This window comes from Streptomyces sp. NPDC086549, from assembly GCF_044746205.1.
Taxonomy (GTDB): domain Bacteria; phylum Actinomycetota; class Actinomycetes; order Streptomycetales; family Streptomycetaceae; genus Streptomyces.
The window spans coordinates 1-114,816 of sequence record NZ_JBIVBS010000024.1; the positions used below are offsets into that span (position 1 = coordinate 1).

Below are 114,816 nucleotides of genomic sequence, written 5' to 3' on the forward strand. Positions count from 1 at the left end.
ATGTCATGCGGGTGCAGGCCGATGGTCGGCTCGTCGAACACGTACGTGACGTCGGTGAGCGAGGAGCCGAGATGGCGGATCATCTTCACCCGCTGCGCCTCGCCGCCCGACAGCGTGCCCGCCGGCCGGTCAAGTGCGAGATAGCCGAGGCCGATCTCCACGAACGAGTCGAGCGACTGCTGCAGCGCCGTCAGCAGCGGCGCCACCGACGGCTCGTCGAGACCGCGGACCCAGGCGGCCAGATCGCTGATCTGCATCGCGCAGACGTCGGCGATGCTGAGCCCCTTGATCTTCGACGACCGGGCGCCCTCGTTGAGCCGGGTGCCGTCGCAGTCGGGGCAGACCGTGAACGTGACGGCCCGCTCGACGAACGCCCGGATGTGCGGCTGCATCGACTCCTTGTCCTTGGAGAGCATCGACTTCTGGATCCGCGGGATCAGACCCTCGTAGGTCATGTTGATGCCCGCGATCTTCATCCGGGTCGGCTCGTGGTGGAGGAAGTCGTGCAGCTCCTTCTTGGTGAACCTGCGGATCGGCTTGTCCGGGTCGTAGAAGCCCGACTCGCTGTAGAGCCGCGAGTTCCAGCCGCCTCCCGTGTAGCCAGGGGCGGTGATCGCGCCTTCGTTGAGCGACTTGGAGTCGTCGTAGAGCTGCGTGAGGTCGAGATCGGTGACCGAGCCCCGGCCCTCGCAGCGCGTACACATGCCGCCGGTGATGCTGAAGCTGCGCCGCTCCTTCACCTTCTGTCCGGCGCGCTCCACGGTGACCGCGCCCGCGCCGCTGATCGAGGCGATGTTGAAGGAGAACGCCTTGGGCGAACCGATGTGCGGCCGTCCGAGCCGGCTGAAGAGGATGCGCAGCATCGCGTTGGCGTCGGTGGCGGTGCCGACCGTGGAGCGGGGGTCGGCGCCCAGCCGCTGCTGGTCGACGATGATCGCGGTCGTCAGCCCGTCGAGTACGTCGACCTCGGGCCGGGCCAGCGTCGGCATGAAGCCCTGCACGAAGGCGCTGTAGGTCTCGTTGATCAGCCGCTGCGACTCCGCGGCGATCGTGTCGAACACCAGCGAGCTCTTGCCCGATCCGGAGACACCGGTGAACACCGTCAGCCGCCGCTTGGGGATCTCGATGCTGACGTCCTTGAGATTGTTCTCGCGCGCGCCGTGCACACGGATCAGATCATGGCTGTCGGCAACGTACGGCACAGGCGACAGCGCGTCCGTGTTCGTGGCCATGCTCATCCTGTCTCCATCTGTCGGGTGGAGACATTCACACTACGTGTGGCTCGGGGGTATGTGCTTCTCCATTCCTGATCGGTACGGGCACCTGTTTCGCCGCCGGCCCCCGTTCGATGCGGCACGCGAAACAGGGTCGGTGCCCGGCGCACTGGACCCGGGTCGGCTGCACGACGTGCGGCCGGACCGCGATGCCGTCGGCTGTGAGCCCGGGCGCGCACTCCCCGGGCACTCGTTGGTGATGCGGACGGTGACGGACGCCACGTTCGCCGCGCGGACGGAGACGAACGCGGCGCATACCGGCAACCCCGCGGGCCCCCGGTCAGGGCTGGACGGGCTTGCCCCGTCCCCAGGCCCAGGCGAGGCGGTCGGCCCCGGACTGATTGGTGGTGGCCAGCCACGGCCGGGAGGAGGGCCCGACCAGGGTCTGCAGGGAGTAGATGTCGTCGGTCCGCAGGCCCGGCCAGTAGACGGACCCCATCTTCAGCTCGCGGAACGTGTCGGTGACCGCCTGGATGAAGTTGACGTAGTTGTTGTCGGGAGTCGCCTTGTCGTAGTCGAGGCCGGTGGTCATCGGGGCTCCGAACTCGTCGGCGACGGTCCGGTCGGCACAGTCGCCGATGCGCTCCTTGAGGTCGGCCACCCACTGGTCGTAGGTGGCGTACTCCTTCCAGAACCCGTAGTGGTGCAGCGACAGGTAAGTACCCTTCAGACGCGGGTCGGCGCAGACCGAGGTGACGTGGTCGTTGTAGCCGGCACCGCTGACGAAGACCCTGTCGCGGGGAACGGACGGGTAGGTGTCCAGCCACTTCGCGGCTATGTCGGCCCATTCCGTGTCCGTGTAGCCGTGGGGTTCGTTCATCGGCTCGAAGTAGACGTGAGCGTCGTACTTGTAGGCCTTGACCACGGTGTTCCACATGGGCCAGTACGTGGCGGGGTCGTCGATGTAGCCGTCCTTGCGGGCGCCCGTGCCCTCCCAGTAGGAGACGATCACCTTGAAGCCCTGGGCCGACGCCGCGTCGATGACACCACGGTACGACTTCCAGTAGGAGCCGTTGACGGTGTACGGGTTGATGGGCAGCCGGACCGTGTTGGCGCCCAGGTTCGCGCGGAACGCCGCGATCACACGGCTCGCCTTGACGTATGTCTGGGCATAGGTGTCCGAGAGCGAGAGCCCGGACAGGACGACCGGGTCGTCGGCGAAGTTGTCGCGCGGGTCGGCCCAGTTGACGCCCTTGAACCGGGTGGTGTCACCGGTACGGGGCGCGGCGGAGGCGGGGCTGCCGGCCAGGGTGGAGCCGCCGAGCGCGGCGATCGCGGCGACTGCCGCGAGGGCGGTCCGCAGTCGGGGGGTGAGACCGGTACGTGCGGGGGTCTTGCTCATCGGCTTGCCCTTTCAGGAGATGGCAGCTCGGCTGAGGGGAGTTCGCGTGTGGACGAGCGACTCCACCGGACGCGGCCCCGTGTTTACGTAAACATGCCGTGGACAAGAAGACGGCCGGTTCTTCGGCCGGGGTACCTTGCAGGCGATGTTTACGTAAACTTCAGGGCGTCGGAATCGTGGCATCCGCCTCAGGAGCCGTCAAGGTTTCCCACGCGTAACATCCCTTCCATCGCGTGGTGTTGACGTGACCTGGAGCAGGGCCGAGGGAGTCGGGGACGGGCGGAGCGATGGACCTGAACGACCCCGTGCAGCGGATCCCCGCACCCACGGGCGGCGCTCAGCGGGGCGGATCCGGTGTGCCCGGCGAGCGCCGCAAGCAGCGCGTCTCCATGGCCGACGTCGCCAGACGGGCGGGCGTCTCCTCCCAGACGGTCTCACGGGTCTCCAACGGCCATCCCGGAGTGATCACTTCGACCCGGGAGCAGGTACTCGCCGCGATGCGGGAACTGGGCTACCGGCCCAACAGCGCCGCACGCGCCCTGCGCTACGGCCAGTTCAACACCATCGGCGTGATCCTGTTCAGCCTCTCCTCCACGGGCAACAGCCGCACCGTGGAGGCGATCGCCACACACGCCGCTGCCCACGGATACGCGATCACCCTGATCCCCATCGACGTCCCGACCCAGGACAATGTGCTGGGGGCCTTCACGAGGATGGGCGAGCTGGCCGTCGACGCCGTGATCGTCATCATGGAGGTCCATCTGCTCGACACCGCCACCGTGCAGTTGCCGCCCGGCGTGCACGCCGTCGTCGTGGACTCCGACGCCGGCGACCGCTACAGCGTCGTCGACACCGACCAGGCCGACGGTGCCCAAAAGGCCGTCAGCCACCTGCTCGGCCTGGGCCACAGGACCGTGTGGCACGTGACCGGCCCCCAGACCTCCTTCGCCGCCCAGCGCCGCACACAGGCCTGGCGCGCGGTCCTGGAGGAGGCCGGACGCCCGGTACCGCCGCCCCTGCACGGCGACTGGTCGGCCGAGTCCGGCTACACGGCGGGCCTCGCCCTCGCCGAGGAACCCGCCTGCACCGCCGTGTTCGCAGCCAACGACCAGATGGCTCTGGGCCTGTTGCGCGCCTTCCACGAGCGCGGCCTCTCCGTGCCCACGGACATCAGCGTCGTCGGCTTCGACGACATCCCCGACGCCGCCTACTTCGTACCGCCCCTCACCACGGTCCGCCAGGACTTCGCGGAGGTCGGCCGCCGCTGCGTCGAGGGAGCCCTCGAACAGATCCGCACCCGGGGCACCTCCCGGCCCGGCACCGACCTCGTCCCGACCTCCCTGGTCATCAGACACAGCACGGCTGCGCCGCGCGGCTGAGACGCGGAACGAGGGTGTCCGGCCCCGGCGTTGTGTTCGGCCGACGTGCCCGGGCGGCGGGGTCGGGACAGGTGCCGGCGCACCTGCCCGGGTGTGCCGGTGGAATCGGTCGAGGGCGTCGCCGACTGCCTGTCGGGGCGACGCCGCCAACTCCTTGCGGAACGACTGCGGATGGCCCGCCCGCCGTCCTGATGGGGGGTCAGGCCAACGGGTTACGGGGAGACGGGAGGAACTCTCCGGCCGAGAAGGCCGACTGTCCGAACAGGCCTGCGGCGGCCCCTGGCTCGGAGCGCATCACCTGGGCGAGATCACGCCGTATGCGATCGGCTTCGCCACGTACACGGGCGGGGATGTCGCCTCGCTCGGCAACGAGACGGTTGTAGATGGGAGTTTCCTGGAACACGATGGCGTCTGCCTTCTTTCGGTGTGCGCGGCACGGTGGCAACCGGTCCGCAGGCCGGTGATGAGGCCGGTGATGTGAGGGTATGCGCGAGCCGGGAGTGATCGGACGGCGGGCCGCGAAAGCGCTTGCACCGGCATCTCTGGGGCCGAACCCGTTCCGCCCCGGCCCGACCGGCCCGACCGGACGCTCATGGGCGGTCCTGAGGGCCGTGCCACAGGTGAGCGGGCCGGGAAGCACACCGAGGTGCTCATCCGGTCGTGCACAAGTACGGGCCATGCTCGGCACCCTAAGGTGCGGCAATCGCAACGCGGGGGGCGAAAAGGGGTGCGAGGGGGCGGCCCGCTCTCTGATTCGCGCCACAGCACGCCCCTCACGGCGGGGTCACGCGAGGCTCGACCGCGGTCACCAGGGCACCGGACAGCTCGTCCGGGGAACGGCACCGGGCTCCGCGGAGCGGCACCGCTCGCTCGTCCTGCGGGTGCCTGCGCGCACAGGCGGGCAGGAACGTCCGCCGCACCGCTGCGCGTGCCCGGCACCGGCTCACCTGGCCGCGGCCCGGCGACCAAGCCTCCACGCTGCGCCCCATGGCGCGCACGCCGGACCCCTGGTGTCACCACCGCGTCGAACACGCACCGGCCGCATGGCTCAGTGTCAGGATCACAGCGCGCTCGGGGAGTTCACGCAACGGTGGAGAGAGCCCGAGCAATGGCCGGATCCGCCCGGTTGGTGCCCCACCGACGCGTTCCGCCCGGGGCACTGTCGTCGCGGACTCTCCGTCTAAGGTGCGGTCATGATCTCGCATAGCTACCTCTCCGAACTGTTCTCGCTGGACGGCCGGGTCGCCGTGGTGACGGGCGGCAGTTCGGGCATCGGCCGGGCCATCGCCGGGGCTCTCGCACGAGCCGGGGCGAGCGTGGTGGTCGTTGCGCGCAAGGAGCCGGAACTGACCTCCACGGTCGACGAGTTGGCGGCTGACGGCTGCCGGGCGGGCTGGGTGAGCGCCGACCTGGGCACCCGCGACGGGGTGCGCTCGGCGGCGGAGCAGGCGGCCGAGGTGTTCGGCGAGCCCGACATTCTCGTCAACAGCGCCGGCATCAACCTGCGGCCGCCGATGGGCGAGCTGGGCGAGGACGTGTGGGACGCCACGATGGCGGTGAACCTGGAGGCGCCCTATCTGCTGGGCCTGCGGTTCGGGCCCGGCATGGCGGAGCGGGGCTTCGGGCGGATCATCCACATCAGTTCCCAGCAGGCGCACCGGGCGTTCGTCCAGAGCGGCGCCTACGGCGTCTCCAAGGGGGCGCTGGAGTCGCTGGCCCGCTCCCAGGCCGAGGCGTGGTCGCCGTACGGTGTCACCTGCAACACGCTGGTGCCCGGCTTCGTCATGACCCCGCTCAATGCGCGGTTGTCGTCCGACCCGAAGAAGGTGGCGGAGCTGGCCGCGCGCACGATGGTCGGGCGCAACGGCCTGGCCGAGGACTTCGCCGGAGCGGCGGTGTTCCTGGCCGGCCGCTCCTCCGGCTACGTCACCGGGCAGGCGATCTTCGTCGACGGCGGGTTCTCCGTCCACTGAGCCCCGACAGCGCAGGGCAGCGTCGATTCAGCGGGTGCCACGGGTCATGGACCGAGGCACCATGTACATGTGGGTGTCCCGGGCGTGACGATGCCGAATGGAGCGGTGCGACACCATGCTGCCTGACACGCCGGTCGAGCCACGGGGGGACGCGTTCGCCGTCGTGGACGGGCGCGGCGTGGTGGTCAGCTGGAGCCCGGGAGCAGAGCGACTGCTCGGTTACACCTCGGCGCAGGCCCGGGGACTTTCCTGGGAGAGTCTGGTGCTCTCGCAGGGCGACACGGCCCGGATCGCGGACCTCTGCCGCGCCGACCGGTCCACCCGTGTCGGCGCCTCTTCGCTGCGTCACCGTGACGGCCACCCGGTGGGGGTGGTCCTGTGGGCACACCCCTTCGCCCGCGACGACGCGGCGCAATGCCTCCTGCAGGCCGAGAGCGCGGAAGCGGGCCGGCAGCGCGAGCTGCGCCAGGCGCTCCTGAGAGGCCTGTTCACCGAGTCGCCGTTCATCATCGACGTCTTCGACCCCGATCTGCGGTTCCTGGCCCAGAACAGGTCGAGCAGCCGCGCCCCCGGATTCGCCGACAGCGTCATCGGCCTCACCATGCAGGAGGCGGCCCCGGCCGGGCTGCTGGACACGACTGCGCTGGAAGAACGCCAGCGGCGTGTCCTGACCGAGGGCAAGGCGTTGACCGACACCGAGGTGCGCGGCCGTGATCCCCGGGAGCCGGACCGGGACAAGGTGTGGTCGGAGAGCATCCTGCCACTGCGCGACACAGACGGAGAGGTCATCGCGCTGGCGCACATGGTGTTCGAGAGGACCGAGGAGGCCAGGGCACGGGAGCGGCTGGACCTGGTGAACGCGGCCAGCGCCCGGATCGGCAGCATGCTGGATGTCCTGTACACGGCGAAGGAGCTCACGGACGTGTCCGTGCCACTGTTCGCCGACTACGCCTACGTCAATCTGCTCGAATCGGTCTTCGGCGGCGAAGAGCCGGTGAGCGGCCCTGCCAGGGCGGTCGAGCCGCTACGGCGGGCCGCGGAGACCATACTGCCGGGGGAGCGCCCCACGAGGCTGCTCGGTACGGGCGAGATCGATCCGTTCGCCGCGGAGCCCGGCTGGCCCGGCGCCAGGGCACTCGTCCTCGGCAGGCCACTGCTGCTGACCGGGCAGGACCTCAGCACCGCACTGACCGCATGGAACCCGGAGCGGGCCGCGGAGCTCAAAGAGCGTGGAGTTCACTCCTGCCTGGTGGTGCCGATGGGAGCACGAGGTGCCGTCCTTGGTGTCGTGGTGTTCGCGCGCTTCGCCCGGGCGCACCCGTTCGAGGCCGATGACGTCCCGCTGGCCGAGGAGATCGTGACGCGGGCCGGCGTCTGCATCGACAACGCGAGCCGGTACACCCGCGAACGCACCACGGCGATGGCGCTCCAGCGCAGTCTGCTGCCGCACCACCTGCCCACCCTCAGCGGCATCGAGACCGCATCGCGCTACCTGCCGGCGACCGGGCAGGTGGTGCTGGGAGGTGCCTGGTTCGATGTCATCCCCCTGTCGGGGGCGCGGGTCGCCCTCGTGGTCGGGGATGCCGGGGGGCATGGGCTGCATGCGGCGGTGGCCATGGCCCGGCTGCGCACAGCGGTGCGCACCCTGGCAGAGCTGGACTACTCTCCCGACGAATTGCTCGCTCATCTGGATGATCAGGTCACGCGGCTCCGGGACGAGCAGTCGGACAGACCGGACCTCGCCGGGCCGGGGCCGACGTGTCTGTACACGGTCTTCGACCCGATCTCCGCGTCCTGGGCACTGGCGAGCGCGGGCCACCCCCTGCCGACGGTGCTGACCTCCGCCGGAGGGGTCAGAGGCGTCGACGTCCCGGTCGGCGCGCCGCTGGGCACCGGCGGGATCCCCTTCGAGTGCGACCACGTGACGCTCGCCGAGGGCGACACCCTCGTGCTCTGCACCGCTGGGCTGAGCAGGCCGTGGGGCGACGACGGGGAAACCCGGACGCGTCTTCGCTCGCCGTGGCCCTCCCAACGCCCCGGACCGGATCCGTGTGCCTACGGGCGGTCCAGCGGGCTCGAGGCGCTCTGCGACGACGTCCTGAGCCGGCTCCTTCCGGACCACCTTCAGGACGACGTGGCTCTGCTGCTGGCACGAGTGCGCGCACTCGCGCCTGAGAGCCACGCCACCCGGGAAGTGGAGTCCGTCCCCGAGGCCGTCGGACAGGCACGTGCCTGGGCCGTTCAGAAGCTGGCCGCGTGGGGCCTGGAGGAGCTGGCCTTCACCACGGAACTGCTGGTCAGCGAGCTGGTCACCAACGCGCTTCGCTACAGCATGCCCCCCGTCGTCCTACGACTGATCCGCGACCGTACGACCCTGATCTGCGAGGTTTCCGACGGCAGCAGCACGTCCCCGCACATACGGCGCGCCCTGGACACCGACGAGGGAGGGCGCGGGCTGTTCATGGTCGCGACGCTCGCCAAGCTCTGGGGAACCCGCTACCACACACGAGGCAAGACGATCTGGGCCGAGCAACCACTCCCGGCCGGCACGGGATCCGATCGAGTGCCGGCCACGGCCTCGCCCGCAGCGTCGTGGTGAAGGCCGTCCGATCGGTGGACGCGGTACACCCGCTCAGCACGTGCCGCGGTAATCGAGTTCGGGGATCAGCCGGTGCCAGGTCTGGCGGCTGAGGCCTCCCCTGGCCCTTCGGCACACGGTTTGGGCCACCGAGTCAGGGGAAGCGGGGAGCGTCTGCAGCGGGGGGTGGCGCCCTGCCGCGTACAAGCTCCTTCCGTCAGGGCTGAACGCCAGGGTGGACACGCCGTCGTTCGGGTCGTCGCCGTCGGGCGGATCGGTGAGTGCCGAGCCCATGGGCCGGAGCGCGGCGACGTCCCAGAGCTGGACGGTGGGGCTCGACACCGCCAGAGTCCGTGCGTCCGGCGAGAACGCGAGCGCGGTCGCGACTGCCGAGGAGTCGTCGGCGGGACTCGTCGGGGTGAGGGAGGCCAGCCTTTTGCCCATCTGTCCGTCCAGCAGCAGGACGCGTTGCTGTCCTTGCTCGGCGGCCAGATAGGTCCCGTCCCTGCTGAAGGTCAGTGCGGTCAGGTCCCTGGTGTTGTCGTGGGAGGCGACTCCGCCGGATTCCAGGTCGCCGAGATCGGTGTCCAGCGGCATCGCCGCCACATGGCCCGAGGTCAGCTCGGCATAGCGGCCGTCGGAGGCCGCGAGCACCTGCCCGTCGGGGCGTACGGCCAGGATGCCGCCGCCGATACGGTGCAGGACGCGCTTGGTACGCGAGCGCAGATCCCAGGCGTCGACACGTTCCTCCGTGTCATCGACCAGGGAGACGAACAGGGTCCGGCCGTCCGGTCCGAGGGCGATCTGCTCCACCGCGGCTGGCGGGTCGACGGGCAGGTTCAGGGTGGCGGCTCGGGAGCCCCGGGCGTGCCACACGGCCAAACGCTGGTGCGCCACGGAATTGTTGAGGTCGGCCATGGTGTACACGGCCGTCCGGCTGTCGGCGGAGAACGCCAGCAGGGAGTTGCAGTTCACCGACGAGCCGTCAGCCATCTTGCCATCGGTCGAGGTGGGGGCCTCGGGGCACACGGGCAGTGCCTGAGTCTTGTCGGGGTGTGAGCCGGCCCCGGTTCCTGTGAAGGTGAACCGCTCCTGCTCGCCTGCCGGACGGGCGGTGGCGAGGAGCGAGGCGTCCGGGCTGAGCCAGGTCTCGTCCGACGGGGCGTCGGCGCGCGGCCGTGGTGCACCCGTGACGGTGCGTACCATCACGGGCCTGTCGACGTCCGCGGTGACGAAGCGGAACCATCGGCCCGACCGGTCCGGCCGGAGGTCGGATGCGCCCTGCGCCTGGACGGGGTAGCCGGCTCGCGGCTGGGCCTGGCCGGCGGGCTGGTCCCACACCCAGACCTGGTCGGCGCCGAGGGCGGCCAGGGTCCTGCCGTCCGCGCTGTAGCGCAACTCCACGATGTCGCGGCCGCTGAACCGTCCGACGAGTTTTCCGGTCGCGGTGTCCCAGGTGAGGACGTCGGCACCCGTGGCGACCGTGAGCCTCCTGCCGTCCGGGCTGAACGTCGTCACGCACTCTCCGCTCGCCGCGCGTGCCGAGGACTGTGCGAGCGGCACGGTTCGGTGTCCGGGGACGGTCAGGAGCTGGACATGGCTCTTTGAAGGACATACGGCGACGTGCCGGTCGTCGGGAGCGAGGACGGGTGGCGAGGAGAGGTCGAAGATCGGAACGTGCTGCTCCAGGACCGCACGTCGACGCGCGATGTCCCACACCTCGAACCACCCGCCTTCGCGGATCTGGTCGGCGAGCAGCAGAGTGTGCCCGCTCGGTCCGAAGGCGACGTCGCTCGGCTGACGGGGCGGCCCTGGGGTCCGCCTTCCCGTGGCCAGGTCCTGTACGACGATCCGGTTGTGCCGGGCCAGGGCGAGGCGGCGCCCGTCCGGGCTCAGCGCCAGCGCGGTCTCCCCGCGTCCCGTTCCGGGGTGGACACCGGTCCGGCGGTGCGTGGTGACGTCCCAGGTGGTGATGCGCGTCTCGGCGACCTCGACCAGGGTGTTCCCGTCGTCGGTGAGGAAGTCCTGATCGGTGCGGTCCGCGTCCGGCGGGGCGAAGGCGTCCCTGTCCTTCTGGGCCAAGGAGTCCACGAGGGCCGAGCGGGTCTCCGCGATGTCGGCGATGTGCCAGGCTGCCACGCTCAGCCGCATGGCCGTCTGCGGGTCGGAGTCGCGCAGTGTGCCCGCCAGGTCCGCCAGGCGGCGCGCGGTTGCCTGTACACGTCGCCGCTCGCTCGCGCGGTTCTGCTGCCAGGCCACCAGTCCTGCCGTCACGGCGAGGACGAGCAGCACCGACAGGCCGGCGGCGAGCCGCCGCAGCCGTCGGGTGGTACGCGCCGCGCCCCGCCGTTCACGGTCTCGGGCGTCGATGCTCTCGGTGAGGAACTCCTCCTCCGTCCGGGTCAGTTCGCCCCTGCGGTCGGCGAGGGCGAACGCTTCCTCCGCCATGTCCAGCCTGGTGCCGCGGTACAGGGCACCGGGGTCCCGGCCGAGCGCCTCCCACCCGGCCGCCGCCTCGGTCAGCCTGCGCTGTCGGCGCAGCTGTTCCCGGTCGGTGTCGACCCAGTCACGCAGCCGGGGCCACGCGGCGATCAGGGCCTCGTGGGCGAGGTCGACGGTGTCGTGGTCGAGGGTGAGCAGGCGGGCGCGTGCGAGCCGTTCGAGGACGGTTTCGGTGTCGGTGAGGTCACCGAAGTCGAGTTCCGTGCGCGGCACGGGCCGTCGGGTGTCGGGGGTTCCCTCGCCCGGGGTGACGAGGCGCAGCAGGATGCGGCGGGCGAGCCCGGCCTGTGCCGGAGTGAGGTGGGCGAAGATGTCCTCGGCGGTGCGGGCGATCGCACCGTGCAGGCCGCCGGCTCCCTCGTAGGCCTCGACACCCAGGGCCCGGCCTTTGCGCCGGTGCCAGGTTTCCAGCAGGGCGTGGGACATCAGCGGGAGCGCCCCGGGTTCCCCCTCGACGTCGTCGAGGATGCGTGCCGTCAGGGCTCGTTCGACGATCAGGCCCGTGCTCTGGGCGGGTTTGACGATGGCCTCGCGCAGCTCGTCTCGGCTCATCGGCCCGGCGAGGACGGTCCCGTCCTGCAGCGCGGCGGTCAGCCGTGCGTGCTCGGCGCAGCGGCCGAGGAAGTCCGCGCGGACGGCGATGACGACCCGCAGCCGGCTTTCCGCATCGGTGGCGGCGACCAGGTGGTCGATGAACCGGTCGCGTTCCACGGGGTCGGCGCACAGGGTGAAGAGCTCTTCGAACTGGTCCACGATCAGCCACGTGTCGCCGTCCATGTCCTTCGGGACCAGACGCTCGGCATGCGTGCGCACGGGATGCTCGCCGGGGGTGAGGACACGCAGCGCGGCCGGCCGCGGCCCGCTCCGCTCCGGGTCGCGCAGGCGGGGGATGAGGCCGGCGCGCAGCAAGGAGGACTTGCCGCTCCCGGACGGCCCGAACACGGCGGTGAGCCTGCGGGACCGGGTGAGCTCCAGAAGGCGGTCGGTGAGCTGGTCGCGGCCGAAGAACGAGCCGGCGTCGGCGGGTTCGAAGCGGGTCAGCCCCCGGTACGGCGGCTCGGGGTCCTCCTCTTCCCGGGAGCGGGGTTCGGCCGCCTCCTGTGCGGCCGCCTGACGCCAGCGTCCCTCCCATTCGGTCTCGTCGGCTCCGCAGGCACGGACGTAAGCCAGAAGCACCGTGAGAGTGGGCAGCCGCTCCCCAGCGGCCGCCTGGGACAGCGTGCTCGCCCCCTGGCCGGTGCGCCGCGCCATCGACCGGTAGGTCGGGCTGCCCGCCTCCGCGCGCAGCTTGCGTAACTCCGCCGCGAACCGCTGTGCCGGCCCGGCGCTCGGGTCCAGCGGGCTCTCGGGACGCCCCGCCATCACCAGCTCCCCTCCCCCGTCCCGCTTCCCCCGTGGATGCGGCGCGTGCTGGCCGGGAAGCTACGCGCCACTGCGACGCGAGGGCAAACCAGAGGCGCCTTCTTCGGTCAGCGAGCAGGGCTGTGACCTGTGACCTGCGGTGCGGCCATTGATCAGGGTGGCGAAGGCGGCTGCCCATTCAATTCCCGGGCCGCTGAACTCGGTGGTGCAAGGCGGTCACCGAGCCCTTCGGCGCCGGGCACCGGACGGATCGATGGACGTCCGACGCCGGCGTGCGGGGCGCAGTGACCCATCACCCGAAATCCAAGCGAACACAGGAGCCCACGCTCATGACGGACAACGAACAGCCCCCGCCGTACCCGGCCGCAGGCGCCGGCCTCTTCGACGTCGACCCCGACCAGGCCGGCGTCAGTCAGGACCCCGACCACGAGGTCACCTCGGACATCGACGCCCTCGACGACGACTGGGAGCTGTGACATGGGAACCGCACAGGGCATGATCGCCGCCGCGCGCAAGCTGCTGGGCACCGCCGAGCACCCGCCCGGCTCCAACCGCAACCTCGTCACCTCCTGGTACGGCTTCAGCGGCCCGTGGTGCGACATGTCGATCAGCTACGAGGCCGCCCACTCCGGCAACCTGAGTGCCGTCATGGGCAAGTACGCCCTGACCACCGCCCACGCCCGTGCCTTCCAGGCGCACGGCCGCTGGCACTACGGCCTGGGCGGTGTCCGCGCCGGTGACGTCGTCTTCTTCGACTGGTCCGGCGGCCGCTCGATCAGCGGCATCGACCATGTCGGCCTCGTGGAGGCGGTCCACTCCAACGGCACCATCACCACGCTGGAGGGCAACACCTCCGACGCCTTCCGCCGCCGCCTGCGCAACAGCGCCTGCGTGGTCGGCTACGGCCGGCCCGCCTACGACGGCGCCGCTCCCCTGCCGTCCCACGACGGGATCCTGCGGCTGGGCTCCACGGGGAAGGCGGTCAAGGCGCTGCAGAAGAACCTCGACACCGTCCAGCACGCGGGGCTGACCGTGGACGGGCAGTTCGGCCCGGCCACCGACAAGGCGCTGCGGACCTTCCAGAGCAGGAACCACCTGACCGTGGACGGACAGTACGGCCCCCACACCGCCGCGCTGATGAAGGCCGCCCTGGCCGGACACTCCGGTGTCATCAAGCCCAAGGCCCTGGTCGCGCCGCCCGCCCTGCTGGTCGTCGACGGGCAGTTCGGTCCGGCGACATGCGCCGCCCTGCAGCGCACCCTCAACAGCAAGGGGAACGCCGGGCTGGAGGTCGACGGCGCCTTCGGACCGCTGACCGTCAAGGCCCTGCAGACCTACCTGCACGTGACCGCGGACGGCATCACCGGCCCCGACACCGCGACCGCCCTCGACAAGCACCTCGGACTGGCGCCCCAGGACACCTGGGACACCAACACCACCAGCCAGCTTCAGAAGGCGCTCAACGCGGGCACCTTCTGACGACCGGAGCCCTGGGCGCCCCGCACGGCCGGGGCGCCCAGGGCTCCGTGGAAGCAACGACAAGCCTGCTCGCTCGGCGGACCGACCCGGGCAGACCGACCCGAGCACAGCGAGTCGGGCACGGCGCCCCTGGTCCGCGGGGCCGCTCAAGTGGGCCGGTCGGCCCTACCTCCTCGCGGCGCGGCCGGGAACGATGGACTGATGTTCCAGAACGATGGCTTTCGCACACTCGACCGGCAGGAGTCTCTGCGCCTGCTCGCCAAGGTGCCGGTCGGCCGGGTCGTGTACACCCGGCAGGCACTGCCCGCGGTCCTCCCCATCAACTTCTCCCTCGACGCGGACGGCGCCGTCGTCCTGCGTACCTCGGCCGCCTCCGACCTCGTGCGGGCCATCGACGGCGTCGTTGTCGCCTTCGAGGCGGACGAGTTCAACGCGGCAACGGAGTCCGGCTGGAGCGTGGTCGTCACCGGACGGGCCACCGCGGTGAGCGACCCCGCCGAGCAGGAGCGTCTGGAGCAGACCGGCCCCAGCTCGTGGATGCCCCTGCAGGACACGGTCTTCGTACGCATCGAGTCCGAAGTGGTCACGGGACGCGAACTCGGCGGAGCACCCGACACGCGCTGAACGGCAGCCCGCGGCGGCCGCCGGCCTTCGGGACGTCCGTCGCTCCGGCAGAGCACGACGGCCCGCATGGCCCCTCGGACGGGACCTTCGGCCCCCGCACTTGAGCACCCCTTCGAGTTAGGTTCGCCTAAGTAGTGACGGTGCGCGCAGAGAGCGAGGCACAGGCATGGCATCGACGCACCCTCAGGCCCTCCAGAAGGACATCCCCGTCCCCGGCGACGGACTGGACGCCGCCCGTATGCCCGGCCACTGGCTCCTGGCACGCCTGGGCAAGCGTGTGCTGCGCCCCGGCGGGCTAGATCTGACCCGGTGGATGCTCGACTCCCTGGGCGTCGGCCCGGACGACCAGGTGGTGGAACTGGCCGCCGGCCTCGGCGCCACCGCACGCCTCACACTCGCCCGCCACCCCGCCGTCTACACCGCCGTCGACCGCGATCCCGCCGCGGTGACCCTGCTGGGCACCCTCACCGCCCCCGCCCCCACCCGGGTGTCCGCGGTACGGGCGGACGCGGCGGCCACCGGGCTGCCGGACGGCAGCGCCACCGTGGTGTACGGGGAGGCGATGCTGACGATGCAGCCCGGCCCTGCCAAACGGCGCGTCGTACGAGAGGCCCGGCGCCTGCTCGACGACACCACCGGCAGGTACGCCATCCACGAGATGTGCCTGCTGCCCGACGGCCTCGACCCTGCGCTCGCCGACCGGATCGCCGCGGACCTGCACGAGACGATTCACGTCGGTGCCCGTCCCTTGACCCCGGCCGGTTGGAGCGAGCTCCTCGCCGACGAGGGCTTCACCGTCATCGCCCGCAGGACGGCACCCATGGCGCTGCTCGAGCCGCGCCGACTGGTCGCCGACGAAGGGCTGGCCCAAGCCCTGGGCATCGCCTGCCGGGCCCTGCGCGACCCGGCCGCCCGCCGCCGGGTCATGCACATGCGCCGCGTCTTCCGCCGCCACCGCGCCCACCTCGGCGCCATCAGCCTGCTCGCCGCCCCCACCCCGCTCCAGCCCTGAGGAGACTCCCTCATGTCCGCCACCGTGATCACCGACCTGACCGCCGAGCTGACCGTCCCGGAGGACGGCACCCTCAGCCGCGTCCTGTACCGCGACGACCGGCTGCGTGTGGTCGGGTTCGCGTTCGCCGCCGGCCAGGAACTGACCGAGCACACCTCGGCCCTGCCCGTGGTCATCCAGGTCGTCAAGGGCCGCCTCGACCTGGTGCTCGGCGAGGAGAAGACCGAAGCCCTCCCGGGATGCTGGATCCACCTGCCCGCCCGGCTGCCGCACACCGTCCGAGCGACCGAGCCCAGCGTCATGCTGCTGAGCATGTTCCCCGCCCCGGATCCGTCCTGATCCGAGGCACCGTCGCCGACGGCGGCCCGAACCACGCCGACTGCGCCCCTGGTGGTCCGAGGACGCCCGGCCGGGCCGCACGCGTACGACGTGGAGATGGGCGAACCTCACCGCGCGGCCCGGGCGGCAACTCTCCTCACGTGGACGTCCACCCGGTCCAGGTCGGCCAGCAGCCTTTCCACATCGGTCATGAGCGAGCCGTACACGTGCCACGCGCCCGGCCTGGCGAGGGTGCCGCCCTCGATCCGGCCGGTCATGGCCTCGTGCCAGGTCATTGCGCCCTCGATCGCCCCGTGCAGCCTCTCCCGGGGAATCGTCCCGCCCGAGCCGGTGCGTGACAGCGGTTCGGCGAACGCCTGGACGGCGGCTCCCGCCAGCTGCAGGGTCTCGGCATACCGGTCGAGGAACTGCTGACCCAGGCGATGGTCGGCGTGGCTGCCGTGGGCATTGTCCGCCAGGGTTCGCGCGATGCCGCGGACCTGGAGGGAGACCCCGCGCAGGGCTCTCAAGGCCTCGCTCGCGGTCGGATCGCCCTTACGCCGGGCCTGCGCGGCGCATCGCGTGTTCCAGCGCAGACTCTCGTCCGCCCGCTGTACCTGTTCCTCGGCACGGGTCAGACGTTCGTCCAGGTTCCGCGCCCGGAGGAGCCAGGTGTGGGACGCTGCGGCGAGCCGGTGGTGGGCCAGGCCGACGCCCATGTCATGGAGCAGCGTCCCCATCGCATGGGCCAGGCCACGTACAGCGGACTCGGACTCCTCCAGGTAGAGCGGAGGCAGGACGAGGGCGTTCACGGCGATGCCCACGACCGCGCCGACGAGGGTCTCGAGCACCGGCGGCACAACACCGGCCATGGGATCGGCCGCCGCGGCGGCCAGGCCGATGACCGCGGTCGAGGCGACTTGCAGGCGGTCGTCCGCGGTGCGGCGGGGCCCCGCCAGCACGGCGATGACGACGATGACCGCCGCGGCCGCCGCGGTCGGCCCGAGCAGGCGTGCTGTCACCAGGGCCAAGGTCAGGCCGGCCATCCTCGCGAGCACGTTCTGCGCCGCTTTCGTCACGGATCGGTACACCGTGGAGGCGTTGACCATGAGCAGAGCCGTGGCGACCGCCAGGTAGGGGCGCCCTCCGGGAGCCCACTGGCCCGCGACGACCCAGGCGAGCAGTGCCGCGATCAGCGTCTTGAAGCCGTGCACCGCATGACGGGTGTGCTTGACCCGCACCCGACGGAAGAGGTGACGGATCCGCCGCTCCGCCGCGTTCCGCCTCCGCAATATGGTTGAATCTTGCACGAATCCGATGATGACATATCGAGCCCCCACATCCACCCCGATCGACATGTGCCTCACCTCACCCGGTTAGTTGCTTGTTCAAGCAGATTGGCGAACGTAGCTTGAACAGGGTCATGAACGGCAGGCCCCAAAGGAGGAACGCCATGAACAAGACCAAGCGGCGCCTGGCCCAGGCGGGCATCGCCATCTCCCTCGTCGCGTGCGCCGCGTTCGCAGCCGCCGGCCCCGCGCCCGCGGCCACCTCTCGGACCGCCGCGCCAGGCGTCACACGGGCTGCCGCCGTGGCCGACCACTCCGACAGCGGCCTCCGTGCGATGGACCGCTCTTCCCACCGCACCGACCCCTGGATCGCCGACCAGTTGACGACCTTCGACCCCTGGGTCGCTGATCAGTTGGTGCTGTTCACCTCGTGAGACAGCACGGGGGCCACGGCCGGGACGCGCTCCAGGACGCCGCCCGCGAAGACGTCGTACAGGGGCAGCGTCTCCAGGTGGACGTAGCCGATGTGACAGTCGCAGGTGGTGAGGGGGCAGGCGCGGGGGCGCAGGGCCGCGCGGTAGGTGCCGTCGTAGAGGTTGCCGAGTACGGCGCGGACGAAGTGGCAGCGGCGGACCGTGCCGTCGCCGTCGACCGAGATCACGGACTCACCTGTGCGGCAGGGCAGTCCGGCGCTGCTGTGCGGGTGGCGGCTGTACGGGAAGAGCGGGTCGAGGGCGGTCCAGCCGTCGGCCTCGGGGTCCTCATAGGTGTGGCCCTCGGCGGCGTTGACCCACAGGTAGACATGCTCGGGCAGGTCGGCGCGGAGGCGCCGGGCGGCGTCGAGGTGTTCGGGCAGGCCGACGATGCCGACGCTGAAGCGGATGCCGCGGTCCGCCAGGTCGCGGCACTTGGCGAGGAAGCGGTCGTAGGGGGTCTGGCCCGGGTGGTACGTGCACCACAGGGCCAGCGTGTCGGGGTCGGCCCCGGCCAGCCAGTCGGTGCGGCAGCTGAGGTTGGTCTGGATGGCGACCCGGCGGATGTGCGGGAGGTGGGACAGGTCGGCAAGGGTGCGCCGGTACCAGGAGCGGACCAGGCCCTCGCCCCACGGGGTGAAGAGGATCGACAAGCGGTCGTCGGTCCGGTCCGCCGCCCACCCCGCGAACCGTTCCAGCGCGGCGCGGTCGGCGCGCAGTCGGGCGGTCGAGTCGCGTCGCTTGGCGAAGGGGCAGTAGGGGCAGTCGTAGTCGCAGGAGGCGAGCGGCCCCCGGTAGAGCAGGGTCAGGTCCACGGCGGGCCGGTCACTTCCTCTCGTAGGCGGCCATGGCGGCGCGCACCGTCGGGGAGAACAGTTCGGGGCCGATGGCGTCGGAGTGGGCGAGGCCTTCGGGCGTGAGCCTGAGCGTGGCCGGATCGGTGCCGGTCAGCCAGCCGCGGTGGGCGAAGCGGTCGAGTTCGGGGCCGAAGTCGTCGGCGGGGTGGCTGCCGAAACGGGCCCGGTAGTCGTCGACGGGGAGGCCCTCGGCCTGGAGGAGGGACTGCAGGAGGTGGCGGCGGCGCGCTTCTTGGGGGTCCATGGCGTAGCCGACCTGGGCGTGGGCGAAGTCGGACGCGTCGCCGGCCACATAGTCGTCGATGATGCCGCGGATCTCGTGCATGTCGACGGCGTAGTCGAAGGAGTAGTGCAGGCCGGCCGTGTAGGAGCGGGCGCCGCAGCCGAGGCCGATCATGCCGTCGGTCTGGCAGGCGTAGTCGTCGCCGCCCTGCGGCGGGGCGTCGGTGCGGCGGAACATGCGCATGGACTGCTGGGTGTAGCCGTGCGCCAGGAGGTGGTCGCGCCCTGCGCGGTACAGGCGCAGCCGCTGCTCGTCCCAGGCGGGGTCGGAGCCCGGGTCGGGGCTGCGACGGTCGAGGCCGGTGAGGGGACGGACGTAGAGCGGGTAGAGGTACAGCTCCTCGGGGCGCCAGGACAGGGCCGCGTCCAGGGAGTGCAGCCAGGTCTGTTCGGTCTGACCGTCGATGCCGTAGATGAGGTCGATGTTGAGGACCGGGATGCGGGCGTCGCGGATGCGGCCGAGGGCGGCCTCGACGTCGGCGCGGCGCTGCGGGCGTACGGCGGCGCGGGCCTCGGAGTCGACGAAGCTCTGGATGCCGAGGCTGAGTCGGGTGGCGCCGCGCTCGGCCAGGACGCGGAGCCGGTCGGCGGTGGCGGTGGCGGGTGATGCCTCGACGGACAGCGGGACGGCGCGGAGGTCGGCGCCCATGCGGTGCTCGGCGATGTCGCAGAGACGCTCCAGCTCGGCGGCGGTGAGGAAGGTGGGGGTGCCGCCGCCGAAGGCGGCCGTGGCGAACCGGACCTCGTCCTTGTCCGTGTCCTTGTCCTTGTCCTCCAGGGCTGCGCGTACGGCGGTGGCCTGCCGTTCCAGGGCGTCCAGGTAGGCACCGGTCAGGCCGTCGGGAGCGCCGATGCGGGTGAAGAGGTTGCAGAAGCCGCAGCGGACCTCGCAGAACGGTATGTGCAGGTAGAGGGAGAGGGCGTCCTTGGGTTCCGCCGCCCAGAGGGCTTTCAGGGGTGGCCGCTCGGGGAGGCGGCGGTAGGCGGTCTTGTGGGGGTAGGCGTAGACGTAGTGCTGGTAGGGGCTGGTGAGCTGGGCTGTGGTCATCGGGCGGCCTCGGCGGGGTGGTCCAGGAAGAAGTGGGCGTACGGCACGGTCCACACCGACTCGTGGCCGAGGCGGTGGCCGGTGTAGCCGTCGTCGCCGTAGGCGGTGCCGTGATCGGAGCAGACGACGGCGAAGCAGCGGCGTCTGCTGCTCGCGGCGGCGAAGAGCCGTCCGATGTGCCGGTCCACGTATTCCAGGGCGGCGGCGTGCGTGGCGCGTGTGTCACCGGCCGCGCGCGTCGCGCCGGGCAGGTGGAACCAGTTCGGCTGATGCAGGGCGGACACGTTGACGAAGAGGAACAGCTTCTGTTCCTGGGGAAGTTCGCGTACGACGCGTTCGGCGCAGGCCACCTGGTTCTCGAAGGAGGCGGGTGAGGCGACGCCGAACTCCGGTGCCCAGTGGGACTCGTGGAACAGGCCGGGCAGCACCGAGCCCAGCGGACCCTGCTTGTTGAAGAAGCCCACGCCGCCGACGCACACGGTGTGGTAGCCCACCTCGGCGAGGCCGGAGACGAGGTCCGGGGTGTCGTATACGAAGGTGCCGTCGGCGGTGGTCTCGCTGCCCGCGAAGCTCGCGGCGAACAGGCGCGGATGCGGGCCGGGAGCGGCCGGGGTCGGCAGGAAGCCCGCGAAGATCGCCTGGTGGGAGGCGTAGGTGAAGCTGCCCGGAGCGTGCCGCTTCTGCCAGCGGCTGCCGGGAAGATGGCGGGCCAGGTTCGGTATGCGGCCCGCCGCGGCCAGTTCGGCGGCGACGTCGAAACGGAGGGTGTCCAGGGTGACGAGGAGGAGGTCGTGGCTGCCCACGACCTCGTTCATGTCCGGCTCAGGCATCGGGGCGGACGAGGGCATGCGGATTTCCTTCTGTGTACGGGTGGTGCGCAGGGACGGTCGGCCCGCCCGGAGCGATGCGGCGCAGGGCGACGGCGACCTGGGTGGCGTAGGTGTCGAGCCTCTCGGCGCCGCTGCCGGGCAGGCCGGTGAGACGCGGCAGGAGGTCGCCGAACGCGTTCACCTCACCGACCGCGGCTCGGCGCCAGCCCACGGCGGGCAGCAGATCGACGCCGACGCAGAGGGTGCGCGGGAAGCAGTCCGCGGCCCGCTCGCACACGCCGAGCACGTCGCTCCAGCGGGCGCCCGCCGCCTCGACGGCCTGCCGGACCATGTCGAGATCGCCGCGACGGCCCCCGAGGTGGAGGTTGGTCAGGGGTGAGCGGCTGGTACGGACGACCGCGTGGGTGGCCCGGCCGGCCACGACGACGACCCTCAGGTCCGCGGCGCGCCCGTGCTGTGAGGCTTTCGGCAGCCAGCGCTCCACGTGCAGGCCGTCCGGGGCCAGCGCGTCGACGACGGCCGCGATGTCCGCCTCGCGTTCGTATCGTCGCACCTTGAGCGAGTTGTAGAGGCGGCCGTCCGCGGCGCGTTCCACGGAAGTGGTCGCTCTGATCCGGCCGCCGCCGCCCGACTCCACGGCCAGCACGCCCGAGGCGGACGAGCCGTGCGCGGGTTTGACGAAGAGCCGCGGCATCCGGTGCTCCCGCATCAGCGCCCGTACGTCGTCCCAGCCGCGCACCGGCGCGGCCCCTGGCCCCGAGGTGGGCGAGGCGGGCACCGGCACTCCGGCCGAGTCGAGGACTGCGTGGCATCGGCGCTTGTCGAACAGCACCGCGAGATCGTCCGGGTCGTCGAGCCGGATGCCGCCGCGAAGCCCGCGCAACGCCGCGGTGAACCCTGCGTACCAGCGGGCCGAGCCCTCCACCCGGGTGGGATCATCGGCGCCCCGCAACAGCCGGTCCACCTCCGCGTTCTCACCGGGCGAGTCGATCCGGACGATCTCCTCGGCCCCGAACTCGGCTCCGCCGGCCCGCAGCACGTCCGTCCAGGCGACGACACGCGGGGCGGGGAGCCCGGCCGCGCGCACCGCGTCCCCGAAGAGGGTGACTCGGCGGTTCTCGGGGTTGCCGACGACCGCGAAGCGCGGTCCCGGGTCATGCACCGACGGCGACATGGCGTTGGAGGTGCGAGGGGTAGTGGCTCATGGGACTCGGGCTCACTCGCCCACGGCCACGTACCGCCACACCGTGCCGTCGTCGTACTGGTCCTCGTCCGCGTCGTCGCGGTCGAGGTCCACCTCGACGCCCGCCGGCTCCAGGGTCTGACGTATCCGCTCCAGGAGCGGCTCGCTGAGGTAGTGGTGGTGGAGATCGAGCCGCTTGAGATGCGTGAGCGGCTGACCGGCGAGGAGCGCGGCGCCGCCGTCGTCGGTGAGGACACCCATGGACAGGTCCAGCACCTCCAGCCGGGCGACGACCGCCGAGGCGGCCACCGCCGCGGCGACGGCGTCCTGCATCTCGCTGTTGCGCAGGGCCAGATGGCGCAGGCGTGGCAGTCGGGCGCCCGACAGGATCGGCTCCAGATCGGGGACCTCGCTGTCGCCGCCGTAGTCGGGGGTGCCCAGCCACAGGTCGAGGTGCTCCAGCGCGGGCAGGTCGCTGGCGCCCACACCACGGACCACCTCGGCGGGCAGCCCGCCGGACTCCATGGTGAGGCGGCGCAGCCCGGCATGGGACAGGGCGGGGAAACTCAGGCCGGATCCGCCGCGCACGCCGAACTCCTCCAGGTCGGGGAAGCCCGCGAGGAGGGGGGTGACATCGGTCTGGTTGATCCAGGAGATCTCGCACTCCTCCATGACCATGTCGCCGAGGAACAGCGCCCGCAGGGCGGGGAAGCGGTGCCGCGCGGCCAGCAGCGCCTCGATCACCTCGGACGGATCGGTGTCGTACGCCTCCTGCCAGGCTCCGACCGCCAGGGCCCGCACGCGGGTCGTGTCGACGGCGGCGCAGAAGCGGGCGAAGGCCTCCGTCCAGTCCTCGTCCGCGTCGTACACGTCACTCGTGATCCGCCAGGCCACGGAGTCCGCGTCGGGCAGGTCGTCCGTACGGGCGTCGGGGCCGGGGAAGGTGCGGGCGGGGAGCCGGTACAGCGCGTGAAGGTGGTCACCGATGGTCATGCGGGTGCTCCCGTGGCGAAAGAGGATCCGTTCTGTGATGACCGCAGTTGTACCAAGTGGGACTGACAACGCTGTGCGGTGGGGCCCGGATCCGGTCCGTTGTCAGTGGCGGCTTCTACGGTCTGTGCCATGAGGCCGGTGCGCGGTGCGTCGGCCGGAGGGAGGGATGCCGTGTACCGGCAGGGAGACGTGCTGATCGTGCCCGTGACGGAGGAGGCGGTTCCGTCGCACGTCGCCGCGGCCCCGAGGGAGCCGCGCGACGGGCGGGGCCGGCTCGTGCTGGCGCTGGGCGAGGTCACCGGTCATGCGCACGCGGTCCTCGGGCCGGGCGAACTCGTGCGGGAGCCGGGGCCGTTCGGCCCGCTGCTGCTGCGCCTCCCCCAGGGTGGCCGGGTGGTCCATGAGGAGCACGCGGCGATCGCCCTGCCCAAAGGCTGGTACCGGGTGGTCCGGCAGCGGGAGTACGTGCCGGGGTCCGTGCGGATCGTGGCGGACTGAGCGAGGTGCTGCGGAAGGTGACGGAGGGTTCGATGAGCATCATGGACGCGGTGGCCGGGATCGGCGACCGGGCCGGTATTCCTGAGGAGACCGCCTCGTGGCGCGCGTGCGCCACGGAGACGGCCCCCGCCGACCGGGCGAGCGCCGAGCGAGGCGTCCGTCTGGCTTACCGACGGGCCGGACTCACGGAGCCGGAACGCGTGGTGTGGGCCGGCTCCCCCCGTGAGGCGGTCACCCTGATACGGACCACGCAGGACACCGGGCCCAGCGTCCGGGAGGCGGTGCGCACCGCGCCCTGGGCGGACGAACGCGGCCGATTGCACGCGGAGTTGGGGGCAGAGGGCTGGTCGGCCCACTGGGCGGCCACCGGCGGCAGGCTGTGGGAGACGACGCAGACGCTCGTGGAACGCATCCGCCAGGGCGTTCTGGAGGAGCTCACCGGCGCCGGCTCGGGCCCGCACGGCTCCGGTGGAGCCGAACGGCCCGGCACGTCCGACGGGACCGGCAAGCCGGACCGGGCGGCCCGCGCCCGTGAAGAAGCGGAGATCCGGCTGCTTCTGCTGGACGCCGTACTGGGCCAGCACGACGCGCCCTGGCTCGCCGCCTTCGCCACGGACCGGGCTCCGCTCGACGGGCTGGCCGAGGTGTGCCGCAGCGCCGGCTGGTGGTGGCCGTTCGCCGAGGTGGCTGTCGTGTGCGAACGCCCGGTCGCCCTGCACCGCGACGAGGCCGGCCGCCTCGACCGTGGGGACGGGCCGGCACTCGCCTATCCCGACGGCTTCGCCCTGCATGCCTGGCGCGGCATGCCCGTTCCGGCCTCCTTCCTCGCGGAGCTGCGCACCCTGACGCCGGAGCGGATCCGGGCCGAGGAGAACGCCGAGCTGCGCCGTGTGATGCTGGAGTACTACGGCTACGACCGCTATCTCACGGACTCCGGGGCGCGCCCCGTGCACCGGGACACGACGGGCACGCTCTGGCGCATCGGCCTGGACGGCGACGAGCCGGTCGTGATGGTGGAGGTCCTCAACTCCACCCCGGAGCCGGACGGGACCGTGCGCACCTACTGGCTGCGCGTCCCGCCGACAACCAGGACGGCCCGGGAGGGCGTCGCCTGGACGTTCGGGTTGTCGGCGGACGTGTACGCACCGCTGCGGGAGACATGAGCCGACGCGGGTGAGACAGGCCGGAGGGGCAACGCCCTTACCCGCGAACGCTTACGGCGCCCGGCTCCTCAGTCCAGCAGGGCGACGACCTGAACGAAGTCCTCGTAGGCCTCGCCGTACTGCTGGGCCGCGACGAGATACATGGAACGGTCGGTCAGCGCCCCGGCCAACGCCTCCCGGCCTCGGCCGGGTGCTGCCAGATCAGCCAGACGCCGGGCCAGTGCCACGCCCTCGTCGAAGACGGGGCGGAGCTCTGTCGGAATCCGGTGGCCGCGTTCCGCCCGGCAGCACGCCGAACGGATGGTCAACCTGCGGTGTACGGCGGCCAATTCCGCCAAGTGTCCGTGCGGGTCGGTCCTGGCCGCCGCGGTCAGGGCAGTGGTCTCCTGCTCAAGAGTGGCCAGGCCGTCCAGGTACGCCTCCTTGACGTCGGGCGACCAGTGGTGAAAGGCCGAGCCGAACGACGGTGCCGGCTCGGTCGGAGTTCCCGCGGGCTCCGCCGACCGTCCTGACAGGGCGAACAGAGTGGTCCACCAAGAAAGGGTGTTGCTCCAGGTCTTGCGTTCCCCGGTCTCCCCCAGTTCGGTCAGGAGAACAAGGGCCTCCTTGCGCGCTTCCCTGGCCTCGGCACAGCGTCCGGCCGTGTCCAGCATCCGGGACTGGTGGACCAGACTCCACGTCAGAATGGCCAGGGAAGTAGCGCTCGCGTCGAGTTCGCCGCGGGTGGTGTCCACGAGTTCCGCGAAGACCTCCAGCGCCGCGTCGTGACGTCCGGCCGCATCGAGCTCGGCCGCCCAGGGGACCACGGTCCAAAAGGAGTCACGCCTCGGACCGGCGGACCGCTCGTCCTGGACTTCCCTGCCGCAGATCTCCGCTGCCTCCAGGTGACGTCCGCCCTCGGCCAGTGCGACGGCCAGACGGTGATGTCCCAGTAGTCCCTGTGCGGAACTCGACCGCCGGGCCTCCTCCATCTCCTCGCACATGGCGAGACCTTCCGCCCGCCGCCCGACGGCGAACAACTCGTACTCACAGGCGGCCAGGGCACGAACCAGCAACTCGGTCCTCTTCGGTTCGCCTGCGTCGATGCGCCGGGCAACGTCGACCGCCTCCGCCTACAGAGCCAGCCGTATGTCCGGCCGGTCCCGGAACTCCGGCTCATAGCCGTAGAAGACCAGCGCATCGCACAGCTTCGGCAGGTACGTCAGCGGGCCCACCTTCGCGAGCACCCGGTACGCCTCGATCTGTCGGGCGAGACTCAACCGGCCGGATCCCAGCAGCATCGTCCGCGCTCTCAGCACCGCGTCCTGATCGACCTTCTCGGAGTGATCCATGACGGCGATTGTGAGAGCCGGAGAAGGGCCCGGACAAGGCTGACGAGCTGTGCCATCGGTCCTACGAAAACGGCCGCTGACCTGTCATGATAGTGACGGTTTCACCCCCTCGGCCGGGCAACTGGCCCAGTCGGACGGCGACAGGACGCCGAGTCGGGTCGGGCACCGCCCCGGGGCGTGCCCGACGGGATCACGAAGAAGACCACGGCTGCCAGGACCGCCACGCCTGCCGCCGCAGCCAGAGTGCCGGGAAGGGACCGGGCCGCGCCCTGTCCGCCGATCGCCGCCCCCACCGCGAAGCCCGTGATCTTCAAGCTGGCGCCGGTGGTGAAGATCTGGCCGCGCAGTTGCTCCGGAACCTCTCGGTGCCGCACAGCGAACAGGACGGTGAGCTGCGGCCCTTCACCGATTCCGGCCATGAACATGGCTATGGCGAGCACGACTGGCCGACCCGACGCGGCCAGAGCCAACGCGGCAGCCTGCACGAGGGAACCGGCCCAGATGATCGTGTCGGGAGCAAGGGAACGAGGGAACCGGGCCAGTACGGCGTTGGCCACCAGGGCGGAGACCGCCGCGCAGGAGAGCAGCACCGCGCCGCGGCCGTATCCGCCGAGGACACGCTCGCCCAGGAGCGGAACGCAGGCCGCCAGCATGCCCTGAGCCGCACAGCAGACGACAGAGGTGAAGGTTGCTCGGGCCAGACGGGAGTTCCTGACGATGACCCGCATTCCGGCGGCAAGGTCGGTGATCACGGACGGGGGCGTTTCCCGCACGCCCCGCGTCCGGCCGGGGTGTGCGGGCAGCAACCACGCGGCGGGCATCGCCAAGCCGATGAGCACCGCGGAGACTCCCACGGCCGACGGCGCCCCCAGGGCTTCGGCCACGCCGCCCGCGAGAGCGGGACCGGTCAGGCTCGCCAGGCTGAAGGTCATGGCATCGAGCGCGTTCGCCCGGGGCAGACGTTCCGCCGGCACCACGCGGGGCAGTTGGGCCGTCCAGCCGCCCGACAGCGCCGGCGCCGGCAGTCCCGTGAGCACCGCGATCAGGACAGTGACGGCGAACGGAAGACGGCCGAGCCCCGCGAGAATCACCCCCAGGCCCACGGCATAACCGAGGAGCGCTCCGGCCAGCAGGCGACCCGGTCGTGCTCGCCTGTCGAGGAGCACCCCGAGCAACGGCCCTCCTGCCGCTGAGGAGAACGTGATGCCCGCCAGCAACAACGACGCTTCCGCGGTCGATCCGGAGAGGGCGAATCCCGCCAGCATCAGCGCCGGGCCCGACATTTCGTCACCGGCGCGAGCTGCGACTGCGCCGGTGAGATAGGAGCCGATCGAGTAACGCCTTGTCATCCGCAAGACGTTACGGAGGTAACTCAAACTTCTTCAATATGCGTTACATTCCGCGGGTGTCCACCATCATCGACGACTGGTCCACCCGGCACTCGGTGCTGACCATGGCTCGGCGCACCGCCGCCCTCGTCAACGCTCTGGCCGATGACCACCCCGACCCCGGCCAGGTCGCCGAGGTGCTCCGCGAATACGGCGAGACGGACCCCGTCGACCTCACTGCCCAGGATGTCGCCCTGATGCGGTCAGCCGCCGCCCTGTTGCGGGAGGTTTTCGCCGCCGAGCACACCGACGGTGCCGCAGCCGCCCTCAACCGCCTCCTGCGAGCACACACCGGACCACTCCGCCTGACATCGCACGACGGCACCACTCCCTGGCACCCCCACCTCGACCACGACGACGACGCCCCCTGGGACGAGTGGCTCCTTGCCTCGTCCTGTACGGCCCTGACGGTGCTGCTCTGGGACCGCCAACTCCCACCCGGCAGGATCTGCGCGTCACCCAGGTGCCACAACGTCTTCGTGACCCAGGGCAGCGGCCCCGAACGCCGCTACTGCTCCCGCCGTTGCGCAACCCGCGAACGGGTCGCGGCCCACCGCCGTTCCCGCTCGGCCGAGCAGTCGAACGGCCGGGTCGGACCAGGATGAGCGTCGGCGCGGACCGATCGCCGCCTCGGCTGCGGCCTTGATCCGGGCGCCGAAGTTGTCAGCGTCCTTGCGGGCAGCGCCTGGGATCGCCCCCAATATGAGCAGGCGTTCCGTCAGTGGGCTCGACTACAGTCGGCCCTCTCATCCTCGGTCCCGCAGCCGCAGCCGGGGTCGTCAGGCAGTTTCGCTGGGGGATTCGGCAGGATGCAGTCCGAACGTCTGGGCCTGCCCGGTCACGAGGCCGTCGAAGTCCCCCCGCCCGAGGTCGTGAGCATGCGCGTGCACTATCCCCGTACTCCCCACCTGCCCTGGTCGCCCGGCGCGAGCCCGGACGACGTACGGGTCTTTGACCTGTCGGGGCTTCGAGGTCTGGAGGTCGTGGTCACCGAGAAGCTCGACGGCGAGAACACGACGCTGTACGCCGACGGGCTGCACGCCCGCTCACTGGACTCCGCACACCATCCCTCGCGGGCGTGGGTGAAGGGCTTGCAGGGGCGGATCGGCGCGGCCGTCCCGACGGGGTGGCGGATATGCGGGGAGAACCTGTACGCCCGCCACTCGATCGCGTACGAGGAACTGGAGAGCTGGTTCTACGGGTTCTCGGTCTGGGACGGGGAGCGCTGTCTGGACTGGGACCGCACGGTCCGGTTCCTGGGGCGGCTCGGCGTTCCGGTGCCGCCGGTGCTGTGGCGGGGCACGTTCGACGAACGTGCCGTGCGGGCACTGCGGCTGGACTCCGCGCGGCAGGAGGGCTACGTCGTACGGACCGTCGAGGGTTTCGGGCGCGAGGAGTTCGGGCGGCGGGTGGCCAAGTGGGTGCGGCCGGGGCATGTGCAGACCGACACGCATTGGATGCATGCCGATGTCGTGGAGAACGGTCTGGGCCCGGCCGCCGCCCTGTGGGCCGTGCGTTCGAGCGCGACCCCGGATGTCATGGCGCTCTGTGCCGCGACGGGAACGCAGCCAGAGGATCTGGATCCGTCCTGCGAGTCCGTGGTGGCGGATGTGTCGGCCAGGCTCGACGTGCTGGGGCGGACCGGCGACGCGCGGCTGGCGGGCGTGCTCGCGGCCCTGCTGCACAGGCGGCGCCGGGCCGGGCTGGCTCCCCGGCTGGCGGCGCCGCTCGGCATGCCGCTGGCCCGGCGGGTCGCGGACCTGGTCGGGCTGCATCCCCTGCTGCACCGGCCCTACCCCGACGAGGAACGGCGCACGGGTCTGGGGCACATGGCCGTGGCGGCCGATCTGGGCGTACTGCACGCGGTCGCCGGGGCGGTCGCGGTCGGCCGGGACGCCGAGGCGCGCGAGCAGGTCGACTGGTCCGCGCTGTACGCGGAGGAGGCCGGACTGCTGGCAGAGGCCCCGCTGGAGCCGTTGCGCACGGGACTGCGCGACGCCCTTTCCGGGCTCGGCGACGCCGACGCGGCGGACCGGTGCTGGACGCAGGCACGAGAGGCGTACGCCACGGGGCGCGTCGCCACCGTCGAGGAGGCCGTGGCGGCGACCTGGCGGTGGCGGAGCGGGGAATTTCCCCGGCTGATCCATCTCACCGGCCCTTCGGGCAGCGGGAAGAGCACGTTCGCCGCCGGACTCTCGGGGGTCGACACCTTCGTCTCCCTCGACGACCTGCGGCAGGCCCGCGGCTCGCGCGCCGACCAGCGGGCCAACGCCGAGGTGCTCCGAGAGGGTCTGCAACGGCTCGACGCGGCGCTGGCCGGCGGCGGGACCGTGGTGTGGGATGCCACGTCCTTGGACCGCCGACAGCGGTCACTCGTGCAGGGGGTGGCGCGCCGCCGCGACGCGCTCATCACGCAAGTCGTCGTGCTGGTCGAGGAGGAGGCGCTGACCCGGCGCAACGCCGACCGGGCCCACGCGGTGCCGCCGGAGGTGCTCGCCGGGCAGCTGCGCCGGTTCGATCCGCCGTATCCCGGCCAGGCGCACCGTACTTGGTACATCGGAGCGGGCGGAACCGTCGACGACACCGACGGCGCCTTGGACGGAGGGGAGGTCTGATGCGTACCAGCGACGACATCTACCACCGGGTCCGCTGGGACCCTCGCTTCGACCCCGCCCGGTTCGTCCTCGGGATCAGCCAGCGCGGGGCCGCCCCCAAGCGCGTCCCGCTGCCCGCGTTCGTACCCGGGGGCGACATCCCCTGGCACCGGGTGATCTTCGTCGAGGCGGACGGCGAGGTGGTCTGGGACCGGGCCGGCGGCGTGGACCGCATCGACGTGTCGACGGCCGGCCGGGCACAGGACCCGCGCATCCTGCGAGCGCCGTTCTTCACCGCCGGGACACCCTGCGCATGGGACCCCACGGCAGCCGGATGGCACATCGCCGACGCCACGCACGGGGAAACGGCCGTCCCGGACAGGGCGACGCTGCGCGTACTGACCTGGAACACGCTCTGGGACCGCTACGACAGCGACCGCATCGACACCGCCAGGCGCAGGCCTCTGCTGCTCACGGCGCTGGAGGAAGCCGACGCGGACGTCATCGCGCTGCAGGAGGTCGAGCCGAAGCTGCTCGCCATGCTGCTGGCGGCCCCATGGGTCCGCGCCGGTTACACCGTGGGCACCGACCCCAGGGGCAGACACGTCGACGACACCGGACTCCTGCTGCTCAGCCGACTGCCGGTACGGGAGGCGGGCCGGCACGAACTCGGCCCGCACAAGGCCGTCACCGCCGTCACCGTGGAGACGGCCTCCGGACCACTCGTGATCGCCAACACCCACCTGAGCAGCGACCACTCCGACAACGGCCCCGCGCGTCGCCAGGCCGAACTGGCCCGGCTGGCCAAGGGACTTGCCGGTGTGGACGCCCCGCTGATCCTGCTCGGCGACTTCAACGACGGCGACGACGGCCCGAACGGTCCGGCCGCCGCCCTCGGGCTCCGGGACGCGTGGACGCAGGTGCACGGACCCGCCGACCGGACCCCCACCTTCGACCCCGGCGTCAACCCGCTGGCCGCGGTCTCCTCGCTCTCCGGCCGGGTCTCCCGGCTGGACCGGATCCTGCTGCGCTCCCCCGGGCTCCGCGCGACCGAGGCCGCCCTGCTCGGCGACTCGCCGGCTCCGGACGGGCTGTACATCTCGGACCACTACGGCGTGGCGGCAGACGTCGGCGTCGACGGAGCCGTACCCGACGAGACGGCCCTCGACATACCGCCGACCGCCCGTACGGCCGTGGCGTGGATACCGCCCCAGGAGCTCTGGCCCACGATCCAGGACATCCGCGGCGTACACGATCCACAGCTCCACCGCTGGCCGCCGCATGTCAACCTGCTCTTCGGATTCGTCCCCGAGTCCGCGTTCGACCAGGCCCTCCCGCTGCTGGCCCGAGTGGCGGCCGCCACCCCCGCCTTCACCGCCCGCCTGGAGGGCGTGCACACCTTCGGGCACCGGGACGACGCGACCGTGTGGCTCGACCCGGCCGCGGCCGACCCCACCCCCTGGGCAGAACTGCGTACGGCGCTGGAGCGGCTGTTCCCCCGCTGCCGGGGCCGCGCCGAGGGCTTTACCCCGCACCTCACCCTGGGCCGTACGCCGGACCCGCACCGGGTCGCCGCCGACTGCGCCGCCCGGATCGGCGGAGGCATGTCGGCGCGGGTCGGGGAGCTCGTCGTCCTCTCCCGCCGGGGCGACGAGCCGATGCGGCCCCGGGCGACGATCGCGCTCGGGTCGGGTGAGGTACGGTCCCTGCCACTGCCGCTCCCGGAGCCCGGGTCCGCCGGCACCGCAGTGCGACATGCCCCCGCCGGGCAGACGGCTCGACGTCTCGCGGATGCGCTGGGCAAGGGAACCGTGCACGTCGTCGGCTCACGACACATGGGTGGTGCCCTCGCCGGAGCCGACCTCGACCTGGTCGCGGCCGTGCCGGGCACCGTCGACATCTGCGACGTCCGGGCGCGAGTGACCGCGGCGCTGCCGGACGCCACGCGAGTCCGACGGGTGACCGGGGCGAGGGTGCCGGGCCTGCGGCTGAGCGTCGGCGACCTGGATGTCGACCTGACCGTGGTCGGCACCGGGTCACTCGCCCCCGCGGAGGCGGTGGACCGGCGCGCCGAACTGGGTGAGGCGGCCGCGATCGCGCTGAGCGCGGTCAGCGACGCGCAGGCCGTACGAGCTTCCGTCGACGGCCACCACTCCGCGTACGTCGGGCTGGCCGCCCCGGTCAAGGCGTGGGCGAAGGCACGCGGCCTCGACTCCGCCCCGTTCGGCGGACTGCCGGGTCTGGCCTGGTCCGTCATGGCCGCCCGCACGACCCGCGAGGCCCCCGGCCTGCCCACGGAGGAACTGCTCCGGCACTTCTTCGGCACCTGGGCTGCCTGGGACTGGCGGGACCCGATCACCCTGCCGGCCACCGACGCCGGCTGCGACACCGACGCGGAACCGCAGGCGGCTGTGTCGGTCATGACCCCGACGGACCCGGTCCGCCTGTGCACCGGACAGGTCGGACCCGGCTTCCGCGACCTCCTGACCCACGAGCTCTACCGGGCCTGGGACATCCTGGAAACGGCGGCGGGGACGGGCACCGACCCCATGCCCGAACTGCTCTCTCCCCCACCACTGCACCGTCGGCACGCCGCCTGGCTGGTCCTGACCGTACGGCCGGCGGAAGCCGAGGAGTTCGAGGAGACCCGGGGCCGTGTCCGGGGGCGGCTACGCTCGCTGCTCACGACCCTCGAAGAGGCCGGCACGACGGACGCGCACGGCTGGCCCCGCCCGTTCGCGACCGGCCCGGCGTCGGCGACGTACGCCATCGGCCTCGGCCAGAACCCGCCGGACACCGCCCGGCTCGCCGGGATCACCGAGCGGTGGGGCAGGGGGCTGCCCGGGGTGGTGATCGAGCGGAGGGAATGCGGTGGCGTACCCACTCTGCGCTGACCGCGAAGGGGTGCGGCCCGCCGGGGACGTCGTCAGGCCAGGGGACGGCCACTTCGGGAGGTGACCAGGGAGATCGAGTCGATGAAGTAACCGACGCACGGAGCCAGGGTGTGCGCCGCGTTCGCGCCGATCCGTTCGTCACTTCCCGGTGGACCGGGCCCCGGTGCGGTGTTGCCATGGCCGTGCTTCGTCGCTTCCGTCCGCGGGCGGGGTTGTCACAGTCCCAGGGAGATGGCCAGCCGGGTGAGTTCGGCGGTGCTGTTGATGTTGAGCTTGGCGCGGATGCGGCGAAGGTAGGCGTCGACCGTGTGCTTGGACAGTCCCATGTGGCGAGCCGTTTGCAGATAGGTGTGACCTGCGGCGATGTGCTGCAGAGTCTCTCGCTCGCGCGGGGCCAGCGCAGGCACGGGGGCTTCGACGTGCGGCGTGGTGGTGGTGAGGCTCATGGGGGTTTCCTCTTACAGATCGGCTCGGCCATCGCTGCTCACGTCGACGGAAGCAGGACACATGCCCGAAAACTGCAATTTGTCCGTTTCCAAATACTTTGCTCGCCCGACGTCATCACGCTGTCCGCCGTCTGTCACAGGCGTGTCACAGGGACTCTCCGTCGGGCACGTCGCGACACCGGCGCCCCACAGGAACCGCAAGCCGCCCGGAGCCGCCCGGCGGCGGATTGGTGCTCCGTGGCCTTCAGGATCATGCTGGTTGAAGGGCCTCGGCCGTGCAGGTTCGTCGAAGGATGAGCGGCGATGGAGCGACTTCCCACCCCTCCCAACAAGCAGGCGCAGGCTCGGACACACGCTGTGCCTCCAGGGGCCTACTCCGCCACCGCCACCGTCGACGACCGGGGCATGGTGACGGGATGGAGCGACGGCGCCAGGCGGCTGCTGGGTTACCAGCCCCCGGAGGTCCTGGGGCACCAGGCCGTACGCCTGCTCGCCGACGTGCCGGGCGAGGCCGCCGGACGGGTGTACCGGGAGGCGGCCGCATACGGGCGATGGGGCGGCACCGTGGCGCTGCGCCACCGGGACGGTCACCGGATCGAGCGGCAGGTGCTGGCGCACCGACGCACCCCGCACGGAGCCGGGGGCACCGAGTGGCTGATCGTGTCCGCCGTGACGGGCCCGTCTCATCCCGACCGCGACAGAGCGCTGGGGGAATGGGCCTTTGACCGCTCTCCCTGCGTGATGGCGGTCTTCGACCAGGATCTGCGACTGGTGCGGGCCAGCGCCGGAATGGAGCATGCGCTGTCCGTCACCGCGGAGACCATGCGCGGGCTGCGTCTGCCCGACATCGTGCCGCACCCGGCCAGTCACGAGGCCGAGAGGAGGATGCGGTCGGTCCTCGAGGACGGTGAGCCGCAGGACGCCCCCGTCTGCCTGGACCCCATCGACCCACAGCGCCCCTGGCAGGCCAGGCTCATCCCGCTGAATGATTCCACCGGGCAGATACGAGCCGTACACCTGGTGGCACACTCTCATCCGTCCGAGGACCTCATACGCCGGCGGATGCGGCTGCTCAGCGACGCCGGGAGGGACATCGGCACCAGCTCCGACACCCACCGCACCGCGCAGGAGCTGGCCGACGTCGCAGTGCCCCGGCTCGCCGACACCTGCACCATCGATCTGCTGGACGCCCCCCGGCACGGCGAGCCACCACCCTCCTGGTCGGCCATCGGCCTACCCCTCAGCCGCGCTGCCGTGCGGTCGGTAACGGACCAGCACCCCTCGCCCCGGCCCGCGGGCCGGGCCCGGCGCTGCCCGGCCTGGTCGCCGCCCGCTCAGTGCCTGGTCAAGGGCCGGGGCGCGGTCCTCTCGGTCGACGAGGACGCCATCACCCGCTGGGCACAGGAGGACCCCGAGGCCGCCTGGATCCGGGACAGCCGGACGCATTCACTCATGGTGGTGCCGATCCGGGCGGCCGGTACCTCGTTCGGCGTGGCTCTCTTCGGTCGGCACGATCACCCGGACCCCTTTGACTCGGACGATCTGTGGCTGGCCGAACAGCTGGCGGCCAAGGCGGCCATGAGCATCCACAGCGCCCGCCGCCCCAAGCGGCAGCACACCACCACCATGGCCCTGCAGCGCAGCCTGCTCCCCCAGATCCTGCCCGAGCAGGGAGCCATGGACATCGCCACCCGCTACCTGCCCTCCGTCAGCCAGGCGGGCGTCGGGGGCGACTGGTTCGACGTGATCCCGCTCTCCGGCACCCGGGTCGCCCTCGTCGTGGGCGACGTCGTCGGCCACGGCATCCGCGCCTCCGCCACCATGGGCCGGGTACGCACCGCGGTCCGCACCCTGGCCGACGTCGACCTGCCGCCCGACGAGTTGCTCAGCCACCTCGACGACCTTGTCATCCATCTGTCCGCCGAGGAGGCCGGCGCCGACAACGCCACCGAGACCGCCGGTGGCGTCGGCACCACCTGCCTGTACGCCGTCTATGACCCGGTCTCCCGCCACTGTGCCCTCGCCCGGGCCGGGCACCCGCCGCCCGCCGTGGTCACGCCCGGCGGCGCCGTCCGCTTCCTCGACGTCCCGCCCGGCCCCCCGCTGGGCCTGGGCGGCCTGCCCTTCGAAGTCTTCGAGACCGAACTGCCCGAGGGCAGCCTGATCGCCCTCTACACCAACGGTCTGCTCGAAACCCGCGACCACGACATCGACGACGCCCTGGACAACATGTTCGCCGCCCTCGCCCATCCGGCCGAGAGCCTGGACGCGCTCTGCGACAGAGTCCTCACCTCCATGCTCACCCACCGTCCCGACGACGACATCGCCCTGCTCATCGCCCGCACCAAGGCCCTGGACACCGACCGGGTCGCCACCTGGGAGCTGCCCTTCGACCCCGCCACGGTCGCCGACGCCCGCCGGCAGGCCACCGAGCAGCTCACCGCCTGGCATCTGGACGAGGCCGTTTTCGTCACCGAACTCGTGGTCAGCGAACTGGTCACGAACGCCATCCGCTACGGCCGACCCCCCATCAGGCTCCGCCTCATCCACGACCACCACACCCTGACCTGCGAAGTGTTCGACTCCAGCAACACCGCCCCCCACATGCGACGCGCCCGCACCTTTGACGAGGGGGGACGCGGCCTCCTTCTGGTCGGGCAACTCACCCAACGCTGGGGCACCCGGCACACCTCCGTCGGCAAGACCGTCTGGGCCGAACAGTTCCTCACCGAGGGCTGAAAGCACAGGAAATGCCTAACCGCGCGATGCCCCAAAGGCCGGTCGGGCCCAGGCCGGCGGATGCGGAACCGGTCCGGAATGCCGCGTGGCCGCCGCCACCCCGGTATCGGCTCGATCCCGCGAAGGCAAGTCCGTACCGGAACCGCCCGCGGCAGCCCGCAAGGCGCCCACGAACTCCAGGCAGGAGTCGTAACGGTCCTCGGGAATCTTGGCAAGCGCCTTGGCGACCACGGCATCCAGCGCCGACGGCAAACCCGACCGCATCTCGCTCAGCACAGGCGGAGGGTCGTACTGATGAGCCCAGAGCAGCGCAATATCATCATCCTGGCGAAATGGAGGACTGCCCGCGAGAATCTCGCAGACGACACAGGCAAGACTGTAGAGATCACACCTGCCGTCCACCGGACGACCTGAAATCTGCTCCGGCGCCACGTAGTCCAGCGTGCCGACGAACTCCCCGACCGTCGTGAATCCCGTCAGCGACAGCGATTTCTTCGTGAGCCCGAAATCCGTGAGATAAACATGCTCTGGATGCTCACTGTCCGTACCCTGTGTGACCAGGATATTGCCGGGCTTGACATCCCGGTGCACCAGATCGTGCTCATGAGCCGCATCAAGCGCCGACGCGACCTGCCCCGCGATACGCAGCGCGGCCGCCACGCTCAGCACGCCGTCCCGGTCAAGCAGAGCCCGCAAATCGAGACCCGACACATAACGCATCGCGATATACAGCAGACCGTCCGCCTCACCGGCCTCGAAAATCGGCACGATGTGTGGGTGGTCGATCGCGGCAGCGACGCGCGACTCGTGTGCGAAACGCCGGCGGAACGTCTCGTTGCAAGCCATCTCCGGAGCAAGCAGCTTCAACGCCACCGTCCGATCAAGACGCAGGTCCCTCGCGCAGTACACGACGGCCATTCCCCCACGTCCGATCTCACACTGGACCTCGTAGCCCGCAATCCGCGTACCTACCAAATCCAACGTCCCGCCCATCACATGTCACCCCACCTCACCAGGTATAGGCATATCGCCCATCCATATCCAAATCCTAACCGCCCCCGGCCGGGCTCCGATTCGCTTTCCGGTGTCTCCGGTGAAGCCCGCACTGCAATTACGCCCGCAGCCTGCGCCGAGGTCATGTTCCGACAGCTCGGGACTTGACATGGCCAAGAACGATGAGGGCTTCGCCGACTCAGAGTGTGGACAGATCGATCGCCCGGTCGACATCCTGCGGCCGCAGCACGCGCAGAAGGCCCTCCAGCAGGTAGTAGTCGGCGTACGGAAGGGATATCTCGATCCCGTCCTCGGCCGGCCGGTTACGGGTGCAGCGCGCCACGACAGCCTCGGCGCGGGACGAGTTCCTCGTCAGGCAGGTCTGCGCCAGCGCGCCGAGCAGCCGCAACGCCACCGCACGGTATTCCTGCCGGCCCGTCGCCGCGGACAGGTCGAGCAGACCGCACGCCATGATGGCACCGGCTGAGGCGTCCTTGACGTCGTGCGGCTGCTGCGGCGCGCGATAGTCCCATACGGGGACGTAGTCCGAGCTCAGGGCTCCCACCGCGAAGTCGGCGAGTTTCCGCGCGGTGGCCAGGAACTGTCCGTCTCCGGTCCTGCGGTAGACCGTGGTGAACCCGTACACCCCCCAGGCCTGTCCGCGCGACCAGCACGAAGTGGGACTGTACCCCTGGACGGTGTTCGGGCCGATCGGTGCGCCTGTGTCCGGGTCGAAGTCGTACACATGGGGAGTCGACCCGTCTGGACGCGGGAACACCCGCTGCGCGGTCTTCGCGTGCTCCACGGCGATGCCGAGATACTTCTCGTCGCCGGTCTGGCGACTGGCGAAGGCCAGCAGGTCGAGATTCATCATCGTGTCCATGATGACCCGGCCCGCGTTGCGCGGATCGTCCAGTGCGCCCCAGGCCCGGATGAAGCGCCCGTTCGGGTTGTACCGCCGGATCAGTGAGTCGGCAGCGCGCACAGCACCCGCCCGCCATGAGTCGTCGCCGGTCAGCCGCCATGCGGTGACCCATGACGGATAGAACAGGAAACCGAGATCGTGGGTGGTCGTGTCGTACTGGCGGGGAGCGAGTCGCTGCGCGGATTCGAGCGCCAGCGCGCGGAAGGCATCGTCCTTGCTGTACAGCCATGCCATCCACAGCGATCCCGGCCAGAACCCCCCGACCCAGTCACCGTTCTGGGAGTAGACCCACTTCTCGAACTTCGTGCCGACGGGAAAACCGCTCGCACCTGGTGCGACAGTGCCGATCTTCTCCACCGCGTAGTCGGCGGCGGCACGGAGCAGGCGCATCGATGGTGCCGAACCCTGATCCGGAGCCGCCTGGGCGGTCGTCGGCGCGCACAGAGCGGCGGCACCAGCCGCTGCGGTCAGTACAGCACGTCGGGGAACTCGCATGGGCACTCATCCCTCCAACTCCCCATTCACGGACGGAAGTTGAACGAGTTTTGCACGGACACCCCAGTCACGTACACCCACGTGGGCATCGTTCATTCACATGAACACCCAATTCAGCGATAGAGGTTCCCTCTGGGCATACACGGCAATAACCATCGGGGTGTCCACTTCACCCCTCACATGGAGCGCGTCCGAGGCCGTCGGCGTTGTCAGTGGTGGCAGGCAGGATGGCGGGTATGACAACACCTGCAGCTGTGATCGTGGATGCCGCCTCCTACGCTCAGGCGGTCGAGGACGCGGTGAAGGCGTCGGCCGCCTACTACGCGGGCGGCACCTCAGCACTGGACGACGATGCCTACGACCGGCTGGTGCGCGGCATCGCGGCGTGGGAGGCCGACCATCCCGACCAAATGCTGCCCGACTCGCCGACCGGGAAGGTCGCCGGCGGAGCCGTGGAGGGGGACGTTCCGCACACGGTGGCGATGCTCAGCCTGGACAACGTGTTCTCGGCGGAGGAGTTCACGGCCTGGACGGCGTCGCTGGCGAGACGGATCAGCCGCGACGCCACCCAATTCAGTGTCGAGCCCAAGCTGGACGGCCTGGCGATCGCCGCCCGCTACACCCGCGGCCGCCTGAGCCGGCTGATCACCCGCGGTGACGGGACGGCCGGGGAGGACGTCTCGCACGCGATCGGCACCATCGAGGGCCTGCCGGACGAACTTGCCGAGCCGATCACGGTCGAGGTACGCGGCGAAGTGCTCATGACCACCGTCCAGTTCGAGCACGCCAACGAGATACGCACCGAGCACGGCGGGCAGCCTTTCGCGAATCCCCGCAACGCCGCGGCCGGCACCCTGCGCGCAAAGGACCGCGCCTACACCGTGCCGATGACCTTCTTCGGCTACGGTCTCCTGCCCCTTGCCGAGACCGAGGAGCAGCTTGCCGCACAGCTGGGCGAACTCGCGCACAGCGACCTCATGGCGCGGGCCGCCGGGCTCGGGGTCAACACGACCGCCACCACCGCCGTACCCGGCATCACCGCGGACTCGGTCGAACGGGTCCTGGCCCGTGTGAAGGAGATCGCCGCCCTGCGGGCGGAACTGCCCTTCGGCATCGACGGGATCGTCGTCAAGGCCGACCTGGCCGCCGACCAGCAGGCCGCAGGGGCCGGTTCGCGGGCTCCGCGCTGGGCGATCGCCTACAAGCTCCCCGCGGTGGAGAAGATCACCCGGCTGCTGGAGGTGGAGTGGAACGTGGGCCGCACCGGCATCATCGCTCCCCGGGCCGTGCTGGACCCCGTCGAGATCGACGGCTCCACCATCACCTACGCCACCCTCCACAACCCTGCCGACATCACACGCCGCGACCTGCGCCTGGGCGACCACGTCATGGTCCACCGGGCCGGCGACGTCATCCCCCGCGTCGAAGCCCCCGTCGCGCACCTGCGCACCGGAGACGAGAAGCCCATCGTCTTCCCTGACGTGTGCCCTCGGTGCGGTGCCGGCATCGACACCGGCGAACAGCGCTGGCGATGCGAGAACGGGCGCAACTGCCACCTGGTCGCCTCCCTCTCCTACGCCGCCGGTCGCGACCAGCTCGACATCGAGGGCCTCGGCCACACGCGTGTCGTCCAACTCGTCGAAGCCGGCCTGGTCAAGGACCTCGCGGACCTGTTCACCCTCACTCGCGAGCAACTCCTCGGCCTGGAGCGGATGGGCGAGACCAGCACCGACAATCTCCTCACCGCGCTGGCCAGGGCCAAGGACCAGCCACTGTCCCGTGTGCTGTGCGCGCTGGGCATCCGCGGCACCGGCCGCTCCATGTCGCGACGCATCGCCCGGCACTTCGCCACCATGGACAACATCCGCGCCGCCGCTGCCGAAACGATCCAGCAAGTCGACGGCATCGGCACCGAGAAAGCCCCCTCGATCGTCGCCGAACTCGCCGAACTCGCCCCGCTCATCGACAAGCTCGCCGCCGCCGGAATCAACATGACCGAGCCCGGCGCCACCCCTCCCACCGCGGCGGACAGCGCCGCCGGTACCGCCGCACCGAGCACGTCGGCGGAGGCCGGGGCCCTGGCCGGAATGACGGTCGTGGTCACCGGCGCGATGACCGGCCCGCTGGAGACCCTCAGCCGCAATCAGATGAACGAACTCATCGAACGGGCCGGCGGCCGCTCCTCGTCGAGTGTCTCCAAGAAGACCACCCTCGTCGTCGCCGGAGAAGGAGCCGGATCGAAGAGGGCCAAGGCCGAAACCCTCGGCATCCGCCTCGCCACCCCCGACGAATTCGCCACCCTGGTCGCCGACCACCTCGACTGAGCCGCTACGTCGGCTGCGGTCACCTCCGCAGCCGACGCCACGGCCTCCCCGCCCCTCACCTGACGCCACAGGCATGCGAATTGGGCTCCGGCAGGCACAAGCACCGCAATAGGCCCAGAAGTTCACGGTCACCTTCGGTCCTGACGGCCAAAGACGACGAGCTCCAGCGGCTCGGCCGCGAGCTGAGTTCGTTCAGCTGTACTTCCCTGGCCCCAGTTCCCCCGCGACGCCAGTGATCGGTGATGTCTGGCTTTGTGCGGCTGCTGCCGCAGGACTGGAATATCCAGGGGCGTGGTCGCTGTGGGCACGGATAGCATCCGCAGTCGCACTTTCACCGTGCACCGATCAAGGAATCCACCGATGCCGAGTCGTCCGCCCGTTGCGATCGCAGAGTTCTCCGTCTCCGACCGTGGGGCCGGACCCTACGGAATCACTGCCGGACCAGACGGTGCACTGTGGTTCACGATGGTCCACCACGGACGGATCGGCCGCATCACGCCCGACGGCGACGTCACCTTCTACCAGCTCGAACCAGCTTCCAGCGGCCCGTCGATCATCACAGCAGGGCCCGACGACGCGCTGTGGTTCACCGAGTTCCGCAGCCACCGGATCGGCCGAATCACCACGACCGGAAACATCACATCGTTCCCGCTGCCGACGCTGGATTCCGGGCCGTTCGGCATCACCACGGGCCCCGATGACGCTCTGTGGTTCACCGAGGCCAACGCCGACCGCATCGGCCGCATCACACCCGACGGGCAGGTCACCGAGTTCCCTCTCCCGCTTTCGGGCGCCTTCCCGTCAGCCATCGCCACCGGCCCGGACGACCGGCTGTGGTTCACGATGAACCAGGCGAACGCCATCGGCGCCATCGGACGCCACGGTGACGTCACCGTTCACCCGTTGCCCACACCGGCCAGCGCCCCGGTCGGCATCACGGCCGGCGCCGACGGCGCCATGTGGTTCGTTGAGATCGGCACCGGTCAGATCGGACGGATCACGCCGGACGGGAAGGTCGACGAATTCGCCCTGCCCGACCGTGCGTCACGCCCACACGCCATCGCCGCCGACGCCGACGGAAACTGCTGGTTCACCGAATGGGGAGCCAACCGCATCGGCCGGATCACCCCCGACGGCCGTATCGACGAACACGACCTTCCCAGCCCGGCCTCGGAACCCCACGGCATAGCCCAAGGGCCAGACGGCGCGATGTGGACCGCTCTGGAGATCGGAACGATCGCACGCCTCACCGCACCCTGAGACGGAATCCCGGCAGGGATGACAGCTCAGCGCACTCCTCGGCACAGCCCGCTTGCTACCAAATCCAGCATCCCAGGTCGATCCGATGTCACACCAAGGTGATGAGCAGAGCCGAGACCCACAGGCAGAAGACGTGTTGGGCCTGGTCGACGGAGTATCGGCCCTGCAGGTTCTTGGCGAACTGGCCACTGCCGGTCAGGACCACCCAGGGGGATCGTACTGGTGGGCTCGCGCATTCAACTGTCGCCAGTTCTCAGCCTGGGCCGGGGATGGTCGACGCTCCGTGGCCGAAAAGGTTCACTTCCTCGGAAGGCACCTCGACGGCGTGAGCGCTGCTGTTTAGGATCATGTGCACGCATCGCGTGTCGGTCACCGGCTGGGTGAGGCATGGAGGTGCCGTGAGGTGCCTTGCGGAGGCATTCCACACATGTCAGTCGAGTTGAATCACACCATCATCCATGCCCGGGACAACCGGGAGTCGGCCGAGTTCCTGGCGCACATCCTGGGGCTTGAGGTCGGGACCGAGTGGGGCCCGTTCATTCCCGTGGCCACCGGCAACGGGGTCACCCTGGACTTCGCCGCCATCCCGGCGGAATCGGTCGTCATGCAGCACTATGCGTTCCTCGTTTCCGACGAGGAGTTCGACGCGGCCTTCGCCCGTATCCAGGAGGCTGGGATCACGCACTACGCCGATCCGCATCTGAAGCAGCCTGGAGAGATCAACCACCACCACGGTGGGCGGGGCCTGTACTTCATGGATCCGGCCGGGCACGGCATGGAGATCATCACGCGTCCCTATGGCAGCCACGAGTAGACGCCGACGGCTTCGTGAGGCAGTGACAGGTCAGGGAGTGTCCTGGCCTGCCACTCCGTGGCCTGGTTCAAGCGCCGGGAGTTTCCTGCGGAGTCCAGCCTGAGCGCCCCTGGGGCGGGCTGACCTGGACCAACTCGGAGACACCGCCCCGGACGCCGTGGGTGCTTCCGAGGGGAAGCCGACGACCGTCGTCAGTCCGAGGCTCCCGCCGTCGCGCTACTGCGCAGGGCAGGCTATCGGGTCGACGTGGACGCCGCGTTCGACCCCTCACTGGGCTCCGAAACGACTCCCGCCCGCGCCCAGACCCCGCGCGTAGAACCAGACGTCGCGCACGTAGCAGCGCGCGGCCGCCCCGAACCCGCGATGGCCGCGCGCCACGAGCACGGCCTGGGCTTCACCACCCACACAGCACGGGCCGGAGGATGTGCTCACCAGGGCGCTGTTCCTGTTCCTGATCCTCGTGGCTATCGCCCTGGGGCTCATCGGCGCGACGGCGGAGGGACCGTCTTACCTCCTCATCATCGGCATCGTGGCCTTCGTGGCGGACCTGGTCCTGTTCGGTAGGCGCTGGTCCCGGCGCTCTCGTCGACACCTCGTCCGGTGATACCACCGCACAGCATCCAGGCGGCACGACGCGGTGCTGCGCGCGAAAAGAGCCGAAGGCGCGGTGAGCCCGCCCCTTCGGCCTTCCCTTCTTCAGGCTCACCACTTCCCGAGCGCGTTACGTGTTCGGCCCGGCCGCGCTGATGTCGCCGAGCGCGGATCCCCGATCGCGCTCGATCGCCAGGTCGCTGAGCGAGATGACGCCGACCGGCTCGTCACCGTCGACGACCGGGAGGCGTCGAACGGAGTGCTCCCGCATCAACTCGACGGCACGGTCGAGGTCCTCGTCCGGGGTGATGGTGACCAGTTCCTCGCCGCACAGATCGGCCACGGTCATAAGTCGGCGCGTGGACTCCTTGCCCGGGTCACCGGCCCTTGCCCGGCACGTGCGGCAGCTCGTCGCGCCGGATCATGTGTCATCCGGTTCTCTTGGCCTCCTCGGCGTGCTCAGCATCATGCTGGACCAGTAGGGAGAGCAGATCTGCCACGGTCAGGGCCGCCTCGGCCGGGTGGCGCAGGGGGTTTCCCGGCTGGATGCGATAGGTGTTGGACCGACCTTCACGCCGGTGGGTGAGGTACCCGTCCGCCTCCAGGTCAGAAATGATCTTCTGGACCGCGCGTTCGGTGAGCCGGCAGTGGGCGGCAATGTCACGGACGCGGGTCCGGCGATTGCTCGCGATCGCGGCCAGCACCCGGGCGTGGTTGGTGAGGAACGTCCACCCCGTGTGTGGCTCGGGTACTTCTCCCATACAGCCAGGATAGGACCGAACGTTCACGCATCCAAAAGACTGAAATAAATTACGCGTATTTCTTGACAGGCGACGGCCAGCTGGCACAGCCTGGATGCGGAAGACAGTGGACGCCGACAGAGGAGGCGGCCATGCGGGAGCTGAAGCTTCCCCGGCAACGGGCCAGGGAGGTCGAGACCATAAGCAGACCATCGGTCGGCCACCCCGCGTCGGCGCAAGCAGGACCGCGGGCACTCCTGATCGGGGTTTCGGCCCACGGCGGGCGCCTGCTCGTGACGATCCGCGGCGATCTTGACATCAGCTCGGAGAAAGCAGTGCAGACCGTGCTGCGGGCGGCAGTCGGGCAGAGCAGCCACGGTATCGACCTCGACCTCAGCGGCACAAAGTTCTGTGACTGCTGCGGTCTGAACTGCTTCCTCACCGCCCGGCGCCACGCCCTGGCATCCGGAAAGACCGTCACCATCCGCGCCGCCAGCCCCCTGGTGCAACGGCTGCTGAGCGCGACGGGCACGTGGCCCTTGTTCACGCTCCAGCAAAGTTCGGCAGCCGCGGGCTGCGGCCCCGACGTAACCGCAGAACTTCAGGAGGACGCCCTGGAGGAGGACGAGAGCCTGCGCACCGAGGTCGTCCAACTGCGCCGGGCCATGCAGACGCGCCCCGCTATCGACCAGGCCAGAGGCATCCTGATGGCCACATTCGGCCTCACCGCCGAGGACGCCTGGGAAGTGCTGGTCGCCGTCTCTCAGAACACGAACACGAAACTCGTCCGAGTCGCCCAGAAACTGCTCACCACCATTCAGGGCCAGCCGCTCGCCGAGGCCGACCAGCAGCAGATAGGTGCAGCCGTCGCCGCCCTCCGCGCCACAAGTACGCCGCCCGGTCCTCCGCAACCACAACAGGTTTTCCCCGAGAATGAAGCTGACGGCTGCGGGCCGCCACCGTGACATCCGATGCCATCTAGAACAGCTGATCCTCTGGTCTGGACCGTCTGGATTCCTTCCCTACGGGCGCTGGGCTTTGACTGGCTGCGCGTCGATGGGGACAGCCACCACCTCGAACGATAAGGGCCCGTGCCGGGCGCGCCCAGCCCGCGGGGTGACTCCTGCCGAACGGCGGCTTGCGGGGGCTTGGCCCGCCCCTGCTGCTCCGCAGTCGGGCGTGCGAATCAGGCGGGAACGAGGGAATCATCGCGCGGGCGGGCGCCGGGCAGCGCTCGCTTACCCGCTCTGCCCCCTTCGAAGCCGTGCCCATAGCGTGCCCATAAGAGCGGCCAATCACGGTCGGCAGCGGTGCGTAGACGCCGCGACGGGACCTCGGCGAATCCGCGAAAGTGCAGGTCAGTAGCCTCCCTACCCTTCAAGCGCCAAAGACCGGGCACGCCGAGGGCACGAACTCTCGCTGCCTGCCACGGGGACAGTCAGCAGGAGGGCGTTGACCTGTGACTTTGCCCAGAGGAGCGGTATGCCCGCCGGGGAGAGCCCTCAGCTTCGCCGTCCCCCGACGAAGTCTGCCGGGGCTTCTGTGGAAGCGGGCGGGGCTTTCGGCCCCGCCCTTGTCGCGAGGGTCGCCTCAGTGGCGCGCTCGTGGCAGCGCCCGCGTGCGACCGAGGATTCCCAGCCAAGCGGCGGAGGGCTTCGGCGCGCAACCCATCGGCCTCGGCCTCGGCCACCTCCAGGCCCCGGCGAGAAGGCCGGGCGTGCCGCGTGCCAGACGTGGCCACCGCACCACCCGGAGGCTTCAACTCATTCCGGGAGTCCTGCGGTGGCCACCAGTGACGCTGAAGGGAAGCTCAGAGGCTGTCCAGTTGGTTACAGCCCGATCGGGTTGAGGTAGGTACCCGGGTGGGTGGCGCCGTCCTGCTTGAGGATCTGGCCGCCGAACGGCCACTTCAGGGTGAAGTGCTTCGTCTCGTTCGGCGGGGTGACCAGGAACTTCGCCGGAACGAACTTCTCCGCCCGGGGCGTGGAGCTGGCCACCGGGAGCAGGGTGATGCTGAAGTCCACCGTGTCCCCCTGCTTCAGGACCATCTTTTCGGGCTTCTTGGAGGAGCGCGCCAGCGACCAGGTGCCGTCGGTCTTCTGGGCGCCGATCATGTCGACACCGGCGAAGCCGGACAGGGTGCAGGCGCGCTTGCTCCGGTTGGTGAACCAGATGTACGCCTGCGTCTGCTTCTTGGTCTGCCCCATCTCCGGCTTCGCATCATCCCCCGTGGCGAAGCCGGCCTTCAGGTCGGCGGTGTGGCAGCGGGTCGGCTCGGCCTTGGCGGGGGCGGCCGAGGCCGGGATGGCCGCAGCGGCAGTGCCGGCGACGACGATCGCTGCAAGGGCCACGGCGGTCAGCTGGCTCTTCATGAAGTTTCGGATTCCCCTCGAATACGAATCGGTGCGCGAGGTCAGTGCGCGCCTGCACGCCTGAAGATGCGCAATGCCCGGGGGAGGTTCGGTGTGCCGGAGAACCTTTTCCGACAGCCTCCCCACTGTGGCCGCGTACGAGACCTCGGGTTCCGGCAGCACGCCCTGACGGACCCTCATGAACGATCGAGGTCAATGCCCGTTCCGCCGTCGAAGTTGCCCTGAGAGCAGGCCCCGGAAAACTCCGCTGCCGCGATACAACCTGGTCCACCGCCGGTTCGTATCACAGTCGATCGATTCGCTTTTTGTCGACTTCCGGAAGGTAGAAAATTCCCATGAAGCAAATCGCAAAGCGAACGGCTCTGGCCGCGACGAACGCGTTCGCGATCAATCAGGTCGACTGCGGCCGGAGCGACTTCGTACAGGTCACGTCCCACCAGCCCTCAACACCTGACGCCGTCCCGCCCGTCCTGATCTGAACACCCGCCGCAAGGACGGTGGCATCCCCCGCTGCGGCCCGGTCCGTACGGTCCGCAACCCCTTGAAGGAGTGAACCGCCCTGATCGAACGAGTTTGAGCCGCGACCGCCCAGAGCCCGCAGGGACCGCCTCCGGCATTAGAACTCGCGTTCACCACATGCCCTCCGATCGGGCCGTGACGGGGCCAGGTCCAGTACATCGGCGGCGGTCGACACCACCGGTGCCACGAAGGTGGACGGCGACATCGTCAACGGCATGCTCCAGTGACGACCATGGCCGAGTGGTGGGGTACCGGCGCGCGGAACGCCGATGCGATGATCACGGCGATGTCCGCCCACCCCACCCACCACGACAGGAGTCCACGGTGAGCACTGTCCACCATGACGTCACCCAACTTCCCCCGCCTCGGGTCGAAGAGGTCAGCGACGGTGTCTTCGCCTACATACAGCCAGACGGGAGCTGGTGGATCAACAACACCGGATTCCTCGTGGGCGAGCGCGGGGTGATCAGCGTGGATGCCTGCTCGACGGTACGCCGTACCCGCGCCTATCTCGACGCGATTTCCTCCGTCACACCGCAGCCGGTGCGGACGCTGATCAACACCCACCATCACGGTGACCACACCTTCGGCAACCATCTGTTCGGCGGCGCCACGATCGTCGGGCACGAGGCCACCAGGTCGAACATCCTCCAGTGGGGCGGCCCGAAGGCGACGGCGCCCTTCTGGACCGAGGTCGACTGGGGTGACATCGTCCCCGAGCCGCCGTTCCTCACCTACACCGATTCGGTGACCGTCTGGTCCGACGATCTGCGCGCCGACGTACGCCACGTCGGTGTGGCCGCCCACACGACCAACGACTCGATCGTCTGGCTGCCGGAGCGGAAGGTCCTCTTCAGCGGCGACCTGCTGTTCAACGGCGGCACCCCGTTCCTCCTTCAGGGATCCGTGGCCGGTGCCGTCCAGGTCCTGGAGGAGGTGATCGAGCCGCTCGGAGCGACGACCATCGTCCCCGGGCACGGCGCCGTAGCCGGCCCCGAGCTCATCGACGACGTCCTCGGCTACCTGCGGTTCGTGCAGGCCACCGCCCGGGCCGGCCGCGACGCCGGACTCTCGCCCCTGCAGGCCGCCCGTGAAGTGGATCTCGGCGCATACGCCGACCTGCGCGACCGTGAACGTATCGTCGGCAACCTGCACCGCGCATACGCCGAGTTGGAAGGCGGGCCGCTCGGCCGGAGCATCGACGCCGCGGCCGCCCTCACCGACATGGTCGCCTACAACGGCGGCCGCCCTCTCACCTGCCTGGCCTGACCCCGCGTCGGCACATCCGGACGGGACGGACGCCGGACCGACGCCGCACCGCTGCCACGCGGTCGGACGGTGCGGCGTCGGTCGACCGTCAACGCCCGCCGGTATCACCGTTCTCGGCGGAAGGCCGGAAACCCCGCATCACCGCGCCGGGCGCCTCCCGTCACGCTTCACGGTCGGACCGGTGCCGAACGCGGTGGGCCACATCGCGCAGCTTGATGTTGTGATTCTGCGAGAGCCTCCGCAGTACGGCGAAGGCGTCGGCCTCGCTCAGCCGGTGCCGTTCCATGAGGATGCCCATGGCCTCGCCGATGGCGTGCCGGGTGTCCAGCGCGTGCTCAAGCTGATCCTGAGTGCGTGCGCTCGCCAGCGCCACGGCCGCGTGCGAGGCCAACAGCCAGCCGGCGGTCTCGCTTGCCGGGGTGAAGGCGCCGGGATTGTGCGAGTACAGGTTCAGTGCCCCGAAATCGTCGTCGCGGGTGTAGAGGAGGAAGCCCATCATGCTGCCGAATCCCAGATCACGAGCCGCGGGGGCGAAGCGGGGCCAGCGCGACTGGGGCTGGGTGAGGTCCCGGATCCGGTAGACACGGCCTTCGTCGGTCCGGCGAGCGGCGTCGAAGCACGGCCCCTCGCCCAGTTCTCCTTGAAGCCGGTCGGACTCCTCCACGTGCTCGCCGTACGCGGACAGGGTCGTGACCCGGCCCTTGCTCAGGGCCAGCACTCCGGCGGCATCGCACCCCGCGACCAGTTCCACCGCGGCGGCGGCGATCCGGTCGAGCGTGTCCTCCGAGGTCTCCTGCGCCAGCAGGTCGCGAGCGAGCAAAGCCATACGCTCGGCAAACTCTCGCCAGTCCACACGCATCACCTCGTCCCGCCGCCTATCCGGCTACCCCGATTCGACCAGGTCACGGCCCGGAGGGCCGAATCGACGGCCGCCCCGGCCCTGTTTCCACGGTCTCCGCGCCTTCGCACGTGCTGGAGTGTCTCGGCTGCCGTTACCTGGGGACCCGTTACCTGGGGACCCGTTACCCGGATACCCGTTACCGGGGGACCATGGAGGCGCGGGCACATTCAGCCTCGGACGGGCCTGGCCCCGGATCCGTGGGCGGGTCGTGCGGCACCAGCCGCTGGAAGGAGGGCCGGCGATGAGCGCAGCCGAGCAGCCTCCCGTGGACCTCGGACCGGCGGTCGGCGGCCGGGCGCAGGACGGACCGTCGCGGGGCGAACCGCTCCGGGACGGAACACCGCGGAACGAACCGCTCCGGCACGGTCCCACGCCGGACGAACCGCCCCGGAACGGTCCCTCGCAGCCGAGCGGGCTCATGGACGTCCTCGGTGTCGCGGCGGTGCTGCTGGATGCCGAGGGCCGGATCGTGCTGTGGAGTCCGCAGGCCGAAGACCTGTACGGCTACACCGCCGAGCAGGCGCTCGGACAGTACGCGGCGCAGGTGCTCGTCCGCGAAGAGCACTGGGACTGGGTGATCAAGACGTTCGCCGAGGTCATGGAGACCGGCCGGAGCTGGGCGGGCACGTTCCCCGTCCGCTGCGCGGACGGCAGAAACCGGCTGGTCGAGTTGCGCAACATGCGGCTGCTGAACGACCGCGGCGAGTTCTACGCCCTCGGACTGGGCACCGACTCCCCCAAGCTGCGCGAGCTCGAACGGGATGTCGCCCTGTCCACGCGGCTGATCTCCCAGTCCCCCATCGGTGTGGCGATCTTCGACACCGACCTGCGGTACGTGACCGTCAACCCGGCTCTGGAGCGGATGCACGGCATTCCCGCGAAGGACCACCTCGGCCGCTACTACCGCGAGATCATGAGGCCCTCGGTATTCGAACGGGCCGAGGTCGCGATGCGGCGCGTCCTGGAGACCGGGATCCCCCTGGTCGACGAATCCACCATCGTCGGCCACACGCCGGCCGACCCCGAGCACAGGCATGCCTGGTCTCTGTCGGTGTACCGGCTGGAGGACGCGCAGGGCCACGTTCTCGGGGTGGCGGAGCTGGTCGTCGACGTCACACAGCGGTACGAATCGGCGATCGAGGCCGGCGAGACACGGCGGCGTCTGGCTCTCATCGCCGATGGCTCCGCTCGCATCGGCTCCACCCTGGAAGTCGAACAGACGGCCAAGGAGCTGGCCGAGGTCACCGTGCCCGATTTCGCCGACGTGGTCTCCGTCGACGTGCTCGACTCCGTCCTGGACGAGCACCGCCCCAGAACCCGCGCGGGCCCCGAGTTCTTCCGCGCCCTGGCGGTCAAGGCCGCCTATCCCAGCGACGCCGCCCGGGCCGCCGATCCGCCCGGAGAGATCGCGGCCTACGGTGACGACCGGCTGGCGACCCAGTGCGTGCGCACCGGCCGACCCATCCTGGTCAGCCAGACCGACGGCAACGACCTGACGCGTATCGCCCGCGACGAACACGCCGCCACCCTGCTGGCCCGCGCCGGCGTGCACTCGTATCTCGCCGTACCACTCACCGCACGCGGCAGCACCCTCGGCTTCCTCGGTCTCACCCGGGCCCGCGACCCGCGTCCGTTCGACGAGGACGACCTGGCCGTCGCGACCGAGCTGGCCTCCCGCGCCGCCGTGTGCATCGACAACGCCCGCACCCACCAGAGCGTGCGCAACGCCGCCGAGACCCTGCAGCGCAGCCTGCTGCCCGAGATGCCGCCGCACCTTCCCGGCCTGCAGGTCGCCTCCCGCTACCGGCCCGCGCAGGCCGCGTACGAGGTCGGCGGTGACTGGTACGACATCCTGCCTCTGCAGGACGGCAGGACGGGGCTCGTCGTGGGCGACGTCATGGGCAGCGGCATCGACGCCGCCGCCACGATGGGCCGCCTGCGCACCGCCACCGCGGCCTACGCCGATCTGGACCTCGAACCCGCCCAGATCCTCCAGCACCTCGACACGATCACCGCACGGCTCGAGCAGTACATCGCCACCTGCCTCTACGTCGCCTACGACCCCCACCGCGGCGAGTGCCGCATCGCCGGGGCGGGCCACCTGCCCCCGGTCCTCGTGCCCCACGGCGGACGCCCCCGGCTGCTCGATCTGCCCACCGGCACTCCCCTGGGCGTCGGCGGCGTCCCCTTCGAGGGCACCACCTTCCCCTTCGCTCCCGGCGATCAGCTGATCCTGTACACGGACGGGCTGGTCGAGAGCCGGCAGGAGCCCATCGACGAGCGTCTCGACACCCTCCTGAACCTCCTGGACACCCGCGGCTCCCCGCTGGAGAGGACCTCCGACTCCCCCCTGGAGGAGACCTGCGACTCCCCGTTGGAGAAGATTTGCGACCGGCTGCTGCACGGCCTTCGGCACCCCGGCGCTCCCGACGACGTCGCCCTGCTCATCGCCCGCGCATGCACCATCACGCCGGATGGTCCCTGACGCCGGAGCCCGGATCCCCGCCGCCTCGGACGCCGCGTCAGCCGTCCGGGCGCCGCGTCAGCACGTCAGCAGAGGACCTTCAGCGCCCCGGGCAGGACGCGCGCCGTCACGGGAAGGACGGCCTCCACCTCGCCGTCGGCGCCGTAGGGCACCGCGCGGTCGGCCTCGATGCGGATCTCCCGGCCCCGCAGGATGCGGACCTCTGGGCGTGCCACGTGGGCGCCCGACTCGAGCTCGTTCATCAGGGCGAAGAACAGGCGCCGCGGGGCCTCGCGGATCATCACGATCTCCAGCATTCCGTCGTCCAGCCGGGCTCCGGGGGCGATCATGCGGCCGGAACCGTAGTAGGCGGAGTTGGCGGCCACGACGGTGTAGCCGCGGTGCGCGTGCTCCTGTCCGTCGACGGTGACCCGGTACTCCGCCGGGCGCCAGGTGGTCACGGCACGCAGGCCTCCCGCGTAGTAGGAGGCGGCGCCCCGCAGCAGCCGGGCGTGGTTGGCGTGGCGGTTGGCCAGCGCGTCGACGCCCGCGTACACGCTGCCGAGGACGACGGTGCCGTCATGGACGGCCGATCGCAGCTCGATGGTGTCGACCCGGCGCGGCTCCCCGTCGAGCAGGATCCGGGCCAGGGCCTCGGGGTCGGCGGGCAGGTCCAGCGCCCGGGCGAAGTCGTTGCCCCGCCCGGCCGGTACGAGGCCGAACACCGTGTCGGTGCCGCTCAGCGCCCCGCCGATGCCGCCGGCGATGCCGTCACCGCCGACGGCGAGCACCACCCGTCCCCGCTCCCCCGCGCCGCGCGCGATGTCCTGGGCGTGCGCGAGGCTGCGGCTGTACTCCGTCTCCAGTTCGGCCCCGGCCTCCCGCAGCACGCGTGCCACCTGGAGCAGCGCGGCCGCCGCGCTGGATCCACCCGCGGTGGGGTTGACGACGGCGGTGAACTGTCGCATGGGTGAGCCTCCGGGTGCGGTGATACGAGTGCCGACGTGCTGGGACTGGGACTGGAGCTGGAGTTAAAACTGGGCGGACGGTAGCGGTCGGGGTCAGTCGGTGGGAAGCAGGACGCCCGGGTTGAGGAGTTGGTCCGGGTCCAGCCTCCGCTTGACGGCACGCAGGGCTTCGACACCCAGGGTGCCGACTTCCCGGACGTACCAGTCCCGGTGGTCGGTGCCCACGCCGTGGTGGTGGCTGATGGTGCCGCCCGTGGCAAGTATCGCCTCGTTGGCCGCCTCCTTGGCCGGCGCCCAGTGGGCCACCGGGTCGTCGCCCTGCGCGCTGACCACGGTGAAGTACAGGGAGGCGCCGTTCTCGTAGACGTGGGAGATGTGGCACATGACCAGCGGCGGTGTGCCCGCATCGGTGAGGGCGGTGGTCAGTGCCGTGCGGACCGACGTGTACAGCTCGGGGATGCGCGACCAGAAGGCGGCCGTCTCCAGTGTCTCGGCGAACGCCCCCGCGTCCAGCAGGGCGTCCCGCAGATACGGCGCCGAGTAGCGGCCGTGCGCCCAGCGCTCTCCCGGCTCCGTCCCGGCGTGCGTACCGCCGCACTCGCGCAGGACGGCGGAGGCCAGCTCCCTGCGGTGGGCGGTGTCCTGTTCGGTCCCCTCGTATCCGACGATCGCGAGGCATCCGGCGTTCTGCTGCGCGCCGTCGGCTCCGATCGCGTCGGGCTGGGCGAGTCCGATCAGCGTCTCGGTCTCGTCGGACAGACGCAGCACCGTGGGGCGCGGTCCGTCCTGGGCGAGCCGGCGCAGTGCGGCGCCGCCCTCCTCGAAGGAGGCGAAGCGCCAGCCTTCGTACACCCGGGTGCGGGGCTGGGGACGCACCCGGACGGTGACCGAGGTGATGACGCCGAACGCGCCCTCGGAACCGAGGATCAGCTGGCGCAGGTCGGGGCCGGCGGCGGAGCGCGGAGCGCGGCCGACCTCGACGGTGCCCTCGGGGGTGGCGAGGGTGAGGCCCAGCACCATCTCGTCGAAGCGCCCGTATCCGGCGGATGCCTGCCCGCTGGAGCGGGCCGCGGCGAATCCGCCGATGGTGGCCCACTCGTAGGACTGCGGGAAGTGTCCGAGCGTGAAGCCGTGCTCGGCCAGGAGCCGCTCGGCCTCGGGGGCGCGGAGTCCCGGCTGCAGGGTGGCGGTACGCGAGACCGGGTCGACGTCGACCAGCCGGTCCATACGGCGCAGGTCCAGGGCGACGAAGGGTCCGCGCCGGGTGGGGGCCAGGCCGCCGACGACGGACGTGCCGCCGCCGAACGGCACGGCGCCGAGGCCGTATCGTGCGCATACCCGCAGGACGGCCAGGACCTCGTCGTGTGCGGCCGGGAGGACGACGGCCGCGGGGGTGTCGACAGTGTCTCCGACGCGGATCCGCAGGAGGTCGGGGGTGGACTTGCCGCGGGTGTGCCGGATCCGCGTCTCCGGGTCCGTACGGACGTGTGCCTCGTCGCCGACTGCGGCGGACAGCTCCTGGAGCACCGCCGGGTCGAGCGGCGTGGCGGGGACGGAGATCTCCTCCAGCCGGAGCGGTCCGTCACCGCGGGGCTTGACGCCGAGCAGATCGCGCAGCAGCCCGATCACCGTCTCGGGCAGCGGTGCCGCCTTGGCCGGGTCACCCCAGCCACTCCACAGCATGTCCATGGCGGTTGTCCTCATCGGTCAATCGGTCGTTTCCGCGCCGTGCCCGTCTGCCGGGCGCCGCCGCAAGGGCGTTACACTGTGACACATGACGCCTATTCGTCACAACCATGAGGACAGCGATCCGGTGCTCGACGCGGTGCGCGACTGCGTCCTGGCCGTCGGCGTCCGCCGCACCACCCTGACCGACGTGGCCCGCCGCGCGGGTGTCTCGCGCATGACGCTCTACCGCCGCGTGCCCGACGTACGCACCCTCGTCGGCGACCTCATGACGCGCGAGTGGATCGGCGTCGCCATGCGCGCCATGCCCGAGCCCCGGCCGGACCGCACCGCGCGCGACCTGATCGTCGAGGGACTGGTGAACGGAGTGGAGGCGTTCCGCGCCCACCCGCTCTTCCGCAAGATCGTCGACGTGGACCCCGAACTGCTGCTCCCCTATGTGCTGGACCGCCGCGGTGCGAGCCAGGAAGCCCTTCTGGAGCTGCTGGTCACCGGCCTGCGGGACGGTCACGCCGACGGGTCGGTGCGGGACGACCACCCCCAACGACAGGCCCGCTCGCTTCTGTTGATCGTCCAGTCCTTCACCCTGTCGCTGCGGACCATGACCGACGAGGACGACCCGGACCTGAACCCCGCCGCCTTCCTCACGGAGCTGCGGACCATCCTGGAGAGGACCCTCACCCCATGAGCCCCACCAGCAGCCCGGCCGACGCGGCCGCCCCCTCCCCCGGCTCATCGCTGTCCGCCGCCCGCCGCTCGCGCGAACTGGCCCGGTCGGTCGGCGGACCGGTCGTGGACGTCCTGGTCGTCGGACTCGGTGCCACCGGCGCCGGGGCGGCCCTGGACGCCGCGGCCCGCGGGCTGACCGTCGTCGCCGTCGACGCCCACGACCTGGCCTTCGGCACCTCGCGCTGGAGCTCGAAGCTGATCCACGGCGGCCTGCGCTACCTGGCCTCCGCACAGCTCGACGTGGCCCACGAGAGCGCCGTCGAACGGGGCGTGCTGATGGAGCGCACCGCGCCGCACCTGGTGACCGCCCAGCCGTTCGTGCTCCCCCTGACCCCGCTGGTCTCACGCGGGCAGGCGGCCCTCGCCTGGGCCGGGTTCCGGGCCGGCGACACCCTGCGCCTCGCGGCCCGCACGGCCCGCGCCACCCTCCCCGGGCCCCGCCGGCTGTCCACGGTGGAGACCCGCCACCTGGCCCCCGCCCTGCGCACCGACGGACTGCGCGGCGGACTGCTGTCCTGGGACGGCCGGCTCACCGACGACGCCAGGCTGGTCACCGCCCTCGCCCGCACCGCGGCTGCGCACGGCGCCCGGATCCTCACCCGGGTCAGGGCGCTGGAGGTGTCCGGATCAGGTGCCAGGATCCGCGACGAACTCACCGGAGAGGAGGGCGAGATCCGCGCCCGCGCGGTGATCAACGCCTCCGGGGTGTGGGCGGGCGAGCTGGTCGACGGCATCCGTATCCGGCCCTCCCGAGGCACCCATCTGGTGCTGCGCGCCGAACGGCTCGGCTCCCTGCCCGCCGGGATGCACATCCCGATCCCCGGTGAGACCAACCGCTTCGTCCTCGTCCTGCCGCAGGGCGACGGGCGGGTGTACGTCGGCCTCACCGACGAACCGGTGGACGGCCCGCTGCCCGATGTTCCGGAGGTACCGGAGACGGACATCGGCTTCCTGCTCGACGTCCTCGGCTCCGTCCTGGACGTCCCGGTCCACCGCGACGACGTCGTGGGCGCCTTCGCCGGACTGCGCCCCCTGCTGGACACCGCGCCCGCGGGCTCCGGCGGGGCCGCCCGGACCTCCGACATCTCCCGTCGGCACGCGGTGCTGACGTCGCCGGACGGCGTGGTCACCGTGGTCGGCGGCAAGCTCACCACTTACCGGCGCATGGCCGAGGACGCCGTCGACGCGGCCGTGTCCGCCCGCCGCCTGACGGCCGGCCCCTCCCGTACCGCCGTTCTCCCGCTCGTCGGTGCCGCTGCCCGGGCCCGGCTCGCCACCCTGCCCGCGCCCCGGCGCCTGGTCCGGCACTACGGCACCGAGGCCACGGCCGTCCAGTCCCTGGCCGCCCGCGACCCCCGTATGCGCGAACCCGTCCTGCCCGGCCATCCCGTCACCCGCGCCGAACTCCTCTGGGCCGTACGGCACGAGGGCGCACTCGACGCGGCCGACCTGCTCGACCGGCGCACCCGCATCGGCCTGGTCCCCGTCGACCGCGCCGCGGCCCTGACGGCCGCCCACCAGATGCTCGACGAAGCCCTGGCAGGGCAAGGCTGAGGCAGTGCACCACGGCGAGCCATGAGCAGGGCCCGCCCCGGCACGGGCCGCCGGCCGGCGAGTCGGTGGCACTCGGTCCGCCGCTGGGCGAACCGAGTGCCACCGTCCCCGGCCCCTGACCGGGCAGAACCGTCACGGTCGGGGCGCACGGAACGGGAGGTACGTCTCCCAACCCGCCACATGACCGACGGCCCCCAGCACCACGGCCGCCGCGCCCGTCCCCAGCACCGCACCGGCGATGACATCGCCCGGATAGTGGACTCCGGTGTGCACCCGCGAGTAGCCCACGGCGCTGGCCAGCAGCCCGAGGGGGATCGCCGCGCCGGGCAGCAGGGGGCTGACGGCCGCCGCGAAGGCCACGGCCGACGCGGTGTGTCCCGAAGGGAAGGACGCGGACTGCGGCATGGGCACGTGCCGCCCGGGAAACGGCGAGTCCGCCGCACGGTGGGGACGCGGGCGCCGTACGAGGCGCTTGCCGACCAGGTTCGCGGTCGCCGACGCGACGCCGATGGCCGCGACGCCCATGGCGGCGGCGCGGCGGGGCCGGCCGGGGCACAGGGCGAGCAGCGCGGCGGTCGCGAGGGAGATCTTCGAGTGGTCGGCGGCCGTGGAGAGCCGCCGCAGGGCGGTGTCCAGGGTCGGGGTGTGGGTGATGGTCACCGTCTCGTACAGGGCCCGGTCGAGGGTGGCGAGATCGTGCACGAGGCCACCGGCGGGCGTACGCCGACTCTGCTGTCGGTCAGGCATGATGCGACTCCTGGCTCGAAGTGGAGTGGGTCCGCCCCCACACGCACCGGACGATCCGCCACCGGTGGAGCGGCGGAGGAACGATCGGGGCCGTGCCGGCCCCGGCCACGGCGATGTGTTCCCGCAGGAACCAGGGGAGGTACAGGTCAGTCACGCGTCCGCTCCCCCGCTGCCCCCGCCGCGCTCGCCGTCAACGGGCTCTTTGACAATCGCACATGGCGCATGAAGCCTTCATACGCTTCGAGACGTTGCTGCCTCGGCCGATGAGCGTGTTCAGCGTCGATCCGGCCGCGCACCTGCTGCCGGGCCGCACGGGCGGTTCGCCCGGCCCCCGTCCGTGCGCCCCGGACCGACGCAGCACCTCCGATCGCGGCTCCGCACACGCCGAAGACACCCGTAGCCGTCGCTGCTGTCCCCTGATCCACAAGGAGATTGTCGCGTGACTCGGCTCGTCTTCGCCGCCAGGTGATCACTTGTCGGCGATCACGTGGTCCGGGTGTCGTCCACCCGCTCGCCCTCCGCCTGGGACGGCTCTGTCCTGGGGACGTCCGGATGCTGCTCCATGGCCGCGCGCTCAGCCGGTTCGTCGCGCTCGCCCTCGGCTTGTGAGGGGGTGTGCGAGTACAGCCAGGTGTCGTAGTCCGAGCCTCCGGTTTTCATGGCAGGCCTCCTCGGTCGTTCCTCTCTCATGCTCCTCCCCGACCCGCGGCGGGGCGAGAGCAGTCGGCGCTCACCGTCCTCCTTGCTCCAGGTACTCCTTGAATTGCTCCAGATCGCTGCGGACGAGCCGTTCGATCGCGGTCGCCTGGGCGAATCCCTTCGGCCCGCCGAAGGTCTCCCTGATCATGTCGGGGTTGTATTCGAGCCGTGCCTGGACCCGGGTACGGTTCTTGTCGATCGGCTCCAGCGAGAAGGAACCCGTGAGCTCGGGGGCTCCTGTGGTGAGCCACTCCATCACGCGTTCGTCCTTGCGGTCGGACACCTCCGCCTCGAACTCCCGGAGCCGGCCACCGGCCTCGACGTCCAGATGCGCTCGCCCTCCCGCCTCCGTACGGGCCTCGCGCACGCCCTCGACGAAGCGCGGATAGTTCTCCACTCTGTGCAGGCTGTCCCACGCCTTGTCGATCGGAACGGCGACGTCGACGTGCTCTTCGAGGGTGCTCATGGTTGACCTCCACGTTCGGTTCATGACCCATGGCCTCCTGCTTCCAGTGTGCGCCCGGTGACCGCGGGTGCTTGAGCGACTTCCGTGAGTGTCACCGAGGTCGCGCGGGTGCCGGTACCGGAGGGGCCCGCGACATTCGTCGTTCGAGAGGCAACCTCGGACGGCCTGACAACTTCTTCACAGATGGCGCATACATTTCACGCGATCACATGGATCGCTCGGGCCACGCCTGCACCAGGCAGTACGCAGGCCGGCCTCGCGCCACCCGATTGCCCGTTGCCGCTCCGGCACTCTCGAACGAGGACTTGATGACGAGACTTCACAACAACCGGTTACGACGCTCGGCGCTCGGCGCAGCCGCGACGCTCACCGCATCCGTGCTCACCGCATCCGTGCTCGGCGCACTGCCGGCCGCCGCGGCGCCGCAGCCGACCGCCCCCCAGCTCAAGCTGATCACCGCCTCCGGTTCCGTCACCGTCGACCGGTGGAAGGACGCACCGGGGGTCTACCTGGACCTGGGCGCATACGTCACCGTCGACAAGGCGCCCCTGGAGTTCCGGGTGACCCGGCAGTCCTACAAGGACCCCGTGGTGGCGCAGCAGATCCTCCGGCAGGGCGGCACCACGCGGACCAGGACATTGCCGGCCGGACTGCTCAAGGACTTCAAGGGCCTGCCGGACTTCCTCCAGGTGACCGTCACCAACGCCGCGGGCGCCAAGGTTCTCGGCACGACCCAGTCGTTCTGTCCGAACAACACCGCGGGACGCATCCGCCCCGACGCCCCGGCCACCTCGAACTATCCCGCGCGTTGCGCCGACAACCCCTTCACGCTCGGCTCGGTATGGGGAACGGAGAAGGGGTGGGCGGCCTCTCTCTCCCCCGACTACGACGCCGCCCCCGTGGACCTGCCCGCCGGTGAGTACACGGCCAAGATCTCGGTGGCCAAGAAGTACCGTGACCTGTTCGGTATGGCCAACCAGCCCCAGACCGTCAAACTGACCGTCCGGGAGACCGACGACGGCGGCAGAGGCGGAGCCGTCAAGCACGGGACCGCCACCGGGTCCGCGCTCAAGCCGAACGCCCACCGCCCGGCCGGCCGCAGGGGGAACGCGGCCGTCATGCCCAAGCCCGACCTGCGCGCCGTACCGGCCTGGGGCATCGCCCTCACCGACGGCGGCGACGAGCCCGGCGAGGGCGCGGCCGCGGACAAGGAGTACCTGGCCTTCAGCGCGACGGTGTGGAACGGGGGGCCCGCACCGCTGGTCGTGGACGGCTTCCGCAGCCCCGGCCAGGAGAAGATGGACGCCTATCAGTACTTCTTCGACGCGAACGGCAAGCAGGTCGGTTACACCCCCACCGGCACGATGGAGTGGGACCCGCGGGAGGGCCACCAGCACTGGCACTTCAGCGACTTCGCCAGCTACCGGCTGCTCGGCGCGGACAAGAAGGAGATCGTCCGCAGCGGCAAGGAGGCGTTCTGCCTGGCCGACACCGACGCCATCGACTACACGGTGAAGAACGCCAACTGGCACCCGGAGAACACCGACCTGTCGACCGCCTGCGGTGAGCAGAACTCGGTGTCCGTCCGCGAGGCGCTGGACGTCGGCAACGGCGACACCTACAGCCAGTACCGTCCCGGCCAGTCGTTCGACGTCACCGGCCTGCCCAACGGCACGTATTACATCCAGGTCGTCGCCAACCCCGACCACAAGCTGAAGGAGACGAGCCTGACCAACAACGTCTCACTCCGCAAGGTGATCCTGGGCGGCACGCCCGGCGCCCGGACGGTGACCGTACCCGCCTACGGACTCGTCGACTCCCACTGATCCACGTACAGCACCCCGCACCACCGGGGGCCGGGCCGCCGCGGTGGCCCGGCCCCTCTGTGTCCCACATCACGCGCACCACGCGCTCCTCGGAACGGGATCCGGAAATACCTGCGCGTTCGTCGTCGGTTGTCGTTCGTGTCCATGGGTTCTTTGGACGTGTGTTCTTTGGAGGTGGGCATGGGCCACAGCCCAGGGCGCCGGGAGAGGCGGTCGCGATGAGTGTCCTCACAACGGTGATGCAGCACACCCGTCCCGTACGTCGAACGCCGGCGAAAGAGCGGCGCGTGACGTGGCGGCGTGTCGCGCTGGTCCTGCTCCTGGCCGGACTCGAGGCGTCGGCCATGGTGATGGTGGCGAGCGGACGCCTCTCCAGCGCCGGGGTCGGTGTGCTCCTGGCCGCTCTCGGCTGGCTGACCGCCGCGCGCATCGCGACCTGGCACCCGGCACCGGCTGAGAGCCCGGTCGAAGAACCGACCAGGCGATGAGTCAGGCAACCGGGCAACCGACTACCGCCGCCCCCACCATGGAGGCCACCGCGCCGGCACGACCGGCCCCCGCTCGTCTCCGGGGCGATGCGCCTTGGGAACGGCGCCGACGCCACATGATCGAGTTGCTGGCGGCGTCCGCACTGGCGCTCGTTCCCTGGACAGTGCTCCTCGGAGTGACGCTGCCGTCGGACTACCAGGTCCACGCATGGCGGGCGACCTGGATCGGCTTCAACACACTGTTGGTCGCCGCCTTCGCGGCGACGGCCGTCCTCGGCGTCCGACGACATCATGCCGCGGTGATTCCCGCGCTGGCGACGGCGGTCCTGCTCGTGTGCGACGCGTGGTTCGATGTGTCACTCGCCTTCGGCACCCCCGGCGTCTGGGCGTCCGCCGGGCTGGCCGTCTTCGTCGAACTGCCCATCGCGGCCTACATCTTCCGCCGCGCGTACAAGCTCCTGCGCCTGCAGTTGTCCCTGCGGCAACCGGTGGACCATGATGATCCGGGCGATGGGGAGGACCACCACCGGTCGGAGCGCGACCGGGACTGCTGACCGCACGGGCAGGACGCGCCGACGACTCAGTTGACGGCCGCCTCCGGCGGGCGCTCGCGCAGCGCGCCGTATCCGATGAAGTACGCGGGGAGCCGGCGCACCAACCGTGAGCTGGCGAGCAGACCCGCCATGCGCCGTGCCCTCTCCTCGTTGCCGAGCGGTGGCTGTCCCCGCAGGACGGGAGCGATGACACGGGCGTGCGCCATTCGCTGGAGCCCCTGTGTGACGACCGTGGTGGGACGACGCCGGCGCTGCACGCCACGCACGTCGCCCAGGCCCACGCTTCCCCGGCGCAGCGGCTCGGTCAGGTACCGGGCGGCGGCTACGGCGTCCTCCACGGCGAGGTTGATGCCGATGCCGAAGACGGGGGACATCGCGTGCGCGGCGTCGCCGATGCACAGCAGGCCGGGGCGGTGCCAGCGGCGGAGCCGGTCCAGGCGTACGTCGAGGAGCTTGACCTCGTCCCACGAGCGCAGGTGGTGCGTGCGGTCCGCGATCCACGGGACGGCGGCGGCGTAGTCGGCCAGGAAGCGGTCGAGGCCCGCGGCGCGGCGCTCCGTGTCGGTGCCCTTGGGAATGAGCGCGGCGCACTGCCAGTAGTCCCCGCGGTCGATCATCGCGGTCAGAAAACGGTCGCCCGCACCGCCGACGAGTCCGCTCGGGTCCCCTTCGTGCCGTGGCAGCCGGAACCACCAGGCGTCCATCGGGCAGCCGAAGCGGCGCAGTCCCAGTTCGAGCCGGGAACGGGCCAGTGATCCACGGCCGTCGCAGGCGACCGTGAGGGTGGCGCGCAGCTCGCCGGCACGGCCGTCGGATGTGCGGTAGCGCACGCCGGTCACTCGTCCGCCCTCGACTAGGAAGGAGGTCGCCTCGGTGTTCATCCGCAGCTCGAAGGAGGGCTCGCGCCGGGCCTCGTCCGCGAGGAGGTTCAGCAGGTCCCACTGGGGCACCATCGCCACGTAGTTGTACGGGCCGCGCAGCACCGACAGGTCCGCGACCGTGACCGCCGACCGGCCGGCCCCGATGGGCAACTGGACGGTGCGCACCCGGCGCTGAGGCAGCTTGGCGAAGCGCTCGGCCAGGCCCAGGTCGTCCAGCAGCGCCAGTGTCGAGGGGTGCACGGTGTCGCCGCGAAAGTCACGCAGGAAGTCGCCGTGCTTCTCCAGCACAGTGACGGCGACGCCGGCCCGGGCCAGCAGAAGGGCGAGCACCATCCCTGCGGGGCCGCCCCCCACTACACAACAGGTGGTCCTGGTCCGCTCCATCACAGCCCTGCCCTTCAGAAGAGCATTAATTCATCACCCGATGAATACCATACTCCCCCTCGGCCCCTGTCTCCGGCAACCGGGCCGGCCCTCCGTCCAGGGTGACGTCGACGCCGGTGTCGGTGACGTCGAGCGACGTGGCCCTGAGACCCAGGGGGTAGGCGGCGCCCGTACGGGCGGACAGTCTGTTCCGGAGGCGGTCCACGACCGCGGCGGGAGCCGGAGCGCCGAGGACCTCCACGTCCTCGACCTCCAGCTTCACGCGGCCCTCCCGCAGCTCCGGACGCAGGGTGGCTCGGCCCAGGCCACCCTGGCCGAGGAGGAGGGTGACGGTGCCCGCTCCCGCGTCCAGCCGGACGTCGGTGACCGGGAACCGTCCCTCGGCCGTGGCGGCCAGGCCCTGCACGGAGGAGGCGGGCACCGCCACGTCCGCGTGGGTGTGGGCGACGGTTCCGGAGTGGTCGCCGGTCAGTCGTACGTCGTCCAGGCGTGCCCGAACGGATACGTCGGAGAACCGTCCGAGGTCGGCGTGGTCGCTACGGATCGTGACGGAGTCGAGGTGGCGCTCGAACAGGAGCAGCAGCGCCGGCCCGCCGTCGGCGTGGACCTGGCTGTCCTTGCCCAGGGCCCGGCCGACCGCCGTGGCGAGGCGGTGGTGCAGAAGGGAGCGGGCGCCGGCTTCGGCCGCGGTGCCCGTGAGCAGCAGAGCGAGCAGCACGACGGACGTCCGGCGGGCGAGGCGGCGTCGCGCGAGTGATACGCCGGTCATCGGGCCTGCTCTCCCCGGGTGGTGGTGACTGCCGGGTCCCTGAGGTCGGCCGGGTCCCCGTCAGGGACGGTGCTCGGGCCCTCGGGGTCGAGGTGGGGAAGGAGACGGTCCAGCCAGGCGGGCAGCCACCAGTTGGCCCTGCCCAGCAGGTACATGGTCGAGGGGACGAGGACCAGCCTGACCAGCGTGGCGTCGATGATGACGCTCACGCCCAGGCCCAGCGCCAGCATCTTGATCACCACGTTGGTGGAGAGCAGGAAGGCCAGGAAGACACTGGTCATGATCAGTGCGGCGCACGTGATGACGCGGGCGGTACCGGCCAGCCCGGTGGCGACACTGAGGTGGTTGTCCTTGGTGTTCAGCCAGGACTCCCTGATGCGGGAGAGGAGGAAGACCTCGTAGTCCATGGACAGCCCGAAGACGATGGCGAACATCATCATCGGCACGTACGACTCGACCGGTACGGGCTCCTCGACGCCGAGCAGTGAGCCTCCCCAGCCCCACTGGAAGACCGCGACGACGACGCCGTATGCGGCGCCTATGGACAACAGGTTGAGCAGCGCCGCCTTCAGGGCGACGAGCAGGCTGCGGAAGACGGTGAGCAGCAGCAGGAAGGCGGCCGCGACCACCACCGCGACGATGACCGGCAGACGGTCCACGACCACGTCCCGGAAGGTGAGTTGGGCGGCCGTGGTGCCGGAGACATAACCGTGGGCACCGAAGCCTGCCAGGGCCTCGGGAAGGGCGTCGTCCTCCAGCCGGTGCAGCAGATCGGTCGTGGCCCGGTCCTGCGGTCCGGACTCCGGGGTGACGGTGGCGATCAGCAGAGCACGGTCGGCGGTGGCGACCGGGGTGGACACCTTCGCGACTCCGTGGGTCGACGCCAGTGTGTCGTGCAGGGTCGTGGTGAGCCGCTCCATCTCGGCCGAGGTGTAGGTACGGTCGTGGTCGCGGGCGGCGACGACCGTGAACTGGCCGTTGGTGCCCGGGCCGAAGCCGTCCGCGACCAGGTCGTAGGCGCGGCGGTCGGTGTAGTCGGTCGGGTCGGCGCCGTCGTCGACGTGGCCCAGGCGCATGGATGCGGTGGGAATGGCGAGCACCGCCAGCACGAGTGCGCCGATGGCGAGGAACAGCCAGGGGCGGCGGCCGACCGTGCCGGCCCAGCGGTGCCAGGTGTCGGCGGTCGTGTCCGGTTCGTCGACGGGCGGCCGCACCGACCAGCGGTCGATCCGGCGGCCGGCGATGCCGAGGAAGGCCGGGGCGAGCGTGAGCGCGGCGACGGCGGCCACCACGACGGTCAGCCCGGCGGCGATGCCGAGGGTGCCGATGAAACCGACGCTCGAGGCGTACAGTCCGCCGAGCGCGAGGGTCACCGTGGCCGCGGCGACGATCACGGCCCGGCCGCTGGTGGCCACCGCCCGGCCCGCCGCCTCGGCGGGGTCGTCGACGTCGCGCAGCAGGCGGCGGTGGCGGGTGATGAGGAACAGGGCGTAGTCGATGCCCACGCCCAGCCCCATCATCGTGGCCAGCGTCGGTGCCGCGGTGCCGAAGGTGAAGGCCGCGGCCAGCAGGGTGAGCAGCGAGATGCCGGACAGCAGTCCGACCACGGCGGTCAGCAGCGGCAGACCGGCGGCGGCCAGACTGCCGAACCCGGCGAGCAGGACGATCACGGCGGTGGCGAGCCCGATCGCCTCCGACAGCCGGTCCGCGGCCTTGGGCCGGGCCAGCTTGCCCAGCGGACCGCCGTACTCGACCTCCACACCGTCGGCGCGCAGACCGTGCACGGCGTCGTCGACGCCGGCGAGGTAGGAGCGGTCGAAGCGGGACGGGTTCTTCGTGAAGCGGAGGGTGACGATTCCGGTGGTGCCGTCGGCGGAGACCGCGCCCGGAGTACGGAGCGGGTCGGCCACGGAGATCACCTCCGGCAGCCTGCCCAGCTCGTGCACGGCCGTGCCGACCGCGTCCGGATGGGCACCGAGCGCGCCGCTGTCGGGGTGCAGCACGATCTGGGAGGCCGTGCCGCGGACCCCGGCCGAGCCATGGGCGTCCAGCAGGTCGGCGCCGGTCTGGACGGAGGTGCCCGGCAGCGAGAAGTCGTCGTCGTAGGTGCCGCCCCAGGTCCGGTCGGCGGCCAGCGCGGCGAGCATCACCAGCAGCCAGGCTCCGAGCACCCACCAGGGCCGTCGCGCGCACCAGCGGCCCGCCCTGTGGAGCCGGCCCACGGGAGCGTTCGGGACCGGCCCGGGAGGGGGAGGTTCGTGGGTGGTGCCGAGAGGGTGGGTGCGGAGGGGATGGGTGCGGAGAGGGTGGGTCATTGCGTCGTTCCTGGTCGGGCCCTCGGCGGGCGCGGGCTGCTGGGCGGGCGTACGAGAGGGCGCGGGGCGGGGCCGGCGGGTGCGGAGCAGGAACAGCGTGACGGCGAGGACCAGCCCAGCAGCGGTGACCAGGCCCAGCACGACGAGCATCGATCCCCCCGTACCGGTGTCGGCTGGAGCCACGGCGCCGGATGTGGCGATGCGGGTGCGGTTCACGTTGTCGTCCCCCTTTTCCCGTTTCTCGTTTTCTCGTTTTCTCGTTTTCTCGTTTTCTCGATTGCGAGCACAGCGTGCAGCAGTCGTACGAGCGCAACGTTCGGCGATTGTTCAGGCGGTGTAAGGATCGGATCCGGACGCGTCCGGGCACACAGGCGCTGGCTAGCATCGACGGCATCCCGGAGCCCCGGGCCGGCCCTTGCTGTTCCAGGGGTCCGAGGAGAGAGACACATGCCGGAGAACAGAGGTCTCGTCCTGATCGCCGAGGACGAGCGGCACATCGCCGACCTGCAGCGGCGCTATCTGAGCCGGGAGGGTTTCGGCGTCCACGTCGAGTCCGACGGGGCCGCCGCGCTGGCCGCGGCCCGTCGGATACGCCCCGCTGCGATCGTGCTGGACATCGCCCTGCCGCGCATGGACGGCATGGAGGTGTGCCGTCGGCTGCGCGCGGAGGGCGACTGGACGCCCATCGTGTTCGTGACCGCACGGGACGAGGTGACCGATCGCATCCTCGGGCTGGAGCTCGGCGGCGACGACTATCTCGCCAAGCCGTTCTCCCCGCAGGAGCTGGTCGCGCGGGTGAAGAGCCTGCTGCGGCGGGCGGCGGGCCCGCAGCAGGATCCGGTCCGCAGGCTGGGCCGGCTCACCCTCGACGCCGGACGCCGCACCCTGCGCGTGGACGACGGCCCCGTGGAGCTGACCACCACCGAGTTCAACCTGCTGGCCTTCCTGATGCGCCACCCCGGCCAGGTCTTCACCCGGGAACAGCTGCTGGCCCAGGTGTGGGGCTACGCCGACTACCGGGACACCCGGGTCATGGACGTCTACGTGTCGCAGCTGCGCGCCAAGCTCGGTGACGCCAGCCCGATCCGTACCGTCCGCGGGGTCGGTTACAGCGTCGCCGACACCGGCCGATGAACACCGCACGCGGCCACGGCTCCCTCGCCGGAAGCATCGTGCTGCTGACCACCGCCGTGGCAGCGGTCGCCGTACTGCTGACCGGGCTGTTCGCCTGGCGGACGATCCGCACGAACGCCGAGGCCCAGGAGCGCGACCAACTCGCCCGTCAGGCGGAGGTCCTGGCCCGGACACCGCCGCTGGCCGGCCTGCTCCTGCAGCGGCAGCAGCGGATCGCCGGCCCCACCGGCACCGAACTCGCCCTCGTCCAGCCCTCCGGCGAGGTGGACGGTCCGGCGACGGCGGTCGTCGGCTCCGCCCTGCGCAAGGCGCTTCTGTCGGGTGAGGACGTCTCGGCGACCGCCGTGCTCGGCGGACAGGCGGTACTGGTGGAAGGCGTGCCGACGCGCACCGGCGGCGGCCTGGTCCTCACCCAGCCGATGAGCGATGTCGACGCGGCCACCGACCGCATGCGCGGCGCCCTGGCGCTGCCGCTGGCACTGGGACTGGCCGGAGCGGCCCTGGCCGGCGCGCTGCTGGCCCGGCGGCTGGCCCGCCCGCTCTCCTCGGCGGCCCGCACCGCCCACCGGCTGTCCACGGGCGAGCGCGGCCTGACGGTGCCCGCGGAAGGACCCGCCGAGGTGGCCGAGCTCGCGGCCGCGCTGAACTCACTGGACGCGGCACTGGCCCACAGCGAGAACCGGCAACGGGACTTCCTGCTGTCCGTCTCCCACGAGATCCGTACGCCACTGACCACCGCACGCGGATACGCCGAGGCCCTGGCCGACGAGGTGATCGCCGGCGACGAGGTACCCGAGGCCGGACGGGTCATGCGTACCGAGATCGAGCGGCTGGAGCGCTTCGTGGGTGATCTGCTCGCCCTGGCCCGGCTGGAGGCCGACGACTTCCGGCTGGACGTCGACGAGGTCGATCTGGACACGCTGGTGGAGCAGGCCGCGGCAGTCTGGTCGGCCCGCTGCGCCCGGGAGGGGGTCGACTTCCGTGTCGAACGCCCGGGACGCCCTTTGGTCATCGCCACCGACGGCTTCCGGGTACGGCAGCTCGTCGACGGACTCGCCGAGAACGCGCTCCGTGTCACCCCGGCCGGACGGCCCTTGGTGCTGGCCCTGGAACAGGACGGTGCGGGAGCCCGGTTGCAGGTGCGCGACGGCGGCCCCGGCCTCACCGACGCCGACATCGAGGTCGCGTTCGAACGCGGCGCCCTCACCGACCGCTACCGCGGTGTCCGCCGTGTGGGCAGCGGCCTCGGCCTGGCCATCGCCCATCGTCTGACCACCCGGCTCGGCGGCGCCGTCTCCGCCGACGGACATGCCCCCGAAGGCGGCGCCTGCTTCACCGTCCGGCTGCCGCCCCATCCGGGCGCATCCCGGGATCAGGGCCTGGACCGGCCGTCCGGTGCGCGGGCCCACCGCACGCGAGCGGTCACGGCGGGTGCGCGTAAGCTGCTGCCGCGTTGCGATTGTCCGGGACAGGGACCGGGCTGATGGGGGTGGCGGTGTGGTTGCCGGGCGTGTGGTGCGTTTCGACGGTCTTCGGGGTTACGGGTTCATCGCTCCCGACCACGGCGGGGAGGACGTCTTCCTGCACGTGAACGACCTTCGCATCCCGGAGCACCAGGTACGTCCGGGGCTCGCCGTGGAGTTCACGATCGAGGAGGGCGAGCGCGGGCTCAAGGCGTCGGACGTACGGCTGGCCGAGGGGCCCGACGGCAGGCCGCGTACGCCGCCGAGCGGTGCGGAGAGGGTGTCGTCCCCGGCTGGTCACCGGCATGCCGACGGTGACGACTCGCTCTGTGACGTGCTCACCGCGGACGAGTACCTGCACGAGGTCACCGAGATCCTGCTCACCGCGGCACCGTCGCTGACCGGCGAGCAGATCCTCGCCGTCCGGCGCAGGTTGCTGCAGTTCGGCAAGGACCACGGCTGGACCGAGGACTGAACACTCCGGGTCGGTCGAAGCGGCGGAGGCGCGGTGCCCCCGCGGCACAGGGACGGACGCCGCAGGGCACCGGGTCCCGCCCGGCCGGCCCACCCTCATGAGCAGGGAGCTCGGGTGTGCGGGCTCGGGTGTCGTGGCAAGGACGTCCGCCGGCGACGCGTGCGAGGCGTGCGGGCCGCGTCCGGGCGGAGCTCACCGCCGCGCCGCAGAAGACGCAACTCGGCCGACCGGTTGATCGATCGCGTCCGCCCACACCGGTCGTGAGGCTCAGGGCCGGTAGACCATCCCCGGCTGGGGCTTCGCGGGGGCAAGCAGTTGGGACACGGTGACGATGGTGTAGCCGCGCTGCTGAAGGGCCTTGATGATCCCCGGGACGGCGGGCACGGTCCCCTTGTGCAGGTCGTGCAGCAGGATGATGCCGTCGCGGTGTGTCTGGTCGAGCACCCGCTCGGTGATCAGGGCCGAGTCGGTCGTCTCGTAGTCCTTGGCCGTGACGCTCCACAACACCTGCGCCAGCCCCAGTTCGCGGCAGATCTTGGCCACCTTGCGGTCGGTGCGGCCCTGCGGCGGACGCATCAGGACGGGCCGGGTGCCGGTGACCTTCTCGATGGCGTCCTGGGTGCGGGTCAGCTCATGACGGGCATCGTCCGCGTCGATCTCCGTGAGCCTCTTGTGGTTCCAGGTGTGGTTGCCGATCTCATGTCCCTCGTCGGCTATGCGACGGATGATGTCGGGGTGCTTGTCGATGTGGCCCTTGCCCTGCAGGAAGAACGTCGCGTGCAGGTGATCCCCCTTCAAAATGTCCAGCAGGCGCGGGGTCGTCGGACTGGGGCCGCCGTCGAAGGTCAGGGCCACACACTTCGCCTTTCGGCAGTCGACGGGCCCGGCCACCGTTCCCGTCGCCTTGTCCCGGGCCGCGCGCGGCGACGTGTGCTCGTACGTCGTGACCGTCAGGGCCACGATCAGCCAGACGGCCAGAGCGACGGTCACGACTGTCGCGAGAGAGATGAGTATGCGCGACCGTCTTGTGCGCACGTTCAGGGGCATGGGGGACCTTTCACTCGACCGTGGGACCGCAGCCGTCGATTACCGGCGCCGTTGGTTATTGACGGCCTCGCATGCCCTTGGGTTGCTCCTGGCGCGAACAGCCGTCCACGGGTCCCGGATCCGGCCAGGCGGTAACCTGCTGGTGAGGGCAGCCATGGCCGATCAGGTACGCATCCGGCTCCTCGGCGGGTTCGCCGTGGCGGTCGACGACCGCCCGGTCGCCGCCGGGGCGTGGCGACTGCGCAAGGCCCGCAGCCTGCTGAAGCTGCTGTGCCTGTCACCGGGCCATCGGATGCACCGGGAGCGGCTCTACGACCTTCTGTGGCCGGACCTGGACCGGACGGCCGCGTCGAACAACCTGCACCAGGTGCTGCACGCCGTGCGGCGTGCGCTGGCCTCCACGGGGTCGCCGGGCGACGTCGTCGTGCTCCGTGACGACCTGGTGCTGCTCGCGCCCGACGGCGGTGTGCGCATCGACCTCGACGAACTCGACGAGGCGGTCCGGCGGGCCGCGCACAGCGGTGGGGCGGCGGACTACCGTGCCGCGCTGGCCCTGGCCGATCCCGGGCTGCTGCCCGAGGACCGGTACGAGCCGTGGGCGGGCGAGGCGGCCGTGGTACTGGAGACACGGCGTACGACGCTCAGGCTGGAGCTTGCCGAGGCCCTCGAACGCGAGCACCACACGGCCGAGGCCATCGACGTACTGCGGGCCCTGATCTCCGATGACCCCCTGCACGAGCCCGGCCACCGCGCGCTGATGCGGGACCTCGCCGACGCCGGGCGGCGCCGGGAGGCGCTGGCCACGTACGAGCGGCTGCGGGACGCGCTCCGCCGCGACACCGGCGCCGACCCCGACCCGCAGACGCGCCGCCTCTTCCGTGAGTTGCTGGCCGACTCGGTCGAGGCCCGGGAACGACGGCCGGACGCCCCGCGGCACAATCTGCCGGTGCCGGCGACCGCTCTCATCGGACGGGAGCGCGAGACGGCCGAGGTCGAGCAGTTGCTCGCGCGCAGCAGGCTGCTGACCCTCACCGGGGCCGGCGGCTGCGGCAAGACCCGGCTCGCGCTCGCCGTGGCGGCCCGCCGGCGCGACGACTTCCGGGACGGGGCATGGTTCGTGGACCTGGCCGCGCTGACGGAACCGCACCTCGTCCCCGAGGCGATCGCCGGAATCCTCGGGCTGCAGCTGCCGCCGTCGGGCGGGGCCCGGCAAGCGCTGATCACACAGCTCGGCGGCCGGGAGCTGCTGCTCGTGCTGGACAACTGCGAACACCTGATCGACGCGTGCGCCGCCCTCGTCTCGGAGTTCCTGGCCCACTGCCCGGGCGTCGCCGTGCTCGCGACCAGCCGGGAACCGTTGCGCAGTTACGGGGAACGTACCTTCAGGGTGCCGTCGCTGGGCCTGCCGGATCCGCGCCGGCTGCCGTCGGTGGAGGAACTGGGCCGTTTCGCGTCCGTGCGGCTGTTCGTGGAGCGGGCCGCCGACGCGGCCCCAGGATTCCGGCTGACCTCGGGGAACGCGGCGGCCGTGGCCCAGATCTGCTTCCGGCTCGACGGAATGCCCCTGGCGCTGGAGCTGGCGGCGGCACGGGTGCACGTGCTTGCCCCGCGGCAGATCGCCGAACGGCTCGACGACGCCCTGGCTCTCCTCGGCCAGGGCAGTCGGCACGGCGTGACCCGGCAGGAGACACTGCTGGCCACCCTGGAGTGGAGCCACCGGCTGCTCGACGACGAGGAAGGGCGTCTGCTGCGCCGGCTCTCCGTCTTCGCGGGCGGTTTCTCGCTCGCCGCGGCCGAGGAGGTGTGCGCCGACGGTACCGGGCGCACCCCGGTCCTCGACCTGCTCGGCCGGCTGGCCGACAAGTCCCTGGTGTGGGTGGAGCCCCGGCAGGACGAGGCCCGCTACCGGCTGCTGGAGACGATCAGGCAGTACGCCGCGGAGCGCCTGCGGACCGCCGGGGAACTGGCGGCCACCGAGGCCAGGCACCGGCACTTCTACCTCGACCTCGCCGAGGCGCGGGACCGCGAGCCGCCCACCGGAGTCTCCGGGGCGACCTCGCTGGAGCTGGAGGCCGACTACGGCAACATCCGGGCCGCCCTGCGTTCGTTCCTGCGCCACGAACCGGACCACGCGCTGCGCCTGGCGGTCGCGCTGCGCTCGTTCTGGCCCGAACGCGGACGCCTCGCCGAGGGGCGGCGCTGGCTGGACGACGCCCTGGCCGCCGCGCCGGATCCCACCCCGCAGCGCGCGCGGGCGCTGATGGGCCGGGCCGTGCTGGCGATCCGCCTCGGTGACGGATCCCCGCTGGAGGACATCGGCGCGCAGATCGTCCGGATACACCGGAGGCAACCGGACCCGGCGGTCCTGGCGTACGCCCTCTACCAGCAGGCGGTTCTGCTCTGGATGCACGGTAGGTGGGACCGCGCCCGTATCGCTCTCGACCAGGCCCGCGCTCTCGCCCAGGACGCGGGCGCCCCGTCCGTCCTCGCCGCCGCCGCGCACCTCGACGGTGTCTGGGCCGTCTGCCGAGGCGAGGGCACGGTGGCCCGCGAGGCCTGCGCGGAGAGTCTGCGGCTGCTGGACGGGATCGGAGCGGACAGCGGCCCGTTCCTCCCGGTCATCACACCGGGTTACGCGGTGGAGGACGACGGGGCGGGTCGGGTGTCGCTGCTCTTCGAGGAGACGGTCCTCGCCGGACGCACGGTCGGCCCGGCCCGGGCACGTGGCTACGTCCTCGCCAATCTCGCGTGGGCGAGCCGCCTGGAGGGCGACACCGGCGCCGCCACGACGGCGGCCGAACGCAGCGCCGACTGCTTCCGCGCGCTCGCCGACCCCCACGGGGAGTCCCTGGCCTTCAACGCGCTCGGCAACATCCACCGCGGGCACGGCGACCACGCTACGGCGAGGGAGTACCTCGACGCGGCGCTGGCGATCAGGCGGCGGCTCGGCGACCGCCGGGAGGAAGGCATCACGCTCGGCTGCCTCGGCCTGCTCCAGCTGGCCGAGGGGGACACCGAGAGAGCGCAGGCCACCATCGCCCTCGCCCTCGCGGGCTTCGAGGAGACCGATGACATCCCGGGTACCACGAACAGCCTGCTCCACCTCGGGCTCGTGGCCCGGACCGCCGGTGACTGCGCACGGGCCCGCACCCTGCTGCACAGCGCCCAGCGGCTGGAGCAGGTCGCCGGGTCGCCCTCCGCTGCCGGTTGGGCCGCCCTCATCCTGGCGCAGTTGCTGTGGCAGACGGGCGACCGGGACGCCGCCGCGGCTTCGGCCGCCCGGGCCGACGACCTCTTCGCCCGCTTCGGCGACACGCGCGGCCGGGCCGCCCTGCGGCGTGCGGTGCCGCAGGCTCCGGCCGTCCAAAGCGGCTGCTGAGTGAATGCTAAGAGGTGCTGCCTACGGTCCTGAGTATCAGCACGAGAGCACTCACACCGAGGAGCCGACCATGTCGATCGACACGGCAAAGGGCGTCCTGGGGGACGCCACCATCGCCGAGCTGGAAGCAGGCCTGCGCGGCACCGTCGTCCGCCCCGACGACGCCGGCTACGACGAGGCCCGCGCGGTCTGGAACGGGTCCCACGACAAGCACCCGGCGCTGATCGTGCGGTGCACCGGGACCGCGGACGTGATCCGTGCCGTCGAGTTCGCCCGCAGCCAGGACCTGCTCGTCGCCGTGCGCGGCGGCGCTCACAGCATCGCCGGGTTCTCGACCTGCGACGACGGCATCGTCATCGACCTGTCGCCGATGAAGGGCGTCATCGTCGACCCCGCGCGGCGCCGGGTGGTCGCCCAGGCCGGCGTGACGTGGGGCGACCTCGACCATGAAACCCAGGCCTTCGGGCTCGCCGTGACCGGCGGGCTGATCTCCTCGACCGGGATCTCCGGCTTCACCCTCGGCGGCGGAGTCGGCTGGCTGCTGCGTCGGCACGGTCTGTCGTCCGACAATCTGACGGCGGCCGAGGTCGTCACTGCCGACGGCCGCGTGGTGCGCGCGGACCCGCAGGAGCATCCCGAGCTGTTCTGGGCGCTGCGCGGTGGCGGTGGCAACTTCGGTGTGGTCACGTCGCTGGAGTTCCAGCTGCACCCGGTCGGGCCACAGGTCCTGGCCGGCCTGATCGTCTACCCCGTCGCGGAGGCCCGCCAGGTGCTCACGCGCTGGCGTGAGCAGCTCGACCGCATGCCCGACGAACTGACGACGGTCCTCAATCTCACGACCGCGCCTCCGCTGCCGTTCCTGCCACCGGAGGTCCACGGCACCCGCGTCGTCGTGCTGCTCGGCATGTACGCGGGCGACCCCTCGGCAGGCGAGGCGGCCGTGGCGCCGCTGCGCACTCTGGGGACACCGATCGCCGACCTCATGGGCCCCGTTTCGTACACGGACATGCAGTCGATGCTCGACCCGCTGTGGGAGGCCGGCGCCCACAACTACTTCACGTCCGCGTTCATCGAGCCGTCCGACGCCGCGCTCGACACCGTACTGCGACGTCACCTGACGACACCCACGCCCTCCAGCGAACTGCACATGCACCACTTGGGCGGTGCCTTCGCCCGCGTGCCCGCCGAGGCCACGGCCTTCAGCCAACGGGACGCGCGCGTGCTGTGCAACGTGATCGCGCGTTCCCCCGACGCGACGGACTTCGACTCGCATGTCGCCTGGGCCCGCGACACCCGCCGGGAGATCGCAGCACACGGCCACGGTGCCATGTACGTCAACTTCACCGGCGACGCCGCCGAGGACAAGGTGCGCGCCTCGTACCCGGACGCGGTGTACGAGCGGCTGGTGAGGGTCAAGGACGCCTACGATCCCACGAACATGTTCCGCCTCAACCAGAACATCCGCCCCTCGGCCGCGGCATGACCGGACCCCACGGCCGCTGCGCGCCGTCGGCCGGCAGGCCGGCGCCGCGCAGCGGTGCGGTCACCCGGAGGGCCGCAGTCGTACGGCTGCCCGGCGCAGCCGCGACACCGCGCCGACCAGCGGGGACGGATACTCGGCGGGTCGAAGGAACACGCGGGCGGGCGCTCCGCTGACGGAAGGTCTCGGCGTATGCAGGCGGCAGCCGGCTTCAACCTGCTCGGGAAGGTTCCGGCATGGCTGCGGGCCCACGATCCGGAGCTGGCCGCGACCCGCAGGGCCACGCGGGCCGCTGTGGTGCTGCCCGCGCTGTTCGCCCTGTGCAATGAGGTGTTCCATGCGCCGGTGATGGCGACCTTCGCGGCGTTCGGTGCGTTCTCGATGCTGCTGCTGGTCGACTTCACCGGCCCGATGGTGCAGCGGCTGCGCGCCCATGTGGGCCTCGCGGTGGCCTGGTTGCTGCTCATCTGTCTCGGTACCGTCGTGGCCCATGTGACCTGGGTCGCGGTGATCGTGACGGTCGTGGTCGGCTTCGCCGTGCTGTTCTCGGGTGTGGTCAGCTCCGTTCTGGCCGGGGCGTCGACGGCCCTGCTCCTGGCCTTCGTCCTTCCGGTGACCGCGCCCGCGCCGGCATCGGAGCTGCCCGCGCGGCTCGCGGGTGCGGGTCTCGCCGCGGCCGCCTCCTTGCTCGCGATCTCCCTGCTGTGGCCGCGCCCCGGCACCGACCCGCTCTGTGCCCCGGCCGTCCGGGCCTGCCGTGCGGCCGCGGCACAACTGCACGCCGACGCATCCCGTCTGACGCACGACGCCGACGCCCCGAGCGTCCAGGCCTGCAGGGCGAGCGCCGACGAGGCCGAGGTTGCTGCGGCCGGCCTGCGCACCGCCTTCGACGCCACTCCCTACCGGCCCACCGGGCTGTCCATCAGTTCACGGGCCGTGGTCCGGCTGGTCGACGAACTGACCTGGCTCAGCACGATCGTGGCCGACAGCGCTCCCCCACCGGTCGACCACCCCGTCTGCGATCCCGAGGCCCACGCCGTGCGGCGGGCGGCCGCCGTGGTCCTGGAACGGACGGCTGATCTGCTGGACGCCCCGTACGGCGCACCCGACGCACTGCACGCCGCGCAGGAGACGTTGCGCGCGGCCATGGGCAGGATGGAGCGCAGCGCGACCGTTCTGCTTCCGGTGCATCTGCCGGGGCCCGGTACGGATTCGGAGGTCCGCGCTTTCATCGGGACCCTGGACCTGTCGTTCCGCGCCCAGGAACTGGGTTTCGCCACGCTCCAGATCGCGGGCAACGTGGACCTGGCAGCCGCGGCGGAACGGCGCAGCTGGCCGGAGCGGCTGCTCGGCCTGGAACCCGGCGCGCCGGCCCGGCCGCTGGCGGCCGCGCGGGAGCGCGCCGTCGCCCACCTGCGGCCCAACTCGGTCTGGTTGCACAACAGCCTCCGGGGCGCCGTCGGCCTGGGCATCGCCGTCGCCCTGGCGAGCCTGACAGGTTTTCAGCACTCCTTCTGGATCCTCCTCGGCACCCTGTCGGTGCTGCGCTCGAACGCCCTCAGCACCGGCCAGAACGCGGTCCGCGCGCTCGGCGGGACGATCGCGGGCTCGATCATCGGCGTCGGCCTGCTGCTCCTGATCGGGCACCACGGCACGGCCCTGTGGTTCCTGTTGCCGGTCGCCGTGCTGATCGCCGGGATCGCACCGGCCGCGGTGTCGTTCGCCGCGGGTCAGGCGGCGTTCACCATCACTCTCGTCATCCTGTTCAACATCGGCCACCACCCCAGCTGGCACATCGCGCTGCTACGGGTCCAGGACATCGGGCTCGGCTGTGCCGTCAGCGTGCTCGTGGGCCTGTTCTTCTGGCCGCGCGGGGCCGCCGGCGCGGTCGACCGCGCCCTCGCCGACGCCTACACGGACAGCGCGCGCTATCTCGTCGGGGCCGTCGAGTACGCCGTCGGTCGCTGCGGCGCACATCCCTCGTCGGCCGCCGCGCCGCTCGAGGAGGGCCGCGAGGCCGCGGCGGCCGCCCGCAGACTCGACGACGCCTTCCGCAGTTTCCTGGCCGAACGCGGGGCGAAACCCGTGCCGCTCGCGGATATGACGACCCTGGTCACCGGCATCGTCGGACTGCGGCTCGCCGCGGACGCGGTGCTCGGGCTGTGGCAGCGTGCGGGCGACCGGCACCCGGGGACGGGCCGTGCCGAGGCTCGCATGGTGCTGCTGGCCACGGCGGGCCGGGTGGCCGGATGGTACCGGGACCTGGCCGTGAGCCTGGCCGGGAATTCTCGCGTGCGCGATCCCCTGCCCCACAGCCCCGCCGCCGCGGCGAGCCTGGTCGCCTCGCTCCGCCGCGAGCTGCGTGACGACGACGGACGGGCATCCGACACCGCGGTGCGCATCATCTGGACCGTCGACCACCTCGCGGCGGCACGGCGCCTGCAACCGAGCCTCAAGGCGGCCGCGCGGCACGGCGGTTCCGCCTGAGGCGAGCGGCGGGCCCTGGCTGCCTCGACAGGCAGGGCCGGCCGACCAGGCCCGTCCGGGTATCTCAGACGGTGCCGCAGTCCGAGATGACGATCTTCTTGGAAGTGGCGCCGGAACGGCTGCCGAGCGCCTCGACGGCCTTCACCACGTCCATGCCCTCGACGACCTCGCCGAAGACGACGTGCTTGCCGTCCAGCCAATCGGTGACGATCGTGGTGATGAAGAACTGCGACCCGTTGGTGTTCCGGCCGGCGTTGGCCATGCTCAGCAGACCCGGCTTGGTGTGCTTGAGGGTGAAGTTCTCGTCCGCGAACTTCTCACCGTAGATGCTCTTGCCGCCGGTGCCGTTCTCGTTGGTGAAGTCACCGCCCTGCAGCATGAAGTCCGGGATGACACGGTGGAACGGCGAGCCCTTGTAGCCATAGCCGTGTTCACCGGTGGCGAGCTCACGGAAGTTGCGGGCCGTCTTCGGGACGACATCGTCGTACAGTTTGAACTCGATACGGCCGAGCGGCTCGCCGTTCGCGGACACCTCGAAGTAAACGTTCTGGCCCATAGCTCTGCTCCTCTTGGAATCGACAGGTCGCGTCCGAGAATACGAGACACCCTGCAACCGCTGTGACACCGGATGACACTCCGGGCACATCGATACCTGCCGCATGCGGCCGTCGTGCTGTCGTGGATCTGGCCGACCGACAGGGTCACGAGGCGCGCGCACAGTTGTAGCGTAGCCGGGTGATGGCGAGCGACGTGTATCGGGAACTGGGCGAGGCGGCCTGGTCGTGGGTGCTGGACCAGGTGCGCGAGGACGCGGGCCCATGGCTGCCGGAGACGGTGTCGGAACATGGCCAGGACATGACGCCGGCGAAGGACCGCGACACGCTGTACGCGGGCATCGCGGGCCTGGCCCCGGTCCTGGCGGAAATCGCGCAGTACCGGGACCTGAGCGAGCGTGAACAGACCCTGGCGACGGGAATCGTGACCCGGCTGTCGGCAGAGGCGAGGGACAGAACGGAACCGTCGCTGTACGACGGCCTGGCAGGCGACGCCATGGCGCTGAAGCTGCTCGCCCCCGGCAGGGAATCGATCGCGCTGCGGCGGCTGGCCGACCTGGCGACGCCCGAAGGCTGGAAGACGACAGTCGAGTTCGAACCGGGTTCCGACGCGCCGCTGAACGACATCATCATGGGCACCGCCGGAGTGGTGATGACAGCGGTCTGGGCGGGCGGTGAGTTCGCGGAGGCGATCGCCACGACGGGCTGTGAGGCCCTGCTGCGAGTGGCGGACCGTACGGAGGCGGGCCTGGACTGGGGCATCGGGGCGGACACGGAGTCGAGGGCGCCGAACTACTCGCACGGCACCGCCGGGGTGGCCGCGGCACTGGCGGTGGCGGGTACGGCACTGCACCGGGAGGACTTCGTCGAGGCCGCGGTGGAGGGAGCCCGGCATGTGCTGTCGGTGGGCTCGCTGGAGGACGACGGCTTCATCGTCCCACACACGATCCCGCCGTCGAAGCGGGAGGTGGAACCGGTCACCTACACGTGGTGCCACGGTCCGGCCGGCACCTCACACCTGTTCGCGGCGCTGGTGCGCGCCGGCGTGGCCGAGGTGGCGGGTTTTGACATCGGCGAGCTGCGGCAGCGCTGCCTCACCTCGATCCTCACCTCGGGAGTTCCACAACGTCTGCGTCCCGGCTTCTGGGACAACGACGGCCGCTGCTGCGGAACCGCCGGCGTCGGCGACGTCCTTCTGGACGCGGCGCAGGACTGCGCGACGACGGCGAGAGCGGAGACCCTTGTACAGGCGGCCCGCACGATGGGCGACGCACTGGTGGAGCGGGCGATCAGGGACGACGAGGGCGCCCGCTGGCGCTTCCTGGAACACCGCGTGGATCCACCGCTCCTGCCGCCGGGGACGGCTTGGATGCAGGGCGCGGCGGGCATCGCGGCCTACCTCCTCCGCCTCGGCCGGTTCATCGAGACCGGCCCGGATGCCTTGGTGGTGGACCGCCCCGACCAGTGGTGGGCAGTACCGGCGCGGCTGCGCAGTACGGCCGTCTGAGAGTGCGGCGGCCCGCGGGTCGGGACGGTGTCCCCTGGAGCTCCAACGGCCACTGGCCTACAGGCCAGTTGGCCGGTCACGCGTTCTTGCGGGCCACTCCTCCGTAGATGCCGATCGGCGGGGCGTCCCGCTTCGGGGGCTGGTCCGGTCGCCAGTCCGTGACCTTGACGAGGCCCGGGTCGACGAGCGTGAAGTCGCCGAAGAAGTCCAGGACCCGGGCGTGGCTGCGCAGGTTCAAGGCGGCGGTGGCACTGTTGTAGACGGCCGCCGCTTCTTCGCGCCGGTCGTCGTGGACGTCGCCCGTGGCGTGCGACAGGACGAGCCAGGAGCCGGTGGGCAGCGCGTCGCGCAGGATGGCGACGGTGCCTTCCGGGTCCTCGGCGTCGGAGATGAAGTGCATGACAGCCACCAGCAGCAGGGCCACGGGCCGGTCGAAGTCGATGACCTTGCGCACCTGGGGGTGATCGAGGACGGCCCGGGGATCACGCAGGTCGGCCAGGACGACGGAGGTGTCGGTGCCGGCCATGAGGGCCGTGGAGTGGGCACTGACGATCGGATCGTTGTCGACGTAGACGACGCGGGTCTCGGGAGCGATGGCGTGTGCGATCTGGTGCACGTTGGGTTCGGTGGGCAGGCCCGTGCCCACGTCGAGGATCTGCCGGATGCCGCCCTCCGCGACGACGTGCCGCACGGCGCGGTGCATGAAGCGCCGGTTGGCGCGGACGCCCGACCGCACCTCCGGCGCTGCCTCTATCATCCGCTCGGCAGCCTCGCGGTCGACCTCGTAATTGTCCTTCCCGCCGAGGAAGTAGTCGTACATCCGGGCAGGATGAGGCTTGCTCGTATCGATCTCGAAGTGTTGGGCACCGCTGCCGCCGCCGCGGGGAGAGGTCATGATGCCTGGCTCCGTCCTGGAATCGTAACTCGCCACCGGATCAACCATGGTGAGTGAGTGTCAGAACAACATCCTGGCATGCTGACGTGGGCTTCAGGCCGGCGGCCGCGGAGCGGGGCCCGCTCAGGCCTCCTCATCTCCCCGGTGACAGATGATGAAGTGGGGGAAGACGTAGCGGCCGGGGCGATCGGCCAGTTCGTGAGCCGCCTCGTCCAGCTCCCGCAGCTGTCGTACCGTCATCTCCAGTGGTGGCTCGTCGGGTTGGTAGGTGGTACGGACCGGGTAGTCCACGCCTGGCTCACGCGTCATCTCGACGTGGCAGCCGACCACGTGGGTCACCGGTCTCGACGCCGCGAACGCGGCCAGCCGGTCGAGGGTGGTGACGAACGCGGACCAGTCATGGACGTAGAGCCTGCCCGGATACACCGTGTCCCCGGTGAGCAGCCATCCGGTGTGCGGGTCGTAGTACGTGACGGACGACTCGTGATGGCCGGGGGTCGCCAGGCACTCCAGTACCCGTCCTCCGAGGTCCACACGGGCGGCTCCGTGGTGCTCCCGGTCGAAGCCGAACCACCTCCAGGCGGTGTCCCGATCCGCTCCCACCACCACGGTTCCGGGGCGGCCGGCGAACTGACCGTCGCCCGCCACATGGTCGCTGTGCGCGTGGGTGTGCAGTACCAGCAGGGAGTAGCCGGACCGCGGATGCTCCTGGAGCCACCGCGCGATCAGCTCGTCGACGGTCCGGCGCAGTGGAAACCACTCGGGGGATTCCGTGGCGCCGGTGTCGATGAGCACGGCCCGCTCCTCGCCGAACAGCAGGAACATGAACGGGGCCTCGTAGTGGACGGCCTTGTTCTGGCGCAGGACGTATGTGTGCTCGTCATGGGCGTACGTCTGGATCTCGGGATCCGTGTTGTGCTTCGACGAGGGCGAGCCGTGGATCCAGCGGACCCCGAGCGCACGCGGCGTCGGCTTCCGGGGCGTGAAGTCGGTCAAGCCCGCACCTTCCCTTCCGGTTTGCGGTTTCCGGGTCCTTCGCTGGGTGGCAGTCTGTACGACCCTCTTGGCCCCGGCCACTGCGGAGCCGCCGGCCGGGGCGTGGCCGCCGACCGGCATGCGGAGCTGATCCGAGGCCCCTAGGCTGGTGTATTGCGACCTCATCGCCCACCCGAACGGCAGGCGATCAAGGAGGATCCAATGACCGCGACGGTGGACCCGGATCGCTCGGAATGGGACGTGATCGTCCTCGGCGGGGCTGCGGCGGGTGAGAACGCCGCTCAGTACGCGAGCCAGTTCTCCGGCCTCTCCTCGGTACTCGTGGAGAACGACCTGCTGGGTGGTGAGTGCTCCTACTGGGCGTGCATGCCGAGCAAGGCGCTGCTCCGGCCGGTCGAGGTGGTCAGCGCCGGGACACATCTGCCCGGAGTGTCGGCCCGCCTGGACCCCGCCGGCGCGCTGGCCCGGCGTGACGAGGTCGTCAACCGGCTGGACGACAGCTCCCAGGTGCGATGGGCGCTGAACACCGGTATCGACGTGGTGCGCGGCTATGGACGGCTGGCCGGTGAACGCACGCTCTCGGTGAGCCGGCCCGACGGTGCGGCAAGGACGCTGTCGGCCCGGCACGCCGTCGTCATCGACACCGGTTCCTGCCCGGCCGTACCGGACGTGCCCGGATTGCGCGCCGCCCTGCCGTGGACCTCCCGGGATGTGACCTCGATGCACGAGGTGCCGGCTCGTGTGGTGGTCCTCGGCGGTGGTGTGGTCGCCTGCGAGGCCGCCACCTGGCTGCGCGGGCTGGGAGCCGCCGAGGTGACGATCGTCGAGCGCGGCCCGCGCCTGCTGGCCCGCAACGAGCCGTTCGCGGGAACACTCGTCGCCGAGGAACTCCGAGCCGGTGGGGTGCGGCTGCACTTGGAGCGCAGCATGTCCGAGGTGCGGCGGCCCGACGCCGACGACACCGGACGCGGCCGCGTCCACGGCGGCGAGGTGACCGTGACGCTCGACGACGGCACGGTCCTGGCCGCCGACGAGATCGTCGTGGCCGCCGGGCGGACACCGAACACGGACGACATCGGACTGCAGAGCGTGGGCCTCTCCCCCGGCGGCTATCTGGACGTCGACGACCACCAGCGCGTACGGGGAGTCGACGGCGGCTGGCTCTACGCCATCGGTGACGTGTGCGGCCGTGCGCTCCTGACGCACATGGGCAAATACCAGGCCCGCATCGCCGGAGACGTCATCGCGGCGCGAGCCGGCGGCCGCACCGAGCTGCCCTCCAGCGCCACCGGACACCTCGGGCTCCCCCAGGTCGTCTTCACCGACCCGGAGGTCGGCAGCGCGGGCATGACCGAGCAACAGGCCCGGGACGCCGGCATCGACGTGGAGGTGGTCGAGTACGACCTCGCGGCGCTCGCGGGAACCTGGGTCATGCGACCGGACTACCGCGGCCGGGCGAAACTCGTCGTCGACCGTGCCGACGACGTGGTCGTCGGAGCGACCTTCGTGGGCGCGGGCATCGCCGAACTCGTGCACTCGGCGACCACCGCCGTCGTCGGGCGTGTCCCCGTGTCCACGCTGTGGCACGTGGTCCCCAGCTATCCCACGGCCAGCGAAATCTGGCTCCGCCTGCTGGAGGCACTGCGCGCGCAGCGTCATGCGGCACTCGCCGGATGAGCCGGGCCGTGCGGTACGGGCCGGCCGTCTCCGGAGGCGATGCGCCATGACTGCCGAACCCGGACCTCCCGGAGCCCGGGGCGGGCCTGGTCTCAGGGACCGGACCGTGGTGGTGATCGGGGCCGGTGCGGGCATCGGGCTCGAAACCGCTCGCCAGGTCCGAGCAGGCGGCGGGCAGGTGATTCTGGTGGGCCGCAACCCCGAGCGACTGGAGCAGGCCGCTCGTGACCTGGAGCCGATCGGCACGGCGACGTTCGACGCCACCGACACCGACCGCCTCCAGAGGTTCTTCCAGGACCTGTCCGCTCCCGTCGACCATGTGATGGTCACGGCAGGCGGCCCCTTCTACATGCCCTTGGCGAACATGGACCTCGCCGCTGCCCGCCGGGCCTTCGACGAGCGCCTCGCCCTGACGCTGGGGACCGCCCTCTACAGCCGGGACAAGGTCCGGGCCGGAGGCACGCTGCTCTTCGTCGGCGGCACCGGCGGCCGACGTCCGGGTGTCGGCATGGCCGTCATGTCCGCCGCCACCGCCGCCCTGCCCGCTCTCGTCGCCAACCTGGCGCTCGAGATGGCGCCGGTCCGGGTCAATCTCATCGCCGCCGGATTCGTCGACACCCCCTTGTCAGCCTCGCTCCTGGGTGATCAACTCGAGGCGCGTCGCGCGGAGTTGCGCGCCAGGCTGCCCATCCGACGGGTCGTCGGCCCGGCCGACGTCGCCGCTCTCGCCGTACACATCATGTGCAACGACGCGCTCACCGGCGCCACCTACGACATCGACGGCGGACAGCAACTCCTCCCTCACTGACGCACATGACCGGACAGTCCCGGTCGCTGCGCCGGCGTGGGCTTCGGCGGTACGCACCGCCAGGCCAGGACGGCGGCGGTCAGGTAGGCGAGTGCCCCGACGGCCATACTGGTGCGCAACCCCGCGTCGTAGTCCACGGCCGTGGCGAGCAGGGTGCCACCGAGTGCCACGCCGGTGGCGCTGCCGATCTGGCGGGTGGTGTTGAACAGGGCGGAGGCCGTGCCCGAGTACCCGGCCGGTGCGGCTCCCATCACGGTGCTGGTCGTGCCGGTGAGGGCGAAGGACGTACCGAACCCCGCGGCCATCATCGGGGCCACGAGCAGCGGGTAGGCCGGGGCGGCTCCCGCCGCGACCCAGCCCGCCAGCCCCAGGGCGGCCAGGAGCATGCCGGTGACCACCAGGGGGCGATCGCCGGTTCTTCGGGCCAACCGTCCGGACAGGACCGAGGCGAACATGGTCATCGCCACGGCCGGGAGCAGCGCCGCCCCGGTGCCGAGGGCGCTGAAGCCCCGCTGGTGCTGGAAGTCGAGACTCGCGGTGAACACCATGCCGTAGAACCCGAAGTTGAACAGCAGACCGATGACGGCCCCACCGCTCATCGCCCGCGAGCGCAGCAGGCTCGGCGGAAGGGCGGGAGACCGGGCGAGCCGCTCGCGCACCACGAACGCCACGGCTGCCAGCACCGCCAGGCCTGCCGCCCCGAGGACGCCCGGATCGGTCCAGCCGCGCCGCCCGGCCTCGTTGAGCGCGGAGGTCAGCAGCGCCACCGCGGCCACGACCGCGCACTGCGCCGGCCAGTCCATGGCCCGGTCGCTCTGCCGCGGCGAGGGCGTCACGTACCGCAGTGTCAGCACCAGGCAGGCGATGCCCACGGGCAGGTTGATGAGGAACACCCAGCGCCAGCCCACCGTGGAGACGAGGAGCCCGCCGAGCAGGGGACCGGCGGAGGCGGCGATGCCCGCCATCGAACCCCACAGTCCGAAGGCCCGGGAACGCGCGGCCGGAGCCGGGTAGGCCTGCTGCAGCAGGGCCAGGGAACCGGGCACGATCAGTGCCGCACCCGCCCCCTCCACCAGCCGGGCGGCCACCAGGAACGGAGCGTTCCGCGCGAGCGCGCACGCGATCGAGGCCACGGTGAACACGGTCACGCCGGTGCAGAAGACACGACGGTTTCCCAGCCGGTCGCCCAGCGCGCCACCCGTCAGCAGCAGTCCGGCGAAGACCAGGGTGTAGCCGTCGGTGATCCACTGGATTCCGGTGAGCGAGGCCGACAGTTCCCGGCCCACGACCGGAACGGCGACGTTGATGACGGTGACGTCCAGAATCACCATGAAGTACCCGGCGCACACTGCCAGCAGCGGTGCCCCGGACCATCGTCCGCGCCCTTTGTCCATATCGAGATCCATATCAAGATCCATGTGGCCGGTGGCGGATTTGGCACGTCGGCGAAATGCTGGAGTTTCGACCGGGTGGCAAGCACATGGCGGGCGAGGTGAGTCATGCCCACGCTGGCATCGGTGAACGTCGGGCTGCCCAAGGACGTGCGGTGGCAGGGCCGCACGGTCCGTACCGGCGCCTGGAAGCGGCCCGTGTCCGGCGCGCGGACGGTGCGGCGGCTGAACATCGACGGCGACGGGCAGGGCGACCTCGCCGGCCATGGCGGGGAGATGCGCGCGGTGCTCGTGTACCAGCTCGACTCGTACCGCTACTGGGCGCGGGAGCTGGATCGCGACGACCTGAGGCCCGGCCACTTCGGCGAGAACCTCACCGTTGACGGTCTACCCGACGACGAGGTGTGCATCGGCGACCGCTACCGGATCGGCGGTGCCGTGTTCGAAGTGACCCAGCCACGGGTGACCTGCTACCGGGTCGGCCTCCGGCTCGGCGAACCCCGGATGGCGGCGCTGCTCGTGGCACATCGGCGCCCCGGCTTCTATTGCCGGGTGATCGAGGAAGGCGAGGTGGAGGCCGGGCAGGAGATCGTCAAGGTCTCCTCCGGCCCCGAAGGAATGACCGTCGAGGAGATCGACGGTCTGCTGTATCTGCCGGGGCACAGCCGGGGGCAGGTGGAGCGGGCGTTGCGGATTCCCGCCCTCAGTCCGGGCTGGCGGGCGTCGATGCTCGCCCTCCTGAGACAGGCCGACCTCGGTCCCACCGGGGCGGGCGGGAACGCGGGCCTGACCGGTGCCGCCGCCGCGCCGCCCGCCTGGCCGGGTTTCCGACGGCTGACCGTGGCAGGCGTCCACGAAGAGAGCCGTAGTGTCGTGTCCCTGACGTTGGCTGCTCCGGACGGGGTGCCGCTGCCCGCGGCGCTCCCCGGGCAGTTCCTCACGGTGCGGGTCAGACCCGACGCCCACGAGGCACCGCTGGTGCGCGGATACTCCCTCTCCGGCCCACCAGGCGCCGGCAGCTACCGGATCAGCGTGAAGCGGGAGCCCCACGGGCTGGTCAGCGCATACCTCCATACGCATGCCGCCGTCGGCGACGAGCTGGAGGTGGCCGCCCCGCGCGGCGTCTTCTGCCTGTCGGAAGGCGCGAGCCCGGTGGTGCTGGTCTCCGTGGGCGTCGGGGCCACTCCGGTGCTCGCCATGCTGCACGCCCTGGCCAGGTCCGCCGCCGAGCGGGAGGTCTGGTGGCTGCACGGCGCCCGCTCCGGCGCCGAGCACGCCTTCGCCCGCGAGACGCGCGATCTGCTGGCCGCGCTGCCGCACGCCCAATGCCGGATCTTCTACAGCCGCCCCGGCCCGGACGACCACCGGGGCGTGGACTACACCGACGAGGGCCGGCTCACCCCCGCCCGCATCGCCGGCCTCGGGCTGCCCGCCGACGCGGACGCCTACCTGTGCGGACCCCCGGCCTTCATGGACGCCACCACCGCCGCCCTCCTCGACGTGGGTCTGGAACCCTCGCGGGTGCGCACCGAGCTGTTCGGAGCGAAAACGGCCCTCACTCCCGGCATCGACACCCCGGCGACGGCTCCCGCCCCGCACCAGCCGGCCGGGCAGCCGGGCACCGGCCCCGACGTGACCTTCGCCCGGAGCGGGCTGACGGTCCCCTGGCAGCCGGACCGGATCAGCCTCCTGGAACTGGCGGAGGCCTGCGATGTGCCGGTCCAGTGGTCCTGCCGTACGGGCGTCTGTCACACCTGTGAGCTGCCCCTGCTGTCCGGTGCGGTCGACTACTCACCGGACCCGGTGGATCCGCCGGCCGAGGGCAACGTCCTGATCTGCTGCTCCACCCCGGCCAAGCACACCGACGCCGTCGTCCTGGACCTGTGAGAGGTCCGGGGCCCGGCTTCCTCGGCGTTGCTACGGAACCCCCGCCTCGAAGAGCACGTACCCCGCGTACGAGCCGGAGGCCACCGCCGCGATGCCGAGCAGGGTGCACAGCAAGGGCAGGCGCAGTCCGCGCAGTTGGACCGCGAGCGGGATGAAGAGGGGGAAGGCCGGGAGCAGATAGCGGGAGACGTTGCCGAATATCTGCTGACTGCCCAGGACCAGGGCGAAGGTGAGCAGCGTGTGGACGGTCAGGACGGCCGGAGGGCGCAGGCGGATCAGGAGGGGGAACAGGAGCAGGCCCAGGAGGACGACTGCCACGCCGATGACGTCCTCGAAGGGGTACGCGAAGAGGTAGTCGAAGTGGCCGACCGCGACGGAGGTGAAGACGTCGAGCGTCTGCTTCCCGTAGTCGAAGGTGTGGGCCCAGGCGCCTTTCTGGAGGATGAAATAGCCGCCGAGGTCGCCCATCCGGTTGCCCACCCAGAGCAGGTAGCCGACGAGCCCGAGCGGGGATATCAGCATCGCGGTCAGCGGGCGTGCGACACCGTCGTGGCCACGGCGCAGCGCGAGCAGCGCGGCGATGGCGAGGGCCGCGACGAGCGCGGCGGCCGTGGGGCGGTTGAGACCGGCCGCGAAGGTGAGGACACCCGCGGTGAGCCATCGGCGGCTCATGACGGCGTGGCAGGCCCAGACGGCGAGGGCTACATAGAGAGACTCCGAGTAGGCCGACCATTCCATGCCGGATCCGGGCCAGACGGCCCACAGGCCGGCCGCGGCCAGCCCGGCCCGCCTGCCGCCGAACCGGGCGGTGACGGCGTGGATGCCGAGTGCGGCGACGAACGAGGCGACGACCGAGACCAGCATGCCGGCGCCGTACAGGCCGAGCCCCGTGCATGCGGAGACGAGCCGCATCGTCGCTGGGTAGAGCGGGAAGAACGCCGCCGAGTTGCCTTCGATCGTGATCAGTCCGGTGGCCCCGGGAACCGGGACGAGCGCGGGGTGGTACCCGTGAGCGGCGATCTGCTGGTACCACCAGCCGTCCCAGCTGGCCAGTACGTCCCATGCGTGGGCGCCGCCGCCGAAGCGCGGGTCCTTCTTCCTGAAGTCCCCGGAGGAGTCCAGCAGGTACATGAAGACGGAGAAGCCGATGAGCTTCAGTACGCCGTACAGCGCGAGTACGGGCAGGCACTGCCGGGCCGTACGGCTCAGACGTCGGCCCCGACCGGGGTCGGGAGCGGGGTCGGCGTCGGGGTCGGCGTCGGGGGCGGGGTCGGAGGATTCGGCGGGGCTGGTGCCGGGACGGGCGCTGAGGGTCATCGCGTGGTTCATGCGGTCGTGGATCCCGTCCGGCGTCGGTTCGCGGGGAACACCCAGGCCCGGAACAGCAGGAAGCGCAGGAGTGTCACCGCCAGGCCGGCGGCGACGAGCGCCCCGGTCTCCGTGCGGCGCCCAGCGGCGGGCGCCAGGTGGTGCAGGGCGGCGAGTGACCCGCTGGTGAGGGCCAGGCCGACGACGAAGACCAGCAGTCCCTCGGCCTGGAGGCGCATCGCACCGCCACGGCCGCGCGGGCCGAAGGTGAGTCGCCGGTTCACGGCCGTGTTGGCGACCGCGCAGGCCAGCAGTGCCAGCGCGTTGGCGGCCTGCGGTCCCGTCGCGGGACGCAGTTCCGCATACAGGAGCACGTGTCCGAGGGTGCTCATCGCTCCCACGACGGCGAATCGCAGGAGTCGGGCGGCCAGGCCGTCCGGCGGTCCGCCGTCGGTGCCGCGGTGCAGCCCGGCGACCGGAAGCGTGCCACGGGCCAGGGCCCGGCCGATCCGGGCGATGCCGCGCAGGTCGGCGAGCGCGGTGGCCAGGATGTCCACCCGGCTGTCGGGATCGTCCACCCAGTCGACCGGCACCTCGTGTATGCGCAGGCCGGCCCGCTCCGCGATCACCAGCAGTTCGGTGTCGAAGAACCACCCTTCGTCCTTGACCAGGGGCAGCAGCCGCTCGGCGACATCGCGCCGTACCGCCTTGAAACCGCACTGCGCGTCGGAGAATCCGACGGCCAGGGTGGAGCGCAACAGGGCGTTGTAGCAGCGGGAGATGACCTCGCGCTTGGGGCCGCGCACCACCCGGGAGCCGCGCGCCAGGCGGGTGCCGATGGCGATGTCGGAGTGCCCGGAGATCAGTGGGGCGACCAGCGGCAGCAGAGCCGTCAGGTCGGTCGACAGGTCCACGTCCAGGTACGCGAGCACCGGCGCCCGCGAGCCCGACCACGCGGCGTGCAGCGCGCGTCCCCGCCCCTTCTCGGTCACCCGAAGCCACTCCGTCTCGGGCAGCTCGGCGGCGAGCCGGGCCGCGATCCGTGGGGTGGCGTCGGTGCTGGCGTTGTCCGCGACGGTGATCCGGAACGGGTACGGGAAGGTCTCGCGCAGGTGGGTGTGGAGTCGCCGCACGCTCGGCTCCAGGTCTCTCTCCTCGTTGAACACCGGTACGACCACGTCCAGGACGGGCTCCCGCTGGTGGGTCGGCACCGGCGTGCGGATCGGCAGTCCGTCCATCCGGTGACCGGTCGTGCCGGTCGTCGGGTCGTTCATCGAGGACGAGGGGGCCATCACGGCTATCGAGCTGACTTCTGTCATTGTTCATCCCGTTTTGTGTTCTGCCGCAGGGCATGCCGAGGTCACGCACGGCAGTGCTGCGATCAGGGGTTGCGGAGGAGCGGCCGGAGGGGCAGCCGGAGCGGCGGTGCGGCTCCGGCTACCCGGCGGACGCCGAGCCCGTCGACACCGGCGTCTCCGGCGTCTCCGGCGCTGAAGGCGTGTTGGACGGCGTCGGTGCGTCCGGCGTCTCCGAGTCGGAGGGCGGGGGTGCACTGGTCGGGGTCGGATCGGAGCGCGTGGTCGATCCGAGGGGCGTGGTCGGGGTCACGGGCGGAGGGGTGGTCTCGTCGGCGGTTCCGGTGGGGGGCTCGATGGTGGTGGTCTCGCTCGGGGACGAGCCGGGCGTCGGTGGCGGTGACGTGCTCGGGGAGGCCGGGCTGAGGGCGGGCCTGGGCAGGGGGGCCTGCGGTCTGTCGTCGGCACGGTGGTGCGGCAACAGGAAGAAGCCCATGGCGAGTCCGGCCACGGCCAGGACGGAGCCGACGGCCCTCTGCACGGCGCGGGCGCGGCGGCGAGCCTGAACTCCGGACCGGAGTCGAAGCTGCTGTTCGGCCTCGAAGGGGGTGTACTCCTGGGAGTCGCGCATCATGCGCGCGAGTTCCTGCTCGAAGTGATCCATGGACTCCCCTTCACCCCACCGGCTCGATGACGTCGGCCAGGATCCGGCGCAGCCGGGCCACACCGCGCGACGCATGGGATCGTGCGGTGCCCACCGGGCACCCCAGTACCTCCGCGACGTGTTTCTCGGGCAGGTCCTGGTAGTAGCGCAGCACCACCGCGGCCCGCTGCTTCGGCGGCAACTGGGCGAGCGCCGCCTCCAGTCGCGACCGCTCGGCGACGGAGGCGGACACATCACCCACCTCGGCCCGGTCCGGCAGTTGCTCGACCGGGCGCTCGCCCCACCAGCGCCGCCGCGCCGAGCGGGCCGCGGCCCGCGCCAGAATCTTGCGTACGTATGCCTCCGGGGCCTCGTCCTCGATCCTGGGCCAGACGAACCAGAGCTTGACCAGGGCCTCCTGGAGCAGATCCTCGGCCCGGTGCCGGTCGCCTCCCACGAGCAGCCGGGCGAGGTGGAACAACGCCGACCAACGGGTTGCCACAAACCCGTCGAACCCATCGGCTCGACCCTGCTCCATCCGCACCGTCCCCGCTTTCGACCAGCCCCCTACACCTGGGGAAAGACGCCGGCAGTCGCTGCGCTATGCACTTCGGAGCTGTGATCCGGGCCACACGGACGGAGTGGTCAGTTGCCCACGGAAGGCAGTGGCAGCAGCCGCGGCGCGCGGACCGTGGGTGACGGAGGCTCGATCATTCACCCATACGTGTGCGAATACCGCCATATCGTGATGCTCTGATTACGATCAGTGGCATGCCGCAGGTCTCCGTCGGCCGCCCGCGCACGCGCGGGCCGGCCCTCGTCCTCCTCCTGGGTGTGGTCCTGACGCTCATGACCCACCTCGTGGCGTGCGCCGCGCACGCCACGGAGGAGCATCGTCCGACGGCGACGCAGGCGCGATACGGCACGGAGAGTCTCCCCCTCGCCCCCGCCGAACCGCCGGCCTGCTCCGTGACCGGCGCGGCCGACGAGCAGCCGGACAACGACGTGCTGTGCTGCGATCCTGCGCACACACTCGCCTATCTGCGCACGCCGGTGGGGACCGCGCTCCTGGCACTGCTGCTTGTCGTGTTCGTCTCCTTGCGTCACCGCCCGGAGGGCGCGGCGTCCTCCGGTGCACCGCCAGGGCACGCGGAGACACCGGAAAGGCGGGCCCGCGCCGGGTCCGCCCTGCTGCGCGTCGTCTGCATCAGCCGTACCTGACCGTGCCCCGCCCGGCGGTTCACACCGTGCCGCCGGGCCTTCGGCATCCCCACGTAGGGCACCCCCCACATACGGCACCGACGCGCGGTCCGGCATCGACCGGGCCGTAGAAGGACGCTTCATGACCACGGCTCTGCGCAGCATCTCCTCCCGCGACATCACATCCTTCCTCGCGGCACACGAACTCCCCGAACCCGTCGGCGCCGCGCGCCGCTCACCGGCCGGCATGGTCGGCAACACCCCCGTTCTGTGGATCGGCGAGCCCTTCAATCCGCCGGGGCGCGGCTTCTGGGCGAAGCTGGAAGGCTTCAACCCCGGGGGCATCAAGGACCGCCCGGCCCTGCACATGGTCGCCGCCGCACGCAAGCGCGGTGACCTGGCGCCCGGCGCGCCCGTCATCGAGTCCACCAGCGGCACCATGGGCCTCGGCCTCGCCCTGGCCGGAATCACCTACGGCCACCCGGTGACCCTGGTCACGGACCCCGGGACGGAACCCCTGATGGTGCACCAACTGCGGGCCCTGGGCGCGCACGTGGACGTAGTCACCGAGCCGCACCCGGTGGGCGCCTGGCAGGAGGCGCGCCGACAGCGGGTGGGCGAGCTCCTCGCCCGTACTCCGCGGGCCTGGTGTCCCGACCAGTACAACAACCCCGACAGCGTGGCCGCGTACGCCCCTCTCGCGCTCGAGCTGATGGTCCAGCTGGGCCGTGTCGACGTCCTCGTGGCGGCGGTCGGCACCGGCGGCCACTCGGCCGGCGTGGGCCGTACGCTGCGGACCTTCAATCCGGACCTGAGACTCGTCGGCGTCGACTCGGTGAACTCCGCCGTCTTCGGGCAGCCCGTCGGGCCGCGCCTGATGCGCGGTCTGGGCAGCAGCATCCGCCCCGGCAATGTCGACCACGCGGTCTTCGACGAGGTGCACTGGGTGGCCCCCGGCGAAGCCGTGCGGACCTGCCGCCGGCTGGCACGCGGCCATTACGCCGGCGGGGGCTGGAGTGTGGGCGCGGTCGCCCTGGTCGCGAACTGGCTGGCCCGTACCGAGCCGGAGCGCACACGGATCGCGGCGATCTTCCCGGACGGGATGCACCGCTACTGGAACACCGTGTACAGCGACGAGTACTGCCGCGAACACGACCTCCTGCGCCGCTTCCCGGCCGCCGACCCGGACGAGATCGCCGGCTGCGGCGAGCGGACGGTCGAGCGCTGGACCCGCTGTGCCCACGTCACCGTCCCGGAAGGCGCCGCGCGATGAAGCCTCTTGTCGCGCAGTTCCGCTCGTTCAACGGGTGCGTCCGGTTGCTGATGGTCCAGCAGTTCACCATCAACATCGCCTTCTACATGCTCATGCCCTATCTGGCGGCGCACCTGGCGGACGGCCTGGGCATGGCCGCCTGGGCGGTCGGTCTCGTGCTGGGTGTCCGCAACTTCGCCCAGCAGGGCATGTTCCTCGTGGGCGGAACACTGGCCGACCGGCTCGGTTACAAGTGCGTGATCATGGCCGGGTGTGTGCTGCGGACCGTCGGATTCGCCCTCCTCGGCGTCGTCGACTCGCTGCCCGCCCTTGTCGTCGCGTCGGCGGCGACCGGGTTCGCGGGCGCGTTGTTCAACCCCGCCGTGCGCGCGTACGTCGCCCAGGAGGCCGGGGAACGGCGGGTCGAGGCGTTCGCCGCCTTCAACGTCTTCTATCAGGCGGGGATGTTCGCCGGCCCGCTCGTCGGTCTGGCCCTGCTGACCGCCGACTTCCGGCTCGTGTGCGGCGTGGCCGCGGTGCTCTTCCTCGCTCTCACGGTCGTACAGCTGCGTATGCTGCCCGCCCGCGCGGCCGCCGGGGCGACGGAGTCCCGGGGAGTGCTGGCCGACTGGCGGGCGGTCGTCGCCAACCGGCCGTTCCTCCTCTTCTCCGGCGCGATGACCGGCGCGTACGTGCTGTCCTTCCAGGTCTACCTCGCACTGCCGCTGCAGGCCCACCGCGTCTTTCCCGGCCGTGGTGACGCGGTGACCACGGCCTTGTTCGCGGTGTCCGCGGCGGTGGCCGTGGCCGGTCAGCTGAAGATCACCGCGTGGGCCCGCGCCCGCTGGAGCTCCACGCATGCCATCGTCTGCGGTATCGCCCTCATGGGAGCGGCCTTCCTGCCGTTGCTGTGCGCCTCGACGACGGTGACCGCGGGCGACGGTCCCGCCGGCCGGCTCGCGGCCCTGGCACCCCTGTTCGCGGCGGTGACGCTGCTGGGGCTGGGCACCGCCGTGGTGTACCCCTTCGAGATGGACACCGTCGTCTCGCTCGCCGGCGGACGCCTGATCGCCACGCACTACGGCCTCTACAACACCGTCTCCGGTCTCGGGATCACCCTGGGCAACCTGGTCACGGGCGCGGTCTGGGACACCGCCGCCCGTCTGGGCAGGCCGGAGCTGACCTGGCTCGTGCTCGCGGCGACGGGCGCCCTGTGCGCGGGGTGTGTCGCTCTGCTGGCCCGCTCGGGGCGCCTTGGCCTCTCGGGGGACAGTGTGCGTTGCGCGTCTACTTCCTGATCGTCAACTGGGGGTGGTGGCGGCGCATGGCCTCCAGGACCTCGTCCAGGCTCACGGGGAGGGTGGTCGCCGAGATGTTCGCCGGGCTGTAGCCCAGGCGCAGGTTGGCCTTGCCGCTGATCCGGGCGAATCGTGGTGCCCGTGCCAGGTAGGCGCCCGGATCGTGGAGTATCAGCTCGATCATGCGCTGGGAGCTGGAACGGACGTTGACCTCCCGGATCCCGACCGCGGCGATCTCCGTCCAGGCGATCGGGCCCAGCATCACATGGGTCAGGCCGTCACCGGTGAGGACCAGTTCGGGCCGCCGCCGCACGATGCGGGCGAGCGCGACGCAGCCGCAGAGGCCGAAGAACAGTACGGCGGCGGCGCCACCGACGGTGGCCTTGGGAGTGGAGTGGTCGATCAGCATCCAGGTGCCCAGCGCCACGAACACGGCCGAGCCGAGCGCCACGAGCAGGGTGCGCCGGATGGAGGTGGGATAGGTCGTTCTTCGCGGATCCGCGGGTTCGGTGGTCACGCGATCAGACCCTACGGCAGCATGTGTCCTGGGCCGCGAACGGGGGATGCCGTCGACGGCGGGGTGCGTTTTTCGGGTGCGGAGCGGCCTGTCGCCGTGCTGGGATCTCCCCCATGAACGACTCGCTGCCTGCCCGTATCGAGCGGTACTACGCCACCGTGCCCCTGCACTTCGCGGAGACGGAGGAGTTCGGTCCGCTGCGACTGTTCGTACGGAAGGATCCAGGCACCCCGTACTACGGCGGTCCGAGCCATGCTCAGCCCACCCCTGGGGGCTCCGCCGCGGTCACCGCCGCCGACATCGCCCGCGTACGTGCCCGCCAGCGCGAACTCGGCGTTCCGGAAGCCTTCGAGTGGCTCGCCGAGGCGGCACCGGGGCTGCGCTCCCGCATCGAGGACGCCGGCCTCCCCGTACAAGAACGCCCGCTGCTGGCTCTCGACCCGCAGCACCCGGTGCCGCCGCAGCCCCTGCCGACGGGCGTCACGCTCCGTGCGCTGACGGCCGACGACCCCGCCCTGCCCGCGGCCCTCGCCCTCCCCCGCCTGGCCTTCGCCGAGGCAGGCACCTCGGTGGGCGCGGCGGGCCGGGCGGAGCTGTCCGCGACGGCCGAGCGGCTGATGGCGGACGGCACGGTCGAGACGACCCGCCCCGCCATCCGCGCCGGGCACAAGACGCTCGTCGCGGCCCTCGCCCCGGACGGCGTCCCCCTCGCCGCGGGCCACTACCACCCGGCGCACGGCACCACCGAGATCGGCGGCGTCTGCACACTCCCCACCGCCCGCCGCCAGGGCCTGGCCGCCGCGGTCACGGCCGCCCTCGTCACCCACGCCCACCGGCACGGTGTCCGCACCGTCTTCCTCGCCTACGCGGACAGCACCGTCGCCCGCATATACGCCCGCCTGGGCTTCCGTCCCGCCGGCAGCACACTTCTGATCGCCAACCAGCCAGCCCGTTCGTAGGCCCGGTTCCGGAGGTCAGTCGAGGAGCAGGGGGTTGGGCAGTGAGGCGTCGGGGTGCATCCGGAGGAGGGTGTGCAGGACTCCTGAGAGGCCGGACATCAGGCTGGGAGAGAACGCTTCGCGGGCCAGGCCGCCGACCGGGCCGCGTTGTTCGAGACCGGTGAGGATCTCGCCGTCGAGGTCGCCGGGGTCGCCGAAGTTCATGGACGTGAGGAACTCCCAGAGGCCGAGGTCCCCGTGGCACAGGGTGTGGCTCCAGCCGAAGCCCTCCGCGGCACAGGCACGTGCGGCGCGGTGGGCCATGTCGAGGTGGGCGGGGTCACCCGCGCGCCGGTGGAGATCGAGCATGCCTATGCCGATCCCCGCACTGCCGTGGCACCAGCTGGTGAAGAAGTCCTCCTCGGCGCCGATGCGGACGTCGAGCCAGTTGCCGTGGCCTGATTGCCAGAGGGACTCCTGGTAGGCGAAGGCCCGTTCGGCGAGGCCGCTCCAGCCGCGCCGTTCGGCCGCGGAACCAGCGTCGCTGAGGGCGAGCCTGGTCAGCGCCCAGCCGATGCCGGTGGCGCCGTGTGCGAAGCCTCCGATGCCCTCGGGGTTGAGCCGGGTCGTCCAGCGGGCACCGCTCGCGTCGGCCGTGGCCAGCCCGGTCAGCCGGCGGCCGATGTGTGCGGCGGCACCGAGCCAGCGGTCCTGCCCGGTCGCCGTGGCGAGGTTGAGCAGGGGGACGATGCCGCCGGCCGCGCCGTTGAGCAGGTCCACCTCGACGTCGTCCTCGACCAGCCGGCCCGCCACGAGCAGCAGGGCTCGCTCGGCGGCCCGCTCCAGCAGCCAGTCCTCACCGAGCACGCGGTGCAGCGCCAGCCAGGTCCACACCTGCGATGCCGCGCCGCTGAACGCCCCGGCCGACGGCGTCGGTGTCCGGTCCTCGGTGCCGACCAGCACCCGCAGCGCGCCCTCGTACGTCTCAGCGACGCCCGGCACCTCCTCGGCCCGCCCGGCCCGCACCTCGGTCACGTACTCCGCGAGGGTCAGCGCCACCCCGCCCTGACCGGTGTAGAGGTCGGCGGGCAACACCCTGATGGACCAGCCCGCGGGGGTGAAGACGGGGCTGATCCAGGTGGCCGTGCCGTCCTCGCCGCGCACCGCCCCGTCGCACAGCCGCCGTACCATCTGCGCGGCCAGGTCGCGGCGGCGCCGCTCCCGGTCACGGGCGTGCGGGTCGCGCGCGGCGGCCTGGACCCGTGCGGGCAGCGAGCGTTCGTTGAGGTACGCGCCCACCAGCGCGTCCTGGATCACCGACTCCTCCAGCGCGAGGTCGGCCGTGCGCCAGTCCTCGACCGTGGACCGGACGGCGGCCGTGTCCACGGTGAAGGTGAACATCGGTACGTCGCCGGCCATGAGTTCCGCGATCTCGCCGTCGATCGCCGTGCGGTCCGTCGGCGCGCCGGGCAGCACCTCGGCGTTGCGCCGCAGGATGTCCCGGGCCCGCTCCACTGCCGCTGGCTCGTCGTGCAGGGACGCCGGATGCCACAGCATCCGGCCGATGTCGACGTACGCCTGCGTCGGGCGCAGGATCCGCCGTGCCCGTGCGCCTTCGAATCGGCGCAGCAGCCGGTAGGGGTCGGTCCCGGGGCGGTGCAGGTAGGCGGTCATCTCGCGGAAGCCGGCCAGGATCCGGTCCCAGTACGCGCTCAGTACCGGTGCGGGGCTGGGATGGTTGCCCGCGGTGGGCATGGCCACCAGGTCCACCTGGAAGCGGGCCGCCGCGGTGCCGCCGTCCGCGATCACCGGGTTCGGGATCAGCGGCTGCTGGCCGGGCAGCGCCCCGACCCCGGAGATGTCCACCCCGCCGAGCGCGAAGCCGGTCCCGCGTACGGGCAGCAGTCCGGTGCGCAGCACCGTACGGCGGATGGCGGCCGCCGCCACGTCCACCGCGTCGCCCTGGCCGCTGGGCGGGAAGGGAGCGGGGGCGTCGAAGAGCGTCTCGGCGTCCACGATCACCGGTACCGGACCCGCGGCGATCATGTTCTCAGCGTGCATGTCGGTGCCGCCGGTGAAGCGGAGGACGGCCAGCCAGTGTCCGACGTTGCGGTAGAACGCGGCGAGTTCGGCATCGTCCGCGCAGTAGCGGTGGCGGACGAACTCGGCCCAGCCGTAGCCCTCGCGGACCAGTGTCCGCGGCACCCGGATGCGCTCGTCCGGCGCCGGGGCGCCGGGGAAGTCCGCGTAGAGCTCGTCCAGCAGCTCGCCCAGTGCCACATCGGCCTGGGACGGACGGGGCTTGTACATGACGTTCCCGCCGGCGAAGTCGACCCGGCTGACCGTCAGGCCGCCCCGGTGGCTGTCGCCCGCCCCGAACGCGACGGCTCGTATGTCCCCCGCGGGTGCTCCCAGCAGTGGCCGCAGCAGTGCGCGGTCCGCGGCGAGCCGTTCCGCGAAGCCGGCCGTCGCCGCCACCGACAGTCGCGCCACCGACGCGACACGCGTGCCGAGGGTCGGGTATCGGTCGGCCAGCCGGTCGAGATAGCCCTCCTCGCCTGCCTGCTCGATGAACGCGGCCCACGTCCGGGTGTCGGTTCCGGCCCCCGGCTCCTCGCCGGTGTGCCCGCCGCCGACCGTCATGCGCAGCGCGTGCAGTTCGATCAGGAACAGACGGGACAGCTTCGCGTGCAGGGAGTTGAGCAGTGCGGTGTGGCCGGCCTCCAGCACCGTGTCCCGTTCCTCCCGGCTCAGCGCGTCCACGGCCGCCAGCCGCCGGGCCAGTTCTTCCCGCCACGGACGGGCGATGCTCCGTACGGGCCGGGCGAACCACTCGGCCTCGCCCCTGTCTTCCGATTTCTCCGGCACCGATCCGCTCACCGTCCGCTGTCCCCTTCTCCGCTTCTCCGCCGCACGTCCGCGCCCTGCGAGGCGCCCAGACAACACGAGGGGAACCGCGCGCGGCTGGGCGCGCGGTTCCCCGTGCTCATGCGATCAGCAGCACCAGCTGCCGCGCGACCCGCTCGGGCTGGAACAGAAGCCGTAGAGGGAGTCGCTCGGGTCGGTGAGTGCGGCCTCGGCGGCGGCGCCCCCGACGTACAGCGGCCCGGCGGGGTTGATCTGCCCGTGCGCGCTCTCGGCGCCGGACAGCCATGCGTCGAGCACGGCGGCGGTGTGAACACTGGTCTGGGGCATGGGTGGCCTCCGGACGTAGGAATTGGGGCGGATTGCCCAGCCCTGAGTATCACGGTGTTCGAACACCCGTCAGACGACTAATCCGGCCACAGTCAGGTGGTGTCCGTGCGACGCACCGCCGTCCGTGGGGCGGGCGGGACGGCGGTACGACGGCACGGCGCTGGGGTCAGTCGCAGCGGTCAGTCGCTGTGGACACCGACCTCGTACAGCGAGTACCCCCAGCCGGTCCCGCGTTCGAGGCCGTGGACGCGGACGTACCGGGCGGGTGTGCCTGCGAAGCGGGCCGTGTCCAGGCCGCCGTCACCGGATGTCGTGGACCAGGCGGTCTGCCAGTTCACGCCGTCGGTGGAGAGCTCGATGCGGTACGACTTCCCGTACGCGCGCTCCCAGTCGAGCGTGACGCGCCCGACCCGGTGAGTGGAGCCCAGGTCGACCTGCAGCCACTGGTCGTCGCTCCAGTCGCTGGCCCAGCGGGTGTCCCGGGTGCCGTCGACGGCGCGGCCGGGCGCGTAACTGACGAACGGGTTCCACTCCGTCGAACTGGCCGTGACCGTCGCTCCCTTGGCGAGATTGACGCCGGCCTGGTGCTGCTCCGTCGCGCCCAAGGTGTCGAGGTAGGACTCGGCGCCCCGGAAGAGGTCGTTCACCACGTCCTGGCCGCCGACGCGCCGGATGTCCTCGATCCAGTCGGGAACGAGGCCGTAGTGCGCGGCTCCGTCGGTGTTCAGGTCCCAGGTGCGCTGCCCGGTGGTCTGCCGGTCGATGACCGAGCCGCCGTCGACACTGCGGAAGGGGTAGGTGACCTTGTTGGGGGCATCCGCGCCACGGGGTCCCGGCCAGCCGCCGACACCGTTCATGTCCGTGCCGTAGCCGTAGCCGACGTCGTACTTGTCCCGCAGCGCCTTCGTGCGGTTCGCCTCGGCCACGAATCCCTCGGAGCCGTGCATGTACTGGGCGATGAAGCCGCCGAGGCCGTAGACCCGCTCGGTCCAGTTCAGGTCCATCCAGCTGTGCGAGGAGATGACGCCGGGATACGACTCGGACTCAAGAATGTCGAGCGCGCGGCCGACGGCCTTGACGCCCATGTGGTCGATCTCCAGCATCATCTTGCGTTTCATCATGCCGCGTACGGCATACTCACCCAGGTCGGTGAGCCCACGGGCGTTGCACTGCGCGTCCGAGGCGTACGAGGGGACGCTCACGCCCGCCGGGAGTTTCGCCTCGGCCTCGGCCGCCGTGGCCGAGCCGATGGGGTTGTCGTGCTGGGGGCCCGTGCACTTCTCCGTCTTCCAGAAGGTGCCGGTCGACAGGAACTGCCCGACGTTGATGGCCGTTCCGAGGCTGCCCGAGTCGAAGCGGACGCCGCACAGCGCGTTGTCGAACTTGTGGCAGAGGAACATGCTGCGCACGCCCAGCGAGTACAGCTCGTCCAGTCCGGCGTCGATGTCCTTCTTGTCGCACTGCGGGATGTCCAGGATCATCTTGCAACCGAACGGCTCGGAGGTCTCCACGCCCAGGATGACCGCCAGCTTGCCCTGCTTGATGACCTCACGGGCCTGGGCGCTGTCGGTGACGATCCGGAACCAGCCCTTGCCCGTCCCGCCGTACATCTTGTCGATGTACGCCTGCAGTTCGTAGGTCAGCTTCGCCTGCAGCCGGATCGACGTCATCTCGTCGCAGCTTCGGTCCTTGAAGAAGTACACCGAGCAGATCACGCCGTTGGTGACGAGGTCGTTGACGAGCACCCGCTGGCCGCCGCGCCAGGCCCGTTCCACCCAGGCGTAGTAGTTCTGCTGATGGGTCAGCGAGTCGTGCGCGGGCCAGTCCTTGAACGTCGGCCAGCCGACCGGGTCGTGCTTGCCGTCACCGCCCTTGGTGATGAAGTCGAATATGGCGAGCGATCCGTCGGGGTAGTGCTCGGGACAGTCCTTGAGCGCGTCGGCGATCCCGGCCTCGGAGAAGACCTTGCCGCAGATGAGCCGCCCGCCGAAGGCCTCGTTGGCGAAGAGGTGGTCGTGGGCGTCGACGAACCCGCGCACCTCGCCCTTGGCATCGGTGCCGGTGAACGGCTCACCGGTGACATCGATCTGGGAGTCCGGCGTGGGTCGTGCGGTCGGGATCCACCAGTCGTTGCCGGCCGCCGAACTCGGCGTGGGGCCGAGGACGGCGGCCAGTAGCAGGAGGAGCAGCGACATGACAGCGACGTGTTTGGGTCTGCGGTACGGGCGTCTGGACTTGGTCACGGCCCACGTCCCTCGGTCGGCGGGATGCGCGGTCGACGGGCCAGGCGGGTCCGCGTCCCACAGACCCCTGCCTGGGGTTGTCATGACCAGCGCAAGATACGCGACGAGGATCGCCACTGTTGTACGCCGAGTCAAGAGACAGACACGGGCAACCTCTTCGGGGCGGCGTCGGCAAACGTGCCGCTCAATCGCAGCAAGCGCTGTCCGCAGCCGAGTGCGGAACCGTGTCCAGACGGCAGAAGCAGGACGAATCGATCGGTACGTCGGCCGTCGCGGCCGCGAGTTTCAACTGCTGGGCCACGATCCGCGCCTCGTCCGTCCTGCCGAGCCGCTGGAGGCATTCGTGGTAGCCGTGCAGGGACCAGACGTTGCCGGGGTGCTGCAGAGGCCGGGGAAGCGTGTCGTCGATGCCGAGGTCGGCGCGGTAGACAGCCTCCGCCTCCGGGATCAGGCCCTGCTCCAGGAGCAGGGCACCATACGCGTGGCGGGTGGGCTGCATCCACCCCCACGGTTCGTCGTAGGGGAGGTGGTCGTCCAGTTCGATCGAGCGGCGCAGCGCGGCGAAGGCGGCGTCGTAGTCGCCCTTGCGGTAGTCGAGTTCGCCGTCGAGCATCGCCGAGGCGATGGCGAGAATGTCCGAGCAGGTGTTGTTGAACAGCATGCGTGTCTCCGGGACGCGGGCCACCGCCTCCCGGAAGAGCTCGCGTTCCGTCTCGGCGGCGGCGATCCTGCCGGTGGAGGAGAGCGCGACACCGCGCGCGTAGTGCAGCATCGCGGTGCTCACGCAGTACAGTCGCGGATCGGCGGGCATGGGCAGGCCCAGGATGTCCTCCCACCGGCCGAAGCGGATCAGGACGTGCACCCGCATCGCGAGGAAGCCCTCCAGCCAGTCGGCCATGGGCGGACTCTCCACGCGCAGCAGATCCTCCGGTACGGCGGCCTCCAGCCGCTCCGCCGTTTCGAGCGCGTCCCGGGAGCGGCCGAGGAACATCGCGCCGTAGATCCTGAAGTGGTAGTTGTGACACCGGTACAGGGTGTAGAAGTTCAACGCGCCTTCCCTGGCGTGGAACCTCTCGTCGGCGGCGATCGCCGCGGCATTGTCGGAAACCACCCTCCGGTAGTCGCCACACAGCACCTCCAGATGTGACGGCATGTGCTGCAGGTGGCCGCCGTCGGGCACCATGCCTCGCAGCAGGTCGGCGACAGGCAGGGCGGCCTCGGGGGTCGGGGACATCTCCATCAGGTGGATGTACATGTGCAGCAGGCCGGGGTGGCGCGTGCCCGCCTCCGTCGCGATCGCCCCTTCGAGCACGGACCTGGCCTCCGGTGTCCGTGCTCCCTCGGCCGGCAGGCCCGTGCGGATGTCCCAGAGCTGCCAGGGGGTGAGGTTCATCAAGGCGTCCGCGTACAACGTCACCACGTCGAGGTCGTCGGGCGCCAGCAGGTGGACGGCGCGCATGCTGTCGGCGTAGGCCTCGCTCCACACCGACAGGCCCTCGATGTCCTCCGCCTCCGCCCGCGGGTAGCGGGCGCGCAGTGCCTCGATGAGAGCGCGTTCCACGGGGGTGGCGGTCGCCGCCGCGGCGTGCGCGCGCTCCACGGCGGCATGCGTGCGTGCGACCGTACGCGCGAGGTCCTGCTCGTCGAAGAACTCCCAGGGCTTGTTGTAGTTCGGGCCCAGGGCGTAGGCCACGCCCCAGTAGGCCATGGCGCAGTCGAGGTCCGCCTCGGCGGCCGCTTCGAAACAGCGCACGGCCTCCTCGTGGTTGAAGGCGTACGTCCAGATCAGCCCGCGGTCGAACCACATCTGCGCGTCGGGGGACGATGTCGTCACACGCCGGCTGTGGCTGCCTAGCTCGTAGTAGTTCACATGGGCTCCCGCCGAGTCGGCTCACCCGGCCCGGTCACGAGGACACACGACGACAGCCGGTGTTCCGACCCTAGCCGGGCCCTGAGGAAAAACATGCCCATTCACACGGAATCATACGAATTGAGCTGCGCCCATCCCGAGACGATGAACGGTGCCCAGTAGTAAGGGTGTGTGAAGAGTCGCTCGGTCTGCCGTTCCCGGTAGAAGTCGACGGCCCGTCGCGCGATCCGGGAGGAGCCGTCGGACTCCGCATGAACACGTTCCCAGTGCTCCACGACCCCCAATTCCCCGACGGTGGCGTCGCGGACGGTGAACTGAGCCTCTCGCAACGCCGTCACGGTCGCGTGTCCGTCGCGCAGATTGCGGTAGAACTCCCGCATCAGCAGCACCGTGGACAGGTCGTCCACGTCCCACAGGGTGCTGAGCACCGTGGGGGCACCTGCCTGGATGAAACCCGCGGGCAGACCCAGATGTTCGTCGGGCATCTCGATGAAGTCCGACATACCTGTCTCGCAGGCGGAGAGCACGACCAGACGTGTGGAGCTCAGATCGGTCTCCGCCGCCATCAGTCCCCTCACCGTCATGCGCTCGTCGGCGAGCACCAGACCGGATTCCAGCGGATCGGCCCAGCCGTAGGTGCCGTGGCAGGCGAAGTGCAGGTGGGTGTGGGCCGGGATGGTCGCGCGCACCCGCCGCAGCGTCGCGTCCGCTCCCACCAGGATGCTCCGGGACCGAGGGGGGAAGAAGTCCGCGATCTCCATCGCCTCGCTGCGCGCCAGGCGCAGATCGTCCGTCGGGTCGGCGACCGCGAGCAGGGACGGAACAGCGCCCGAGCGGGCGGCCGCCCTGCCCCGGCTGACATCCAGCGTGTAGGCGCTGGGGGCGTACGAGACGGCGTAGTCGTCCAGCAGGTACCTGCGGGCCCCGCCCTCCGTCCGCCACGCGGCATGCAGGGGCAGGAGGCTGACGCCGCCCTGCGGAAGGATGGTGACGGGTGCTCCGGGGGCGAGGCCCATCGAGTCGAGGTGGTGGCGCAACGGTCCCCCGATGAGATCCCAGAGTTCACGCGTCCACAGGTCGATGATCGGCATGCGCTGTTCGCGATCGCCGGGCTTGAGCCACCCCGGCACGTGCCGGTCACCGAAGAGGACCCTGCTGAGGGCTTTGCTGTCCATGGCCGGGAGGTCCACGGTGTGCACCTCGGCCGCCGATGCCGCGGTCGCGGATGCCTCGGACGCGGACCGCACGACGAGCAGTACCCCGCCCTGCGAGGTGATCAGCGGCGCGACCAGGGCTCCGCCCGCCGGAACCAGGTCCGCGATCCGTTCCGCGTCCAGGCTGCCGGGCATGAATCCGGGATGTTCCGCGCGGATGGATTCGACCACTGCGTCGAGGGCGGAGCGTGCCTGCGCCAACAGACGTCCCGTGTGGGTCGGAGGGCCCGCCGGTGCCGTGATCCTGCCCGCCGGTGTCGTGATCCCGCGGCGCATGTGCGCTTCCAGTTCCCTGACGGCGGCGCGGGAGCTGTGCAGCACTTCCGCCTGGGCGTCGGACAGTCCCGTCGTCGCCGCGTCGTTGAGTGCGAGCTCCTCGGTGAGCAGACGCGTCTTGCCCCGCTCCAGCTGGACCAGCGCCGCGCGCTCGTCGCCGAGCCGCAGCCGGCAGAACGCGGCCTGTGCGTATGTGCCTGCCCTGCCTCGGACGTGCGTCTCCCGGCCGGGCGGGGTGTAGGCCTCCGCGACCAGTGTCTCGCTCAGCTCGATGGCCTCGGTCAACGGAGGAAGGGCGGCCTCCCACCGCTTCTGCTCGAAGAAGAGGGTCCCGAGCGTTTCCAGCGTTTCCACGCGTTCGGCGGGATACGCTCCCGCGGAACGTACCTCGAGGGCCTGCCGTAGATGTCCTGCGGCCCGGTCTGCGGCGTCCGGGTCGTCACTCGCCAGATTGGCCAGTGCGGTGCCCAGATTGTGCTGGATGAGGGCCCAGTGGTGCGGCTCGACGTCATACCGGTACACCTCCAGGGCCAGGGTGTAGCGGTGAACGGCCTCGCGCAGATTGGCGGTCCGGTCACCGTGGCGACGCGTGCTCAGCACTGAGGCCAGGTTGGCCTGGTGGTTCGCCCACGTGCCCGGGAACTTGTCGCGGCTGAGCGTCCGCAGGACGGCTTTGTGCGTCGACAGGGCCGCGTCGGCGCCGTCCCGCGGGTCGAGGGCCGCCTGGAGCGCGGCCAGGGTGACTTGAGCCTCGGCCCACAGCTCAGGGAACGTGTCGGCGGTGAGGGCGGTCAAGGCCGACTCGCAGTGCTCCACCCCGGCACGCAGGTTTCGGTCACGGTCACCGACGAGCCGTCGAAGGTGGGCCGCGGCGAGGTTCAATTGCGCGCGCCCCCAGTTCTCGGGGTGATTCCGCGCGGTGTAGACCGTGAGGGCATCCTTGATGCACTCGATGGCCTGTTCGATGTTCTCGGCACGGTCACCTTCCGGGTGCAGAAAGTACGCCAGCCCGAGGGCCATGCGGGCGTTGGCCCATGGCCATGGATGCCGGGTTGATGTCAGTACCTCCAGAGCATTGTCCAGAAGCTCGATGCTCCGGTCGAGGTTCTCTGCGGGGTCGCCGTACACTCGGTGCTTGTAGAAGGAGCCGAGTGAGCTGGTGCGGACCGCCCAGGTGTCCGGGTCGCCGTCGCGCGTGACGCCGTCGAGCGCGTCGGCCATGCAGTCGATCGCCTGCTCGATGTTGCTTCCCCGGTCGCCTTGGACGCGTTTGGCGTAGGCATTGGCCCAGTTCATGCGATTCAGCGCTCGCTCAGAGGAGAAGTCGCCCCGGGAGAAGACCTCGTCGGCCAGGCGATGGTGTTCGATGGACTCTTCCAGATACCCCGCCCGGTCGGGTCCGGCCAGTTGGGAGAGGGCACTGCCCAACTCGGACTGCAGAACTCCCCACAGATGGACGGGATCACGACCGACGAGCAGGTCCAGTGCGGTCCGCAGCAAGTCGACCCGTCGGGGAACGGACTCCTGGCCGGTGAGGGTGCCCAACTCCAGGAGGATCGGGGAGAGGTCGCCGCGTGTCCGGTCCGGCATCACGGCCAGCACGGGAAACCGCTTGTCGTGAAGCGCCAGTTGCCGGAACTCGGGATGTGCCCGCAAAAGCGCCTCCAGTTGCTCCGCTGACACGAGTCCCGTCCGGCCTCCCACTCTGGCCAGTTCTTCGGCGAAGCGCTGTCGAAGCTCGTGATCCTGGACTGGGTCACCGTCCGGCAGGCCGGCGAAGACCTCGTCCACGCCCTCGGTCCGGCATCTGCGCAGCACCAGCAGATGGGACGTCACCAGCGCCGGCATCAGCGAGTTGTCCTGACCTGCCGCCTGTGCCGCCTCTGCCGCTTCCATGGCGAACGACAGGAAGGCGTCCGTGTCGTCGCTCAGCAGCAGGTCCGTGTTCTGCTCCAGGACGATGCGGGCCTGCGGCCAGGTGTCGGCGTCGATGAAGGCGTACACGGCCTTCACGAGTACGGCGGGAAAGGTCGCCGCCTGGTTCGCGAATGCCACCTCGGTGCCCCGGACCCGACAGACCGCCAGCAGGTCTCGGCGCTCCCGCACGCGTTGGACGATGCGCTCGTCGTCGCGGAACTGGACGAGGTAGAACGAGAAGACCCGGTCGGCGACGGGGTCGAAGAGGTCGGCCGAGCACTCTTCGACGATCCCGCGCACCTCGTCCATGCCCTGCGTCTCGACGAACCGGTGGACGGCGCCCCACACCCGCTCCGGGATCTCCGGTGCGGCATGGGCCCGTTCGACCCCTTCGTCACGGCATCGGGCGAGTAGCAACCGAAGCCCGCGCAGATCAGCGACGGCGTCCTCGTCACCGCGCTCCGCGTACTGGGCGATGACCAGACCGATGAACTCGTCGGCCGCGTCGGAGAACAGCACATCACCCCGGTCGGCGAGCAGTCGCAGGCGCTCCTGGCGGCTCGCGGCATTGAGGTACGCGAGCACGACCTCGCTCACGTCCGACGGTTCCTCTGCGCGCCCGTGCGACCCCCGTCGAGGCAACGACATCGCCTTCACCCCCACCAAACCCCCGTTTCTTCGACATTAGCCTCGCCCTGCGCAGGGCGTACGAGATAGTGAGAAAGTCGGCGACACCGGGGGAGGCAGCGGGGTGGACTACGTCATGGCGCACCTGTCAGCGACGGGGTTCCTGGTGGTTCTCGACGCCGAGGGTGCGCCTTGCCAGGTGAGAGGCCCTGATGGCGTGTTTCCCGCCGTGGTCGTGGCACCGGCGGAGCCATTGGAGTCTCTCGTGGCGCTGGACCATGTCGTCGCCATGCTCAACAACGGCTCACCGGGTGTGGTCGTCGCGGACGGTGGCCGTGTGGTGGGCGTGGTGGACGCCGATGTCCTGATCGACGCCATGCTCCTGCGCGGGCGCGTACGCCGGAGCGGCGAGCAGGACGGAGGTTCCGACGTGACGCTGTTCGGGCGGGCCGAACCCGTCCGTCCCTACGTCTCGATCCGCTGCCTGACCTGTGGTGCCACCAACACCTTCGACGTCTACCTGCCCGGCCGCGACGCCGAGTGCCGCAATGCCCACCGTCTCCTGCCCGACCTCGGCTGAGGCCGGGCGATGACGGGTCTGCTCCAGACGGCGCAGGGCGTCCTGGGGCGCCGCATGCTCACCACGACATGGCTCCCCGTCCTGGCGTTCGGCACCGGCCTGGTCGCCCTGACAGCCGGTGGCACGGGATGGGGCACGGCACTGCGCAGGTGGGAGGGGCTCGGCGTCGACGTCAGGACGACGGCGGTCCTGCTCTTCGTGACCGCGACCGCGCTACTGTCCCAACTGCTCGCCGCCGCACGTCCGTCGGTCATCAAGCTGTTCGAGGGGTACTGGGACGGGATCCCCCTCGGCCGACGCTGTGCCCTGCGCCTGAGTGCCCGCCGCCCGGGGGTCGACACCGCGCGGCCCTGGACCGCCCCGACGCCCGAACGGCTGATGCCCACCCGGTTCGGCAACGTCCTGCGGGCCGCCGAACAAGCGGCAGAACGGTACGGCATGGACGCGGTCACCGCCTGGCCGCGTCTGTACACGGTCCTTCCCGACGCCTTCCGAGCGAGTCTGGCCACCGCCGCCGGGACTCTCGACCTCATGGTCACCATCAGCATGCTCGGCGCCGTGTTCACCGTGGCCGGCACCACCGTGGCGGCGCTGCTGCTCCCGTGGCAGGCCGCGCCGGTGTGCGCCGTGGCCGGGCTGGTCGTCGCACGGCTCGGGTACCGCGGCGCGGTCCATGCCGCGGCCCCGTACGGTGACCTGGTACGCAGCGCCTTCGACGTGCACAGGTGGCTGCTCATCGACGCCATGGGCCTTCAGCGGCCCGGGGGTTACGCCGAGGAACTCGCGCAGTGGCGGCAGATCCATCAGCTGTGGCAGCGCGGGCACCCCGACAGCGGCTCGGCCTGGATGCTCGGTTATCCCCCGAAGGAGAACGGCACCTTCCGGTACCCGGCGGAGCGCGGCGGGCCGACGGCCACCGGCCGGCTCCCCGCCTTTCACATCCTGTCTCCGCACGACCTCGAGCCCCCCGCCACCGATCTTGTCGGCCGGTACACACTGCGCACCATCGACCGGGGGGAGCCGGTCGCACCGGACGCCCTGGGCCCCGCGCTGGGGGCCGAGGCATTCAGGGGGCGCCTGATCGCCGCGTTGCGCACCCGGTCCACTCCCCTGGAGGTCGCGCCGGGCGACCGAGTCCGTCTCGTCGGCATCCCGGAGTCCGGTAGCCCGTACCACGCGACGGATGTCGTGGTCCTCGCCCGGCCCGGGGACGAGTCGCTCGTCGCCCTGCTGCCGCAGTCCGATCTGGACGTGCTCCTGCCGATGCAGGACGTCGTCGTATCGCTGGAGGGCCATCCCCATGGAGATCACTGACAGTTGCCGTACCTCGTTCAGCCCCATGGGAGGCACCTACTCGTACGGCGGCGGAGCCCGGTATGCCAGCCCCATGGCCGGGGGCACGCTCTACCCCGAACTGGCGGAATTCCATGCCGCGCAGCACGAGTACCTGGCCCTGGCCAACGCGACCGACGCCATCGCGCGGTTGCACACGCCCTCACTCACCCGTGGAGAGCGGGAACTGAGTGATGAGCACCGGAGGCTCGTCGAGGACCTGATCGCTACGGTGACCAGAACGACGACGGTCATCCACGAACTCGTCGCGACGTACATGAGTTTCCTTCTCTTCGCCGCGCGCTCGCCGGGAAGCCTGTCCAGCGCCCGTGCGGAACTGTCGCAGAGCTACCGGGAGTTGCTGAGGCGCGGCGAACTCGCCTTCGGTGCCGTGGACGACGGACGCCGACGCGCCGAGGTCGCAACCGTCGTCCTGACCTGCGCGATCGCCAGCATGAACCTGCCGTATCGCGTCGAACACGTGCGGTTCGACATGCTGGCGGAGTGCATCGCCTTCATCGAGGCGGATCCCCCGGACCGGCGCTTCCTGTGTCTGCTCGACCGACTGCGTCCGGTCTGGGACGAAAACAGCTTCCTCACGGGTGCTGCCGACCGCCCGGGTGACAACGCGACGGACATTCAGGCCCGGGTCGGGGCGCGCATCAGAGCGACGCTGCCCGACATGACCTTCTTCCTTCACCACGAACAGCCCCTGCTGTTCCGCAAGATGGCAGCCGGACTGCAGGACGACGGCCGGCGCCATGGCTATCGGTTCCTCGACGGCATGCGGGTGGAACCGCATCCCGATGACACCGCGCTCGACCGCGCGGGAGCGCGGCTCATGCTCCCCGGGCTGGACGAGCACGAGCCGCTCGATGTGTCCCTGAAACAACTGCTGTACGCTCGCGGGTCCTTGGAGGAGTTCACGGCCGCGGCGCGGTGGTGCCGGCAGCACGACCGTCGACTGCTCACCCACGTCTTCACCGCAGGGCACAGTGACGTGGGACTCACCTGCTTCACCAGTGGCGGAAGGCCTCGCCCGACTCCCTTCGCCATGAAATGTTCCATGCCGTCGCTGGTGCGGAGCCTGGCACTACTGCCAAAGGGCTCCGTGGTGTTGAAGATCGATGAACGACGGGCGGAAGGCGCGGCCGACAGCCTCGCCAGGACCGGCCATCCCACCTTCGTGCTGGCCCACGACACCCGCCCACGCAATGTCTACGACCACATCGTGCGGGCTGCGCGGCGGCAGCGGGTGTCGGTGAGCGGGATCGAGTTCCGGGGCGACGAGTTCGTTGTCTCCGTAGCGCATGCGCACAGCGACAACCTGACGCTGCTCGCTCCGATGACCATGCCCGGAAGGCGGATCCTCGGCACGGCGCTGGGTGACGTGGCCGACGTGGATTTTCCCGAAGCCGACGTCTTCGTCGACGGCCTCGGTTTCATCACGGACGGCTCGATGACCCAGGAGCACTTCTTCGAACTCCTCCGCACGTGCTACGTGGGCGTTCGCTAGCCGAGGGGGTTGCTCGGGTCGCGCAGTTCGGCGAGTGCGGGCGCGTACATGCGGGCCTTGATGGCGCCGAGCGTGTCGCCCGCCTTGCCCGCCTGGGCCTGGGCGATCCCGACGGCGGTCTCCCTGACGGCGTCCCCGGCGACGGCGAGGTCGACGATGCCGGCGGCCGCGGCGTCGTGACCGCCGTAGCGGCGGCCGGTGACCATGGCCTCGTGGGCTGTCTGCGGGGTGAGCCGGGCCTGGATGAGCGCGGACATGCCCGGGGTGAAGGGGATGTTGATGTCCACCTCGGGGAGGCACCAGAATCCACGGTCGGCACGCATCACCCGGAAGTCCTGGGCCAGGGAGAGCATCGCGCCGGCGGCGAAGGTGTGGCCCTGCAGCGCGGCCACGGTGATCACGGGGAGGGACAGGAACCGGGCGAAGAGCTCGTGCACGGACACGACGTAGTCCCGGTAGGCGTCGGCGTGGGCGGACAGCCATTCCAGGTCCAGGCCGTTGGAGTAGAACTTGCCCGTGGCGGCGGTCACCAGGGCACGCGGGCCGCCCGACTTCTCCACCTCGTCGAGGGCGTCGTTGACGGAGGCGATCCAGTCGGGGTGGAAACGGTTCTCTCCGTCTCCGAGGTCGAGGACGTAGACGTTGTCCTGGCGGTCGAGCGTGGGCATGACGGCTCCTCCGGGTGGGCGGGTCGGGAACAGCGGGTCACGGCCTCGGACCGTGGCCCGTGCCGGGCTGGTCCCGCAGGGCGTGGACCAGCAGGTCTTGGATCTCGGCGGCGGCCGCGTCCATCGGAGCGGTGCTCCGCTCGGCCCGGCACATGATCACCGCGCCTTCGACCGCGGCGATGACGAATGCCGCCAGCCGCCTGCCGCGGTCTTCGGACAGGCCGTGGCGGACGAACAGGGCGGCCAGCGCTTCCTGCCAGCGGGCGAACACCGCGGCGGCGGAGCGAGCGAGTTGCGGGGCCTCGTCGTTGGTCTCCACGGCCACGGCCACGATCGGGCAGCCGGCCCTGAAGTCGCTGTCCACGAGCCGGTGCCGCCACAGTGTGAAGAAGGCGTCGATCGCCTCCAGCGGGTTCTCGGCCTGCATGGCCGCGTCGATGCGCCCCGCGATGAAGTCACCGGCCAGCGCCACGGCCTCGTCGATCAGCTGCGCACGCCCGCCCGGGAAGTGGTGGTAGACGGATCCGCGCGGGGCGCCGCTGTGCGCAAGGACCCGGTCGATGCTGGTCGCGGCGGCACCGTGTTCACGCAGCAGGGCTGCGGCGCTGAGCACCATCCGCTCCCGGCTGTCGCTCTTGCGGGAGCTCATCTCGCTACCGGCCTCTCATTGACTACCTGCAAGTAACTTATGGTATATGGCATAGAACATGCAAGGGTTTCTCGCATGGACCTCGGCGACGTCGCACTCCTCAGCCGCGTCCGTCCGGCCTAACAGAAGGTGCGGCACGGGCGGATCACGGCATCTGATAGAGACACCCTCACTTTCGACAAGGGAGACCCGATATGCGCATCCGCGCCGCCGCCCTGACCGCCGCCCTCACGGGCGCCCTCGCTCTCGCCGGGACCACGGCCGCCCACGCCGCGGACCCCGTCCCCGTGACCGGAGTCGCCGCCAACAGCCCCGGCGTCCTCTCCGGAAACGTCATCCAGGTCCCCATCACCATCCCGGTCAACCTGTGCGGCAACTCTCTCAACGTCCTCGCGGCCCTGAACCCGGCGTACGGCAACGCCTGCGTCAACCAGTAGCACTGCCGAGTCGGCGTTCACCGAGGCTCCGGGCCCGCGACGGGCCCGGAGCCTCGTGCGTCCGTCCGAGAACAGGCGCCGAGAACAAGCGGCTTCCTTCGCCTCCGCCTCGCCGTCGTCCGATCGAGGAACGATCGGAAGCGTTCATTGGATTTCATTGAAGGAAATAGCGTGATTTTGTAGCCGTTCTCCATGGCATGTTGGGCCTCCTTCCTTCTCCCCGTGGAGGCAACACGTGCCCGATGTTGTTCGCGGCCCCGGGACGGCGCCGGCCCACCCCCGATGGTCGGATCGCCTGATCCGGCAGATCGACATCTTCGCGGCCAGAAGGTCCAGGGCAGCGAAAGTGCCGGCCCTGGTGCTGGCCAGACAGGACGGCGGTGACGTCCGGGCGCCCTCCCATCTGATCCGGGAGTACGAGCACCGGCTGACGCGAGGGCGCGGCAATTCCCTTTTCCAGGTGCCGCACGCCGTGGTCGACGACACCGAACTGAACGCGGGATTCATCACCGCGGTAGATCAAGTGGCACTGCGGTTCGAGCTGACCATGCCGTCGGGCAGTCTGAGGCTGCCGGCTTTCCACACGTGCCGGGCAGTACTGGACCTGGAGCGCGGGGCGGGAGATCTACGGGCACGGCAGCGACCGATTCTCGACGGGCTGCACGCCGCGCTGCTGGAGCGGCACAGGGTCCTGCGCTACGGCGCGAGGATCGCGGGTTTCTTCGGCCAGCATTTTCTGACCGGCTGGCTCCAAGGGCTCGTGGCAGCACTGGTCGTCGACTTTCCCAAGGGCTGCTACGCGTTCTCTCTTAGGCACTGGCGCCTGCGCTGGGTGGCCGAAGAGCTCAACGCCTCCTGCTTCCTGGACGCCGCCCTCGCATTCTGCCGGGAGAGCGACCTGGACCGGGAGGACCCGCGCGTACGACGGATCCTGCTGCGCGCCCTGCTCACCGATCTGCGCAGGGCCGCCCGGCGCAGGACTCCCCTGAGCCACAAGTGGGCCCGGCGCCGGTGGGCCTTCGTGGTCCTGATTCCCGAGATCGACAACGTGCACGGACCGGGCCGCGCGTTTCTCGGCACGTTCGAAGAACTCGCCCGCGACGAACCGTCCCAGGCGCTGCTGGTCCTGGCCGCCTGCAAGGAAGCACCACCGGACTACGCCGTGCCCCTCGGTGCCGACCTGACCCGGCCGAACGGCATCGCCGACAAGGTCTTCGCCGTGCTGAACGAGGGCAGCGACGAACCGGTGCGCCTTGTGGTGCTGCCGACCGAGGACGACGACGCGGAACGCACCGCGGAGAGAGGGCTGACCACCCATCCCGGTGTCAACGCCCGCAAGGACAGCCCGCTCGACTGGCTCCGCCCGAGCGCGCTGCCGTTCCTCGCCGCACTGACCGCCGGCGCCCTTCTGGCCCCGCACTACATCTGGGCGCCGCAGCCCCGGCACCCGGCGGCGCCACCCTCATGCGTGACGGTCGAAACCGGTGAGCGGGTCGGCGTCACCGACGGGACCCAGTGCGACCTGGCGGTTCCGGGGGCTCGCGGGGAGGAGCTCAGGGAGCTGGAACGACAGGTCTCGGAACAGAACGCACAGATCACCGAGGGGCGGTATCGCACCCTGGTCTTCCTGGCACCGCTGAGCCTGCAGGACGGTGTGTACGACGACCCGCCCATCGGACTGCAGATCCTGCGCGGGGCGATCGCCCAGCAGCACAAGCTCAACAGCGAGGACCGGCAGAACAAGATGCCGATCCGCCTGCTGATCGCCAACACCGGCCAGTACTTCCGCTACGGCTCGCTCGACAAGTCGGTGCCGCACTCCCCGGACGTCAGCCGGATGATCATCGACCGCCGGCGGACGGAACACATCGCCGCGGTCATCGGGTTCACCCAGAGCCGGCCCCAGTCCCTCGACGCGGCTCGCGAGCTCGACCAGGCCGGGATCCCGGTGATCGCCAACGGAGTGACCGGCAGTGACATGGTCGGCCCCAACTCTCCGCAGCGCTATTTCCAGATCTCCGCGCCCAACACACGGGTCGCGCCGATCCTGGCCGACTTCATCCGCAATTCCCCCACGGTCCGCGCCTTCACCGCCGGCACACCGCACGCCGTGGTCGTGTACGACCCCACCGACGCGTACTTCAGCACGGACCTGAAGAACCTGTTCGTCGACGCCTATCGCCCGTACGGCGGGATCGACGAGGTCACCTACAGCGAAAAGCCCGGCGCCACCACGCCGGCCGCCATCGCGACCGATGTGTGCAACAAGGTCACGGCCACCCAGGGCATCGTCGTCTACCTGGGCCGTTCCGGCGTCCTGCCGAGCCTGCTCAACGCCATGCAGAGTACCGGCGGCGAGTGCCAGCCGCCGCAGGGCAGCACCATTCCGCTGATCGCCGAGAGCGCCCCCATCGCCTTCCAGACCGATCCGCGGAAGACGGCGCAGGCATACCCGTACATGACGATCTTCTATGAAACGGCGAACGCTCCCACACAGGACTACCGGGACCCTTACGCCCAGTTCACCCGGAACTTCGCCACGGTCTTCGGCCACCGAGGCGCCGACGCCGATGCCGCCGGCGGCTTCGACACCGTCGGAATCGTCACCCAGGTCATCGAGAACGTGCTCCCCACCTCCCCCGACTCCGACGTCGAACCCAATGACATCTATCTCTGGCTGACCGCCCACGGCGTGTCCCAGTACCCCGGCGCGTCCGGCGTGCTCCAACTGGACGGCAGGAACAAGTTTCCGCCCGACAAGGCGGTGTTCATCCGCCAGATCCGCCAGCCGCAGGGCACCCCTGCCACGCTGCTCAGCTGCGGCATCCTTCCCAACCGGCAGAACCCCGCCCGATGGGGCACGGGGGAGCAGACCTTCCCCTGCCTCCGAGACCACACCTGACCCTGCCCTCGCCCGCCCGGTAGAGGGAGAATCGGAATATGGTATTCCGTTTCCGTTCGGGCGGGGCAATCCCGAGGCGCGGGTGGACCGTATATAAGGATGTGTCGAGGTTTCGGTTCCCCGCGGGCCGTCTCTCGGACGAGGCTCTGCTGTCCGGGCTGGGCACCGGTGATCC

93 protein-coding genes and 1 pseudogene (1 of these 94 only partly in view) are annotated in these 114,816 nt (G+C 71.0%); 48 read left to right on the forward strand and 46 right to left on the reverse strand.

The annotated features are described in order from the left end of the window. A pseudogene (locus tag ACIPSA_RS44490) lies at positions 1 to 1,238 on the reverse strand (excinuclease ABC subunit UvrA); the annotation flags it as partial. A gap of 316 nt (positions 1,239 to 1,554) precedes the next feature. Then, complete coding sequence (locus ACIPSA_RS44495; protein ID WP_402646202.1) at positions 1,555 to 2,616, reverse strand: glycoside hydrolase family 5 protein; 1,062 nt, start codon at positions 2,614 to 2,616, stop codon at positions 1,555 to 1,557. A gap of 389 nt (positions 2,617 to 3,005) precedes the next feature. On the opposite strand from ACIPSA_RS44495, the gene ACIPSA_RS44500 reads away from it, so the two are divergent. Beyond that, positions 3,006 to 3,995: a LacI family DNA-binding transcriptional regulator gene (locus tag ACIPSA_RS44500; protein ID WP_402646447.1), complete on the forward strand. Its 990-nt coding sequence runs from the start codon at positions 3,006 to 3,008 to the stop codon at positions 3,993 to 3,995. A gap of 199 nt (positions 3,996 to 4,194) precedes the next feature. Here the strand turns inward: ACIPSA_RS44500 and ACIPSA_RS44505 are convergent, their stop codons facing one another. Further along, positions 4,195 to 4,398, reverse strand: a complete 204-nt coding sequence (locus ACIPSA_RS44505; protein WP_402646204.1) for a hypothetical protein — start codon at positions 4,396 to 4,398, stop codon at positions 4,195 to 4,197. Positions 4,399 to 5,188: 790 nt separating this feature from the next. Between ACIPSA_RS44505 and ACIPSA_RS44510 the strand changes: the two genes are divergently transcribed. Next, the gene (locus ACIPSA_RS44510) at positions 5,189 to 5,968 is read left to right on the forward strand and encodes an SDR family NAD(P)-dependent oxidoreductase (RefSeq protein ID WP_402646207.1); all 780 of its coding nucleotides are present in this window, start codon (positions 5,189 to 5,191) and stop codon (positions 5,966 to 5,968) included. 115 nt (positions 5,969 to 6,083) lie between these two features. After that, on the forward strand, positions 6,084 to 8,567 hold the full coding sequence (locus tag ACIPSA_RS44515) for a SpoIIE family protein phosphatase (protein ID WP_402646210.1): 2,484 nt from the start codon (positions 6,084 to 6,086) through the stop codon (positions 8,565 to 8,567). Between the two features lie 33 nt (positions 8,568 to 8,600). On the opposite strand, the gene ACIPSA_RS44520 is transcribed toward ACIPSA_RS44515, so the two are convergent. Then, complete coding sequence (locus tag ACIPSA_RS44520; RefSeq protein ID WP_402646212.1) at positions 8,601 to 12,410, reverse strand: hypothetical protein; 3,810 nt, start codon at positions 12,408 to 12,410, stop codon at positions 8,601 to 8,603. Between the two features lie 329 nt (positions 12,411 to 12,739). Here ACIPSA_RS44520 and ACIPSA_RS44525 point away from each other — a divergent pair, with 329 nt between their 5' ends. The 5 genes from ACIPSA_RS44525 (at position 12,740) to ACIPSA_RS44545 (ending at position 15,864) form a co-directional block, all read left to right on the forward strand. After that, positions 12,740 to 12,886 carry a hypothetical protein gene (locus ACIPSA_RS44525; protein WP_402646215.1) on the forward strand — a complete coding sequence of 49 codons (147 nt, stop codon included), beginning with the start codon at positions 12,740 to 12,742 and terminating at the stop codon, positions 12,884 to 12,886. Between the two features lies 1 nt (position 12,887). After that, entirely contained in the window at positions 12,888 to 13,889 is a 1,002-nt protein-coding gene (locus ACIPSA_RS44530; RefSeq protein WP_402646217.1) for a peptidoglycan-binding protein, read from the forward strand. 201 nt (positions 13,890 to 14,090) lie between these two features. Next, positions 14,091 to 14,513: a pyridoxamine 5'-phosphate oxidase family protein gene (locus ACIPSA_RS44535; RefSeq protein ID WP_402646219.1), complete on the forward strand. Its 423-nt coding sequence runs from the start codon at positions 14,091 to 14,093 to the stop codon at positions 14,511 to 14,513. A gap of 166 nt (positions 14,514 to 14,679) precedes the next feature. Further along, positions 14,680 to 15,525 (forward strand): class I SAM-dependent methyltransferase, encoded by an 846-nt coding sequence (locus tag ACIPSA_RS44540; RefSeq protein ID WP_402646222.1) that lies wholly within the window; start codon positions 14,680 to 14,682, stop codon positions 15,523 to 15,525. 12 nt (positions 15,526 to 15,537) lie between these two features. Continuing rightward, positions 15,538 to 15,864 (forward strand): cupin domain-containing protein, encoded by a 327-nt coding sequence (locus tag ACIPSA_RS44545; RefSeq protein ID WP_402646225.1) that lies wholly within the window; start codon positions 15,538 to 15,540, stop codon positions 15,862 to 15,864. A gap of 107 nt (positions 15,865 to 15,971) precedes the next feature. Here ACIPSA_RS44545 and ACIPSA_RS44550 read toward each other — a convergent pair whose 3' ends face one another. Further along, positions 15,972 to 17,153, reverse strand: coding sequence for an aromatic acid exporter family protein (locus tag ACIPSA_RS44550; RefSeq protein WP_402646228.1), 1,182 nt, complete (start codon positions 17,151 to 17,153; stop codon positions 15,972 to 15,974). A 143-nt stretch (positions 17,154 to 17,296) separates the two neighbouring features. On the opposite strand from ACIPSA_RS44550, the gene ACIPSA_RS44555 reads away from it, so the two are divergent. Beyond that, on the forward strand, positions 17,297 to 17,566 hold the full coding sequence (locus ACIPSA_RS44555) for a hypothetical protein (RefSeq protein ID WP_402646231.1): 270 nt from the start codon (positions 17,297 to 17,299) through the stop codon (positions 17,564 to 17,566). On the opposite strand, the gene ACIPSA_RS44560 is transcribed toward ACIPSA_RS44555, so the two are convergent. Genes ACIPSA_RS44560 through ACIPSA_RS44580 form a run of 5 tightly spaced genes read right to left on the reverse strand, consistent with a single transcriptional unit; the run spans position 17,542 to position 22,798 of the window. Next, entirely contained in the window at positions 17,542 to 18,420 is an 879-nt protein-coding gene (locus ACIPSA_RS44560; protein WP_402646234.1) for an STM4011 family radical SAM protein, read from the reverse strand. The genes ACIPSA_RS44555 and ACIPSA_RS44560 overlap by 25 nt on opposite strands. 10 nt (positions 18,421 to 18,430) lie before the next feature. After that, the gene (locus tag ACIPSA_RS44565; RefSeq protein WP_402646237.1) at positions 18,431 to 19,792 is read right to left on the reverse strand and encodes an STM4012 family radical SAM protein; all 1,362 of its coding nucleotides are present in this window, start codon (positions 19,790 to 19,792) and stop codon (positions 18,431 to 18,433) included. Further along, positions 19,789 to 20,607, reverse strand: a complete 819-nt coding sequence (locus ACIPSA_RS44570) for an STM4013/SEN3800 family hydrolase (RefSeq protein ID WP_402646449.1) — start codon at positions 20,605 to 20,607, stop codon at positions 19,789 to 19,791. Before ACIPSA_RS44570 ends, ACIPSA_RS44565 begins: the two co-directional genes overlap by 4 nt. 7 nt (positions 20,608 to 20,614) lie before the next feature. Next, complete coding sequence (locus ACIPSA_RS44575) at positions 20,615 to 21,796, reverse strand: STM4014 family protein (RefSeq protein ID WP_402646240.1); 1,182 nt, start codon at positions 21,794 to 21,796, stop codon at positions 20,615 to 20,617. A 42-nt stretch (positions 21,797 to 21,838) separates the two neighbouring features. After that, a complete protein-coding gene (locus tag ACIPSA_RS44580) occupies positions 21,839 to 22,798 on the reverse strand; it encodes an STM4015 family protein (protein ID WP_402646243.1) in 960 nt (319 codons plus the stop codon). A 171-nt stretch (positions 22,799 to 22,969) separates the two neighbouring features. Here ACIPSA_RS44580 and ACIPSA_RS44585 point away from each other — a divergent pair, with 171 nt between their 5' ends. Both ACIPSA_RS44585 and ACIPSA_RS44590 read left to right on the forward strand, forming a co-directional pair. Beyond that, positions 22,970 to 23,296 carry a hypothetical protein gene (locus ACIPSA_RS44585; protein WP_402646246.1) on the forward strand — a complete coding sequence of 109 codons (327 nt, stop codon included), beginning with the start codon at positions 22,970 to 22,972 and terminating at the stop codon, positions 23,294 to 23,296. A 32-nt stretch (positions 23,297 to 23,328) separates the two neighbouring features. Beyond that, positions 23,329 to 24,459: a DUF6745 domain-containing protein gene (locus tag ACIPSA_RS44590; RefSeq protein ID WP_402646249.1), complete on the forward strand. Its 1,131-nt coding sequence runs from the start codon at positions 23,329 to 23,331 to the stop codon at positions 24,457 to 24,459. A 68-nt stretch (positions 24,460 to 24,527) separates the two neighbouring features. Here the strand turns inward: ACIPSA_RS44590 and ACIPSA_RS44595 are convergent, their stop codons facing one another. From ACIPSA_RS44595 to ACIPSA_RS44605, 3 genes are all read right to left on the reverse strand, one after another. After that, positions 24,528 to 25,514 (reverse strand): hypothetical protein, encoded by a 987-nt coding sequence (locus ACIPSA_RS44595; protein ID WP_402646251.1) that lies wholly within the window; start codon positions 25,512 to 25,514, stop codon positions 24,528 to 24,530. A gap of 57 nt (positions 25,515 to 25,571) precedes the next feature. Beyond that, a complete protein-coding gene (locus ACIPSA_RS44600; protein WP_402646254.1) occupies positions 25,572 to 25,790 on the reverse strand; it encodes a hypothetical protein in 219 nt (72 codons plus the stop codon). Positions 25,791 to 25,891: 101 nt separating this feature from the next. Continuing rightward, on the reverse strand, positions 25,892 to 27,139 hold the full coding sequence (locus ACIPSA_RS44605; RefSeq protein WP_402646259.1) for an MFS transporter: 1,248 nt from the start codon (positions 27,137 to 27,139) through the stop codon (positions 25,892 to 25,894). Between the two features lie 104 nt (positions 27,140 to 27,243). Between ACIPSA_RS44605 and ACIPSA_RS44610 the strand changes: the two genes are divergently transcribed. From ACIPSA_RS44610 to ACIPSA_RS44620, 3 genes are all read left to right on the forward strand, one after another. Further along, positions 27,244 to 27,783, forward strand: coding sequence for a CGNR zinc finger domain-containing protein (locus ACIPSA_RS44610; protein WP_402646451.1), 540 nt, complete (start codon positions 27,244 to 27,246; stop codon positions 27,781 to 27,783). A gap of 273 nt (positions 27,784 to 28,056) precedes the next feature. Then, the gene (locus ACIPSA_RS44615) at positions 28,057 to 29,793 is read left to right on the forward strand and encodes an RNA ligase family protein (protein ID WP_402646454.1); all 1,737 of its coding nucleotides are present in this window, start codon (positions 28,057 to 28,059) and stop codon (positions 29,791 to 29,793) included. Then, the gene (locus ACIPSA_RS44620; protein WP_402646264.1) at positions 29,793 to 32,666 is read left to right on the forward strand and encodes a poly(A) polymerase; all 2,874 of its coding nucleotides are present in this window, start codon (positions 29,793 to 29,795) and stop codon (positions 32,664 to 32,666) included. The genes ACIPSA_RS44615 and ACIPSA_RS44620 overlap by 1 nt, the downstream gene beginning before the upstream one ends. Before the next feature lie 215 nt (positions 32,667 to 32,881). Here the strand turns inward: ACIPSA_RS44620 and ACIPSA_RS44625 are convergent, their stop codons facing one another. After that, positions 32,882 to 33,112: a response regulator transcription factor gene (locus tag ACIPSA_RS44625; protein ID WP_402646266.1), complete on the reverse strand. Its 231-nt coding sequence runs from the start codon at positions 33,110 to 33,112 to the stop codon at positions 32,882 to 32,884. A 303-nt stretch (positions 33,113 to 33,415) separates the two neighbouring features. Here ACIPSA_RS44625 and ACIPSA_RS44630 point away from each other — a divergent pair, with 303 nt between their 5' ends. Continuing rightward, positions 33,416 to 35,851: a SpoIIE family protein phosphatase gene (locus tag ACIPSA_RS44630; RefSeq protein WP_402646269.1), complete on the forward strand. Its 2,436-nt coding sequence runs from the start codon at positions 33,416 to 33,418 to the stop codon at positions 35,849 to 35,851. A 15-nt stretch (positions 35,852 to 35,866) separates the two neighbouring features. On the opposite strand, the gene ACIPSA_RS44635 is transcribed toward ACIPSA_RS44630, so the two are convergent. Together ACIPSA_RS44635 and ACIPSA_RS44640 are read right to left on the reverse strand one after the other, a co-directional pair. Beyond that, positions 35,867 to 36,844, reverse strand: a complete 978-nt coding sequence (locus ACIPSA_RS44635; protein ID WP_402646272.1) for a serine/threonine-protein kinase — start codon at positions 36,842 to 36,844, stop codon at positions 35,867 to 35,869. Between the two features lie 199 nt (positions 36,845 to 37,043). Next, positions 37,044 to 38,264, reverse strand: a complete 1,221-nt coding sequence (locus ACIPSA_RS44640; RefSeq protein WP_402646274.1) for a glycoside hydrolase family 88 protein — start codon at positions 38,262 to 38,264, stop codon at positions 37,044 to 37,046. A 236-nt stretch (positions 38,265 to 38,500) separates the two neighbouring features. Here ACIPSA_RS44640 and ligA point away from each other — a divergent pair, with 236 nt between their 5' ends. From ligA to ACIPSA_RS44660, 4 genes are all read left to right on the forward strand, one after another. Next, a complete protein-coding gene (ligA, locus tag ACIPSA_RS44645; RefSeq protein ID WP_402646277.1) occupies positions 38,501 to 40,588 on the forward strand; it encodes an NAD-dependent DNA ligase LigA in 2,088 nt (695 codons plus the stop codon). Between the two features lie 360 nt (positions 40,589 to 40,948). Then, entirely contained in the window at positions 40,949 to 41,848 is a 900-nt protein-coding gene (locus ACIPSA_RS44650) for a virginiamycin B lyase (protein WP_402646280.1), read from the forward strand. Positions 41,849 to 42,275: 427 nt separating this feature from the next. Further along, positions 42,276 to 42,662 (forward strand): VOC family protein, encoded by a 387-nt coding sequence (locus ACIPSA_RS44655; protein ID WP_402646283.1) that lies wholly within the window; start codon positions 42,276 to 42,278, stop codon positions 42,660 to 42,662. Positions 42,663 to 43,086: 424 nt separating this feature from the next. Beyond that, positions 43,087 to 43,266 carry a hypothetical protein gene (locus ACIPSA_RS44660; RefSeq protein ID WP_402646286.1) on the forward strand — a complete coding sequence of 60 codons (180 nt, stop codon included), beginning with the start codon at positions 43,087 to 43,089 and terminating at the stop codon, positions 43,264 to 43,266. 117 nt (positions 43,267 to 43,383) lie between these two features. Here the strand turns inward: ACIPSA_RS44660 and ACIPSA_RS44665 are convergent, their stop codons facing one another. Beyond that, positions 43,384 to 43,602, reverse strand: a complete 219-nt coding sequence (locus tag ACIPSA_RS44665) for a CBS domain-containing protein (protein ID WP_402646288.1) — start codon at positions 43,600 to 43,602, stop codon at positions 43,384 to 43,386. 79 nt (positions 43,603 to 43,681) lie between these two features. Then, entirely contained in the window at positions 43,682 to 44,014 is a 333-nt protein-coding gene (locus ACIPSA_RS44670; protein ID WP_402646291.1) for a helix-turn-helix transcriptional regulator, read from the reverse strand. 131 nt (positions 44,015 to 44,145) lie between these two features. Here ACIPSA_RS44670 and ACIPSA_RS44675 point away from each other — a divergent pair, with 131 nt between their 5' ends. Next, positions 44,146 to 44,958, forward strand: a complete 813-nt coding sequence (locus tag ACIPSA_RS44675; protein ID WP_402646294.1) for an ANTAR domain-containing protein — start codon at positions 44,146 to 44,148, stop codon at positions 44,956 to 44,958. 864 nt (positions 44,959 to 45,822) lie between these two features. Here the strand turns inward: ACIPSA_RS44675 and ACIPSA_RS44680 are convergent. Then, complete coding sequence (locus ACIPSA_RS44680) at positions 45,823 to 46,365, reverse strand: DUF4232 domain-containing protein (RefSeq protein WP_402646297.1); 543 nt, start codon at positions 46,363 to 46,365, stop codon at positions 45,823 to 45,825. Positions 46,366 to 46,700: 335 nt separating this feature from the next. Between ACIPSA_RS44680 and ACIPSA_RS44685 the strand changes: the two genes are divergently transcribed. After that, positions 46,701 to 46,844: a hypothetical protein gene (locus ACIPSA_RS44685; RefSeq protein WP_402646300.1), complete on the forward strand. Its 144-nt coding sequence runs from the start codon at positions 46,701 to 46,703 to the stop codon at positions 46,842 to 46,844. Between the two features lie 364 nt (positions 46,845 to 47,208). Beyond that, positions 47,209 to 48,153 carry an MBL fold metallo-hydrolase gene (locus tag ACIPSA_RS44690; RefSeq protein WP_402646303.1) on the forward strand — a complete coding sequence of 315 codons (945 nt, stop codon included), beginning with the start codon at positions 47,209 to 47,211 and terminating at the stop codon, positions 48,151 to 48,153. 160 nt (positions 48,154 to 48,313) lie between these two features. Here the strand turns inward: ACIPSA_RS44690 and ACIPSA_RS44695 are convergent, their stop codons facing one another. Next, entirely contained in the window at positions 48,314 to 48,979 is a 666-nt protein-coding gene (locus tag ACIPSA_RS44695; protein ID WP_402646306.1) for a GAF and ANTAR domain-containing protein, read from the reverse strand. Positions 48,980 to 49,472: 493 nt separating this feature from the next. Here ACIPSA_RS44695 and ACIPSA_RS44700 point away from each other — a divergent pair, with 493 nt between their 5' ends. Then, positions 49,473 to 51,539: a SpoIIE family protein phosphatase gene (locus tag ACIPSA_RS44700; RefSeq protein WP_402646456.1), complete on the forward strand. Its 2,067-nt coding sequence runs from the start codon at positions 49,473 to 49,475 to the stop codon at positions 51,537 to 51,539. A 65-nt stretch (positions 51,540 to 51,604) separates the two neighbouring features. Here the strand turns inward: ACIPSA_RS44700 and ACIPSA_RS44705 are convergent, their stop codons facing one another. Both ACIPSA_RS44705 and ACIPSA_RS44710 read right to left on the reverse strand, forming a co-directional pair. Next, entirely contained in the window at positions 51,605 to 52,486 is an 882-nt protein-coding gene (locus ACIPSA_RS44705) for a YegS/Rv2252/BmrU family lipid kinase (RefSeq protein WP_402646309.1), read from the reverse strand. Positions 52,487 to 52,579: 93 nt separating this feature from the next. Continuing rightward, positions 52,580 to 54,175 carry an FAD-binding oxidoreductase gene (locus ACIPSA_RS44710; RefSeq protein WP_402646311.1) on the reverse strand — a complete coding sequence of 532 codons (1,596 nt, stop codon included), beginning with the start codon at positions 54,173 to 54,175 and terminating at the stop codon, positions 52,580 to 52,582. Between the two features lie 85 nt (positions 54,176 to 54,260). On the opposite strand from ACIPSA_RS44710, the gene ACIPSA_RS44715 reads away from it, so the two are divergent. Together ACIPSA_RS44715 and ACIPSA_RS44720 are read left to right on the forward strand one after the other, a co-directional pair. After that, entirely contained in the window at positions 54,261 to 54,860 is a 600-nt protein-coding gene (locus tag ACIPSA_RS44715; RefSeq protein ID WP_402646313.1) for a TetR/AcrR family transcriptional regulator, read from the forward strand. Beyond that, a complete protein-coding gene (locus ACIPSA_RS44720; protein ID WP_402646316.1) occupies positions 54,857 to 56,455 on the forward strand; it encodes a glycerol-3-phosphate dehydrogenase/oxidase in 1,599 nt (532 codons plus the stop codon). Before ACIPSA_RS44715 ends, ACIPSA_RS44720 begins: the two co-directional genes overlap by 4 nt. A 132-nt stretch (positions 56,456 to 56,587) precedes the next feature. Here the strand turns inward: ACIPSA_RS44720 and ACIPSA_RS44725 are convergent, their stop codons facing one another. The 4 genes from ACIPSA_RS44725 to ACIPSA_RS44740 form a co-directional block, all read right to left on the reverse strand. Next, positions 56,588 to 57,202: a phosphatase PAP2 family protein gene (locus ACIPSA_RS44725; protein ID WP_402646319.1), complete on the reverse strand. Its 615-nt coding sequence runs from the start codon at positions 57,200 to 57,202 to the stop codon at positions 56,588 to 56,590. Next, complete coding sequence (locus ACIPSA_RS44730) at positions 57,195 to 57,356, reverse strand: hypothetical protein (RefSeq protein WP_402646321.1); 162 nt, start codon at positions 57,354 to 57,356, stop codon at positions 57,195 to 57,197. Before ACIPSA_RS44730 ends, ACIPSA_RS44725 begins: the two co-directional genes overlap by 8 nt. A gap of 329 nt (positions 57,357 to 57,685) precedes the next feature. Then, positions 57,686 to 57,862 (reverse strand): hypothetical protein, encoded by a 177-nt coding sequence (locus ACIPSA_RS44735; protein ID WP_402646324.1) that lies wholly within the window; start codon positions 57,860 to 57,862, stop codon positions 57,686 to 57,688. A gap of 70 nt (positions 57,863 to 57,932) precedes the next feature. After that, positions 57,933 to 58,367: an SRPBCC family protein gene (locus ACIPSA_RS44740; protein WP_402646327.1), complete on the reverse strand. Its 435-nt coding sequence runs from the start codon at positions 58,365 to 58,367 to the stop codon at positions 57,933 to 57,935. A 308-nt stretch (positions 58,368 to 58,675) separates the two neighbouring features. Between ACIPSA_RS44740 and ACIPSA_RS44745 the strand changes: the two genes are divergently transcribed. The 3 genes from ACIPSA_RS44745 to ACIPSA_RS44755 all read left to right on the forward strand — a co-directional run bounded on the left by ACIPSA_RS44745 (position 58,676) and on the right by ACIPSA_RS44755 (position 61,235). Beyond that, positions 58,676 to 60,193 carry a lysyl oxidase family protein gene (locus ACIPSA_RS44745; RefSeq protein ID WP_402646329.1) on the forward strand — a complete coding sequence of 506 codons (1,518 nt, stop codon included), beginning with the start codon at positions 58,676 to 58,678 and terminating at the stop codon, positions 60,191 to 60,193. Positions 60,194 to 60,480: 287 nt separating this feature from the next. Then, on the forward strand, positions 60,481 to 60,681 hold the full coding sequence (locus ACIPSA_RS44750; RefSeq protein ID WP_402646332.1) for a hypothetical protein: 201 nt from the start codon (positions 60,481 to 60,483) through the stop codon (positions 60,679 to 60,681). Between the two features lie 116 nt (positions 60,682 to 60,797). Further along, entirely contained in the window at positions 60,798 to 61,235 is a 438-nt protein-coding gene (locus ACIPSA_RS44755) for a hypothetical protein (protein WP_402646335.1), read from the forward strand. A 26-nt stretch (positions 61,236 to 61,261) separates the two neighbouring features. Here ACIPSA_RS44755 and ACIPSA_RS44760 read toward each other — a convergent pair whose 3' ends face one another. From ACIPSA_RS44760 to ACIPSA_RS44770, 3 genes are all read right to left on the reverse strand, one after another. Continuing rightward, positions 61,262 to 62,449, reverse strand: a complete 1,188-nt coding sequence (locus ACIPSA_RS44760; protein WP_402646338.1) for an FAD-dependent oxidoreductase — start codon at positions 62,447 to 62,449, stop codon at positions 61,262 to 61,264. A gap of 76 nt (positions 62,450 to 62,525) precedes the next feature. Further along, positions 62,526 to 63,269, reverse strand: a complete 744-nt coding sequence (locus ACIPSA_RS44765) for a DUF2993 domain-containing protein (RefSeq protein WP_402646341.1) — start codon at positions 63,267 to 63,269, stop codon at positions 62,526 to 62,528. Further along, positions 63,266 to 65,800, reverse strand: a complete 2,535-nt coding sequence (locus tag ACIPSA_RS44770; RefSeq protein ID WP_402646342.1) for an MMPL family transporter — start codon at positions 65,798 to 65,800, stop codon at positions 63,266 to 63,268. Before ACIPSA_RS44770 ends, ACIPSA_RS44765 begins: the two co-directional genes overlap by 4 nt. A 231-nt stretch (positions 65,801 to 66,031) precedes the next feature. Between ACIPSA_RS44770 and ACIPSA_RS44775 the strand changes: the two genes are divergently transcribed. The 3 genes from ACIPSA_RS44775 to ACIPSA_RS44785 are packed head-to-tail and all read left to right on the forward strand — an operon-like array spanning position 66,032 to position 68,656. Next, positions 66,032 to 66,718, forward strand: coding sequence for a response regulator transcription factor (locus ACIPSA_RS44775; RefSeq protein WP_402646345.1), 687 nt, complete (start codon positions 66,032 to 66,034; stop codon positions 66,716 to 66,718). After that, a complete protein-coding gene (locus tag ACIPSA_RS44780; RefSeq protein ID WP_402646347.1) occupies positions 66,715 to 68,202 on the forward strand; it encodes a sensor histidine kinase in 1,488 nt (495 codons plus the stop codon). Before ACIPSA_RS44775 ends, ACIPSA_RS44780 begins: the two co-directional genes overlap by 4 nt. A gap of 13 nt (positions 68,203 to 68,215) precedes the next feature. After that, complete coding sequence (locus ACIPSA_RS44785; protein ID WP_402646350.1) at positions 68,216 to 68,656, forward strand: cold-shock protein; 441 nt, start codon at positions 68,216 to 68,218, stop codon at positions 68,654 to 68,656. Between the two features lie 267 nt (positions 68,657 to 68,923). Here ACIPSA_RS44785 and ACIPSA_RS44790 read toward each other — a convergent pair whose 3' ends face one another. Next, a complete protein-coding gene (locus tag ACIPSA_RS44790; protein WP_402646353.1) occupies positions 68,924 to 69,703 on the reverse strand; it encodes a polysaccharide deacetylase family protein in 780 nt (259 codons plus the stop codon). A 154-nt stretch (positions 69,704 to 69,857) separates the two neighbouring features. On the opposite strand from ACIPSA_RS44790, the gene ACIPSA_RS44795 reads away from it, so the two are divergent. The 3 genes from ACIPSA_RS44795 to ACIPSA_RS44805 all read left to right on the forward strand — a co-directional run bounded on the left by ACIPSA_RS44795 (position 69,858) and on the right by ACIPSA_RS44805 (position 77,049). Continuing rightward, complete coding sequence (locus ACIPSA_RS44795) at positions 69,858 to 73,082, forward strand: BTAD domain-containing putative transcriptional regulator (RefSeq protein WP_402646356.1); 3,225 nt, start codon at positions 69,858 to 69,860, stop codon at positions 73,080 to 73,082. Between the two features lie 70 nt (positions 73,083 to 73,152). Next, a complete protein-coding gene (locus tag ACIPSA_RS44800; RefSeq protein WP_402646358.1) occupies positions 73,153 to 74,565 on the forward strand; it encodes an FAD-binding oxidoreductase in 1,413 nt (470 codons plus the stop codon). Between the two features lie 189 nt (positions 74,566 to 74,754). Then, positions 74,755 to 77,049 (forward strand): FUSC family protein, encoded by a 2,295-nt coding sequence (locus ACIPSA_RS44805; RefSeq protein ID WP_402646361.1) that lies wholly within the window; start codon positions 74,755 to 74,757, stop codon positions 77,047 to 77,049. 64 nt (positions 77,050 to 77,113) lie between these two features. On the opposite strand, the gene ACIPSA_RS44810 is transcribed toward ACIPSA_RS44805, so the two are convergent. Further along, positions 77,114 to 77,605, reverse strand: coding sequence for a peptidylprolyl isomerase (locus tag ACIPSA_RS44810; RefSeq protein WP_402646363.1), 492 nt, complete (start codon positions 77,603 to 77,605; stop codon positions 77,114 to 77,116). Positions 77,606 to 77,787: 182 nt separating this feature from the next. On the opposite strand from ACIPSA_RS44810, the gene ACIPSA_RS44815 reads away from it, so the two are divergent. After that, positions 77,788 to 79,110: a lanthionine synthetase LanC family protein gene (locus tag ACIPSA_RS44815; protein ID WP_402646366.1), complete on the forward strand. Its 1,323-nt coding sequence runs from the start codon at positions 77,788 to 77,790 to the stop codon at positions 79,108 to 79,110. Positions 79,111 to 79,186: 76 nt separating this feature from the next. Here the strand turns inward: ACIPSA_RS44815 and ACIPSA_RS44820 are convergent, their stop codons facing one another. Beyond that, a complete protein-coding gene (locus tag ACIPSA_RS44820; RefSeq protein ID WP_402646368.1) occupies positions 79,187 to 80,005 on the reverse strand; it encodes an SAM-dependent methyltransferase in 819 nt (272 codons plus the stop codon). A 123-nt stretch (positions 80,006 to 80,128) separates the two neighbouring features. Further along, positions 80,129 to 81,001 (reverse strand): MBL fold metallo-hydrolase, encoded by an 873-nt coding sequence (locus ACIPSA_RS44825; protein ID WP_402646371.1) that lies wholly within the window; start codon positions 80,999 to 81,001, stop codon positions 80,129 to 80,131. Between the two features lie 201 nt (positions 81,002 to 81,202). On the opposite strand from ACIPSA_RS44825, the gene ACIPSA_RS44830 reads away from it, so the two are divergent. Then, positions 81,203 to 82,678, forward strand: coding sequence for a dihydrolipoyl dehydrogenase family protein (locus ACIPSA_RS44830; protein WP_402646373.1), 1,476 nt, complete (start codon positions 81,203 to 81,205; stop codon positions 82,676 to 82,678). A gap of 106 nt (positions 82,679 to 82,784) precedes the next feature. Beyond that, the gene (locus ACIPSA_RS44835) at positions 82,785 to 83,486 is read left to right on the forward strand and encodes an SDR family oxidoreductase (RefSeq protein ID WP_402646375.1); all 702 of its coding nucleotides are present in this window, start codon (positions 82,785 to 82,787) and stop codon (positions 83,484 to 83,486) included. Here ACIPSA_RS44835 and ACIPSA_RS44840 read toward each other — a convergent pair. Continuing rightward, entirely contained in the window at positions 83,480 to 84,880 is a 1,401-nt protein-coding gene (locus tag ACIPSA_RS44840; RefSeq protein WP_402646376.1) for an MFS transporter, read from the reverse strand. The genes ACIPSA_RS44835 and ACIPSA_RS44840 overlap by 7 nt on opposite strands. 105 nt (positions 84,881 to 84,985) lie before the next feature. Between ACIPSA_RS44840 and ACIPSA_RS44845 the strand changes: the two genes are divergently transcribed. After that, positions 84,986 to 86,764, forward strand: coding sequence for an MOSC domain-containing protein (locus ACIPSA_RS44845; RefSeq protein WP_402646379.1), 1,779 nt, complete (start codon positions 84,986 to 84,988; stop codon positions 86,762 to 86,764). A gap of 30 nt (positions 86,765 to 86,794) precedes the next feature. Here ACIPSA_RS44845 and ACIPSA_RS44850 read toward each other — a convergent pair whose 3' ends face one another. The 4 genes from ACIPSA_RS44850 to ACIPSA_RS44865 form a co-directional block, all read right to left on the reverse strand. Further along, positions 86,795 to 88,093, reverse strand: a complete 1,299-nt coding sequence (locus tag ACIPSA_RS44850; RefSeq protein WP_402646381.1) for a hypothetical protein — start codon at positions 88,091 to 88,093, stop codon at positions 86,795 to 86,797. Beyond that, complete coding sequence (locus tag ACIPSA_RS44855) at positions 88,090 to 89,310, reverse strand: glycosyltransferase (RefSeq protein WP_402646458.1); 1,221 nt, start codon at positions 89,308 to 89,310, stop codon at positions 88,090 to 88,092. Before ACIPSA_RS44855 ends, ACIPSA_RS44850 begins: the two co-directional genes overlap by 4 nt. A gap of 199 nt (positions 89,311 to 89,509) precedes the next feature. Next, positions 89,510 to 90,031, reverse strand: a complete 522-nt coding sequence (locus tag ACIPSA_RS44860) for a hypothetical protein (RefSeq protein ID WP_402646383.1) — start codon at positions 90,029 to 90,031, stop codon at positions 89,510 to 89,512. Between the two features lie 10 nt (positions 90,032 to 90,041). Then, positions 90,042 to 90,548, reverse strand: a complete 507-nt coding sequence (locus ACIPSA_RS44865; RefSeq protein WP_402646385.1) for a SigE family RNA polymerase sigma factor — start codon at positions 90,546 to 90,548, stop codon at positions 90,042 to 90,044. Between the two features lie 233 nt (positions 90,549 to 90,781). Between ACIPSA_RS44865 and ACIPSA_RS44870 the strand changes: the two genes are divergently transcribed. From ACIPSA_RS44870 to ACIPSA_RS44880, 3 genes are all read left to right on the forward strand, one after another. After that, entirely contained in the window at positions 90,782 to 91,231 is a 450-nt protein-coding gene (locus ACIPSA_RS44870; protein ID WP_402646388.1) for a hypothetical protein, read from the forward strand. A 121-nt stretch (positions 91,232 to 91,352) separates the two neighbouring features. Further along, entirely contained in the window at positions 91,353 to 92,483 is a 1,131-nt protein-coding gene (locus tag ACIPSA_RS44875) for a PLP-dependent cysteine synthase family protein (RefSeq protein ID WP_402646391.1), read from the forward strand. Further along, positions 92,480 to 93,760 carry an MFS transporter gene (locus ACIPSA_RS44880; protein WP_402646394.1) on the forward strand — a complete coding sequence of 427 codons (1,281 nt, stop codon included), beginning with the start codon at positions 92,480 to 92,482 and terminating at the stop codon, positions 93,758 to 93,760. The genes ACIPSA_RS44875 and ACIPSA_RS44880 overlap by 4 nt, the downstream gene beginning before the upstream one ends. Here the strand turns inward: ACIPSA_RS44880 and ACIPSA_RS44885 are convergent. Next, a complete protein-coding gene (locus ACIPSA_RS44885) occupies positions 93,750 to 94,277 on the reverse strand; it encodes an STM3941 family protein (protein ID WP_402646398.1) in 528 nt (175 codons plus the stop codon). The two genes, ACIPSA_RS44880 and ACIPSA_RS44885, sit on opposite strands and share 11 nt — an antisense overlap. Before the next feature lie 113 nt (positions 94,278 to 94,390). Here ACIPSA_RS44885 and ACIPSA_RS44890 point away from each other — a divergent pair, with 113 nt between their 5' ends. Beyond that, positions 94,391 to 95,236, forward strand: a complete 846-nt coding sequence (locus ACIPSA_RS44890) for a GNAT family N-acetyltransferase (protein ID WP_402646399.1) — start codon at positions 94,391 to 94,393, stop codon at positions 95,234 to 95,236. Between the two features lie 15 nt (positions 95,237 to 95,251). Here ACIPSA_RS44890 and ACIPSA_RS44895 read toward each other — a convergent pair whose 3' ends face one another. The 5 genes from ACIPSA_RS44895 to ACIPSA_RS44915 all read right to left on the reverse strand — a co-directional run bounded on the left by ACIPSA_RS44895 (position 95,252) and on the right by ACIPSA_RS44915 (position 106,527). Next, complete coding sequence (locus ACIPSA_RS44895; protein WP_402646401.1) at positions 95,252 to 98,095, reverse strand: type 2 lanthipeptide synthetase LanM family protein; 2,844 nt, start codon at positions 98,093 to 98,095, stop codon at positions 95,252 to 95,254. 114 nt (positions 98,096 to 98,209) lie between these two features. Then, positions 98,210 to 98,410, reverse strand: coding sequence for a DUF6229 family protein (locus ACIPSA_RS44900; protein ID WP_402646403.1), 201 nt, complete (start codon positions 98,408 to 98,410; stop codon positions 98,210 to 98,212). Positions 98,411 to 98,589: 179 nt separating this feature from the next. Continuing rightward, positions 98,590 to 100,605 carry a discoidin domain-containing protein gene (locus ACIPSA_RS44905; RefSeq protein WP_402646460.1) on the reverse strand — a complete coding sequence of 672 codons (2,016 nt, stop codon included), beginning with the start codon at positions 100,603 to 100,605 and terminating at the stop codon, positions 98,590 to 98,592. A 232-nt stretch (positions 100,606 to 100,837) separates the two neighbouring features. Further along, positions 100,838 to 102,523: a tetratricopeptide repeat protein gene (locus ACIPSA_RS44910; protein WP_402646405.1), complete on the reverse strand. Its 1,686-nt coding sequence runs from the start codon at positions 102,521 to 102,523 to the stop codon at positions 100,838 to 100,840. Positions 102,524 to 102,624: 101 nt separating this feature from the next. Next, positions 102,625 to 106,527, reverse strand: coding sequence for a CHAT domain-containing protein (locus ACIPSA_RS44915; RefSeq protein ID WP_402646406.1), 3,903 nt, complete (start codon positions 106,525 to 106,527; stop codon positions 102,625 to 102,627). Between the two features lie 295 nt (positions 106,528 to 106,822). Between ACIPSA_RS44915 and ACIPSA_RS44920 the strand changes: the two genes are divergently transcribed. The 3 genes from ACIPSA_RS44920 to ACIPSA_RS44930 are packed head-to-tail and all read left to right on the forward strand — an operon-like array spanning position 106,823 to position 109,985. Continuing rightward, positions 106,823 to 107,137, forward strand: a complete 315-nt coding sequence (locus ACIPSA_RS44920; protein ID WP_402646408.1) for a hypothetical protein — start codon at positions 106,823 to 106,825, stop codon at positions 107,135 to 107,137. A 9-nt stretch (positions 107,138 to 107,146) separates the two neighbouring features. Continuing rightward, a complete protein-coding gene (locus ACIPSA_RS44925; RefSeq protein WP_402646411.1) occupies positions 107,147 to 108,451 on the forward strand; it encodes a hypothetical protein in 1,305 nt (434 codons plus the stop codon). Further along, positions 108,438 to 109,985, forward strand: coding sequence for a hypothetical protein (locus ACIPSA_RS44930; protein WP_402646413.1), 1,548 nt, complete (start codon positions 108,438 to 108,440; stop codon positions 109,983 to 109,985). Before ACIPSA_RS44925 ends, ACIPSA_RS44930 begins: the two co-directional genes overlap by 14 nt. Here the strand turns inward: ACIPSA_RS44930 and ACIPSA_RS44935 are convergent. Together ACIPSA_RS44935 and ACIPSA_RS44940 are read right to left on the reverse strand one after the other, a co-directional pair. After that, positions 109,982 to 110,653, reverse strand: a complete 672-nt coding sequence (locus tag ACIPSA_RS44935; RefSeq protein WP_402646416.1) for an enoyl-CoA hydratase-related protein — start codon at positions 110,651 to 110,653, stop codon at positions 109,982 to 109,984. The two genes, ACIPSA_RS44930 and ACIPSA_RS44935, sit on opposite strands and share 4 nt — an antisense overlap. A gap of 37 nt (positions 110,654 to 110,690) precedes the next feature. Continuing rightward, positions 110,691 to 111,302, reverse strand: coding sequence for a TetR/AcrR family transcriptional regulator (locus ACIPSA_RS44940; RefSeq protein ID WP_402646419.1), 612 nt, complete (start codon positions 111,300 to 111,302; stop codon positions 110,691 to 110,693). Positions 111,303 to 111,496: 194 nt separating this feature from the next. Here ACIPSA_RS44940 and ACIPSA_RS44945 point away from each other — a divergent pair, with 194 nt between their 5' ends. The 3 genes from ACIPSA_RS44945 to ACIPSA_RS44955 all read left to right on the forward strand — a co-directional run. Beyond that, complete coding sequence (locus tag ACIPSA_RS44945; protein WP_402646422.1) at positions 111,497 to 111,739, forward strand: chaplin; 243 nt, start codon at positions 111,497 to 111,499, stop codon at positions 111,737 to 111,739. A gap of 358 nt (positions 111,740 to 112,097) precedes the next feature. After that, positions 112,098 to 114,641 (forward strand): ABC transporter substrate-binding protein, encoded by a 2,544-nt coding sequence (locus ACIPSA_RS44950; protein ID WP_402646424.1) that lies wholly within the window; start codon positions 112,098 to 112,100, stop codon positions 114,639 to 114,641. Between the two features lie 101 nt (positions 114,642 to 114,742). Next, positions 114,743 to 114,816 carry the 5' portion of an RNA polymerase sigma factor gene (locus tag ACIPSA_RS44955; protein ID WP_402646427.1) on the forward strand. Its footprint extends 514 nt past the window's final position, so 74 of the gene's 588 nt are visible here — the first part of the coding sequence; the start codon lies at positions 114,743 to 114,745; the stop codon falls past the right edge of the window.

Coding starts and splice junctions, on each gene's coding strand:
- ACIPSA_RS44830 (WP_402646373.1), top strand. CDS start 81,203: ATGACCGCGACGGTGGACCCGGATCGCTCGGAATGGGACGTGATCGTC.
- ACIPSA_RS44755 (WP_402646335.1), top strand. CDS start 60,798: ATGATCGAGTTGCTGGCGGCGTCCGCACTGGCGCTCGTTCCCTGGACA.
- ACIPSA_RS44635 (WP_402646272.1), bottom strand. CDS start 36,844: ATGGGCGGGACGTTGGATTTGGTAGGTACGCGGATTGCGGGCTACGAG.
- ACIPSA_RS44515 (WP_402646210.1), top strand. CDS start 6,084: ATGCTGCCTGACACGCCGGTCGAGCCACGGGGGGACGCGTTCGCCGTC.
- ACIPSA_RS44540 (WP_402646222.1), top strand. CDS start 14,680: ATGGCATCGACGCACCCTCAGGCCCTCCAGAAGGACATCCCCGTCCCC.
- ACIPSA_RS44570 (WP_402646449.1), bottom strand. CDS start 20,607: ATGAACGAGGTCGTGGGCAGCCACGACCTCCTCCTCGTCACCCTGGAC.
- ACIPSA_RS44760 (WP_402646338.1), bottom strand. CDS start 62,449: ATGGTGCTCGCCCTTCTGCTGGCCCGGGCCGGCGTCGCCGTCACTGTG.
- ACIPSA_RS44870 (WP_402646388.1), top strand. CDS start 90,782: ATGCCGCAGGTCTCCGTCGGCCGCCCGCGCACGCGCGGGCCGGCCCTC.
- ACIPSA_RS44900 (WP_402646403.1), bottom strand. CDS start 98,410: ATGCCCCAGACCAGTGTTCACACCGCCGCCGTGCTCGACGCATGGCTG.
- ACIPSA_RS44875 (WP_402646391.1), top strand. CDS start 91,353: ATGACCACGGCTCTGCGCAGCATCTCCTCCCGCGACATCACATCCTTC.
- ACIPSA_RS44530 (WP_402646217.1), top strand. CDS start 12,888: ATGGGAACCGCACAGGGCATGATCGCCGCCGCGCGCAAGCTGCTGGGC.
- ACIPSA_RS44640 (WP_402646274.1), bottom strand. CDS start 38,264: ATGCGAGTTCCCCGACGTGCTGTACTGACCGCAGCGGCTGGTGCCGCC.
- ACIPSA_RS44545 (WP_402646225.1), top strand. CDS start 15,538: ATGTCCGCCACCGTGATCACCGACCTGACCGCCGAGCTGACCGTCCCG.
- ACIPSA_RS44945 (WP_402646422.1), top strand. CDS start 111,497: ATGCGCATCCGCGCCGCCGCCCTGACCGCCGCCCTCACGGGCGCCCTC.
- ACIPSA_RS44525 (WP_402646215.1), top strand. CDS start 12,740: ATGACGGACAACGAACAGCCCCCGCCGTACCCGGCCGCAGGCGCCGGC.
- ACIPSA_RS44625 (WP_402646266.1), bottom strand. CDS start 33,112: ATGAGCCTCACCACCACCACGCCGCACGTCGAAGCCCCCGTGCCTGCG.
- ACIPSA_RS44675 (WP_402646294.1), top strand. CDS start 44,146: ATGCGGGAGCTGAAGCTTCCCCGGCAACGGGCCAGGGAGGTCGAGACC.
- ACIPSA_RS44620 (WP_402646264.1), top strand. CDS start 29,793: ATGCGTACCAGCGACGACATCTACCACCGGGTCCGCTGGGACCCTCGC.
- ACIPSA_RS44795 (WP_402646356.1), top strand. CDS start 69,858: ATGGCCGATCAGGTACGCATCCGGCTCCTCGGCGGGTTCGCCGTGGCG.
- ACIPSA_RS44815 (WP_402646366.1), top strand. CDS start 77,788: ATGGCGAGCGACGTGTATCGGGAACTGGGCGAGGCGGCCTGGTCGTGG.
- ACIPSA_RS44820 (WP_402646368.1), bottom strand. CDS start 80,005: ATGACCTCTCCCCGCGGCGGCGGCAGCGGTGCCCAACACTTCGAGATC.
- ACIPSA_RS44590 (WP_402646249.1), top strand. CDS start 23,329: ATGAGCATCATGGACGCGGTGGCCGGGATCGGCGACCGGGCCGGTATT.
- ACIPSA_RS44890 (WP_402646399.1), top strand. CDS start 94,391: ATGAACGACTCGCTGCCTGCCCGTATCGAGCGGTACTACGCCACCGTG.
- ACIPSA_RS44740 (WP_402646327.1), bottom strand. CDS start 58,367: ATGAGCACCCTCGAAGAGCACGTCGACGTCGCCGTTCCGATCGACAAG.
- ACIPSA_RS44860 (WP_402646383.1), bottom strand. CDS start 90,031: ATGGATCACTTCGAGCAGGAACTCGCGCGCATGATGCGCGACTCCCAG.
- ACIPSA_RS44610 (WP_402646451.1), top strand. CDS start 27,244: ATGGCTCGGCGCACCGCCGCCCTCGTCAACGCTCTGGCCGATGACCAC.
- ACIPSA_RS44790 (WP_402646353.1), bottom strand. CDS start 69,703: ATGCCCCTGAACGTGCGCACAAGACGGTCGCGCATACTCATCTCTCTC.
- ACIPSA_RS44940 (WP_402646419.1), bottom strand. CDS start 111,302: ATGAGCTCCCGCAAGAGCGACAGCCGGGAGCGGATGGTGCTCAGCGCC.
- ACIPSA_RS44935 (WP_402646416.1), bottom strand. CDS start 110,653: ATGCCCACGCTCGACCGCCAGGACAACGTCTACGTCCTCGACCTCGGA.
- ACIPSA_RS44810 (WP_402646363.1), bottom strand. CDS start 77,605: ATGGGCCAGAACGTTTACTTCGAGGTGTCCGCGAACGGCGAGCCGCTC.
- ACIPSA_RS44735 (WP_402646324.1), bottom strand. CDS start 57,862: ATGAAAACCGGAGGCTCGGACTACGACACCTGGCTGTACTCGCACACC.
- ACIPSA_RS44720 (WP_402646316.1), top strand. CDS start 54,857: ATGAGCCCCACCAGCAGCCCGGCCGACGCGGCCGCCCCCTCCCCCGGC.
- ACIPSA_RS44600 (WP_402646254.1), bottom strand. CDS start 25,790: ATGGATCACTCCGAGAAGGTCGATCAGGACGCGGTGCTGAGAGCGCGG.
- ACIPSA_RS44780 (WP_402646347.1), top strand. CDS start 66,715: ATGAACACCGCACGCGGCCACGGCTCCCTCGCCGGAAGCATCGTGCTG.
- ACIPSA_RS44715 (WP_402646313.1), top strand. CDS start 54,261: ATGACGCCTATTCGTCACAACCATGAGGACAGCGATCCGGTGCTCGAC.
- ACIPSA_RS44685 (WP_402646300.1), top strand. CDS start 46,701: ATGAAGCAAATCGCAAAGCGAACGGCTCTGGCCGCGACGAACGCGTTC.
- ACIPSA_RS44705 (WP_402646309.1), bottom strand. CDS start 52,486: ATGCGACAGTTCACCGCCGTCGTCAACCCCACCGCGGGTGGATCCAGC.
- ACIPSA_RS44665 (WP_402646288.1), bottom strand. CDS start 43,602: ATGACCGTGGCCGATCTGTGCGGCGAGGAACTGGTCACCATCACCCCG.
- ACIPSA_RS44510 (WP_402646207.1), top strand. CDS start 5,189: ATGATCTCGCATAGCTACCTCTCCGAACTGTTCTCGCTGGACGGCCGG.
- ACIPSA_RS44605 (WP_402646259.1), bottom strand. CDS start 27,139: ATGACAAGGCGTTACTCGATCGGCTCCTATCTCACCGGCGCAGTCGCA.
- ACIPSA_RS44930 (WP_402646413.1), top strand. CDS start 108,438: ATGGAGATCACTGACAGTTGCCGTACCTCGTTCAGCCCCATGGGAGGC.
- ligA (WP_402646277.1), top strand. CDS start 38,501: ATGACAACACCTGCAGCTGTGATCGTGGATGCCGCCTCCTACGCTCAG.
- ACIPSA_RS44865 (WP_402646385.1), bottom strand. CDS start 90,548: ATGGAGCAGGGTCGAGCCGATGGGTTCGACGGGTTTGTGGCAACCCGT.
- ACIPSA_RS44695 (WP_402646306.1), bottom strand. CDS start 48,979: ATGGCTTTGCTCGCTCGCGACCTGCTGGCGCAGGAGACCTCGGAGGAC.
- ACIPSA_RS44805 (WP_402646361.1), top strand. CDS start 74,755: ATGCAGGCGGCAGCCGGCTTCAACCTGCTCGGGAAGGTTCCGGCATGG.
- ACIPSA_RS44500 (WP_402646447.1), top strand. CDS start 3,006: ATGGCCGACGTCGCCAGACGGGCGGGCGTCTCCTCCCAGACGGTCTCA.
- ACIPSA_RS44905 (WP_402646460.1), bottom strand. CDS start 100,605: ATGTCGCTGCTCCTCCTGCTACTGGCCGCCGTCCTCGGCCCCACGCCG.
- ACIPSA_RS44680 (WP_402646297.1), bottom strand. CDS start 46,365: ATGAAGAGCCAGCTGACCGCCGTGGCCCTTGCAGCGATCGTCGTCGCC.
- ACIPSA_RS44520 (WP_402646212.1), bottom strand. CDS start 12,410: ATGGCGGGGCGTCCCGAGAGCCCGCTGGACCCGAGCGCCGGGCCGGCA.
- ACIPSA_RS44725 (WP_402646319.1), bottom strand. CDS start 57,202: ATGCCTGACCGACAGCAGAGTCGGCGTACGCCCGCCGGTGGCCTCGTG.
- ACIPSA_RS44745 (WP_402646329.1), top strand. CDS start 58,676: ATGACGAGACTTCACAACAACCGGTTACGACGCTCGGCGCTCGGCGCA.
- ACIPSA_RS44655 (WP_402646283.1), top strand. CDS start 42,276: ATGTCAGTCGAGTTGAATCACACCATCATCCATGCCCGGGACAACCGG.
- ACIPSA_RS44845 (WP_402646379.1), top strand. CDS start 84,986: ATGCCCACGCTGGCATCGGTGAACGTCGGGCTGCCCAAGGACGTGCGG.
- ACIPSA_RS44575 (WP_402646240.1), bottom strand. CDS start 21,796: ATGTCGCCGTCGGTGCATGACCCGGGACCGCGCTTCGCGGTCGTCGGC.
- ACIPSA_RS44670 (WP_402646291.1), bottom strand. CDS start 44,014: ATGGGAGAAGTACCCGAGCCACACACGGGGTGGACGTTCCTCACCAAC.
- ACIPSA_RS44765 (WP_402646341.1), bottom strand. CDS start 63,269: ATGACCGGCGTATCACTCGCGCGACGCCGCCTCGCCCGCCGGACGTCC.
- ACIPSA_RS44925 (WP_402646411.1), top strand. CDS start 107,147: ATGACGGGTCTGCTCCAGACGGCGCAGGGCGTCCTGGGGCGCCGCATG.
- ACIPSA_RS44495 (WP_402646202.1), bottom strand. CDS start 2,616: ATGAGCAAGACCCCCGCACGTACCGGTCTCACCCCCCGACTGCGGACC.
- ACIPSA_RS44840 (WP_402646376.1), bottom strand. CDS start 84,880: ATGGACAAAGGGCGCGGACGATGGTCCGGGGCACCGCTGCTGGCAGTG.
- ACIPSA_RS44630 (WP_402646269.1), top strand. CDS start 33,416: ATGGAGCGACTTCCCACCCCTCCCAACAAGCAGGCGCAGGCTCGGACA.
- ACIPSA_RS44850 (WP_402646381.1), bottom strand. CDS start 88,093: ATGAACCACGCGATGACCCTCAGCGCCCGTCCCGGCACCAGCCCCGCC.
- ACIPSA_RS44710 (WP_402646311.1), bottom strand. CDS start 54,175: ATGGACATGCTGTGGAGTGGCTGGGGTGACCCGGCCAAGGCGGCACCG.
- ACIPSA_RS44855 (WP_402646458.1), bottom strand. CDS start 89,310: ATGGACGGACTGCCGATCCGCACGCCGGTGCCGACCCACCAGCGGGAG.
- ACIPSA_RS44535 (WP_402646219.1), top strand. CDS start 14,091: ATGTTCCAGAACGATGGCTTTCGCACACTCGACCGGCAGGAGTCTCTG.
- ACIPSA_RS44775 (WP_402646345.1), top strand. CDS start 66,032: ATGCCGGAGAACAGAGGTCTCGTCCTGATCGCCGAGGACGAGCGGCAC.
- ACIPSA_RS44880 (WP_402646394.1), top strand. CDS start 92,480: ATGAAGCCTCTTGTCGCGCAGTTCCGCTCGTTCAACGGGTGCGTCCGG.
- ACIPSA_RS44650 (WP_402646280.1), top strand. CDS start 40,949: ATGCCGAGTCGTCCGCCCGTTGCGATCGCAGAGTTCTCCGTCTCCGAC.
- ACIPSA_RS44615 (WP_402646454.1), top strand. CDS start 28,057: ATGCGCGTGCACTATCCCCGTACTCCCCACCTGCCCTGGTCGCCCGGC.
- ACIPSA_RS44700 (WP_402646456.1), top strand. CDS start 49,473: ATGGACGTCCTCGGTGTCGCGGCGGTGCTGCTGGATGCCGAGGGCCGG.
- ACIPSA_RS44580 (WP_402646243.1), bottom strand. CDS start 22,798: ATGACCATCGGTGACCACCTTCACGCGCTGTACCGGCTCCCCGCCCGC.
- ACIPSA_RS44555 (WP_402646231.1), top strand. CDS start 17,297: ATGAACAAGACCAAGCGGCGCCTGGCCCAGGCGGGCATCGCCATCTCC.
- ACIPSA_RS44565 (WP_402646237.1), bottom strand. CDS start 19,792: ATGACCACAGCCCAGCTCACCAGCCCCTACCAGCACTACGTCTACGCC.
- ACIPSA_RS44800 (WP_402646358.1), top strand. CDS start 73,153: ATGTCGATCGACACGGCAAAGGGCGTCCTGGGGGACGCCACCATCGCC.